Annotated in this window: 111 protein-coding genes, 3 tRNA genes and 1 other annotated feature (2 of these 115 only partly in view); of the genes, 36 read left to right on the top strand and 78 right to left on the bottom strand. The window is 55.1% G+C overall.

Annotated elements, in window-relative coordinates; all coding sequences use genetic code 11:
- The 4 genes from PGR09_RS21900 to PGR09_RS21885 form a co-directional block, all read right to left on the bottom strand.
- Positions 1-1,309 carry the 5' portion of a hydratase gene (locus tag PGR09_RS21900; protein ID WP_430916512.1) on the bottom strand. The gene continues 977 nt to the left of window position 1, outside the view, so 1,309 of the gene's 2,286 nt are visible here — the first part of the coding sequence; it begins with the start codon at positions 1,307-1,309; its stop codon lies off the left edge, out of view.
- A 54-nt stretch (positions 1,310-1,363) separates the two neighbouring features.
- Complete coding sequence (locus tag PGR09_RS21895; protein ID WP_348876903.1) at positions 1,364-2,626, bottom strand: SLC13 family permease; 1,263 nt, start codon at positions 2,624-2,626, stop codon at positions 1,364-1,366.
- 91 nt (positions 2,627-2,717) lie between these two features.
- Positions 2,718-4,151 carry an anion permease gene (locus tag PGR09_RS21890; RefSeq protein WP_430916511.1) on the bottom strand — a complete coding sequence of 478 codons (1,434 nt, stop codon included), beginning with the start codon at positions 4,149-4,151 and terminating at the stop codon, positions 2,718-2,720.
- Positions 4,152-4,196: 45 nt separating this feature from the next.
- Positions 4,197-5,252 carry a 4-oxalomesaconate tautomerase gene (locus PGR09_RS21885; RefSeq protein ID WP_045395792.1) on the bottom strand — a complete coding sequence of 352 codons (1,056 nt, stop codon included), beginning with the start codon at positions 5,250-5,252 and terminating at the stop codon, positions 4,197-4,199.
- A 270-nt stretch (positions 5,253-5,522) separates the two neighbouring features.
- On the opposite strand from PGR09_RS21885, the gene PGR09_RS21880 reads away from it, so the two are divergent.
- Entirely contained in the window at positions 5,523-6,452 is a 930-nt protein-coding gene (locus PGR09_RS21880) for a LysR family transcriptional regulator (RefSeq protein WP_045395794.1), read from the top strand.
- A gap of 9 nt (positions 6,453-6,461) precedes the next feature.
- Here the strand turns inward: PGR09_RS21880 and rihC are convergent, their stop codons facing one another.
- The 6 genes from rihC to ribF form a co-directional block, all read right to left on the bottom strand.
- Entirely contained in the window at positions 6,462-7,376 is a 915-nt protein-coding gene (gene rihC / locus PGR09_RS21875; RefSeq protein ID WP_047043966.1) for a ribonucleoside hydrolase RihC, read from the bottom strand.
- Between the two features lie 67 nt (positions 7,377-7,443).
- On the bottom strand, positions 7,444-8,394 hold the full coding sequence (gene ispH / locus PGR09_RS21870) for a 4-hydroxy-3-methylbut-2-enyl diphosphate reductase (RefSeq protein WP_047043964.1): 951 nt from the start codon (positions 8,392-8,394) through the stop codon (positions 7,444-7,446).
- Between the two features lies 1 nt (position 8,395).
- Positions 8,396-8,845, bottom strand: a complete 450-nt coding sequence (fkpB, locus tag PGR09_RS21865) for an FKBP-type peptidyl-prolyl cis-trans isomerase (RefSeq protein WP_047043962.1) — start codon at positions 8,843-8,845, stop codon at positions 8,396-8,398.
- A gap of 123 nt (positions 8,846-8,968) precedes the next feature.
- Entirely contained in the window at positions 8,969-9,466 is a 498-nt protein-coding gene (gene lspA, locus PGR09_RS21860; protein WP_045395800.1) for a signal peptidase II, read from the bottom strand.
- Positions 9,466-12,282 (bottom strand): isoleucine--tRNA ligase, encoded by a 2,817-nt coding sequence (gene ileS / locus PGR09_RS21855; protein ID WP_047043960.1) that lies wholly within the window; start codon positions 12,280-12,282, stop codon positions 9,466-9,468. The genes lspA and ileS overlap by 1 nt, the downstream gene beginning before the upstream one ends.
- Positions 12,283-12,327: 45 nt before the next feature.
- Complete coding sequence (gene ribF / locus PGR09_RS21850; RefSeq protein ID WP_045378895.1) at positions 12,328-13,266, bottom strand: bifunctional riboflavin kinase/FAD synthetase; 939 nt, start codon at positions 13,264-13,266, stop codon at positions 12,328-12,330.
- A gap of 330 nt (positions 13,267-13,596) precedes the next feature.
- Here ribF and rpsT point away from each other — a divergent pair, with 330 nt between their 5' ends.
- Entirely contained in the window at positions 13,597-13,860 is a 264-nt protein-coding gene (gene rpsT / locus PGR09_RS21845) for a 30S ribosomal protein S20 (RefSeq protein ID WP_001518655.1), read from the top strand.
- Between the two features lie 97 nt (positions 13,861-13,957).
- On the opposite strand, the gene nhaR is transcribed toward rpsT, so the two are convergent.
- The 14 genes from nhaR to PGR09_RS21775 all read right to left on the bottom strand — a co-directional run bounded on the left by nhaR (position 13,958) and on the right by PGR09_RS21775 (position 30,723).
- Entirely contained in the window at positions 13,958-14,857 is a 900-nt protein-coding gene (gene nhaR / locus PGR09_RS21840; RefSeq protein ID WP_045395806.1) for a transcriptional activator NhaR, read from the bottom strand.
- Positions 14,858-14,907: 50 nt separating this feature from the next.
- Complete coding sequence (gene nhaA, locus PGR09_RS21835; protein WP_045395807.1) at positions 14,908-16,083, bottom strand: Na+/H+ antiporter NhaA; 1,176 nt, start codon at positions 16,081-16,083, stop codon at positions 14,908-14,910.
- A gap of 121 nt (positions 16,084-16,204) precedes the next feature.
- The gene (locus PGR09_RS21830) at positions 16,205-16,495 is read right to left on the bottom strand and encodes a hypothetical protein (protein WP_045395811.1); all 291 of its coding nucleotides are present in this window, start codon (positions 16,493-16,495) and stop codon (positions 16,205-16,207) included.
- A 60-nt stretch (positions 16,496-16,555) separates the two neighbouring features.
- A complete protein-coding gene (locus PGR09_RS21825; RefSeq protein ID WP_047065105.1) occupies positions 16,556-17,395 on the bottom strand; it encodes a DsbA family protein in 840 nt (279 codons plus the stop codon).
- Between the two features lie 58 nt (positions 17,396-17,453).
- Positions 17,454-18,152, bottom strand: a complete 699-nt coding sequence (locus tag PGR09_RS21820; RefSeq protein WP_430916510.1) for a pili/flagellar-assembly chaperone — start codon at positions 18,150-18,152, stop codon at positions 17,454-17,456.
- Complete coding sequence (locus tag PGR09_RS21815; RefSeq protein WP_047065107.1) at positions 18,145-18,663, bottom strand: fimbrial protein BcfF; 519 nt, start codon at positions 18,661-18,663, stop codon at positions 18,145-18,147. Before PGR09_RS21815 ends, PGR09_RS21820 begins: the two co-directional genes overlap by 8 nt.
- Positions 18,664-18,673: 10 nt before the next feature.
- On the bottom strand, positions 18,674-19,210 hold the full coding sequence (locus tag PGR09_RS21810) for a fimbrial protein BcfE (protein ID WP_047043949.1): 537 nt from the start codon (positions 19,208-19,210) through the stop codon (positions 18,674-18,676).
- Entirely contained in the window at positions 19,210-20,217 is a 1,008-nt protein-coding gene (locus PGR09_RS21805; protein ID WP_430916509.1) for a fimbrial protein BcfD, read from the bottom strand. Before PGR09_RS21805 ends, PGR09_RS21810 begins: the two co-directional genes overlap by 1 nt.
- Positions 20,218-22,821 (bottom strand): fimbrial biogenesis usher protein, encoded by a 2,604-nt coding sequence (locus PGR09_RS21800; RefSeq protein ID WP_430916514.1) that lies wholly within the window; start codon positions 22,819-22,821, stop codon positions 20,218-20,220.
- A 7-nt stretch (positions 22,822-22,828) separates the two neighbouring features.
- Complete coding sequence (locus PGR09_RS21795) at positions 22,829-23,515, bottom strand: fimbria/pilus periplasmic chaperone (RefSeq protein WP_045395831.1); 687 nt, start codon at positions 23,513-23,515, stop codon at positions 22,829-22,831.
- 69 nt (positions 23,516-23,584) lie between these two features.
- Complete coding sequence (locus tag PGR09_RS21790) at positions 23,585-24,127, bottom strand: fimbrial protein BcfA (protein WP_430916508.1); 543 nt, start codon at positions 24,125-24,127, stop codon at positions 23,585-23,587.
- Between the two features lie 314 nt (positions 24,128-24,441).
- Positions 24,442-25,134, bottom strand: coding sequence for a winged helix-turn-helix transcriptional regulator (locus PGR09_RS21785; RefSeq protein WP_047043940.1), 693 nt, complete (start codon positions 25,132-25,134; stop codon positions 24,442-24,444).
- 320 nt (positions 25,135-25,454) lie between these two features.
- Positions 25,455-28,523, bottom strand: coding sequence for a chitinase (locus PGR09_RS21780; RefSeq protein WP_430916507.1), 3,069 nt, complete (start codon positions 28,521-28,523; stop codon positions 25,455-25,457).
- An 88-nt stretch (positions 28,524-28,611) separates the two neighbouring features.
- Positions 28,612-30,723 (bottom strand): glycosyl hydrolase family 18 protein, encoded by a 2,112-nt coding sequence (locus PGR09_RS21775; RefSeq protein ID WP_380378239.1) that lies wholly within the window; start codon positions 30,721-30,723, stop codon positions 28,612-28,614.
- Between the two features lie 390 nt (positions 30,724-31,113).
- Between PGR09_RS21775 and PGR09_RS21770 the strand changes: the two genes are divergently transcribed.
- Both PGR09_RS21770 and PGR09_RS21765 read left to right on the top strand, forming a co-directional pair.
- Complete coding sequence (locus PGR09_RS21770) at positions 31,114-31,557, top strand: winged helix-turn-helix domain-containing protein (RefSeq protein WP_047065111.1); 444 nt, start codon at positions 31,114-31,116, stop codon at positions 31,555-31,557.
- Between the two features lie 15 nt (positions 31,558-31,572).
- Entirely contained in the window at positions 31,573-32,106 is a 534-nt protein-coding gene (locus PGR09_RS21765) for a glycoside hydrolase family 108 protein (protein ID WP_380378237.1), read from the top strand.
- 60 nt (positions 32,107-32,166) lie between these two features.
- On the opposite strand, the gene PGR09_RS21760 is transcribed toward PGR09_RS21765, so the two are convergent.
- The 4 genes from PGR09_RS21760 to dnaK form a co-directional block, all read right to left on the bottom strand.
- Positions 32,167-32,511: a phage holin family protein gene (locus PGR09_RS21760; protein ID WP_047065113.1), complete on the bottom strand. Its 345-nt coding sequence runs from the start codon at positions 32,509-32,511 to the stop codon at positions 32,167-32,169.
- A 125-nt stretch (positions 32,512-32,636) separates the two neighbouring features.
- Positions 32,637-33,581, bottom strand: coding sequence for a LysR family transcriptional regulator (locus PGR09_RS21755; RefSeq protein ID WP_047065114.1), 945 nt, complete (start codon positions 33,579-33,581; stop codon positions 32,637-32,639).
- 170 nt (positions 33,582-33,751) lie between these two features.
- Positions 33,752-34,894, bottom strand: coding sequence for a molecular chaperone DnaJ (gene dnaJ, locus PGR09_RS21750; protein WP_020079653.1), 1,143 nt, complete (start codon positions 34,892-34,894; stop codon positions 33,752-33,754).
- An 87-nt stretch (positions 34,895-34,981) separates the two neighbouring features.
- Positions 34,982-36,898, bottom strand: coding sequence for a molecular chaperone DnaK (gene dnaK, locus PGR09_RS21745; RefSeq protein WP_045395850.1), 1,917 nt, complete (start codon positions 36,896-36,898; stop codon positions 34,982-34,984).
- 467 nt (positions 36,899-37,365) lie between these two features.
- Between dnaK and satP the strand changes: the two genes are divergently transcribed.
- Positions 37,366-37,932 carry an acetate uptake transporter gene (gene satP / locus PGR09_RS21740; protein ID WP_045395854.1) on the top strand — a complete coding sequence of 189 codons (567 nt, stop codon included), beginning with the start codon at positions 37,366-37,368 and terminating at the stop codon, positions 37,930-37,932.
- 40 nt (positions 37,933-37,972) lie between these two features.
- Here satP and PGR09_RS21735 read toward each other — a convergent pair whose 3' ends face one another.
- From PGR09_RS21735 to tal, 3 genes are all read right to left on the bottom strand, one after another.
- Positions 37,973-39,277 (bottom strand): MFS transporter, encoded by a 1,305-nt coding sequence (locus tag PGR09_RS21735; RefSeq protein WP_045395857.1) that lies wholly within the window; start codon positions 39,275-39,277, stop codon positions 37,973-37,975.
- Positions 39,278-39,390: 113 nt separating this feature from the next.
- Positions 39,391-39,978 carry a molybdopterin adenylyltransferase gene (mog, locus tag PGR09_RS21730; protein ID WP_430916506.1) on the bottom strand — a complete coding sequence of 196 codons (588 nt, stop codon included), beginning with the start codon at positions 39,976-39,978 and terminating at the stop codon, positions 39,391-39,393.
- A gap of 110 nt (positions 39,979-40,088) precedes the next feature.
- Positions 40,089-41,042, bottom strand: coding sequence for a transaldolase (tal, locus tag PGR09_RS21725; RefSeq protein ID WP_045395864.1), 954 nt, complete (start codon positions 41,040-41,042; stop codon positions 40,089-40,091).
- A 202-nt stretch (positions 41,043-41,244) separates the two neighbouring features.
- Between tal and PGR09_RS21720 the strand changes: the two genes are divergently transcribed.
- Positions 41,245-42,675, top strand: a complete 1,431-nt coding sequence (locus PGR09_RS21720) for an alanine/glycine:cation symporter family protein (protein ID WP_047043924.1) — start codon at positions 41,245-41,247, stop codon at positions 42,673-42,675.
- Between the two features lie 77 nt (positions 42,676-42,752).
- On the top strand, positions 42,753-43,526 hold the full coding sequence (yaaA, locus tag PGR09_RS21715; protein WP_430916505.1) for a peroxide stress protein YaaA: 774 nt from the start codon (positions 42,753-42,755) through the stop codon (positions 43,524-43,526).
- Positions 43,527-43,564: 38 nt separating this feature from the next.
- On the opposite strand, the gene PGR09_RS21710 is transcribed toward yaaA, so the two are convergent.
- The 7 genes from PGR09_RS21710 to yjjY all read right to left on the bottom strand — a co-directional run bounded on the left by PGR09_RS21710 (position 43,565) and on the right by yjjY (position 50,320).
- Positions 43,565-43,864, bottom strand: coding sequence for a DUF2502 domain-containing protein (locus PGR09_RS21710; RefSeq protein WP_045395872.1), 300 nt, complete (start codon positions 43,862-43,864; stop codon positions 43,565-43,567).
- Positions 43,865-44,058: 194 nt separating this feature from the next.
- On the bottom strand, positions 44,059-45,339 hold the full coding sequence (thrC, locus tag PGR09_RS21705; protein ID WP_430916504.1) for a threonine synthase: 1,281 nt from the start codon (positions 45,337-45,339) through the stop codon (positions 44,059-44,061).
- 3 nt (positions 45,340-45,342) lie between these two features.
- Positions 45,343-46,272 carry a homoserine kinase gene (gene thrB / locus PGR09_RS21700; protein ID WP_045395879.1) on the bottom strand — a complete coding sequence of 310 codons (930 nt, stop codon included), beginning with the start codon at positions 46,270-46,272 and terminating at the stop codon, positions 45,343-45,345.
- Position 46,273: 1 nt separating this feature from the next.
- Entirely contained in the window at positions 46,274-48,736 is a 2,463-nt protein-coding gene (thrA, locus tag PGR09_RS21695; RefSeq protein WP_045395882.1) for a bifunctional aspartate kinase/homoserine dehydrogenase I, read from the bottom strand.
- A 25-nt stretch (positions 48,737-48,761) separates the two neighbouring features.
- Positions 48,762-48,880: a sequence feature (Thr leader region), on the bottom strand.
- Entirely contained in the window at positions 48,819-48,887 is a 69-nt protein-coding gene (gene thrL, locus PGR09_RS21690) for a thr operon leader peptide (RefSeq protein WP_004222578.1), read from the bottom strand. (Overlaps the previous feature by 62 nt.)
- A 210-nt stretch (positions 48,888-49,097) precedes the next feature.
- Positions 49,098-49,784: a tRNA/rRNA methyltransferase gene (locus PGR09_RS21685; protein ID WP_047078009.1), complete on the bottom strand. Its 687-nt coding sequence runs from the start codon at positions 49,782-49,784 to the stop codon at positions 49,098-49,100.
- Between the two features lie 395 nt (positions 49,785-50,179).
- Positions 50,180-50,320 (bottom strand): protein YjjY, encoded by a 141-nt coding sequence (gene yjjY / locus PGR09_RS21680; RefSeq protein WP_001541509.1) that lies wholly within the window; start codon positions 50,318-50,320, stop codon positions 50,180-50,182.
- A 95-nt stretch (positions 50,321-50,415) separates the two neighbouring features.
- Here yjjY and arcA point away from each other — a divergent pair, with 95 nt between their 5' ends.
- Positions 50,416-51,132, top strand: coding sequence for a two-component system response regulator ArcA (gene arcA / locus PGR09_RS21675; RefSeq protein WP_002887843.1), 717 nt, complete (start codon positions 50,416-50,418; stop codon positions 51,130-51,132).
- A 65-nt stretch (positions 51,133-51,197) separates the two neighbouring features.
- Here arcA and creD read toward each other — a convergent pair whose 3' ends face one another.
- From creD to creA, 4 genes are read right to left on the bottom strand one after another with little or no spacing between them, the layout of a single operon-like run.
- Positions 51,198-52,553, bottom strand: a complete 1,356-nt coding sequence (gene creD, locus PGR09_RS21670) for a cell envelope integrity protein CreD (protein ID WP_430916503.1) — start codon at positions 52,551-52,553, stop codon at positions 51,198-51,200.
- Positions 52,554-52,612: 59 nt separating this feature from the next.
- A complete protein-coding gene (creC, locus tag PGR09_RS21665) occupies positions 52,613-54,037 on the bottom strand; it encodes a two-component system sensor histidine kinase CreC (RefSeq protein WP_316423474.1) in 1,425 nt (474 codons plus the stop codon).
- Positions 54,037-54,726, bottom strand: coding sequence for a two-component system response regulator CreB (creB, locus tag PGR09_RS21660; protein WP_045395896.1), 690 nt, complete (start codon positions 54,724-54,726; stop codon positions 54,037-54,039). The genes creC and creB overlap by 1 nt, the downstream gene beginning before the upstream one ends.
- A 12-nt stretch (positions 54,727-54,738) precedes the next feature.
- The gene (gene creA / locus PGR09_RS21655; RefSeq protein ID WP_020079661.1) at positions 54,739-55,212 is read right to left on the bottom strand and encodes a protein CreA; all 474 of its coding nucleotides are present in this window, start codon (positions 55,210-55,212) and stop codon (positions 54,739-54,741) included.
- A gap of 208 nt (positions 55,213-55,420) precedes the next feature.
- Here creA and robA point away from each other — a divergent pair, with 208 nt between their 5' ends.
- Positions 55,421-56,290 (top strand): MDR efflux pump AcrAB transcriptional activator RobA, encoded by an 870-nt coding sequence (gene robA / locus PGR09_RS21650; RefSeq protein ID WP_045395899.1) that lies wholly within the window; start codon positions 55,421-55,423, stop codon positions 56,288-56,290.
- Here the strand turns inward: robA and gpmB are convergent.
- Complete coding sequence (gene gpmB / locus PGR09_RS21645) at positions 56,287-56,934, bottom strand: 2,3-diphosphoglycerate-dependent phosphoglycerate mutase GpmB (protein WP_015368369.1); 648 nt, start codon at positions 56,932-56,934, stop codon at positions 56,287-56,289. The two genes, robA and gpmB, sit on opposite strands and share 4 nt — an antisense overlap.
- 113 nt (positions 56,935-57,047) lie before the next feature.
- Here gpmB and yjjX point away from each other — a divergent pair, with 113 nt between their 5' ends.
- A complete protein-coding gene (gene yjjX, locus PGR09_RS21640) occupies positions 57,048-57,563 on the top strand; it encodes an inosine/xanthosine triphosphatase (RefSeq protein WP_430916502.1) in 516 nt (171 codons plus the stop codon).
- Here the strand turns inward: yjjX and trpR are convergent.
- Complete coding sequence (gene trpR, locus PGR09_RS21635; protein WP_015368371.1) at positions 57,550-57,876, bottom strand: trp operon repressor; 327 nt, start codon at positions 57,874-57,876, stop codon at positions 57,550-57,552. The two genes, yjjX and trpR, sit on opposite strands and share 14 nt — an antisense overlap.
- Before the next feature lie 87 nt (positions 57,877-57,963).
- On the bottom strand, positions 57,964-59,901 hold the full coding sequence (sltY, locus tag PGR09_RS21630) for a murein transglycosylase (RefSeq protein WP_047043908.1): 1,938 nt from the start codon (positions 59,899-59,901) through the stop codon (positions 57,964-57,966).
- A 219-nt stretch (positions 59,902-60,120) separates the two neighbouring features.
- Here sltY and ettA point away from each other — a divergent pair, with 219 nt between their 5' ends.
- On the top strand, positions 60,121-61,788 hold the full coding sequence (gene ettA, locus PGR09_RS21625) for an energy-dependent translational throttle protein EttA (RefSeq protein ID WP_023291900.1): 1,668 nt from the start codon (positions 60,121-60,123) through the stop codon (positions 61,786-61,788).
- A gap of 175 nt (positions 61,789-61,963) precedes the next feature.
- Here ettA and nadR read toward each other — a convergent pair whose 3' ends face one another.
- From nadR to serB, 3 genes are all read right to left on the bottom strand, one after another.
- Complete coding sequence (gene nadR / locus PGR09_RS21620) at positions 61,964-63,196, bottom strand: multifunctional transcriptional regulator/nicotinamide-nucleotide adenylyltransferase/ribosylnicotinamide kinase NadR (protein ID WP_045395907.1); 1,233 nt, start codon at positions 63,194-63,196, stop codon at positions 61,964-61,966.
- A 67-nt stretch (positions 63,197-63,263) separates the two neighbouring features.
- Positions 63,264-64,646: a DNA repair protein RadA gene (gene radA, locus PGR09_RS21615; RefSeq protein WP_015368375.1), complete on the bottom strand. Its 1,383-nt coding sequence runs from the start codon at positions 64,644-64,646 to the stop codon at positions 63,264-63,266.
- Positions 64,647-64,655: 9 nt separating this feature from the next.
- Positions 64,656-65,627 carry a phosphoserine phosphatase gene (serB, locus tag PGR09_RS21610; RefSeq protein ID WP_015704324.1) on the bottom strand — a complete coding sequence of 324 codons (972 nt, stop codon included), beginning with the start codon at positions 65,625-65,627 and terminating at the stop codon, positions 64,656-64,658.
- Positions 65,628-65,731: 104 nt separating this feature from the next.
- Here serB and PGR09_RS21605 point away from each other — a divergent pair, with 104 nt between their 5' ends.
- Together PGR09_RS21605 and lplA are read left to right on the top strand one after the other, a co-directional pair.
- Positions 65,732-66,364, top strand: coding sequence for a YtjB family periplasmic protein (locus PGR09_RS21605; RefSeq protein ID WP_015368377.1), 633 nt, complete (start codon positions 65,732-65,734; stop codon positions 66,362-66,364).
- A gap of 17 nt (positions 66,365-66,381) precedes the next feature.
- Entirely contained in the window at positions 66,382-67,398 is a 1,017-nt protein-coding gene (gene lplA / locus PGR09_RS21600) for a lipoate--protein ligase LplA (protein WP_047078011.1), read from the top strand.
- Between the two features lie 79 nt (positions 67,399-67,477).
- On the opposite strand, the gene deoD is transcribed toward lplA, so the two are convergent.
- The 12 genes from deoD to PGR09_RS21540 all read right to left on the bottom strand — a co-directional run bounded on the left by deoD (position 67,478) and on the right by PGR09_RS21540 (position 78,617).
- Positions 67,478-68,197 (bottom strand): purine-nucleoside phosphorylase, encoded by a 720-nt coding sequence (gene deoD, locus PGR09_RS21595; RefSeq protein WP_002887789.1) that lies wholly within the window; start codon positions 68,195-68,197, stop codon positions 67,478-67,480.
- 197 nt (positions 68,198-68,394) lie between these two features.
- Positions 68,395-69,618 carry a phosphopentomutase gene (deoB, locus tag PGR09_RS21590; RefSeq protein ID WP_045395913.1) on the bottom strand — a complete coding sequence of 408 codons (1,224 nt, stop codon included), beginning with the start codon at positions 69,616-69,618 and terminating at the stop codon, positions 68,395-68,397.
- Between the two features lie 52 nt (positions 69,619-69,670).
- Positions 69,671-70,993 carry a thymidine phosphorylase gene (deoA, locus tag PGR09_RS21585; protein ID WP_045395933.1) on the bottom strand — a complete coding sequence of 441 codons (1,323 nt, stop codon included), beginning with the start codon at positions 70,991-70,993 and terminating at the stop codon, positions 69,671-69,673.
- A 113-nt stretch (positions 70,994-71,106) separates the two neighbouring features.
- Positions 71,107-71,886: a deoxyribose-phosphate aldolase gene (gene deoC / locus PGR09_RS21580; RefSeq protein WP_045395915.1), complete on the bottom strand. Its 780-nt coding sequence runs from the start codon at positions 71,884-71,886 to the stop codon at positions 71,107-71,109.
- A 408-nt stretch (positions 71,887-72,294) separates the two neighbouring features.
- Positions 72,295-73,080 carry a TatD family hydrolase gene (locus PGR09_RS21575; protein WP_320482988.1) on the bottom strand — a complete coding sequence of 262 codons (786 nt, stop codon included), beginning with the start codon at positions 73,078-73,080 and terminating at the stop codon, positions 72,295-72,297.
- Entirely contained in the window at positions 73,077-74,150 is a 1,074-nt protein-coding gene (locus PGR09_RS21570) for a patatin-like phospholipase family protein (protein WP_045395919.1), read from the bottom strand. The genes PGR09_RS21575 and PGR09_RS21570 overlap by 4 nt, the downstream gene beginning before the upstream one ends.
- Before the next feature lie 151 nt (positions 74,151-74,301).
- Positions 74,302-74,463: a DUF1328 domain-containing protein gene (locus PGR09_RS21565; protein WP_015368384.1), complete on the bottom strand. Its 162-nt coding sequence runs from the start codon at positions 74,461-74,463 to the stop codon at positions 74,302-74,304.
- Between the two features lie 123 nt (positions 74,464-74,586).
- Positions 74,587-75,198, bottom strand: a complete 612-nt coding sequence (gene osmY, locus PGR09_RS21560) for a molecular chaperone OsmY (protein ID WP_020079668.1) — start codon at positions 75,196-75,198, stop codon at positions 74,587-74,589.
- A gap of 217 nt (positions 75,199-75,415) precedes the next feature.
- Complete coding sequence (gene prfC / locus PGR09_RS21555) at positions 75,416-77,005, bottom strand: peptide chain release factor 3 (protein ID WP_045395922.1); 1,590 nt, start codon at positions 77,003-77,005, stop codon at positions 75,416-75,418.
- Positions 77,006-77,096: 91 nt separating this feature from the next.
- A complete protein-coding gene (yjjG, locus tag PGR09_RS21550; RefSeq protein ID WP_045395924.1) occupies positions 77,097-77,774 on the bottom strand; it encodes a pyrimidine 5'-nucleotidase in 678 nt (225 codons plus the stop codon).
- A gap of 14 nt (positions 77,775-77,788) precedes the next feature.
- Positions 77,789-78,235: a ribosomal protein S18-alanine N-acetyltransferase gene (gene rimI, locus PGR09_RS21545; RefSeq protein WP_015368389.1), complete on the bottom strand. Its 447-nt coding sequence runs from the start codon at positions 78,233-78,235 to the stop codon at positions 77,789-77,791.
- Positions 78,204-78,617 carry a DNA polymerase III subunit psi gene (locus PGR09_RS21540; protein ID WP_045395927.1) on the bottom strand — a complete coding sequence of 138 codons (414 nt, stop codon included), beginning with the start codon at positions 78,615-78,617 and terminating at the stop codon, positions 78,204-78,206. Before PGR09_RS21540 ends, rimI begins: the two co-directional genes overlap by 32 nt.
- Positions 78,618-78,719: 102 nt before the next feature.
- Between PGR09_RS21540 and rsmC the strand changes: the two genes are divergently transcribed.
- From rsmC to PGR09_RS21520, 4 genes are all read left to right on the top strand, one after another.
- Positions 78,720-79,748 carry a 16S rRNA (guanine(1207)-N(2))-methyltransferase RsmC gene (gene rsmC / locus PGR09_RS21535; RefSeq protein WP_045395931.1) on the top strand — a complete coding sequence of 343 codons (1,029 nt, stop codon included), beginning with the start codon at positions 78,720-78,722 and terminating at the stop codon, positions 79,746-79,748.
- A 172-nt stretch (positions 79,749-79,920) separates the two neighbouring features.
- Positions 79,921-80,007 (top strand) — tRNA-Leu (locus tag PGR09_RS21530).
- Positions 80,008-80,035: 28 nt separating this feature from the next.
- Positions 80,036-80,122, top strand: a tRNA-Leu gene (locus PGR09_RS21525).
- 29 nt (positions 80,123-80,151) lie between these two features.
- Positions 80,152-80,238: transfer RNA gene (locus PGR09_RS21520), tRNA-Leu, on the top strand.
- 21 nt (positions 80,239-80,259) lie between these two features.
- Here the strand turns inward: PGR09_RS21520 and PGR09_RS21515 are convergent.
- A complete protein-coding gene (locus PGR09_RS21515; RefSeq protein ID WP_045395533.1) occupies positions 80,260-80,499 on the bottom strand; it encodes a DUF1435 domain-containing protein in 240 nt (79 codons plus the stop codon).
- Between the two features lie 265 nt (positions 80,500-80,764).
- Here PGR09_RS21515 and PGR09_RS21510 point away from each other — a divergent pair, with 265 nt between their 5' ends.
- Both PGR09_RS21510 and fhuF read left to right on the top strand, forming a co-directional pair.
- On the top strand, positions 80,765-81,811 hold the full coding sequence (locus PGR09_RS21510; RefSeq protein WP_047065130.1) for a GGDEF domain-containing protein: 1,047 nt from the start codon (positions 80,765-80,767) through the stop codon (positions 81,809-81,811).
- A 112-nt stretch (positions 81,812-81,923) separates the two neighbouring features.
- Positions 81,924-82,712, top strand: coding sequence for a siderophore-iron reductase FhuF (gene fhuF / locus PGR09_RS21505; RefSeq protein WP_213797752.1), 789 nt, complete (start codon positions 81,924-81,926; stop codon positions 82,710-82,712).
- A gap of 37 nt (positions 82,713-82,749) precedes the next feature.
- Here fhuF and PGR09_RS21500 read toward each other — a convergent pair whose 3' ends face one another.
- Positions 82,750-84,093 (bottom strand): PTS sugar transporter subunit IIC, encoded by a 1,344-nt coding sequence (locus tag PGR09_RS21500; RefSeq protein WP_045395526.1) that lies wholly within the window; start codon positions 84,091-84,093, stop codon positions 82,750-82,752.
- Between the two features lie 336 nt (positions 84,094-84,429).
- On the opposite strand from PGR09_RS21500, the gene PGR09_RS21495 reads away from it, so the two are divergent.
- Positions 84,430-84,888 carry a YbaK/EbsC family protein gene (locus PGR09_RS21495; RefSeq protein WP_045395524.1) on the top strand — a complete coding sequence of 153 codons (459 nt, stop codon included), beginning with the start codon at positions 84,430-84,432 and terminating at the stop codon, positions 84,886-84,888.
- Between the two features lie 8 nt (positions 84,889-84,896).
- On the opposite strand, the gene bglJ is transcribed toward PGR09_RS21495, so the two are convergent.
- The 4 genes from bglJ to pobA all read right to left on the bottom strand — a co-directional run bounded on the left by bglJ (position 84,897) and on the right by pobA (position 88,597).
- Positions 84,897-85,577, bottom strand: coding sequence for a DNA-binding transcriptional activator BglJ (gene bglJ / locus PGR09_RS21490; protein WP_045395522.1), 681 nt, complete (start codon positions 85,575-85,577; stop codon positions 84,897-84,899).
- On the bottom strand, positions 85,538-86,260 hold the full coding sequence (locus tag PGR09_RS21485; RefSeq protein WP_063413920.1) for a helix-turn-helix domain-containing protein: 723 nt from the start codon (positions 86,258-86,260) through the stop codon (positions 85,538-85,540). Before PGR09_RS21485 ends, bglJ begins: the two co-directional genes overlap by 40 nt.
- Positions 86,261-86,518: 258 nt before the next feature.
- Positions 86,519-87,388, bottom strand: coding sequence for a helix-turn-helix domain-containing protein (locus PGR09_RS21480; protein ID WP_045395518.1), 870 nt, complete (start codon positions 87,386-87,388; stop codon positions 86,519-86,521).
- A 24-nt stretch (positions 87,389-87,412) separates the two neighbouring features.
- On the bottom strand, positions 87,413-88,597 hold the full coding sequence (pobA, locus tag PGR09_RS21475) for a 4-hydroxybenzoate 3-monooxygenase (protein WP_063447351.1): 1,185 nt from the start codon (positions 88,595-88,597) through the stop codon (positions 87,413-87,415).
- Between the two features lie 270 nt (positions 88,598-88,867).
- Between pobA and PGR09_RS21470 the strand changes: the two genes are divergently transcribed.
- The 6 genes from PGR09_RS21470 (at position 88,868) to opgB (ending at position 94,578) form a co-directional block, all read left to right on the top strand.
- The gene (locus PGR09_RS21470) at positions 88,868-89,644 is read left to right on the top strand and encodes a threonine/serine ThrE exporter family protein (RefSeq protein WP_348876888.1); all 777 of its coding nucleotides are present in this window, start codon (positions 88,868-88,870) and stop codon (positions 89,642-89,644) included.
- On the top strand, positions 89,635-90,108 hold the full coding sequence (locus PGR09_RS21465; protein WP_045395512.1) for a threonine/serine exporter: 474 nt from the start codon (positions 89,635-89,637) through the stop codon (positions 90,106-90,108). The genes PGR09_RS21470 and PGR09_RS21465 overlap by 10 nt, the downstream gene beginning before the upstream one ends.
- 85 nt (positions 90,109-90,193) lie before the next feature.
- A complete protein-coding gene (dnaT, locus tag PGR09_RS21460; protein ID WP_430916501.1) occupies positions 90,194-90,733 on the top strand; it encodes a primosomal protein DnaT in 540 nt (179 codons plus the stop codon).
- Between the two features lie 2 nt (positions 90,734-90,735).
- Complete coding sequence (gene dnaC, locus PGR09_RS21455) at positions 90,736-91,473, top strand: DNA replication protein DnaC (RefSeq protein WP_026612409.1); 738 nt, start codon at positions 90,736-90,738, stop codon at positions 91,471-91,473.
- 65 nt (positions 91,474-91,538) lie between these two features.
- Positions 91,539-92,030 carry a DUF2501 domain-containing protein gene (locus tag PGR09_RS21450; RefSeq protein WP_430916500.1) on the top strand — a complete coding sequence of 164 codons (492 nt, stop codon included), beginning with the start codon at positions 91,539-91,541 and terminating at the stop codon, positions 92,028-92,030.
- A gap of 256 nt (positions 92,031-92,286) precedes the next feature.
- Positions 92,287-94,578, top strand: a complete 2,292-nt coding sequence (gene opgB / locus PGR09_RS21445) for a phosphatidylglycerol--membrane-oligosaccharide glycerophosphotransferase (protein WP_430916499.1) — start codon at positions 92,287-92,289, stop codon at positions 94,576-94,578.
- Between the two features lie 27 nt (positions 94,579-94,605).
- On the opposite strand, the gene PGR09_RS21440 is transcribed toward opgB, so the two are convergent.
- Positions 94,606-95,421 (bottom strand): GNAT family N-acetyltransferase, encoded by an 816-nt coding sequence (locus PGR09_RS21440; RefSeq protein ID WP_045395507.1) that lies wholly within the window; start codon positions 95,419-95,421, stop codon positions 94,606-94,608.
- 32 nt (positions 95,422-95,453) lie between these two features.
- Here PGR09_RS21440 and PGR09_RS21435 point away from each other — a divergent pair, with 32 nt between their 5' ends.
- Both PGR09_RS21435 and PGR09_RS21430 read left to right on the top strand, forming a co-directional pair.
- Positions 95,454-95,987: a GNAT family N-acetyltransferase gene (locus PGR09_RS21435; protein ID WP_045395505.1), complete on the top strand. Its 534-nt coding sequence runs from the start codon at positions 95,454-95,456 to the stop codon at positions 95,985-95,987.
- A gap of 81 nt (positions 95,988-96,068) precedes the next feature.
- A complete protein-coding gene (locus tag PGR09_RS21430; protein ID WP_015368411.1) occupies positions 96,069-96,932 on the top strand; it encodes a MurR/RpiR family transcriptional regulator in 864 nt (287 codons plus the stop codon).
- Here the strand turns inward: PGR09_RS21430 and PGR09_RS21425 are convergent.
- The 5 genes from PGR09_RS21425 to PGR09_RS21405 all read right to left on the bottom strand — a co-directional run bounded on the left by PGR09_RS21425 (position 96,929) and on the right by PGR09_RS21405 (position 101,913).
- Complete coding sequence (locus PGR09_RS21425) at positions 96,929-97,528, bottom strand: 2-dehydro-3-deoxy-6-phosphogalactonate aldolase (RefSeq protein ID WP_430916498.1); 600 nt, start codon at positions 97,526-97,528, stop codon at positions 96,929-96,931. The two genes, PGR09_RS21430 and PGR09_RS21425, sit on opposite strands and share 4 nt — an antisense overlap.
- Positions 97,515-98,387, bottom strand: a complete 873-nt coding sequence (locus PGR09_RS21420; RefSeq protein ID WP_047043876.1) for a 2-dehydro-3-deoxygalactonokinase — start codon at positions 98,385-98,387, stop codon at positions 97,515-97,517. The genes PGR09_RS21425 and PGR09_RS21420 overlap by 14 nt, the downstream gene beginning before the upstream one ends.
- Positions 98,388-98,396: 9 nt before the next feature.
- Positions 98,397-99,884, bottom strand: a complete 1,488-nt coding sequence (locus PGR09_RS21415; RefSeq protein ID WP_047043874.1) for a sodium:solute symporter family protein — start codon at positions 99,882-99,884, stop codon at positions 98,397-98,399.
- Between the two features lie 186 nt (positions 99,885-100,070).
- Entirely contained in the window at positions 100,071-100,463 is a 393-nt protein-coding gene (locus PGR09_RS21410) for a RidA family protein (protein ID WP_047043872.1), read from the bottom strand.
- 10 nt (positions 100,464-100,473) lie between these two features.
- On the bottom strand, positions 100,474-101,913 hold the full coding sequence (locus tag PGR09_RS21405; protein ID WP_047078023.1) for an N-acyl-D-amino-acid deacylase family protein: 1,440 nt from the start codon (positions 101,911-101,913) through the stop codon (positions 100,474-100,476).
- Here PGR09_RS21405 and PGR09_RS21400 point away from each other — a divergent pair.
- Together PGR09_RS21400 and PGR09_RS21395 are read left to right on the top strand one after the other, a co-directional pair.
- Positions 101,891-102,070 (top strand): hypothetical protein, encoded by a 180-nt coding sequence (locus PGR09_RS21400; RefSeq protein ID WP_042929906.1) that lies wholly within the window; start codon positions 101,891-101,893, stop codon positions 102,068-102,070. The genes PGR09_RS21405 and PGR09_RS21400 overlap by 23 nt on opposite strands.
- Positions 102,071-102,113: 43 nt before the next feature.
- Complete coding sequence (locus tag PGR09_RS21395; RefSeq protein WP_430916497.1) at positions 102,114-103,334, top strand: amino acid deaminase; 1,221 nt, start codon at positions 102,114-102,116, stop codon at positions 103,332-103,334.
- Between the two features lie 137 nt (positions 103,335-103,471).
- Here the strand turns inward: PGR09_RS21395 and PGR09_RS21390 are convergent, their stop codons facing one another.
- The 5 genes from PGR09_RS21390 to PGR09_RS21370 all read right to left on the bottom strand — a co-directional run bounded on the left by PGR09_RS21390 (position 103,472) and on the right by PGR09_RS21370 (position 109,632).
- The gene (locus PGR09_RS21390) at positions 103,472-104,488 is read right to left on the bottom strand and encodes an Ldh family oxidoreductase (RefSeq protein WP_430916496.1); all 1,017 of its coding nucleotides are present in this window, start codon (positions 104,486-104,488) and stop codon (positions 103,472-103,474) included.
- Positions 104,489-104,499: 11 nt separating this feature from the next.
- Positions 104,500-106,101, bottom strand: coding sequence for an APC family permease (locus PGR09_RS21385; RefSeq protein WP_047043864.1), 1,602 nt, complete (start codon positions 106,099-106,101; stop codon positions 104,500-104,502).
- Between the two features lie 15 nt (positions 106,102-106,116).
- Positions 106,117-107,721: an aldehyde dehydrogenase (NADP(+)) gene (locus PGR09_RS21380; protein WP_289578325.1), complete on the bottom strand. Its 1,605-nt coding sequence runs from the start codon at positions 107,719-107,721 to the stop codon at positions 106,117-106,119.
- A 14-nt stretch (positions 107,722-107,735) separates the two neighbouring features.
- Complete coding sequence (locus tag PGR09_RS21375) at positions 107,736-108,656, bottom strand: dihydrodipicolinate synthase family protein (RefSeq protein ID WP_320482978.1); 921 nt, start codon at positions 108,654-108,656, stop codon at positions 107,736-107,738.
- Between the two features lie 151 nt (positions 108,657-108,807).
- Positions 108,808-109,632 carry an AraC family transcriptional regulator gene (locus PGR09_RS21370; protein WP_023288209.1) on the bottom strand — a complete coding sequence of 275 codons (825 nt, stop codon included), beginning with the start codon at positions 109,630-109,632 and terminating at the stop codon, positions 108,808-108,810.
- A gap of 310 nt (positions 109,633-109,942) precedes the next feature.
- Between PGR09_RS21370 and PGR09_RS21365 the strand changes: the two genes are divergently transcribed.
- From PGR09_RS21365 to PGR09_RS21350, 4 genes are read left to right on the top strand one after another with little or no spacing between them, the layout of a single operon-like run.
- Positions 109,943-110,890 (top strand): 4-hydroxyproline epimerase, encoded by a 948-nt coding sequence (locus tag PGR09_RS21365; RefSeq protein ID WP_080924945.1) that lies wholly within the window; start codon positions 109,943-109,945, stop codon positions 110,888-110,890.
- Positions 110,887-111,996, top strand: a complete 1,110-nt coding sequence (locus PGR09_RS21360; RefSeq protein ID WP_430916495.1) for an NAD(P)/FAD-dependent oxidoreductase — start codon at positions 110,887-110,889, stop codon at positions 111,994-111,996. The genes PGR09_RS21365 and PGR09_RS21360 overlap by 4 nt, the downstream gene beginning before the upstream one ends.
- Complete coding sequence (locus PGR09_RS21355; protein WP_045395487.1) at positions 111,993-112,256, top strand: (2Fe-2S)-binding protein; 264 nt, start codon at positions 111,993-111,995, stop codon at positions 112,254-112,256. The genes PGR09_RS21360 and PGR09_RS21355 overlap by 4 nt, the downstream gene beginning before the upstream one ends.
- Positions 112,237-113,499 carry an FAD-dependent oxidoreductase gene (locus tag PGR09_RS21350; protein ID WP_430916494.1) on the top strand — a complete coding sequence of 421 codons (1,263 nt, stop codon included), beginning with the start codon at positions 112,237-112,239 and terminating at the stop codon, positions 113,497-113,499. The genes PGR09_RS21355 and PGR09_RS21350 overlap by 20 nt, the downstream gene beginning before the upstream one ends.
- Positions 113,500-113,502: 3 nt before the next feature.
- Here the strand turns inward: PGR09_RS21350 and hpaR are convergent, their stop codons facing one another.
- Positions 113,503-113,943: a homoprotocatechuate degradation operon regulator HpaR gene (hpaR, locus tag PGR09_RS21345; protein ID WP_045395485.1), complete on the bottom strand. Its 441-nt coding sequence runs from the start codon at positions 113,941-113,943 to the stop codon at positions 113,503-113,505.
- Positions 113,944-114,230: 287 nt separating this feature from the next.
- On the opposite strand from hpaR, the gene PGR09_RS21340 reads away from it, so the two are divergent.
- A complete protein-coding gene (locus PGR09_RS21340) occupies positions 114,231-114,863 on the top strand; it encodes a fumarylacetoacetate hydrolase family protein (RefSeq protein WP_004894500.1) in 633 nt (210 codons plus the stop codon).
- On the top strand, positions 114,860-115,343 hold the 5' portion of the coding sequence (locus PGR09_RS21335) for a fumarylacetoacetate hydrolase family protein (protein WP_009485356.1). Its footprint extends 281 nt past the window's final position; the window shows 484 of its 765 coding nt (coding positions 1-484); the start codon lies at positions 114,860-114,862; its stop codon lies off the right edge, out of view. Before PGR09_RS21340 ends, PGR09_RS21335 begins: the two co-directional genes overlap by 4 nt.

Raw genomic sequence — 115,343 nt, 5'->3', positions numbered from 1 at the left:
TTAAGCCATTATGCATCGGGGTATCACCGGCGCCGAAGCAAGGACCGCAGAACGCGGTACGAATAATGGCGCCCGCACTCATTAAGTCATTGATCATTCCCTTCTTCGTTAACGCCATCAGCACCGGTTGTGAGGAGGGGTAAACTGAAAGCGAGAAAATATTATCGCCACAGGAGTGATGCCTCAGGGCATTCGCCGCCTGTACGACGTTGACATAGTTTCCCCCGGCGCAACCAGCAATAATACCCTGCTGAACGCGTAATTTACCGTTCTCTATTTTGTCCAACAGAGACAGCTTCGCGCGCCCAAGCGAGATTTTCTCAGCTTCAATTTCAACCTGGCGTAAAATGTCCGGTAAATTCTGATTAACTGTATCAATTTCATAGACATTGGCTGGATGAAACGGTAGCGCGATCATCGGCTTGATGGTACTTAAATCGATTTCGATACAACCATCGTAGTAGGCCATCTCTTTTGCTGACAGCGCACGATAATCTTTCTCTCTACCATGAAGGCGTAAAAAATGCCGCGTCTCTTCATCGGTCTGCCAGATAGAGGATAAGCAGGTCGTCTCAGTAGTCATGACATCAATACTGTTTCGATAGTCGGTCGACATACTGGCCACGCCGGGACCAACGAATTCCATCACTTTGTTCTTCACATAACCGTTTTTGAATACCGCGCCAATTAATGCCAACGCAATATCCTGAGGGCCAACGCCAGCGGCAGGTTTGCCAGTTAAATACACCGCGACGACATCGGGATAATCAATATCCCAGGTGTTTCCCAGCAGTTGTTTAACTAGCTCACCGCCGCCTTCACCGACGGCCATCGTCCCCAGCGCGCCATAACGCGTATGACTATCCGATCCCAGTATCATTTGGCCGCTACCAGCCATCATTTCACGCATATACTGGTGAATAACCGAAATATGTGGCGGAACGTAAATCCCGCCATATTTCTGCGCGGAAGTGAGACCAAAAATATGATCGTCGCTGTTAATGGTTCCTCCCACCGCACAAAGTGAATTGTGGCAGTTGGTTAAAACATACGGCAATGGAAAGCGGGTCATGCCGGAGGCTTTTGCCGTCTGGATGATGCCAACAAAGGTAAGGTCATGGGAGGTCATAGAATCAAATTTAATTTTTAATTTCTGTTCATCTCCCGAGTGGCTATGAGATGACAAAATTGACCATGCTATGGTTCCCTTTCGTGCAATCTCTTTGGCGACAGGATTGGCGCATTCCTGTTCTGGGATAATCCCATGCTGATGGGATAAATATACCCCACTATCATGTAATTTAATCATGACTTATGTCCTTCAGATAGATTAAATAATTAGGCGATGCTTTTATCCGTATTATTACGAATAGAAAGGAAAAAATATCGGCAGTAAAATAAAGCTCACCACCACAGATATAATAATCAGCGGTAATCCGACCCTGACATAATCCATAAACCGATATCCTCCGGCGGAAAAAATCATCATATTCGCCGGCGTCCCCACCGGGGTCGCATAAGCACATGAACAACCAATGACAATAGCCATTAGCACCGCTCGCGGATCGGCCCCCATGGAATTCGCAATAGACAGACCAATAGGAATCAGCAAGGCCGCTGTTGCGGTATTCGACATGAAGTTCGTTAATACACAGGATATGATTAACACAGCACTTAACAGTAAGAACGGTGAAGCCTGTTGACCCAGCAGATCGATAATAGAACGGGCCATGATTTCACCCGCGCCAGTGGTTTCGAGTGCTTTCGCTAAAGCTAAAGTACCGCCAAACAGAAAAATCGTCTGTGAGTCAATTGACTGGTAGGCCTGTTTTTCAGTAATCACTCGCGTAATAACCAAAAATAAGGCGCCAATTGAACCAATAATTGCAATTGGCAAACCAATGACGCTCTCAAAAATCATGCCCAGTACAGTAAATACCAACACTAAAACCGCAATAACTTGCTTGTATTTAGGACAGTCAACTTTCCTGCTCTTTTCTGCTTTTCCCTCGGCACGCACAGATTGTGCCGGTAACAATTTATAACCTATTGTCAAAAAGTAGATGATCCCGCAAAGCAGCATAGGGATACCCAGTTTGGCATACTCGAAAAAACCGAAGCGTTGCCCGACTTGTTCCAGCGCCGACTGGGCGATCAAATTACCCGGCGAGCCAATAAGCGATAAGTTTCCACCCAGCGCCGACGCAAACGCTAATGGCATCAACAAACGAGATTGCGCATAGCCAGACTTCACCGCGGCGCCGATAACTACGGGGATCAGTACCGCGGCCGTTCCCGTGTTAGACAGAAAGCCGGAGAGTATTCCGCAAACCAACATGATAATAACGATGAGTTGCTTCTCCGACCGAGCGTAACGGGTAACTATTCCTCCAATTTTATCTGTGACGCCAGTTTCGAATAAGGCGCCGCCAACCACAAACATGGCGACAAATAAAATGACATTCTGGTTAATAAACCCCGAGAAGGCCGTTTTCACATCAAACACGCCGGTTACGACCAGGACAATGCATACGATCATCGCGGTCGCCGCCAGCGGGATTTTCTCCCAAATAAACATCACAATTGAAAATAACAATAGTGACAATGTAATTGTTACTGGAGACATAAAAATGCGACACTCCATTTAGCGTTTTTAAAATATATCCTTGTTCCATGAACGCAGATTATAAAAAAGATTAAAATCAATATTTAATTTATTAGATTACCTTCCAGTACATTAATAACTCCCACCACCATACCCCGATGGTGATATGCAGGATGGACGTCAGCAGAGCCAATATACCGCCGACAATCCACCAGGACTTAATATCATTATAACCAACGCCAAATATCACCGGGCCAGCGGCGCCGCCATAATGGGTGACCATACCGCCATACGAATTACTAAACAGTAGGGCTAATGCGGTTAACATCACTGGCGCACCGGAAACATTCGCTAACATCGCAAACACCGGTACCATTGCCACAATATACGCGCTGCCTGAAGCGAAGAAATAACGCACCAGAATGCTTAATGCTACAATAACCACGAAAGCCAGAGTGCTATGACTGCCAAACGAAATATTGTCCTTCAACAATTCAGCTAACCACAAGAAAAAGCCCACTTTGGACAACAGCGAACTCAAACCAATAATCCCACCGTACCAAATCAGGGTATTCCAACCCCCTTTATTTTTTATAACATCATCCCAGGTGACGATTTTTAACACCAGCATCAACGCCATGACGCAAATAGCTACCGTTGATTCGTTAACGCCAAGCGACTTGCTAAATACCCAACCGGCTAATGCCATGACAAACAGGCAGGAGAGCATTTTTTCACGTAAGGTCATCGGCCCTAAAGACTCAAGACCTTCTTTGGCAATTGCCTTATTATCCACTTTCTTTAACTCTGGTGGATATAACTTATAGGTAATGAGCGGTGTTAATAACAGCATAATAATGCCTGGTAATATTCCGGCTAATGCCCATCCGCCCCAGCTCAATTTGATATAACAAATATCTTCAATCATTTTGAGCGCCAGTATATTCCCGGCCATTGCGGTAAAGAACATATAACTGGTCGTTTTGGTAACCATATAGACGTTAATCATCAAATAATGGCCAACGCGTTTTGCCGTATGCTCCGGTTCCGAGCCTAACGCAACGGCCACGCTATTGATGATAGGTAAGACGATACCGCCGGCGCGAGCCGTATTCGACGGTGTCGCGGGGGAAAGGATGAGATCAAGAAAGGCGGTAACATAGCCTAAGCCAAGCGTGGTACTCCCTATCTTGCCAATAAGAATATAAGCAATCCGCTTACCTAAACCAGTAATAACAAAGGCAGCACTTAAGGTAAACGCTGAGAAAACCAGCCAGGTAGTTCCCGATGCATAGCCACTTAATACACTCGATGATTTTATTACGCCATCACCTAAATTACCAATAACGACCATTGATGTGGCGACAGCGACTAACAATATTACCGGTTCAGAAAACGGCTTAATAACCAAACCAACAATCGCCGCCAGATAAATCCCTGATAGCACCCAAGCCAGTTTGGTCAATCCCGCTGGAGCCGGAAATAGACTAATAAGCAATGGGATGGCGACAAGCACTAATAGCTTGCATACTGTTTTTTTATCCATTTCGATCCCTTACCTGAATAAAATTATAGAAGAACACTGATTAAGTTATTCAGGGAGATAAACCATGCCAGAAAGAATCTTACGTGCGGTACGAATAACCGACGCGCGAATATTTTCAGGATTTCCATTCGCGTTACTTAGGTTCACCTCAATGCTGCCGCTAGGGTGTTCAACGCTAATTAATCCTTCACCAGACATTCGCGTAAGCTCGTTAACCACGGTGTCGGCGATAACACAAGAACTCGCCAGACCGATAGCGCCCGTAATCGCCAGAGACTTATGGCAGCTGTGGGGCATGAAATAACGCACGCTCATTGTTCCGCCGTGTTGCGGTGGAGCAACCAGTACCGGTTTAGGTATAACCATGTTGGATACATCGCCAAACCCCATTGCCGCGCCAGCTTGTTGACGTATAGATTCAAGACGCTGGAAAAATGCACTGTCCTTGTCTAATTCAGCAGCAGATTCATATCCGGTTTTACCGAGACTGTGTGCAGGGATAATCACCATCGGCATCGCCATATCAATACACGTGACGCGAATATCATCAAAAATATCGACCCGGTTACCGGTGGGGAAAAGTTGGCCCGACTTCGCCCCGGCGGCGTTTAGAAATGTCAGAGCAACGGGAGCCGCCTGCCCGGGAACGCCATCAATATGGGTATTCCCTTCATAAACGACCTGGCCGTTCGGTGTTTGAATGTCAGCATCGACAAAGGTATTGGTATTTACGTTTCTGATACGCACCCGCGTTACCGGTGAACTCGCCGCGATGAGACCTTTTTCGATAGCAAATCCACCTACCGCGCACAGCATATTACCGCAATTAGGCGTGGTATCGACCCGCCGTTCATTGACAATGACCTGCACAAATAAATAGTCAATGTCTGCTTGTGGGCTGGACGATTGACTGACAATAGCCACTTTACTGGTTTGCGGGCTACCACCGCCAATACCATCAATTTCCAGTTCATGGCCTGAACCCATGATGGTTAATAACGCCTCATCACGTTTTTGAATATCTTCAGGTAGATCATCCGCTAAAAGGAAAGCCCCTTTTGACGTTCCTCCACGCATGAGAACACACGGAATTTGTTTCATAACACGCTCCTTACAAATATAGAAGAAAAAGAATAAATAAACGGGGCGTGAATTTAATGAACTTAATGTATTTAAAGTTTTTTATTTACTTTATTATTCATTAATCGCACAACCGTTCACCATCTGATTCTACTTGCAAGGCGGATAGTGATTGATAAAATATGAAAATAAGACTTATACCTACAAAACATTAATAATAACTATCGGCACGGTAATAATTAACAAGGCCATTCTACATATTAATAATTCATCTCAGATTACGGAGTAACAATGAACAATGAACTATCCGGTATGAAAGCCTTTGTCACTGTTGCCGAACTGGGTTCATTTAGCAAAGCCGCTGAAGTACTTAACCTGACGCAACCCGCCCTAACCCGAAAAATACAGAAAATAGAAAGTAATCTTAATACCCCGCTTTTCGAACGAACCACCCGAAAAATCATGCTCACCCAGGCAGGACAAATGCTCCTTCCTAAAGCGAAATCACTGATTGCCAGCCTAGATGCCGCCATTTTCAACATCAGCAATCTGACTTCGAATGTGCATGATACGGTAACGCTTTCTTGTATCCCGACGGCGGTATTTTATTTTTTACCACGTGCTATCGTTCAATTTAATCAGCGCTATCCCCACATCAAAGTTCGAATTTATGAACAAGGTATAGAAAATTGCATGACTTCGGTGAGAAAAGGCGAAGTCGATTTTGGAATAAATATGAACTTCATCACACATCCCGATATCGAATTTAGCCCGCTGGTCAACGAACCCTTCGTGCTGGCTTGCCGGCAGGATCATCCGCTCGCCAGTAAAAAATTAGTGGAATGGCGCGAGCTCGTCTCGCAGAGATTAATTGGCGTCAGACGCTCAAGCGGTAATCGGCAACTTATTGAAAGTTGCCTGCAGGATAAACCGTGGAGGTTAGATTGGTTTTACGAAGTCAGACATTTATCCACCTCTCTTGGTCTGGTCGAGGCGGGGCTTGGCATATCGGCTCTGCCCTGCCTGGCCATGCCGCATCACGCTAACAGCGCTGTCGTCAGCGTGCCGCTGGTTGAACCGGTCATCAGGCGCACGCTTGGCATGATTCGCGTTAAAAACCGTCCTCTTTCCGCGGCGGCTGAACGCTTCGCTTCATTATTGCTACTCATGTGGACGGATGAAGCGAGCGAGTTATGGTGTAATGTGGTCGATTCACACTAGCTTTACCTGTCACGGCGCGAGAGCGAAAACCTCCGCCGCCCAACGTTGAAAACCAGTGATATCCAAATCCAGCGCCACTTGGGCGTTGGCCGGTTGTCCCAAACGCCCTTCGATATCCACCACGGTGGTGCCGGCCGTCCAGGTCCCCTGCGTCTCCACCGCTACAAAGCAGGGTTTGAGCATAAATAGATCCGGGCGAACCAACCACGCGATAGCGCAGAGATCGTGCATTCTCAGGCCGCTGCTCATACTGCCGCTGCGATAGTGGCTAAACAGCGCATGAAGCATTTTACCGGTTTGATTGAGCGTCGGCAGGGTTGCCAGATAGTCCGCACTCAGCAGCGCCTTATTGGTGACATCCAGTCCGCACATCACAATGTCCAACCCACTCTGGAAGACTTTCGCGGCGGCTTCCGGATCGATGGCGATATTAAACTCGGCGTTAGGGGTAAAGTTGCCGCGACCGGCCGAGCCGCCCATCAGCACCAGTCGACGAATATTAAACAGGCACTCAGGATACTGCGTAATCAGCAGAGCAATATTGGTTAGCGGGCCGATGGCCACCAGTGTCACGGGTTCCGGCGCGTGCATCAGCGCATCGCGAATTGCCTGAAAAGCCGGTTTAGCCAGCGGCTGGCGGTTATGCTCGACGAAATCATAGCCCTCCATGCCGGATTCGCCGTGCACCGAGGCGGCATCGCGCAGCGGACGCACCAGCGGCATCGATGCCCCTTGCGCCAGTGGTACATCAGCATTCCAGAAATGCAGCAACTGCAGCGCATTGCGGGTCGTCTTCTCCACCGAGACATTACCCGCGACCGTCGTCATGAGTTGCAAATCCAGCTGCGGTGAGAAGAGCGCGGCGGCGATCGCCGCCGCGTCGTCAATACCCGGATCGGTGTCGAGAATAATCGGTAAGCGCATGGTTTTCTCCCAAAAAAAATGCCAGACGTTAAGTCTGGCATCTTCTCATACTGATGGATGAAAGAACTTACTCTACTTCACGGACATCCACACGCAGCTCTTTCGGCACTTCAAAAACGATATTCTCTTCACGGCCTTCCAGCGGCACCGCTTCACCGCCGCCCAGCTCCTGCAGGCGGGCAATCACGTTCTGCACCAGGATATCCGGGGCCGACGCGCCCGCCGTTACTCCAACGCAGGCAGCGGATTTCACCCACTGTTCCTGAATATCGGTGGCATCGTCGATAAGATAAGCCGCTTTCCCCATCCGCTGCGCCAGTTCGGCCAGACGGTTAGAGTTAGAGGAGTTTTTCGAACCGACCACCAGCACCACGTCAGCCTGTTCCGCCAGCGCGCGTACGGCTTCCTGACGGTTAGTCGTGGCGTAGCAAATATCGTCTTTACGCGGGCCGACGATTTTCGGGAAGCGCTCGCGCAGCGCGTCGATAACGTCAGAAGTATCGTCGACGGAGAGCGTGGTCTGAGTCATAAACGACAGTCGGGCATCGTTTTTCACTTCCAGCTTCAGCACATCTTCCGGCGACTCAACCAGGTACATGCCCCCTTCCGGGTTATTGTACTGACCCATGGTGCCTTCAACTTCCGGATGCCCGGCGTGGCCGATCAGGATCGACTCTTCGCCGCGGCGGCTGGCGCGGGCGACTTCCATATGGACTTTGGTCACCAGCGGACAGGTGGCGTCGAAAACCGTCAGGTCACGACTCTTCGCTTCATTGCGTACCGCCTGTGAAACGCCGTGAGCAGAGAAAATCAGGATCGCGCCGTCCGGCACTTCGCTAATCTGTTCGATAAAAATCGCTCCACGCTGACGCAGGCTATCGACGACGTAGCGGTTATGGACGACTTCGTGACGAACGTAGATTGGCGCGCCGTACAGCGTCAGCGCGTTTTCGACAATGCTGATAGCGCGGTCAACGCCGGCGCAAAAACCGCGCGGGTTAGCCAACAGGATCTGCATCTTACCCCTCCAGCGCCGGATCGACTTCCAGCACTTCAATATCAAAATGAACGGTGCGCCCGGCCAGCGGATGGTTGAAATCAACGGTAATAGAGTCGCCGTTCACTTCGCGGATCACGCCGGGCATTTCGCTGCCATCCATTGCGGTAAAGAGCATAATTGCGCCAATTTCCGGCTCGCCGGCGTCGATAAACTCGCGGCGAGAGAAATATTGGATCAGGTCCGGAGTCGGTACGCCGAATGCGGCGTCAGGTTCCAGCGAGAAAGTGGTTTTATCGCCGGCTTTCAACCCCAGCAGATGCTGTTCCAGCCCTTCGGAAAGCGAGGCGTCGCCGAGACGAAACAGCGCCGGTTTACCGTTGCCGCGCGTGGACTCGGCGGTGGAGCCATCATCCAGTTTTAGCGTGAAGTGCACCAGCACCGCGCTGTTGCTCTGTACAGAGTTAGACATGCAGGTTTGCTCTTTTACATTACCGCCACTTGTTGCCCGGTGGCGCTGCGCTTACCGGGCAATAAGGGCCGATGTATACTGTAGGCCGGATAAGACGCTTTAGCGTCGCCATCCGGCAATTTTTTATGCTGTTTTTTTATCACTGGAAGGCAAGAAACCTTCCAGCACAATCAGCGCCGCGCCGATGCAGATGGCGCTATCGGCAAGGTTGAAGGTGGCGAAATGCCAGTCGCCGACGTAAAAGTCGATCATATCGACCACAAAGCCGTGCCACAGGCGGTCGAACAAATTCCCTAACGCGCCGCCAATGATCAGCGCGTAGGCAATGTTGTTCAGCTTTTGCGTCGCCTTCGAACGGTACATCAGCACCGTCAACACCACACAGATGCCGACCGCAATCCCGGCGAAGAACCAGCGCTGCCAGCCGCCGCTATCGGCGAGGAAGCTAAAAGCCGCGCCGTAGTTGCGCGCATAATGCAGATTAAGCGATGGAAACAGCGATACCGTCTCCCCCAGAGCGAAGTTCTGGAGGATCAGGAATTTGCTGCCGAGATCGATAATCAGCACGGCTACGACGACCCACAGCCAGCGTAGCCCCGTTGAACAGATCGATTTACTCATCAGGCGAATTTACGTTGCTCGCCGTCACCGGCGACGTTACTGACACAGCGACCGCAGATTTCCGCGTGTTCCGCCACCTTGCCGACGTCGCTGGTGTAATGCCAGCAGCGTGGGCATTTCTCGCCTTCGGCTTTGCTCAGGACCACTTTCAGCCCTTTCAGCAGATCGCTCTGCCAGGCATCAGCCGGCGCCTGTGCATAATCGGCAACGTTAGCGCCGGAGGTCAACAGGACAAATCGCAATTCTTCGCCCAGCGCGTTGAGCTTGGCCGCCAGTTCGGCATCGGCATACAGCGTAACCGCCGCTTCCAGAGAACCGCCAACTTTCTTGTCCGCACGCGCCTGCTCAATCACCTTGTTGACTTCGCCGCGCACTTTCAGCAGTTCATCCCAGAAACCGTCGTTCATCGCTTCGTCGTCGGCCAGGCCGAACAGGCCTTCATACCACTCGCCGGTAAAGACGTATTTTTCACGCTCGCCCGGCAGGTAGCCCCAGATTTCGTCCGCGGTGAAGGACATGATCGGCGCCATCCAGCGCACCAACGCTTCCACAATGTGGAACAGCGCGGTCTGGCAGCTGCGGCGCGCCACGCTGTCCGCTTTCGCGGTGTACTGGCGGTCCTTGATAATATCGAGGTAGAACGAACCCATCTCGATGGAGCAGAAGCGCATCAGGCGCTGCACCACTTCGTGGAAATCGTAGGATTCGTAGGCTTTGAGGATATCTTCCTGAGCCGCCTGCGCGCAGCCGACCGCCCAGCGATCCAGAACGACCATCTCTTCCGGTTTGACCATGTCTTTTGCCGGATCGAAACCGTTAAGGTTCGCCAGCAGGAAGCGCGCGGTGTTACGGATACGACGATAGCTGTCCGCGGCGCGTTTGAGGATCTCATCGGAGACCGCCATTTCGCCGGTGTAGTCGGTGGAAGCCACCCACAGACGCAGAATATCGGCGCCCAGTTTGTTCATCACGTCCTGCGGGCTAACGGTGTTACCGATAGACTTGGACATTTTGCGGCCCTGACCGTCGACGGTGAAGCCGTGGGTCAGTACCTGACGATATGGCGCTTTGCCTTTCATCGCCGTGGAGATCATCAGCGAAGACATGAACCAGCCGCGATGCTGATCGGAGCCTTCCAGATACATGTCCGCGGCGTGACCGGCGAATTCCGGACGCACATCAACCACCGAAGAGTGGGTAGACCCGGAGTCAAACCACACGTCGAGGGTATCCGGCACTTTTTCGTAGCTGTCGGCGTCATCGCCCAGGATGTCGCGGGAATCGAGATCCCACCATGCCTGGATGCCGTCAACTTCAACGCGTTTCGCCACTTCTTCCATCAGTTCGAGGGTACGCGGATGCAGTTCGTGAGTTTCTTTATGCACGAACAGCGACATCGGCACGCCCCAGGTACGCTGACGGGAGATACACCAGTCAGGACGGTTGGCTACCATCGATTCGATACGCGCCTGGCCCCAGTCCGGGATCCACTGCACGCCTTTGATCTCTTTCAGAGACTGCGCGCGCAGGCCTTTCTGATCCATGCTGACGAACCACTGCGGGGTGGCGCGGAAGATGATCGGCGATTTGTGGCGCCAGCAGCACGGATAGCTGTGCTGCATTTTTTCCACGTGCAGCAGCGCGCCGCTGTCACGCAGCATCTCAACGATGATGTCGTTGGCTTTGAAGACGTTGATACCGTCCAGAGACGGGTAAGTACCTGGCAGGTAAGAACCGTCCGGGCCAACCGGGTTGGCGATTTCCAGACCATATTTCTGGCTGATAGTGTAGTCGTCCGGACCGTGGCCGCCGGCGGTATGCACCGCACCGGTACCCGCGTCCAACGTCACGTGGTCGCCAAGGATAGCCGGCACGTCAAAATCGAGGAACGGATGCTTGAAGCGCATCAGTTCAAGTTCGGAACCTTGTACCGCCGCCAGGATGGTGTAATCCGCCACGCCAATGCGCTGCATCACGCTTTCAACCAGGTCTTTCGCCAGGATCAGCGCCTGACCGTCAACCTGCACCAGCGCATAGTCGAACTCAGGCGACAGAGAAATGGCGCGGTTAGCCGGCAGGGTCCACGGCGTTGTGGTCCAGATAACCAGCGAAACCGGGCCAGTGACGTCGGCTACGCCGAATTTGGCCAGTACCGCGGCTTTATCTACCGCGTGGAACGCCACATCGATAGACGGAGACGTTTTGTCATAATACTCCACTTCCGCTTCCGCCAGCGCGGAACGGCAGTCAACGCACCAGTGCACCGGCTTAGCGCCTTTATGCAGGTGACCGTTGCCGATGATTTTACCCAGCGCGCGGATGATATTGGCTTCAGTTTTGAAGTCCATGGTCAGGTACGGACGCGACCAGTCGCCCAGTACGCCCAGGCGGATAAAGTCTTTACGCTGGCCGTCGATCTGCTCGGCGGCATATTCACGGCACTTGGCGCGGAATTCTGCGGCGGTGAATTTCTCGCCCGGCTTACCGTATTGCTGCTCGACTTTCAGTTCGATCGGCAGACCGTGGCAGTCCCAACCCGGAACGTACGGCGAGTCAAAACCCGTCAGTCCTTTGGACTTAACGATAATGTCTTTCAGAATCTTGTTAACCGAGTGACCAATATGAATGCTGCCATTCGCATAAGGAGGGCCATCATGCAGAATGAAGGTTTTTTTGCCTTTTTTCGCCGCACGGATGATGCCGTACAGGTCATCATCGGTCCAACGCGCCAGCATTCCCGGTTCGCGTTTGGCGAGATCGCCACGCATCGGGAACCCTGTTTCCGGCAAATTCAGGGTGGATTTATAGTCACTCATCAGATTCTCGGTTCCGTTATTTCGGTTTGATAAATACCAGTAGGATTATCCCTGCCTGGTGAGCCCAAAGTACTCGCGGGCCGTTAACTCATCTCGTGCGATTTGCGCTTTTAGCTCATCCAGCGACGCAAAACGCTGCTCGTTACGTATTTTTTTACGCAGTATTACATCTATATGGCGACCGTAGAGGTCCATTACAACGTCCAGAAGGTGAACTTCCAGCTGCTGTCGCACGCCGGAGACCGTTGGACGAGTGCCAATGTTGGCGACGCCGGGTAATGGCTTATCGCCGAGCCCTGCCACTTCTACCGCAAAGACCCCTTTAACCGGGGAAACCTGACGACGCAGCGGTAAGTTCGCCGTCGGGAAACCTATGGTGCGCCCCAGCTCATCGCCGTGGACGACGCGACCAGAGATGGTAAACGGATGCCCCAGCAGGTTTTCCGCCTGCGCGAGGTCATCGTCGGCCAGCGCCTGACGCACCGCGGTGCTGCTAATACGTACGCCGCCTTCACAGAAGGTCTGAGTGCTGGTGACGTCAAAACCGTACTCCGCCCCGGCCTTCTGTAATAACAAGAAATCCCCCTGACGACCAGCGCCAAAGCGGAAATCATCCCCCACGGCAAGGAACTGCACGCCAAGCTGGCGCACCAGCAGTTCGCTGATAAAATCTTGCGCCGTCAGCGCGGCGAAACGCCGGTCGAAACGGACACACAGCACGTAGTCGACGCCGCTTTCCGCCAGGTAGCCCAGCTTTTCACGCAGCCGCGTGATCCGCGCCGGCGCTTTATCGGCGGCAAACAGCTCCAGCGGCTGCGGCTCAAAAATCATCACCACAACCGGCAGACCGAGCTGGCGGCCCTCTGCGCGCAGGCGCTGCAGCAGCGCCTGATGCCCGCGATGCACGCCGTCGAAATTTCCAATGGTCAGCACGCACCCGTGCGGGGCCTGACTGAGATTATGTATGCCGCGTATCAGCTTCATGTCTGGCTCAAAACAGTGAAAATCGTCCGAGTATACCTTGTACAACAGGCGACGTTAACCAGCGATTGCACCTCGATTACGAAAGATCCTGCTAATTCATTCACTCAGCGTAAGAATGCAGGAAAAACTATACGCGGCCGTCGATTTTTATGGTGGAAAGACTGTATTCGACTACAACAAGCTGGTAGAATCTTGCGCCATCACTACGTAATGAAGCCTCGTTATCTTAAACGGCGCTTATTTGCACAAATCCATTGACAAAAGAAGGCTAAACGGGCATATTCCTCGGCCTTTGAATTGTCCATATAGAACACATTTGGGAGTTGGACCTTGGCTAATATCAAATCAGCTAAGAAGCGCGCCGTTCAGTCTGAAAAGGCTCGCAAGCACAACGCAAGCCGTCGCTCTATGATGCGTACTTTCATCAAGAAAGTATACGCAGCTATCGAAGCTGGCGACAAAGCTGCTGCACTGAAAGCATTTAACGAAATGCAACCAATCGTGGACCGTCAGGCTGCTAAAGGTCTGATCCACAAAAACAAAGCTGCGCGTCATAAAGCAAACCTGACTGCACAGATCAACAAACTGGCTTAATCGCCCGCTTGCTGAACTTTGTTAAAGAAACCCGCGAAAGCGGGTTTTTTTATGTCTGTTGTTCATCAGGGCCGACCTCTGCCGGCCATAGTCGCTCTTAACTTTGCGGCTGCGCAAACAGCGATGAATAATCGCGATTGCAGATACGCTGTACCGCAGGATGCTGAATCATTCGTTCAGCAAAAATAGCGTGATACTCCTCCATCACGTTCTCCATGCGCCCGATTTCCACAATCGACTCATCGGCATAAAAATCGTGAGCATAGAGGGTTGGCGCCACAAAAATCGCGTTGTGCGCCGCGCCGAAGGCTTTCATGAGCGCCGCATCGTCGAACTCGCCGAGAATTTCCACCTGTAGCCCCTGCGAATTAAACCAGTTCAGCAGCTTGCGCCCGAGCATTGAACGACGGCCGGGAATAAGCAGGCGACGCTCCTCAAGACAGGCGGGAAACGCTTTTTCCGGCGGTGGATTCATACACCAGAAGCTGACCCCGCACTCACCGATTTTCACCGAGAACAGCCCTTCCTGCTGAGTAGAGTCAATTGGGCAATCGGAGATAATCATATCCAGCTTATGCTGGCTCAGTTGCTCCAGCAGCATCTCGTGGGTGGATTCAAAACAGCGCAGATGAATTTGCTCATCTTCCACTACTGCCGCATCCAGCACGCCGCTCACTAACCGCTTGGAAAGCGCATCGGCGACGCCGACATCAAATAGCAGGTTCGACTCTTTGCGGTAATTGACGATATCGAGCATCTCCTGGCTCAGCGTAAACATGCGATCCGCGTAGCGAAATACCAGCTCACCCAATTCGCTCGGTTCCAGACCTCGCCCTTTGCGTTTAAAGAGCTTTCCCTGCAGTCGCTCTTCCAGCGCTTTTATTTGCCCGGTGATCGTCTGCGGCGTCAAATAGAGCGCCTCGGCGGCGCCGACGACCGAGCCTTCACGGTAGACGTGCCAAAAGTAGTACAAATGGTTGTAATTGATATGCGACATGCATCCCTCCCTGATATGTCCGGGAGAGCCCACAGGCCCTCCCGATGAAGTTACACGCTGTGAGTAAGATCCGTTTCGCGCTTACGCAGAATCATGTAGCCGATGACGGCAGACAGGATAGACCCTATCAGAATGCCCAGCTTAGCCCAGTTGATCAATCCGGGATCCACGCTGCTAAAAGCGAGCGTGGCGATGAAAATCGACATGGTGAAGCCGATTCCGCACAGTACGCCGACCGCCATAATCTGCGGGAAGCGGGTTCCTGGCGGCAGCGAGGCCCACTTAAACTTCAGCGCCAGCCAGCAGAACAGGCTGATGCCAAGCGGCTTACCGACAAACAGCCCGGCGATAATCCCCAGCGGCAGCAGTGAGGTCAGCCCCGCGAATGTGACGCCCTGCAGCGAAACCCCGGCATTGGCAAAAGCAAACAGCGGCAGGATAAGAAACGCGACCCACGGATGCAGCACATGTTCAAGCTGCTTCGCTGGCGATTTGCCATTCTGCTCCTTCAACGGAATCATAAAACCGACGATAACCCCCGCCAGGGTCGCATGTACGCCGGATTTCAGTACCGCCGTCCACAGCACCGCGCCTACCAGTATATAGATACCGGTGCGCCGCACGCCGCTCAGATTAAGCGCCGCCAGCACCACAATCGCGCCTGCGGCGACGGCTAGCGATAGCACCGATAGATCGTTGGTATAAAACAGCGCAATAATAACGATCGCCCCAAGGTCATCGATGATAGCCAGCGCCATCAGGAAAATTTTCAGCGCCGTTGGTACACGGTTGCCTAATAGCGCCAAAACGCCAAGCGCGAAGGCGATATCTGTCGCCGCCGGGATCGCCCACCCTTCCCGCGCAACGGGATCCTGGGCATTGAAGGCTAAGTAGATAAGCGCAGGCACCACCATGCCGCCAATCGCGGCAACCACCGGGAACACCGCCTGACGGCGGCTGGCAAGCGCCCCCTGGATCATCTCACGCTTAACCTCCAGACCAATTAACAGGAAAAACACCGCCATAAGCGCATCGTTGATCCACAACAGCATGTTTTTGTTAATTTCCAGCGCACCGACGCGCAGCTGTACCGGCGTTTCCAAAAAAGCATGATACAGACCGCTGGTGACGCCGCTATTGGCCATCATCATCGCCAGCGCGGCGGCGCAGATTAAGATAATGCCCCCGGAAGCATCGCTACTGAAAAATCGTTGCAGATGTTTCACTTTTACTCTCACCTTGTTGGTCAATAACTCGATAAAAGTATGATACAACCGCTAACACATCGAAAAAATCAGATTTAAGTTGCCATTACACTCATTTTTTCCGAGCTATAAGCGCCTCTCGTTAATCATAGACCACCCGTAGCAGGGTGAGCTGCTTGTCGGTATCGAGATAGCTTTTTTCCACCGTCGCGTAAGCTGAGGCCAGCGAAGTCGTGATATTTTCCACAATCACGTGGCGTTCGATGCGATCGGCGCGCTGGCAAAAAATCTCGCTACTTTCCGTTTCGTTCCAGCAGCTTTCAGTAACTACGTTGCCAAAAAATTGGATATTACCGACAGTGTGCGCCCGCACGCCGCCGATCGTGAACAGTGAAATGGCCGCCAGCCCTAACCAGCGTTTCTTGAATTGCATACGCGAAATCCTCGGTCGGAGGAAGCAGATAACCGGGAACCGCGCCCCGGTCGCTGAGACTTAGCCTTTAGCTTTCTGAATCGCCATTTGCAACGCATCCTGCGACGTACTGCCCGGCACTACCGAGATACGACCGGCGTCCGGAGCGGCAGCCTGCGGCATGACCACAAAAGCCGGAGTACCGGAAAAGTTCATATGTTGAGCCAGCGCCTGATTGCTCAGCAGCGCGTCATGCACCGCCCCGCTCTGCTCGGCGGTTTTTACCGCCGTCATTTGCGGCTGGGTGAGATAATGCGACGCCAGCGCGTAAACATCCTGCTCGGTTAACTGCCCCTCCACTTTGCCGGTAGCGTACAGCGCATTATGCCAGGCCAAATATTTCGTGCCGCCATCCTTCAACCACACTTGTTCACCGACCCTCGCCGCCAGACCTGACACCGGCCAGCGGGATGAAAAAATCGGGAACTCTTTAAAGATAAAACGCGTGTCAGGATTGGATTTCACGAGCTCCTCCACCACGGGCGACATCTTGCTGCACCAGGAACACTGGTAATCAAAAAACATCACCACCGCTGCTTTGGCATCCGCCGGGCCAACGGAGGGAGAGCTATCGCTCAGCAGCTCAGAGCGGTACTGAAGCGCCAGTTGCGCATAAGCCTGCTTCTGGGCGACCTGCTGGCGCTGATGTAGCGTTTCGCTGGCGGCAATCAGGAATTCCGGATGATCCGCCAGATACGTCGCCACCGCTTCGCCGACTTTATCAGGATGGCTGGCGATATAGGCTTCCGCGGCCGGTCCAATATCGCTGGCAGCTGGAGTGGTATTCGCCGCCAGTACGGAAAAAGAGATGACGCCGCCAAGCGCCATGCACACCGCCGATTTACAGGAAAGTTTGCGCATTATTGAGTTCTCATTATTAAGTTCAGGGGATGCCCACAGGGGCCGAGTAAAATCGTCATCACCGTTGCGCCGTTACCGTAACCGGCGGCATTACTCCTCCGGCATCGTTGAGACTTTGCCAGCGCACGACGCAGCGCGTCGCCTGTCGACACCACGACGTGCGGCGGGTAGAAAAGGGCGCGACCACCCCCGCGGCGTCTATAGGCGCACCGTTGACGCGGGTTGAAAAGAGGGTGACGTAGTAGGGCCCGGCATTGCGTACCGTCAGACCATCCGCCGTTAAGCTCCAGGCTAATTGGCGATAAGCCTGCTGCGGATCGCCGGTTAGCCCTACGGGCCGATAAATCAGCTTTAACGCCGAGCGAAAGGCCATCTGCACGCTATTGACGCCGGTTTTTCCCGATGGAATAGCGGCAATACTCAGGGTGAACAAAGTTTCACGATCCTGCGCCAGCGCCTCGCCGCTCCACGCGACACGCAGCGTGTTCTCCTGCCCTGCGCGCAATAAGAAGAGCGGCGGCGTGACCACGAATGGCGGTTTACGGGGTGACAAATTATCAGCGCCTGGCCAGCGTCCACCGCTCAGCACGTGGCTGTCCACCAGCCAGTCGCTCTCAGAGGTATTGCGTAGCGGAACGCTCAGCGTCGTCCGCTCAGCGTGATAAATAAAACGCGTGCCGCCAATCACCACGCCCGCATGACTTATTCCAAAGGGCAACAGCCAGAGCCAAAACCAGCAGAAAAGTCGTCTATTCATAACTCAGCACAAAAGTCGCGGAAGCATCGGCTACACCCGGCGCCACCGGGGCGCCATCAGCCACATAGCGGGCATAAAACTGTAAACGTTGGGACGCTGCGCCCGCGCTTAGCGCCTGCACATCGCTTTGCGCCCCCGGCGCGATCTGTTGTTTGTTCTTGTCGTATAACGCAATCCCGATACCAGAGGCCGCGTTCGCTCCACTATCCAATGCGAAAAGGTCACCGCTTTGCGAGTCGCTGACGCCGTTAAAGCTCAGCGTTACGCCGCTGGCGGTGCTACCGCAATTTTGCAGCGTGATTGAAAATGGCTGCCATTCCGCGCCGGCCCCGGTTTGATAAAACTGGCGGTTGCTGACGGTTCCCATATCGACCTGAATGTTTTCGGAATCCGGCGACAGCGTGCAGGTGTTGTCGGTAATCGTTCCCGTCACATAAACCCTCCCGTCATGCGCCAGCGCGCCGCTTACCGCCAGAAGAAGCCCATAGCAGAAGCACAGTTGTTTGATCATTGCCGCGCGCCTATTCATATTGCAGATCGAAATACATCACCGCCGTCGCATTGCCGGAGGTCACGGTTGGTCGGGTAGATTTGTAGCGGATATAAAACGATAAGGTGTTGCGGCCCGTTTTCAGCGGATAGACTACCGAGCTGGTGTTATTGATGCTGACGGCATCCTGGTCCTCATCAAGGATCTCCACGCCAACGCCGCCAGCCAGCATTTTTTCGCTACCCATCCCGGTGTCACTCAGCGCCAGTAGCGCCGGGTTGTCGCTGTCGGCAGTGCCGGTAAACCAGATTTTGCTGCCGGTAATGCCCCGCGAGCAGTTTTTTAGATTGATGTTGAACGGCTTGAACTTCGTCGTCGTACCGGTAGAGGGGAAATCCTCCACCGAGAACTGACCTAAATCGATACTCTGGCTGAGGCTGGAAATTTCGACATCGCAGGTTTGCGCGACAATCGTGCCGGTAAATTCCAGGTTGTAACCGCTATCGTCGGCGTAGCAGCCGTTACCGCACAGCAGGATAAGTAAGATGAAGTACTGAAACAGGCGCATTAATCGAAATCCACCCGTAAGTTAGCCAACGCGGTAAAAGCGCCTTCCGCCGGCGTCTGGCCGGTGGTGCTGACCGGATACGCTTGCAGGGAAAGGGTCGCCTGTCCGTTTTCATCGGTAGTAAAAGGCTCGACGCTGCTGGCGTCATTGGGTGTTAATACCGTGCCATCGCTGCTTTCGACCACCACGCCAACATCAGGATTATCGGTGGCGATAGCCTGGCTTAAGTGGCTATCGGCGGTGGCTATCAACCGCAGACTCAGGCTAACCTGTGAATCCACCCCACTGCACTTCACCGGCACGGTGAATCTTTTATTACGGACACCGGTTGGTTTTTCTCCGACGCGATTGAAACCACCGCTGTACAGCGAGCCAAAATCAACGAGGATGGTTTGTCCGGCGTTAATCTCGCAGCTTTGCGGCACGGTCACGCTGCCGCTGTAGACAATGCTGTATACCACGGTACTCAGCGGATCATCCCCGGTGGTGGTGACATAAACGTTAAACATGGTCTTCGGTTCGATATTTACCGTGCCAATAAATGGCTTAACCACCTTAAGCTGAAATACCAGGTTTGAATCATGTACCGGGAATGGTGAGCCATTGTTAACGTTGGCGTCATAGCCCATATAGACATAATCAATCGGCGGATAAAATTCCCCTGCCGCCGAGTCTTCGATGCGCATCGCCCCTTCAAGATAGGTACCGTCCAGCTGCAAATATTTCCAACTGCCGTTGGTTTCCACTACCGGCGCGGACGCCACGTACGAACGAAACGTCCGCCCGGAATCTGAAGAACCCGCAGGGCAAATCGCCTGCACGTTTACATCCTGGTTTTTACTCAGCTGAGTGGTCGAACCGGCCTGATTTTGCGCTGCCGTCAGCGTCGTCGTCAGGTCATAATCGACCGTCGCAGGCGAGCCATTGGTATTCTGGCAAACGGCTGCCAGACTACCGCGGGCCAGCAGCAGCCCCATTAACAGAACAAGAAAAGAGACAGGCTTCATTTAGCGACATTCCAGATGCTGACGCGCCAGCGGTTGGCTCACGTCGGGGAGATGATAATGAGTGAGGCATTGTTGGTCGGGCTGCGGCCCCCACTGCGCTTTCAGCGTGCCCTGCGGGCTTAGGCCGGAAAGATACACTTCACCGTCGTCGCCAACGATGCCTTCTTCAGGCGCGCCAGCAATAGTGACCGTGGCGCCGAACGGTAGCGGTTTTCCTTCATGTTTTAGCGTCAACAGCGCGCGCTCGCCGACTCGAGCGGTAAAGTTCGCCAGCACCAGCGCCCCTTGGGTGGGAACGACATTGATCACCGCATCATCGATATCGACATCGTCTTTTAGCGAATTAACGTCCAGCGCCATGCGGTTCTGGCGATAGGTCGTGGCATACGGCACCACCGCATAGCCGCGACCATCGGTGTGGATCCCCGGCTGATCTTCGATATTAACGTTGCCAGCCCCCGGCACGGCGATAAGAACATTGGTATCGCCCAACGGCTGGCTGAGGGTAAGAACATGAGCATGCGCGACCATGCCGCCGCTGAGGCCATAGTTCAGTTGTCGATAATCGCCATGATTGCTGTTGTTGTAGCCGACATTCAGGTTACCCTTCGCGCCATCGTATTCCAGGCTGGCGGAACCGCTCTCGCCAACGCCCTGATTCTGGTAACCCTGCAGCACGCTGTAGCTCAGATTGTTTTGATCCAACAACGTGCCGCTGATACCGCTATTTTGCGTTACGCCGCCGTGTCCATCGCTACTGGTGGAAAACGTCGCATAAATGTTATGACGACGCTGGGTGATATCGTCGCCGTGGGTAAGCCACTGGCTGAGCGGTAGCGAGATATTAAGCGCCAGAGCCTGGTCGCGTTCCTCCTCGCCGGGCGCGCGGCTGCTGCTATATGACAGGCTCCACGAGACCCCGGCCAGCGTGTCGCTGTAGCCAATTTGCAGTAATTTATTGCTTTCATCGGTGTGCCAATAACTCTGTTGGCTGCCGGTGATGTACAGCGAGCCAAAATGCCCGAACTGCTGAGAGATATTGACCTGCACCTTGCCGCGTTTGGTGTAGTAGAGGTTGTATTCATCGCCGGCATCGCGCTCGCCGTCGTCGTCCTGCTGGCCGTTATAGCCTGACATTCGCTTCCACGCAGTATCATCGAGCGTATAAAAACCAGAGGTCGAGTAGCGATAGCCCAACAGTTGAAAATGGGTGCCCAGGTCGTTCAATGATTTGGCATATAAAAAGCGCAGCGATTGTCCCTGATGTTCGCTCTCATCCGCCAGAGTGCTGTAAGCCTGGGTAAGATCGACGGAAATCGCTCCCCAGTCGCCGAAGTTAGCCCCTGTACCCAGCGCCAGCGCGCGGTAATCGGAGGCAAACTGCGTTCCGCCGTACAGCGTAAAGCCGTGCGGCAACCCCCACATCAGGGTCGCCTGGCCGAAACTCACATCCCGCTTCTGGCTGCTATCGCCGCGATAGGTCGCCGCAGTGGCGGCGTATTTCACCCGCCCCTCGCGTTGCAAAACCGGTACGGCGGCATAAGGGACGCTATAACTGGAAATGCTGCCATCGGACTCCTTGAGCTCGACGTTGAGATCGCCGCTGGAGGAGGTCGGATAGAGATCGTCAATAGTGAAGGCGCCAGGCGGTACATAGCGCTGGTCGATGGTGTAGCCATTCTGGCGAATCGTCACCTGGGCATTGCTTTTCGCGATGCCGTGGATAGTCGGCGCGAAGCCTTTCATGCTGTCCGGCAGCATATTGTCATCAGACGCCAGCTGTAGCCCGCGAAACGGCAGGCTATCGAAAACGCCTGCAGGGGTATAGCTGTCGCCTGCCGTCAGTTCGCCTTTTAACTTCGCTACATCACGTTCAATGTAGGTGCTGATGTGCTGCAAGTCGCTTTTATTCTGCTGATTACCGCTGTTGTAGTTCCATGTCGAGTAATCACGTAAACGCCAGGCGCCAAGATTTAAGCCGCTGTTAAGCCCCAGGAAGTAGCTGTCGCTATTGGTGCCGCCAGCGCTACGGTCCCGGCTATTCGCGCCGGTAAACGTATAGTTGAGCAGCAATGCATTGATACCTTCATCCCAGTTTTGCGGCGGAATATAGCCCCGCGCCCGGGTGTTCAGCGCCGCCTGCGGAATGCTGATATTCAGCCGCTGCTGATTAAAGTCAAAAGCGCTGGAGGCGGCAGGGATCGCCGCCGCGAGATCGACGCAGTCCCCCACGCTTGCCTTCGCCAACGGTGGAAACGCGCTGATATTCACGTTCATGCCGTTGAGCATTTCGGGCGTCAGGCAGGCGCGTAGACCTGAGCCATCGGTAGCTTGCGGGTTCGCGCGAAAAGCGATATCGCGCGTCGTCAGCAATGCGCCATTAAGGTAGACATCGACCCGATAAACTCCCGGCGCCTGACCGTTACCCTCAAAATGCGACAGGTCAGCGATTTTCGACGGGTCGTCAGATAAAAAGGCAGGGTTAAAATAGTTTTCCGCCCAGCCGCGCGGCAGCGTACATACGCTTGCCGAGATTAGAGCCAGGCTGATAAGCGCAGGTAGTCTACCCACCGTCAACTGGCGAGCGGCGACATCGAGTTTCAACACAATCTTACTGGCTCAGACAGGTTTGCTGCGGCGTGGTGGCGCCGAAATCGTTAATCGACTGGAAAGTCACCTGCCCTGTTCCGCCGTGCAAGTTTATCTCGCTTTTCGGCGGCACCATCGCATTGGCTAATTTCTGCCCGCCCACATGAATATCAACCAGCGAGACATAATACGGGGAAGGATTGGCGATACTCAGGCGGTCACCGGCACGCTGACAGCGTAACATTCCCGGCGCGTCTACCGAGGCAACAGACAAGTGTTTAGGGCGAATAAACAGTTTAATAACGCTTTGCGTGGCGATTTGCAGTGAATTAGCCGCCAGCTTACTTTTATTAACCGAAGGGATGGCCTTACTGTTGAGATAAAAGACGCTTTCGCGATCTGTCGGCAACGAGGGGCCAACGTACATGATACGCAGCAGATTTTCTTTTCCCGGCTGAATGACGAACAGCGGCGGGGTAACGACAAAATCTGCGCTTCTGCCGCCATCGGCGTTCGCCACCCACGACTGGATTAAAAATACATTATTGCTGGAAGAGTTAATCACCGGCAGAGAAACCTGCTTATCGCCCTGCGGATAAATAACTCGGGTCGAACCCAGCGCGATGCCACCCGCATGGGCCAGTTGAGTCATTCCCAACGCCGCCAGCAGCAAGAACGAAAATAAAATCGGGGTAATTCGCGTACTCATTATTTGATAACCAGGGAGAAGATGAAATGCATCCCTCCGCTGACAACAGCGGAGGGATGCGGATACCAATCAGGAATAGACCATACTGAAGGTCGCGGTTGCCGCAACGTTACCCGCCGTGGCCGCGCCGGTAGCGACATAATCCACGCTCAGCGGCACGGTGTTTTCACCATCAATCAGGGTGATGGTGCCGGAGGTATCGCCGATATTCAGAACCTGCCCATCCGGGCCATATAACTGCAGCGCAACGTTTGTCGCCGCACCCGCGCCAGCGGTGTTCGCCAGCGAACCTGCGAGCGTGCTGTCCTGCTGACCATTAAAAATCACCGCCGCATTCTGGCTGACCGTGGTGTCGCAGTCCTCCAGTTTGATTGAGAAATCTTCTTTCAGATTGGCAACCATTCCAGATGCCGTCAGTTTGCTGGTGCGAACCTGGCTCAGGATTACGGTCTGATCGATAGAGTCAGCGGAAACGGAGCATGCGGCATTCACAACCTGCCCCGTAAAATTCACCGTACCGCCGGAGACCGTCGTGGTGTCCGCATTCGCAGCGCAGGTCATACCGCTCGCCGCCATGGCAGTTATTACCATCGCTAAAAGATGTTTTTTCATAAATAACCTTTTAAATACACAAGTCGAAAATAAATTAATAACGAATTTTAGTACCGAGCCCTCTTCACAGAGATCTCATGCTGGTACCGGGCGCAAAAACGTTAAAAGTTGTAGCGTACAGAAATACTATATTCAATGAATAGCAAGCCCTGCACTGATTTATAAGCGCTAATAGAGAATAAATTCCTGCCGTTATTTAATTATTATAAATTGGCCAGGGAGTTGCAATCTACAATGGCTGTTTTTATAGGACCTTTCTTAACCATATGTTTTTCCAGGAAATAATTTTTTGAATCTGTTATTTAATGCAGTCTTTAGTAGGCCAGAGGCAGTTTCTTAACCCCTAACAAACGTCCGCCATCTATATTGATATAACCGCCCTTGCGCAATTCAGAAAGTAGCTTCATAGTACGACTTCGCGATATTCCGGTTCGTCGTTGAATAAAATTCAGAACATTAATACTCTGGCGATATTCGTCGCTATAGGCGGCAATTTCGATTAATAACGCACGAACCTTGAGATAAGAGTCAACGCCAACCAGTTCCCGATCGCGAACGTTCATCACCATCAAACGATAGGCGAGAAAACGGGCGACATCGTGCCAAAGATTGCACTCATCCGTGACCTTTATGAAATCCGCTAGCGGGACCGCGCGACCACAGCATTCTGTTTCAGCAATCAAAAAATGTTCCGGGCGGGTAGGAACATCGTAGGTTACGCCGTAGCTATCAATCAGCCCTGCAATTGATGGAGCAAAAACCGATAACACATTCAACCCTCTGTCGCTGCGACAAATAGAGAAGATGCCGGACTCCAGCAACACAATGCGGCTGCTCTGCTCGGTATACAGCGAAAATTCTTCACCCGGCTGCACGATGAAAGGCTTACCAAATGGCAGAAGTGCAGAAAATAAGGCATCAATCGCAGCATGAGGTTTAGCCTGCTGAGAGAAAATATATGAGTGCAAGGCATTCTCATTATCATTTTCGAAACCATTTAATTTCATTATATCTTCATTAAATATCCATAATCATATGAGAAATAAAGATATACACACATTCGTTAGCCTGCAATTAATAATAAATAAATATTAAATATAGTATAAATGTATGATGAAAGCACAAATAATCAATCATTTATCAAATAAGATAATACTCAAACAAATAACCAACAAAGTTCTCAAAATCTCATTAATCATTTTTAACATCAGCCGCTCATGACAAATGAAATTATTTTTTATGATATAACAAGAAAGTGAAAAGGCAGCGATCCAGAATAGTACCTATGCTGAATCACCGCCTTTACGCTACATGGAATAAAGCTCAATTAATTAAAATAGCGCGGGGCCGCGTAGTACTCCGCCATTTTCTCCGCTAACCAACCGCCATCTTCACCGTTGGAATGAATGGTAGTGATACTGACTGTAGAACCGCCGCCCCACAGCACGGCAAAGACGTTATAGTCCGGCAGATTTAACGCCTGCATCTGGCTCCAATCGTATCCGCCATCCCGGCGCAGAAAATCGCCTACCGTCGCAACACCATACGTCGTGCTGTTCACCGCGGTATTTAACAACGCCGGAGTAATGGCGTTGATATCGCTGCCAATCCGCGAATCCCCCATGAAGAACGTACCGCCGGATGCAAAATGCGCCGCAGCGATTTTACTGGTCCCCTCAGCCACTGTCGGCATATGGCCGCCCGGGATCTGCCACAACATCGCTGGTTTTTGCAACGCTCTGGCCGTCTCCTTCACCATACCCAGATAGTTAAACCAGCAGGTGGCGTTCCAACCGTAGTGGGCTAAGGCATCCGGGCTGAAGCAGTCGCGTTCGAATTTATCAAATGCGATAAAGTCTGGCGCATAGTCGCCGCTGTACACGCCCAATTCATTAATGAATTCAGCAATCGCCGCCCCTTGTTCAACCGGTGCGGCATTGGCGCGCAGCAGCCAATCTGCCGTGCCCGTCGCCCAGACGTTAGTCTGCCAACCAAAAGCGATATCAGGCGCGAACTGGCGAACGATATAGTTAATCGCCTGCACGTAGCCATACAAATCGTTGCTGAAGGTCGGCAGTGCCGGCGCGCTGAAACCAGGAATCGCAGGGAGCGCGTTAATCGCCGCCGCCAGTTGTACATTCACCTGCACGCTATTGGCTTTCCGCAGCGCGGTATAGCCATAAGGCTCCTGCTGCATAGCGCCAAGGAAATCCGGATTGAGGACGAAGGTTGCCGGAACCGGATGCTGCTCATCTTTCCAGGATTGTGCCGCCAGACACTGGGTAATGAAGTTACCAAAGTGATTGCGTAAACGTTGTTCATCCTGCAGATCCGATACCGCGCTGCCGCCGCTGGCATTGGCGGTATAGACCACCATTACCGGCATTACCGCGCGGCCCGCTTCGGCTTCGATCTGGCGAACCAGCGGCACCGTTTTGTGGATCGGTAGCGAAGCATAATCCAGGAAACCATCGCCATTGCTGTCCACTTCCGCCGCCGGGATCGGATCGCCGCCGCCATCAAAACCATCATATTTAAACAGCGCGCTGCAAGGCACATTGCGATACAAATCAACCGTCTCTGCCGCATTCACCGTCACACCGCCGTGCGCCAGATAATTCGGCCACCCTTTTACCTGCAGCGGAACGCCCTGGACAAATTCAAGCGCGACACTATTAACGCTTTGCAGTAAACGCAATGGCGAGCTGATGTCGCAACGCCACGGCGTACCGGCAATATACACATCCGCTACCTGTACGCTATATTCCCCGGCGGCCAAACGCAGCGGCAGCTTCTGCTGGCGAGCGTCGCTTTGCAGCACGAAACTATACTGATAGCTGCCACAGCAGAAACGATAACGCTGCGCGGCCGTCCCCTGCGGTAAGCCTAATACCGTCACCGCGACCTCAACAAAGCTGTCGCTCGCAACGGGCGTTTTTTGTAATGCCACGTTAACCTGCGCCGTCGTGTCGACCTTCGGCACAATGGTTGCGGCCTGCGCCGCGGTGGTGAGCAACTGGTTGTTCATCGTCGTCGGCTGCAGACAGATAGCATATTGATGATTGGCCAATAGCCGGGTAACGCGCTGTGGTTGATTCGCTATCAGCGTCAGCGTTCTTTCGCACACGCCTGCTTCCGACCATAGCTCAACAACGACTTCCGCGCCCGCCAGATCATCGTCCGCCAGCAGCAGATCGATCGCGGCAAAAATTACCGGCGGTTGATAAGCAATCTGACAGCGCTCAACGGCATTACCTGCAGCAAGCGCCAGCGTATAGCATTCTGTAACGGGCGAAATTCTCATCTCATCGTTACACAGTTCCAGTACCGTAATAACGTAGCTACCGGCGCTCAGATCGCCGATGGTCAGCGTCGCGCCCCACTCTCCGGTAAAGCGCTGCTGGCGGCCATCAGAGTATTGCAGCTCAATTTCCGGCTTCAGCGAGGTGCTCTGCGCCTGCGTCGGGAATTGCAGAATAATTTGTCCCTGGCGTCCAGGGTCGTGAGCCAGCGTCGCCGTCAGGTCACTCAGCACGACGGGCGTTTGCGTGGCCGAAAGATAAAACTCCAGTACCGCCGATTTACCAGCAGCCAACAGATACTCGCCGTCATTATTGATTGTGATGGTATTTTTTTCTGTCGGCCAGCCACCGTCGCTGGCTAGCGTTACCGCCTGGTTACCCATCATGGTGCCGCTAAATGGGCTGTACGGATCGGGATGCGCTGTCGCCGTGAAGCCTAATTTCAACTGATTAATATCGACGGACTGCGAATACTGATTCGTCAGCGTCAGGGCTATGCGTTGATACCAGCTGGCGGCTTTTACCTCCCCGGAAACCAGGGTCAGTCCTGCGCCGGTAATCGCCTCATCGGCGGGCGCTTCAGGTTCAACTTCATCAGCAGAATCATCCGCGGGTATTTCAGTTTCTGGCTCAACTTCATCAGCGGTGTCATCCGCCGGTTCATCAGGTTCTGGTTCAACCTCATCAGCGGTGTCATCCGCCGGTTCTTCAGGTTCTGGTTCAACCTCATCTGCGCTATCGGAAGCCGCCAGAGTCAGGGTGAAGGTAGATAATTTTACCGGTACCTGGGTGGCCGCCAGGCTAAAGTATAGGGTACCGCTTTCCCCTGCCTGCAGCAGCAGCTCACTGCTGTTGTTTATAATGATTTCATTGAATTCCAGGGTTCCCTGAGCGGTATCACGCAACGTTAGCGAACGATCCCCTTTCAGCGTACCTCCTGTATTTCCCCACGGATCCGGATGCCCGGAGGCGGTAAAGCTAATTGCAGCCTGGTTCAGATCTACCGGGCGGTTACTTTCGTTTGTGAAGGTTAATGTGACTTTCTGATACCAGCTATTCACATCAATCCGGCTATTTTTAATTACAACGGTCATCAACTCGATTCCTCATTCCCTGGTGGAAAAAAGCCCCGGTAAACCGGGGCTTTGTCATGGAGCCCATACCTCGTTAAGCGCAGAAGTATTAGTAAGCGCCTAAGTCAGTCCATGCGCCGCTCTGACCGCAGTTCAGGTCAGGCTGGTCGCCCTGGGACCACCATTTCACCTGGTAGTTGTGACCTTTCCAGCTCACGGTTTCGAAGGTACCCCAGCTTGCGCCGTACACGGTGTTGGCATCCCACAGCGCGTGAGGCGTATCCTGGCCTGCCGCATCATCGGAAGAGGAGTCATCTTCAGCCGGTTTGGTATCTTCGTCAGGAACCGGAATAACGTCGGTTTCATCTTCTTCATCAGCCGGTTTTGGTTCAACCTGGGCAGCAGCCGGAACCGCAGTCAACACAAAACGCTGCTGAGTGGACGGTTCGTTGTAGCAGTCACGAACGAATAAGGTGAACTGGAACGCCGTTTTCGCGCTGACCTCAGGCACGACGAACTCAATCACTTCCGCCGTTTTATCCGCGACGCTAATTTCTGACGGCACGCCCCAGCTAAAGGTCAACTCGTCTTTATCTTCATCGGAAGAACCGGCGCCGGACAACTGAACGGTAGAGCCGCCCACAACCAGCAGCTCAATAGCCGCTTTCGGCGCATGATTGACGTCCGTTTTCTGATCGTCTTCTTCAGATTCATCTTTTTCAACATTGATGCCTTCGAAGTAGAACGGGTCCATATCGATAGTTTCAGACTCAATTTCATAACCCAGACCTTCACGAGCCGCGTTCAGCAACACGCCGTTGTCCTGGTCGATAGTCCAGGTGAACATGCCGCCCAGACCCAGTTTTGCCGCGTATTCGCCTTTCGCTTTGACGCTGCGCGGAGTATCCAGCGACATAAACAGTTTGGATTCCGGGTTGTACAGATAGTCAGCGTCAGCCACCCGATCGGTATAAACGTTGAAGCCGTTACGACCCTTCTGGTTTTCCAGATCCAGGTAGTTGTAGATCACGTCATACCATTCATTGGTACCGGACTCAAAAGTACCGACAGTATCGCCATTACCCGGGTTATAGGTGCCTTTCAGCGGCGACAGCGATTCCAGCTCAACGTTACGACCATTACGGGTATAGCCGGCGTAACCGATGTTGATATTCTCAGCCGGGAAACCTTCCGCCAGCAGATGTTCAACAATAGTGTTTACCCCCCAACCGCCCGCTTCCAGCGCATTCAGGTTAGTGTGATGGGCAACGGTTTCCGCCCATGGGGTACCGAAGAAGTCATAGGTCATCAGGTTGATGCCGTACAAGCCCGCATTCATCAGCGCTTTCACGTTGGAATAATCAAATGTCTTCACGACCGCGGAGCTGGCGATAGAGATTTTCACATTGCTCAGGCTTGCGGAATCCAGTTGCTTACGCAGTTCACCAATCAGCAGAGCGTAGTTTTCGCCATCTTCCGGGCCGCAAGGGTTGCCGGCGCCTTCGGCATTCGGATATTCCCAGTCGATATCCACTTCGCTGAACATCGGGAACTGTTTGAACAGTTTCACCACGCCTTTGGCGAAGGTTTTACGTGCGGAATCAGACGCTGCAGTTTCGTGGAAGCCGTTACTCATGGTCCAGCCGCCGATGCTCATCGACAGCACCAGGTTGTGGCCCTGCTGTTTCGCTTTCGCCTGCAGGTCACGCAGACCGCCGAGCAGGCCTTTGGTGTTCTCCTGGGTTACGGTTTTCGGATCGACATCCCAGCCGCTGACGCTGTGGCCAACGTTAACGTAAGACTGGAAGTCGCCCCACGGGTCGAGGAAGGTCGGTTCGTACTTCACTTTACCGCACTGCTCTGCCCCTTCTGCCACCACATCGCGATACAGACCATCCACTTTATGGAAGCCGGTTACGCCGACGAAGCCAACGATGATTTTATCGTAAGCCGTCGGAGATATATTGGTCAGGTCATAGCCGCGACCGCGGTTATCTTTAGAGTCGTCTCCTTGCAGGCGACCATCATACTGAGACCAGTCGGTATAATAGCCAAATACCTTCGGCTTAGTGGTTGCTGCTTTATATTTGTTATAGACCGGCTTTGCGACACGCGCTGAAGTATAGCTGTAGTTGCTGACTTCAGTTGCTGGATTAAAACCATCAGCGGCGTTGCTGGTTTCAGTAAGAGTATCGCCTTTAATCAGTTTGCTGGTAGCCATTTTAAATTTCCTTTTAAGTTTAAAAATTATCGCAGTTCGTTCTGCGAGACCAATAATCCATTGCGCAGAAAAAATTAGCTAATCACAAACCATCAGTAATTCATCAACGCCCAATAATTATTGTAATGAGACCTCAGTGAGGAACATCAGCCCAGCATCATCGGGTGTAACAGGCTGCCAAACCCACCCGAAGAGTAAAAAACAGACAGCATATTAAATATGATTTAGGTAGTAATTAATTGTCATTTAACTTACATGAGATTATGTGACAAAGGTCTCCCCAACAAACAACACTACAATAAAACCGATGACAAAAAATGGATTAAGCCATTTCTTGTGCAATATATTCATCGACGACAATCAGGATGTGCAAATCTAAAGGAAGACGTTATGAAAACTTATCTCATCAATAACAACTGCATCTACAACGAACAGAAATATGAACTAAGAACGAGCTCAAATTCGCAAGTTATTCGAATGACAGCAATGCGTTCTAAATGTCTTAGCTTCATTATTGAAAATGCTCATCTGGAGATTATCGAACGGCAGAAAATCACCAATGAGTTATGGGGTAGCAGAAGTCATTTTGTGAATGATGCCAATCTAACGCAGATACTGTATTTAATCAGACGAGATCTCAAAGCTCTCGGTATAAACGATCTTTTCATCACTATCCCGCGCCAGGGGTTGCAGGTAAACAAAGACATCGCCATTGAGAAAGTCGAATCCAGGAAACCAAAAGTCAGAAAGCAGTTTTTCCGTAAAACCCTGGCGGCTCTCACCACCGTGTTTTCCGTCACGCTAGGTACAATGATGTACATGCACATTCATTAATTCAGGGAGAATAAAATGAATCCAATTATTGATGGGATCCTGGGGCTGGAAGGCGGCTATAGCGCCAATCCAAAGGACAAAGGCGGAGAAACTAACTGGGGTATCACCGAAGCAACGGCGCGAGCGCACGGTTATCAGGGAAAGATGAGCGAGCTTTCTCACAATGAGGCCTATACGATTCTGGAGACCGATTACTGGATCAAACCCGGCTTCGAGCAGGTATCGCAACTCTCCTGGTCGGTAGCATTTGAGCTGTGCGACGCTGCGGTGAATATTGGTCCTCACTATCCCTGCATGTGGCTACAGCGCTGGCTTAACGTGATGAATCGCGAGCAGCAATACTACCCGGATATAAAAACAGATGGCAACATCGGCCCGCTAACCCTGAATGCGTTGAATGACTATTTGACGCGGCGAGGTAAAGAAGGAGAACAGGTGTTAGTCAAAGCGCTGAACTGCAGCCAGGGGGCTTATTATCTGGAGATCGGCGAAAAGCATCGACAAAATGAAGAGTTCATTTACGGCTGGATTAAAAACCGGGTGACATAGTTGACGGGCGCGCATCTGTAATAAAAGACTCAAGGATGAGCCTTTTATTACGTAGTAATACTACTTAAGCTTAGTACCACCAAGCGTATTTTTTACTTTCTCGCCCAGTATTTTTAAAATTGGACCGGCAAAAACGCCGCCTAATCCTGCGGCTAACAGTACCATATTAAAACTAAATCCTTTTTCAATTGCGAGAGCGCTAAGGAGAAAACTGGTAAAACAAGATATCACCACCTGGGTCAGACAGTTCATAATTCCCTGATGCGCTTCGCCACTTTCCTCCTTATTTTTACGGAGAAGGAAACTGACGAATCCTCCCCAGGCGCCGATAGAAATAATGGTTAAAAGTATCTCTACTTCCAGCAATACAACTTCCGTTGTTTCTAAATGATTAGGTATAGACATAATCGCTCCTGCATCACTAAAGTTAAAAAAGATTCATCAGGAGTGTAAGTGGCGCAATAGGGGAAAGGTAATCAAAGAAAATCAAGACTAACCACATCATCTTAATGACGGTAAGATGATGGAACTTACCGTCTGAATGATGACAGCGTATGTAACATGGAAACCGTTTCATTGATCGCTGATATATTTTTGCTATTTTTGTTCCATGAAGCGTAGACCTGCACGGACTTGAACATCAGCTCTGGTGGCGGTTGGATAAAATTTATATCGTATTTACGCTGATTTTTATAAAATAGCGCCAGCTTTAAAGGCAATAACGCAATCAACGCGGTTCTTTCTACCATGCCAACCAGCCCGGTGATAGAGTCGCTGCAATAGCCCATGGTACGTGAACCGTCATAATAAACATCATCTTTAAATAATCCGTTATCAGTGATGATGGAAGGAGAGGAAATGCCGGGTTGATACATGGCATGGCGGGAAGAGTAGAACTGATGCAAAGAAAGCTGCGATAGTTCGCTGAATAAATGGCCTTTGGCACAAATACAGACGAAATTTCTGAAGCTATCAATCATTTGATTATCGAGCCCGGGCTCAACCAGCGGCTCAGATCCGATCGATAAATCGCATTGCGCCGTCAGTAAAAGCTCTTTAGCTTTATCGCGGCTAATATTGCGGGATGAAAAATGATTGATAACGCCCTGTTCAAAAAGCGCGCTACCGTACAGTTGGGAAAGGTAATAACTTTCAATGAAGTCGCTACCAAGGATCGTAATCCGGGTATCATCATCCTTGTTTTCTGTCAGAAAGGTATTATCGACAAGCAACATGGCCTGGCGAAAACTATGGTGGATCTCAAGCGCTTTCGCCGTTGGCAGTAAACCATCTTTACTTCTGACAAACAGCTCCTGGTGATAGAAGTTTTGTAGTCGTCTTAATGCCAGAGAGACCGCGGCAGGTGTAATGGCCAATTTTTTCGCCGCCTTCGCGGCATTACCTGCCGAAATGACAGCGTCAAGAACCTTGATTAAATTATAATCAAAGCCCTTATTGGCACCTTTCGATCCCATCCACTGTCAGCCTCTAATAACGAAAAAAGCAATATAGATAATACTCAAAATAAAGCAAATCCTGACTCGCTATACGCAGTATAGCGTTTTCCGCCAGCGACCGAAGTTGGGATAGAAAAAAGCCTGAACAAAAATGTTCAGGCTTGTGCTAATAAGGTGATTAAACGCAATTAACGCGTTAAATCATCAAAGAATTTTTTCACGCCATCGAAGAAGCTTTTGGAACGCGGACTGTTTTTCTCCCCCGTCGGGCCACCGAAAGTTTCCTGCAGCTCTTTAAGCAATTGCTTCTGCTTATCGTTAAGACCGACCGGTGTTTCAACCACCACGCGACACAGCAGATCGCCCTGAGCACCGCCGCGAACGGACTTAACGCCCTTGCCGCGCATGCGGAACAGTTTGCCGGTTTGCGTTTCGCCAGGCACTTTCAGGTTAACGCGGCCATCCAGCGTCGGTACTTCAATCTCGCCGCCAAGCGCAGCCATGGTGAAGTTGATCGGTACTTCGCAGTACAGATTATTCCCCTCACGCTCGAAGATCGCGTGCTGTTTGACCTGAACCTGAACGTACAGATCGCCCGCCGGAGCGCCATGCTCGCCGGCTTCGCCTTCGCCAGCCAGACGAATGCGATCGCCGGTATCGACGCCAGCCGGGATTTTCACCGACAAGGTTTTGGTTTTTTCAACGCGACCGTGACCGTGACATTTATTGCACGGATCTTTAATCAGCGTACCGCGTCCCTGACAGTGTGGACAGGTTTGCTGAACGGCAAAAAAGCCCTGACGCATCTGGACCTGACCGGAACCGTGACAGGTTGGACAGGTCTGCGGCTGAGTGCCGGATTTGGCGCCGCTGCCGTGGCAGACATCGCACTCTTCCAACGTTGGAATGCGGATTTCTTTGGTAACGCCGCGGACCGCTTCTTCCAGCGTCAATTCCATGTTGTAACGTAGATCTGCGCCGCGCGCCGCGCGTTGACGGCCACGACCGCCGCCGAAGATATCGCCGAACACGTCGCCAAAGATATCGCTGAAATCCGCGCCGCCGCCGAAGCCGCCGCCGAAACCGCCGCCGCCCATGCCGCCTTGTTCAAACGCGGCGTGGCCGTACTGATCGTAGGCTGCACGCTTCTGGGCATCAGTCAGGACTTCATACGCTTCTTTGATTTCTTTAAATTTGGCTTCGGCCTCTTTGTCACCCTGGTTACGGTCCGGGTGATACTTCATGGCCAGGCGCTTATACGCCTTTTTGATTTCACGCTCTTCCGCTGTTTTGGAAACGCCTAAAATCTCGTAATAATCTTGCTTTGCCATTGGTGTTTTTCAGCCCCTTAACATGCGTGCACGGGCGGAGAGGAAACCTCTTCGCCCGTGCCAGTGTTTTACCCGTTCAAAGGGCGATTATTTTTTGTCTTTCACTTCTTCGAACTCAGCGTCGACAACATCGTCGTCCTTCGCGCTGTTCTCTTGAGCGTCAGCACCGCCAGCCTGCTGCTGTGCATGCTGCTGCTGAGCGATTTCCATCAGCTTCTGGGAAGCCTGGGCCAGCGCCTGCATCTTCGCTTCGATGTCCGCTTTATCTTCACCTTTCAGGGAAGCTTCCAGCGCGGTCAGCGCAGACTCGATTGCAGTTTTGTCATCAGCCGGCAGTTTGTCGCCTGCTTCTTCAACCTGCTTACGGGTGCTGTGCAGCAGATGGTCGCCCTGGTTACGGGTCTGAACCAGCTCTTCGAACTTACGGTCAGATTCAGCGTTAGCTTCCGCTTCGCGAACCATTTTCTGAATTTCTTCTTCATTCAGACCGGAAGAAGCCTTGATGGTGATCTTCTGCTCTTTACCGCTGTTTTTATCTTTCGCGGAAACGTGCAGGATACCGTCAGCATCGATATCGAAGGTTACTTCGATCTGCGGCATACCGCGCGGCGCTGGGTTAATACCATCCAGGTTGAACTGACCCAGAGATTTGTTATCAGAAGCGCGTTTACGCTCACCCTGCAGCACATGGATGGTTACCGCGGACTGGTTGTCTTCCGCAGTAGAGAACACCTGGCTGTGCTTGGTCGGGATAGTGGTGTTTTTGCTGATAAGCGCGGTCATCACGCCGCCCATGGTTTCGATACCCAGCGACAGCGGGGTAACGTCCAGCAGCAGAACGTCTTTAACTTCACCAGTCAGAACACCACCCTGAACCGCTGCGCCGATAGCCACAGCTTCATCCGGGTTAACGTCTTTACGCGGTTCTTTACCAAAGAACTCGGCAACTTTCTTCTGCACCATCGGCATACGAGTCTGACCACCAACGAGGATCACGTCGTTGATATCGGAAACGGACAGACCGGCATCCTGGAGGGCAACTTTCAGCGGCTCGATGGAACGGTTAACCAGATCTTCAACCAGGCTTTCCAGTTTCGCGCGAGTCACTTTAATGTTCATGTGTTTCGGACCGGTCGCGTCTGCGGTGATATACGGCAGGTTAACGTCGGTCTGCTGAGCGGAAGACAGCTCAATTTTCGCTTTTTCTGCAGCTTCTTTCAGACGCTGCATCGCCAGCGGGTCGTTGCGCAGGTCAATGCCCTGCTCTTTCTTAAACTCGTCAACGAGGTAGTTGATCAGACGAGTATCGAAGTCTTCACCACCCAGGTGGGTATCACCATTGGTTGCCAGAACTTCGAAGGTTTTTTCGCCGTCAACTTCGTCGATTTCGATAATAGAAATATCGAAGGTACCACCACCGAGGTCGTATACCGCGATAGTACGGTTGCCGACTTCTTTATCCAGACCGTATGCCAGCGCAGCGGCAGTCGGTTCGTTGATGATACGTTTGACTTCCAGACCCGCGATACGGCCGGCATCTTTGGTTGCCTGACGCTGAGCATCGTTGAAGTACGCAGGTACAGTGATAACAGCTTCAGTTACCGGCTCACCCAGGTAATCTTCAGCGGTTTTCTTCATTTTCTTCAGCACTTCAGCAGAAATCTGCGGCGGCGCGGTTTTAGTGCCTTTCACATCAAGCCATGCGTCGCCATTATCTGCGGCAACGATTTTGTACGGCATGATGGAAACGTCACGCTGAACTTCTTCATCCTGGAAGCGGCGACCAATCAGGCGTTTAATCGCAAACAGGGTGTTTTGCGGGTTTGTCACTGCCTGACGTTTAGCCGGCTGACCAACCAGAGTTTCACCATCCTGGGTATAGGCAATGATAGAAGGCGTGGTGCGATCGCCTTCGGCGTTCTCCAGCACGCGAGCGGTAGTGCCATCCATAATCGCTACACAAGAGTTGGTAGTACCCAGGTCGATACCAATAATTTTACCCATCTAAACGTCTCCACTAAAAATTCGATCAACATGTGGTTGTGAACCTGTAATAAGGGCGAAACGTGCGGTTTCAACTACCCTGACATCATTTTTTTTCAGGTTCTTCACTGCGGTTGACTACAAGATGGGGTCGCGCTGGTTTTCATCAAGGGGCAGGCCAAAAAAAATTTTTATGGCAGAGCGCAGGCGCGAGAGCGAGAGCGAGAGCAAGAGCAAGAGCGAACAACATGCCAGACGGACAAAATAGCCGTCATAATCCATACAAAAAAATAAATAGTAAATAAGAACATATTCACTGGATATCGCACGAGTTCGCCAAAGAGTTCGCCATTATCGCCGCGAAAGGTAAATTGCTGAAAAATACCCCGCCAGATCATAGACAGCCTCTGCACGCCTCATTATTATGCCGCGCCCCACCGCAAGTGGCGGGGTAATGCTTCCCTTTCTAATCATTATTTTGAGGAATTATGGGCAACACTAAGTTGGCTAATCCGGCACCGCTGGGCCTTATGGGTTTCGGCATGACCACTATTCTGCTTAACCTGGCGAATAGCGGCCTTTTCGCATTCGATGTAGCTATCCTGGCGATGGGCATTTTTTACGGCGGCATTGCGCAAATTTTTGCCGGCCTGCTCGAGTATAAAAAAGGCAACACCTTTGGTTTAACCGCTTTTACGTCCTACGGCTCCTTCTGGTTGACGTTGGTCGCGATCCTCCTGATGCCGAAAATGGGCCTGGCTGATGCGCCGAATCCGCATTTCCTGGGCATGTATCTTGGCCTGTGGGGTATCTTTACGTTGTTCATGTTCTTCGGCACGCTGAAAGCCGCGCGCATGCTGCAGTTCGTGTTCCTGAGCCTGACGGTGCTGTTCGCGCTGCTGGCGATTGGCCACCTGGTTGATAACGAAGGCATTGTTAAAATTGCCGGCTGGATCGGCCTGGTATGCGGCGCGAGCGCTATTTACCTGGCGATGGGTGAAGTGTTGAACGAGCAGTTCGGCCGTACCGTCCTGCCGATTGGCGAGCCACGCTAATGGCCTGCCGCCGCCCACAACGCGGGCGGCGGCGTTAAATTTAACGCTGCAGTTCTCCTTGCGGTAAAACCGCCTGCGCCGTCAACCCCTGACGCAGCCAAATACCCAGACCCAGCCCCATCAGCGACAGCGCCAGTACGTACCAGGCCGGCGCCATCGGCGAAACCCCCATCAGCATCGTGACGGCAATCGGCGTCAGGCCGCCGAAAATGGCGTATGACAAATTGTAGGAAAACGAGATGCCGGTAAAACGCACTTCCGCCGGGAAGGCGCGCACCATTACGTAAGGTACCGCCCCCACCACGCCGACACACAGTCCAACCGTGCCATACAGCAGGAACAGCCGCTGCGGGCTGGCGCCGGAAAGGTGGTAAAAGGCCCAACTGGCCGCCGCTAACAGCAGGCTACCGACGATAAAAGTGCGGCTGGCGCCGAATCGGTCTGCCGCCAGACCGGCGAGTAAACAGCCAATACACAGCATAATCGTGGCGATGCTATTGGCCTGCAGGGTAATCGCCGGCGCAAAGCCATAATGTTTTTGCAGCCACACCGGCGACATCAGGATCACCACTACCACCCCGGCGGAAAGCAGCCAGGTGAGTAGCATCGAAACGATAACGGCCTTCTGGTGCTTGAGCGCCACCGCCTTCACCGGCAGCTCCTGCGCCAGCGCTTTGCGCTGTTGCATCTCAAGAAATATCGGCGTCTCCTGCAGCCAACGACGCAGGTACATGGCTACCAGACCGAACACTCCACCCAGCAGGAAAGGAATACGCCAGCCGCCGTCGTGGATACCCTGCGGCGTCATGCTGGTGTTGATAAGCGTCGCCACTACCGATCCCAACAGGATCCCAACGGTCAACCCCGCGGTCAGGGTGCCGCAGGCGATACCGATGCGTTTTTCCGGGACATGTTCGGCTACAAAGACCCAGGCACCCGGCACTTCACCGCCAATCGCCGCCCCTTGTAAAATACGCATGAGCAGTAATAGCAGCGGCGCAACGATGCCCATTGAGGCATAGGTCGGCAGCAGGCCGATCGCCAGCGTCGGCAGCGCCATCAGCAGAATACTGAGGGTGAACATTTTCTTCCGCCCGACCAGATCGCCAAAGTGGGCCATGATAATGCCGCCAAGAGGGCGCGCCAGATAACCCGCGGCAAAAATACCGAAGGTCTGTACCTGGCGTAGCCATTCCGGGATATCCGCCGGGAAGAATAGTTCGCCGACGACCGCGGCGAAGAAGACAAAAATGATGAAGTCATAAAACTCCAGCGCCCCGCCGAGGGCGGCCAGCGTCAGAGTTTTATAATCTTGTCGATTCAGTGCTCGGGTGTGTTGTGACATAACTGACGTTTCGTCCGCAGTAATATTACGCAATGTGTAAAGTAAAAAACACTATACCGTAAATAAAACAGCACACCACCGGCAATACAGGTTATATCAGCAATGCATTAAATTCAGGATAAAGTTTCACGCTGTGCGCTTTTCGGGCGAAAAGCTGCTACAACGCTCGCTTCCGTCTCCACATACGGCCCCTCAAGCAACTGTACACAATAAGGTACACTTGCAAAGACACCATGCACCAGCACTTTACCTTCAGCGTCTTTCACCCCTTCGAGGGTTTCCTGAATGGCTTTCGGCTGGCCTGGCAGGTTGAGGATCAGCGCCTGCTTGCGGATGACGCCAACCTGCCGGGATAGGATAGCCGTCGGCACAAAGTGTAGGCTAACCTGGCGCATTTGCTCACCGAAACCAGGCATCACACGATCGGCAATGGCTAGAGTTGCGTCCGGGGTCACATCACGACGCGCCGGGCCGGTGCCGCCGGTGGTTAACACCAGATGACAGCCCATCTCGTCAACCAACTCACACAGCGTCTGTTCAATGATGGGCTGTTCATCAGGAATCAGGCGAGTCTGCAGTTCAAAGGGCGTTGTCAGCGCACGCGACAGCCACTCTTCCAACGCAGGAATACCTTTGTCCTGGTAAACGCCGCTGGAGGCGCGGTCAGAAATAGAAACTAAGCCGATGCGTAATTTATTCATATTCATTCCGTTCAAATAGTGCAATTAAGCGGAATGATACACGCTGGAGAGAATTACAGACAGGATTCAAAAGAAGTAGCGTGACCGGCAGCCCGGTCACGCTGGGATGATTACAGCAGGTCGCCGATCATTTTTTCCAGTTTTTCCTGGTCGATGGCAAACTTACGGATACCTTCCGCCAGTTTGTCTACCGCCATCGGATCCTGGTTGTGCTGCCACAGGAACTGGGATTCAGTGATGCGTTCCGGGCGCGCTTTCACTTCGCCGCTGAACGCCAGTTTACGTTCGATAGCGCCTTCGCTTTCCGCCAGCTCTTTCAGCAGCGCAGGGGCGATGGTCAGACGGTCGCAGCCGGCCAGCTCAAGGATTTCGCCAACGTTACGGAAGCTTGCGCCCATTACCACGGTTTCATAGCCGTGCTGCTTGTAGTACTCGTAGATTTCGCTAACGGAAACCACGCCCGGATCTTCTGCCGGCGCGTACTCTTTCTTATCCGTGTTCGCTTTGTACCAGTCGAGGATACGGCCAACAAACGGAGAAATCAGGAAGACGCCCGCTTCGGCGCAAGCCCGAGCCTGAGCGAAGGAGAACAGCAGGGTCAGGTTACAGTTGATGCCTTCTTTTTCCAGCTGCTCGGCGGCGCGAATGCCCTGCCAGGTCGAAGCCAGTTTGATCAGGATACGATCGTTGCCGATACCGGCATCGTTATACAGTTTGATCAGGCGTTTCGCTTTAGCGATGGAAGCGTCGGTGTCGTAGGACAGACGGGCATCAACTTCGGTAGAAATACGGCCCGGGATCAGTTTAAGGATTTCGAGACCGATGTTCACCGCCAGTTTGTCGGAAGCATCGATAATCTGCTGTGCGCGATCGCTGCTCTGGCTGCGAGCCCAAGCAACAGCGTCGTCAATCAGCTTACGGTACTCAGGGATCTGAGCCGCGCCGAGGATCAAAGAAGGGTTGGTGGTGGCATCCTGAGGCTGATACAGCTTCATTGCCGCGATATCTCCGGTGTCAGCTACGACAGTGGTGTACTGACGCAGAGAAGTCAATTTATCCGTCATGATAGTGTTTCTCTTAAACAGCAGTTAAGGGGATGTAACCGGTCTGCCAAGATGATAACACGCCATAGGGTCAGCGCAACCGCCGACAATGCAAGAGCGCAGAGTGTGATAAACTCGACATATTAATTATCTGAATGCTAAAGGATTGTCACCGGAGTGGTAGCGCTTACACCGCGCGCCGGCATGGACAAGAGGACGTTTAATGCCTGATTTTCTCTCGTTTATCAATGAAATACTCTGGGGCTCGGTAATGATTTATCTATTACTGGGCGCCGGTATTTGGTTCACCTGGCGAACGCAATTTGTGCAGTTCCGTTATATTCGTCAGTTTGGCAAAAGCCTTAAAAAAAGCCTCCGCCCGCAGCCCGGCGGCTTAACGTCTTTTCAGGCGCTGTGCACCAGTCTGGCGGCGCGCGTCGGCAGCGGTAATCTGGCGGGCGTGGCGTTAGCGATTGCCGCCGGCGGCCCCGGCGCGGTGTTCTGGATGTGGGTCTCCGCGCTACTCGGTATGGCCAGTAGCTTCGCTGAATGCTCGCTTGCCCAATTGTACAAAGAGCGCGATAGCGCAGGCCAGTTCCGCGGCGGCCCGGCGTGGTATATGGCTCGCGGCCTTGAGATGCGCTGGATGGGCGTGGTCTTCTCGATTCTGCTCCTGCTGGCCTACGGGGTCATTTTCAATACCGTACAGGCCAACTCGGTGGCGCACGCCATGGCCTACGCCTTCGATTTTCCGATGGCCGCCGTCGGCGCCGCGCTGGCTGCCGCTACGCTGTTGATTATCGTCCGCGGTTTACGCGGCGTGGCGCGATTGATGCAGTGGTTTGTCCCGCTGATGGCCCTGCTGTGGGTCGGCGCCAGCCTGTTGATTGGCCTCTGGCACTTCTCCGCCCTACCCGCGGTCTTTGAAACCATCTTCCGCTGCGCTTTCGGCTGGCAAGAAGCGGCGGCGGGCGCGGTGGGCTATACCATTAGCCAGGCGCTTACCGGCGGTTTCCAGCGCGGGATGTTCTCCAACGAAGCGGGTATGGGTTCAACGCCAAACGCCGCCGCCGCCGCGGCCTCATGGCCACCGCATCCCGCGGCGCAGGGCATCGTACAGATGATTGGCGTCTTTATTGATACCATTGTTATCTGTACCGCCAGCGCGGTGATTATCCTGCTGGCGCCGCGCGAAAACCGCGATAGTGTGGTCAGCGGAATTCAAACCATGCAGCACGCGATGGGCGATCTCATTGGTAGCTGGGGGCCTGGTCTGGTGGCTGCCGTGCTACTGCTTTTCGCTTTCAGTTCGATTGTCGCCAATTATATTTATGCCGAAAATAATCTGATCTTTCTGCGACTCAATAAGCCGCTGCATATCTGGACGCTCCGGGTCATTACCGTATTCATGGTACTAGCAGGCACTCTGGTAAGCCTGCCGGTGGTCTGGCAGCTGGCGGATATTATTATGGCGCTGATGGCTATCACTAACTTAACGGCGATTTTGCTGCTGTCGCCAACGGTACGGATCCTCGCCAGCGATTATCTGCGCCAGCGTAAACTCGGCGTACAGCCGGTCTTCGATCCCGCTCGCTATCCGGAAATTCAGCAACATCTGGCGCCAGGCGCCTGGGATGAGATACCGCGTGAATAGCGCGGTAATCGCAGCAATCGCTCCCACCGTACTCTTTTTTTGTTAAAATTCGTCGAAATTCCCTGCAAGGACTGGATATGCTGATTCTGATTTCACCTGCTAAAACGCTCGATTATCAAAGCCCGCTGGCAACGACGCACTATACCCAGCCCGAACTCCTGGAGTATTCTCAACAGCTTATCGGTATCGCCCGTAAGCTGACGGCGCCGCAAATCGGTAAGCTGATGAGCATCAGCGATAAGCTTGCCGACCTCAACGCCACCCGTTTTCACGACTGGCATCCGGACTTTACCCCGCAGAATGCTCGTCAAGCGATTCTGGCCTTCAAAGGCGACGTTTATACCGGCCTGCAGGCTGAAACCTTTAGCGAAGCGGATTTCGATTTCGCCCAGCAGCATCTGCGTATGCTATCCGGGCTTTACGGCGTGTTGCGTCCGCTGGATTTGATGCAGCCTTATCGTCTGGAGATGGGCATCAAGTTGGAAAATCCGCAGGGCAAAGATTTGTATCATTTCTGGGGCGATGTCATTACCGATAAGCTCAATCAGGCGCTGCAGGCGCAGGGCGACGATATCGTTATCAACCTGGCGTCCGATGAGTATTTTAAATCGGTAAAACCGAAAAAATTGCAGGGACAGTTGATTAAGCCGGTATTCCTCGATGAGAAAAACGGCAAATTCAAGGTGATCAGCTTCTATGCCAAAAAAGCGCGCGGCCTGATGAGCCGCTTTATCATAGAGAACCGTTTAACCCGTCCGGATCAACTGCAGGAGTTTGATAGCGAAGGTTATTTCTTTGATGCGCAGGCATCGGAGAACGGCGAACTGGTGTTTAAACGCCACGAGCAGTAAGCCTGAATGCCCCCGGTATGGCGCCGGGGGCGGAACGATTAGTCGTCGTGGTGATGCCGCTCGTGGCCATGACCATGATGGCCTTGATCGTCATCGTCATCGCGATCGTGGCGGCGATAATCATCATGCGGACGCCAGCGGTCGTCGCGCCAGTCATAATGGCTCGCCCACCAGTCATGATCGCGCCAGCGATCGCCGTCCCAGTAGCGTCCATAATCATCACGGTCGCCGATTTGCAGCTTCACCGCCGGGATCAGGGTAATTTCATCTGCATGAACCAACGCAGGAGCGACCAGCAGCAGAGAAAGCGCCAGCAAAACAGGTTTCAGCATTGTCATAAGCAACCCCTTCTATTCGCCCCCATCATGGGTCGATAACAAAATATTAACCCTGCAAAACTACCCTGTTTATTCTCCGCAATCTGAATTTATGCTCTTCCGCATTTATTGGTCAGTTTTACACAATCTCTCCATTTTCGGGCGTAAAAAAACCGGGCGCGGAGCCCGGTTTAACGAACAGCGGAATGGCAATGCTAGCCCATCATCAGCTTACGCAGCTCGGCGAAGTCGGCTGGGAGATTGTGCGAGAGCAGCGGCAGGTCGGCGCGGTCGGCCAGTTCTTTCGGCAGCGGCAACGTCTCCTGTAGGATCTCTTCTACGCTCTCTTTGAATTTAGCCGGATGCGCCGTTCCGAGGAATAACCCATATTCTCCCGGCTGCAGCTGGTCGCGCAACGCGCGATAGGCAATGGCCGCATGCGGTTCCGAGGTATAGCCGATGGCTTTCAATTCACGCATGGTCGCTTTAGTGGTTTCATCATCCACCGCAGCATAGCCCAGTTCATTCAGACGCCATATTTTACGGCGGAATAACTCCTCCACGCGCGGCCAGTTGTTCGGTTGGCTGACGTCCATCGCGTTAGACAGGGTCGCCTGCGTCGCCTTCGGCGCCCAGTTGCCATCCTGCAGGAAGCGCGGCACGGTGTCATTGGCGTTGGTCGCGGCAATAAAACGCTTAATCGGCAGCCCCAGCGATTTCGCCAGCAGGCCGGCAGTAAGATCGCCGAAGTTGCCGCTTGGCACCGACACCACCAGCTGATTGCGGGCTTCCTGAGGCAATTGCGCGACCGCCTCGAAGTAGTAGCAGATCTGCGCCAGCAGGCGGCTGATGTTAATCGAGTTGGCGGAGTTGAGGCCGAGCGCCACCTTCAGCTCTTCATCGTCAAACGCCTGCTTAACCAGCGCCTGACAGGCGTCGAAGTCGCCGTCAATCGCCACGGTTTCGATATTGCCGCCCAGGGTACAGAACAGCTTCTCCTGCAGCGGGCTGATCTTACCGCGCGGATAGAGGATAACCACTTTGACGTTCGGCAGGCCGTAGAAGGCGTGCGCCACGGCCGCGCCGGTGTCGCCGGAGGTAGCGGTCAGAATCGTCACCGGCTTATCGCCCGCGATATGCGTCAGCATTTGGGCCATAAAGCGGCCACCAAAGTCTTTAAACGCCAGCGTCGGACCGTGGAACAGTTCCAGGCAGCCGATATCATCCTGTACTTGACTTACCGGCGCCGGGAAGGCGAACGCCGCGGCAACGCGGGACTGTAGTTCATTCTGCGGGATCTCGTCGCCAATAAAGGCCGACAGGATTTTCGCGCTGCGGTTCACGAAATCCTGTTCCAGCATTTCGTCGATTTCGGTCAGGTTGAATTCCGGCAGATCGTGCGGAAAGAACAGCCCCTGTTGTTTGCCAAGCCCTTGCGTCACGGCCTGCGCGAAGCTGACCTGTTCGTTATGATCTTTTAAGTTATACAGTTTCATCACTTATCCCACTACTCGAGCGCCCGCCGTGTCCAGCCGGCAAATATGAACGAAGCCTTCCTGATTTTGCAGATAATGCGCGGCCAGCCAGTCGGCGACGCGCTGCGCGGTGTCCGGTTTATCGCACAACGCGAACAGCGTCGGGCCGGAGCCGGAGATACCGCAAGCCTGCGCGCCGATCTCCATCGCCGCCTGACGCGCTTCACTGAAGCCCGGCAGCAGTTTGGTACGGTACGGTTCGGCGATAACATCTTTCATTAACTTTGCCGCCAGCTGCGGCTGACGGCTATAGCAGGCGTGAATAAACCCTGCAAGGTGACGACCGTGGGCGATACAGTCCTGGCGGCGATACTGCGCCGGAAGAATCGCACGCGCTTCGGCGGTAGAGACCTTAATCCCCGGATAGGCCAGCACCCACAACCATTCATCAAAACCCGGGATCTGCTGGCTGATGATGCCATTTTCTTCGATCATCAGTTGCATACCGCCAAGGTAGCACGGCGCCACGTTATCATAGTGAACGCTGCCGGAGATGCGCCCTTCCATCTCGCCCATCAGCGCCAGCATTCGGGTTTCATTCAGCGGCTTACCACAAAACTCATTCATTGCCACCAGCGCGGCGACCACCGAACAAGCGCTGGAGCCAAGGCCCGAGCCGATCGGCATATTTTTTTCCAGGGTCATCGCCACCGGAACCGTTTTACCGATCTCGCGGCAAAAGGCTTCCCAGCATTGATAAACGATATTTTCCTGCGGCGCCGACGGTAATTTGCCGGCGAAGCGGCCTACATTACGTAGGCTAAACTCCGCCGCCGTCTCTACCGAGACGTTATCCCCCAGCAAGGTGCCGTCAACCGGCGTCACCGCGGCTCCCAGCACATCAAAACCGACGCTCATATTGGCACTGGAAGCCGGGGCGTATACTTTGACCATCTTAAACTCCTAACTTCCATGACAGGGTGCGTAGCAGGTCGGCGAACACGCCAGCCGCCGTCACGTCATTCCCCGCGCCATAGCCGCGCAGCACCAGCGGCAGAGGCTGATAATAGTGGCTGTAAAATGCCAACGCGTTCTCGCCGTTTTTCACCTTGAACAGCGGATCGTTGCCGTCGACTTCGGCGATTTTCACCCGGCAGACGCCATCTTCTTCAATATTGCCGACGTAGCGTAAGACTTTACCCTCGTCGCGCGCTTTAGCAACCCGCGAGGCGAATTGATCGTCAAGCGTCGGCAGTCGCGCCATAAAGCTTTCGACATCGCCGCTGGCGTCGAAGTCGGCAGGCAGCGCAGGCTCAACGATAATATCCGAGAGCTCCAGCTCGCGCCCGGTTTCGCGGGCAAGGATCAGCAGCTTGCGCGCCACATCCACGCCGGAAAGATCGTCGCGCGGGTCCGGTTCGGTATAGCCCATCTCGCGCGCCAGTTTAGTGGCTTCAGAAAGGCTCATGCCCTCATCCAGCTTACCAAAAATAAAGGAAAGCGAGCCGGAGAGGATCCCGGAAAAATGCACCAGCTCATCACCAGCGTTCAGCAGGTTCTGCAGGTTTTCAATGACCGGCAGACCCGCGCCGACGTTGGTGTCGTAGAGGAACTTGCGCCGCGAGCTGCTGGCGGCGTGACGCAACTGGTGATAGTAATCCAGCGAAGAGGTATTGGCCTTTTTATTCGGCGTCACCACATGGAAACCTTCACGCAGGAAGTCAGCGTACTGATCGGCCACCGCCTGGCTGGAGGTACAATCGACGATAACCGGGTTCAGCAGGTGATACTCTTTCACCAGACGGATTAAACGGCCCAGATTAAAGGGCTCTTTCGCTTCCGCGAGTTCGCTACGCCAGTTTTCCAGATTCAAGCCATGGACGTTCGTCAGCAGCGCCTGTGAATTGGCGACGCCGCATACGCGCAGATCGATATGCTTGCCCTTCAACCAGCTCTGCTGGCGCTTAATCTGTTCGATTAACGCGCCGCCGACGCCGCCGACGCCAATCACGAAGACTTCGATGACCTGGTCGGTGTTAAACAGCATCTGATGCGTGACGCGCACGCCGGTAGTCGCGTCGTCGTTGCTGACGACCACCGAAATTGAACGCTCGGAAGAGCCCTGGGCAATCGCCACGATATTAATATTGGCGCGCGCCAGCGCGGCGAAGAATTTCGCCGAGATACCGCGCAGCGTGCGCATTCCATCGCCCACGACGGAGATGATCGCCAGCCGCTCCATGATTGACAGCGGCTCCAGCAGCCCTTCTTTCAGTTCGAGATAAAATTCCTCTTCCATCACACGCTTCGCCCGCGCGCTGTCGCTTTGCGGCACGCAGAAGCTGATGCTGTATTCCGAAGAAGACTGGGTAATCAGCACCACGGAGATACCGGCGCGGGACATGGTGGCGAAAACGCGCGCCGCCATACCGACCATGCCTTTCATTCCCGGCCCGGAAACGTTGAACATGGCCATATTGTTAAGATTAGAGATCCCTTTTACCGGCAGGCCGTCTTCATCAAGGCTGGCGCCGATAAGCGTACCCGGCGCCTGCGGATTACCGGTATTTTTAATCAGGCAGGGGATCTGGAACTGGGCAATGGGAGCAATAGTGCGCGGATGCAGTACCTTAGCGCCGAAATAGGAGAGCTCCATCGCTTCCTGATAAGACATGGATTTCAGCAGACGCGCATCCGGTACCTGACGCGGGTCGCAGGTATAAACGCCATCAACGTCGGTCCAGATTTCGCAGCAGTCGGCGCGCATACAGGCTGCCAGCACGGCAGCAGAGTAATCAGAACCATTACGCCCGAGAACCACCAGCTCACCCTTTTCGTTACCGGCGGTAAAGCCGGCCATCAGCACCATGTGGTCTGCCGGGATTTGGCTGGCGGCGATACGGCGGGTAGATTCAGCAATATCAACAGTGGATTCAAGGTAGTGGCCGACGGCCAACAGTTTTTCGACCGGATTAATCACGCTGACCTTGTGGCCGCGCGCTTCCAGCAGCGCCGCCATGATAGCGATAGAGAGCTTTTCACCGCGGCAGATCAGCGAGGCATTAACGCCGTCCGGGCACTGGCCCAGCAGGCTGATACCGTGCAACACGTGTTTAATCTGCGCGAATTCCTGGTCTACGAAAGTTTTCAGCTGTGCGAGCGGGAAGCCTGGTTGAATGTCGGCCAGTCCCTGCAGCAGGTCGGCAAAAATGCGTTCAGCGTCGGCGATATTGGTAAGAGCGTCCTGACCGCTAATGGTTTTTTCAATCATTGCGACCAGATGGTTGGTGATTTTCGCCGGGGCAGACAGCACGGTCGCAACCTGCCCCTGCCTGGCATTGCTCTCCAGGATATCGGCAACCCGCAGAAAACGTTCTGCATTTGCCACTGATGTACCGCCGAACTTCAACACTCGCATGGTTCTTACCCCTTGATCTCTTGTCAAAAAAAAAGCCCGCACTGTTCAGGTGCGGGCTTTTTTCTGTTGTTTCCTGTACGCGTCAGCCCGCACCGTTACCTGTGGTAATGGTGGTGGTGATAATGGTGGTAATCATGCCGATGCGATTCATGGATGTTGTGTACTCTGTATTTTTATCTGTCTTGTGTCCTGCCTATATTGGTTAAAGTATCTGCCTGCTTAAGTCAACGAATTTCTAAATTGGCGACTTTTCAACCAACACCGTCATTACGCCACAGCGCCCCGATATTTCCGCCGCATTGCCAGACGGTTGCCGTTGAAATTAGTACATTCAACCATAAAAATTACTTATAACAGGATTTTATTCAGATAGTTTTTTTTCAATATCATGCAGCAATCGATGCAACATGGCGGTGTCGCGCTGTTGTAACAGGCCGATCCGCTGCTGTAGCCAGTCGGCCAGTTTTATGTCGTCATCGACACCCAAGCGTCCAAGTAGCGAAAGCGTCCGCTGACGTAGCGCCTGCAATTGTTTTTCGTCGGTTTCAGGCGCCTGAACCGCAGTCTGCTGCTGCAGCGAGCTCAGCTGATAGCAATACACCATTACCGACTGCCCAAGATTCAAGGAGGGATAATCGGCGACCATCGGCACGCCGGTAAGCACATCGGCCAGCGCCAGTTCATCGTTAGTTAATCCGGAATCTTCACGGCCAAAGACCAGCGCCGTATGTTTCATCCATTGCGCTTTTTCTTCCAGCAGCGGTAGCAACTGCTGCGGCGTGGCGTAGTAGTGAAAACGCGCGCGACTGCGGGCGGTAGTGGCGACGGTAAAGTCGACATCGTGCAGGGCCTGCTCAAGCGTCGGATAGGTTTTTATATTATCTAAAATATCTCCCGAACCATGCGCAACCCAGCGCGCGGCGGGCTGCAGATGCGCTTCGCTATCGACAATCCGCAGTTCGCTGAATCCCATGGTTTTCATCGCTCGCGCCGCCGCGCCGACGTTTTCAGCCCTCGCGGGGGCCACTAAAATGATCGATAAACGCATTATGCTTCCCTTATCCACTTACGCGGCGCGACTCTGCGGTCTCCCCCATTTTACGCGGCGAAAATTTACAAATTTGCAACAAAAATCACTAAAAATGAGCTTTATTACTCTTAAAAAAAACTAAACTGTTCACATTGGACACCAATACGGAGTATGTTAACAGAACGCATTTATCCATATGTTTGGCAATGATATTTCAGTTTTCATTTGTCTACGGGCTTTGGATTCATTGCATTTATTAATTCATAGCTGCAACTAATTGAGCTGTGTAAGAAATGTGACGATAAATCGCAAATCGATGCAATGATTTCACAAGACTGTTAACGTGCTACAATTGAACTTGATATATGTCAACGAAGCGTAGTTTTATTGGGTGTTCGGCCTCTCTTAGCCTGTTATGTTGCTGTTAAAATGGTTAGGATGACAGCCGTTTTTGACACCGTCGGGTCCAGAGGGAAAGTACCCACGACCAAGCTAATGATGTTGTTGACGTTGATGGAAAGTGCATCAAGAACGCAATTACGTACTTTAGTCATGTTACGCCGGACATGTTAATTTGTGGCATGTACCAGGCAGGTCAGGGACTTTGGTACTTCCTGTTTCGATTTAGTTGGCAATTTAGGTAGCAAACATGCAGACCCCGCACATTCTTATCGTTGAAGACGAGTTGGTAACACGCAACACGTTAAAAAGTATTTTCGAAGCAGAAGGTTATGATGTATTCGAAGCGACCGATGGCGCGGAAATGCATCAGATCCTGTCTGAAAATGATATCAACCTGGTGATCATGGATATCAACCTGCCAGGTAAAAATGGTCTTCTGCTCGCGCGTGAACTGCGTGAGCAGGCTGACGTCGCGCTGATGTTCCTTACCGGCCGCGACAACGAAGTTGATAAAATTCTTGGCCTCGAAATCGGCGCCGATGACTATATCACTAAACCGTTTAACCCGCGTGAACTGACTATCCGCGCGCGTAACCTGCTCTCCCGTACCATGAACCTGGGTACCGTGAGCGAAGAGCGTCGCAGCGTTGAGAGCTACAAGTTCAACGGTTGGGAACTGGATATCAACAGCCGTTCATTGGTGAGCCCAAACGGCGAGCAGTACAAGCTGCCGCGTAGCGAATTCCGCGCGATGCTGCACTTCTGCGAAAACCCGGGCAAAATCCAGTCACGCGCAGAGCTGCTGAAGAAAATGACCGGTCGCGAGCTGAAGCCGCATGACCGTACCGTGGACGTGACCATTCGTCGCATTCGTAAGCATTTCGAATCCACGCCGGATACTCCGGAAATCATCGCCACGATTCACGGTGAAGGTTACCGTTTCTGCGGCGATCTGCAGGAATAATTCTGGTTATCCCGCAGCTATAATGCAAAAACAGCGCCTTCTGGCGCTGTTTTTTTATGCTACTTTTACTTCCAGATACGTAGCGTGTCGTCATCCTTGCTTTGCGGTTTTTCCGGTTTGCTCTGCGGTAGAGATAAGGCATACCAGTCCACGCGGCGGGTCAGGAACATCAACGCGCACAGCGCCAGCAGTAGCACTCCGGTGCCGAGCAGCAGCGCGCTATCCTCAGAACGCAGCAGTAGCCACATCACGCCATCCAGCAGCAGCAGCGCCACGACGAATAACAGACTATTACGCCACCCTTTCAGTACCGCCTGTAAATAAATACCGTTGATTACCGCGCCAATCAGGCTGGCTATCGCCCAGGCTCGGGTAAAGCCAATATGCTCAGAGAGCGCCAGCAACACGAGGTAGAACATCACCAGCGATAAGCCGACCAGCAGATACTGCATCGGATGCAGACGACGATGCGTCAGGCTCTCGAAAACGAAGAAGGCCATAAAAGTCAGTGCGATTAACAAGATGGCGTATTTAGTCGCCCGGTCGGTGAGCTGATATTGATCGGCCTGCGACATCACGTCCACGCTAAAGGCGGGTAAACGCGACCACTCAATATCGGTGTCATCGGCGAAATAGCTGCCCATATTGTTGGCAAACCAACTGCTCTGCCAATGCGCGCTATAACCCGAGGCGCTCACTTCGCGTTTCGTAGGCAGGAATCTGCCAAGGAATCCTGGATGCGGCCAGTTACTGGTTAGCTGAAGCTCGCTGTTGCGGCCCAACGGTACAACGGAGAAGCCGCCGGTACCGTTAAGATTGAGGGTAAAAGCAATATCCAGCGGTTTATTGTCTGCGCTTAACGCCGGCATCGGCATATGAATACCTACCCCGCCGCCGTTCAATCCCAATCCCGGTTCAACGGTCAGTGCCGTACCGTCAATTACCGGCGCGTTGATCACGCCGATGCCGCGGGCATCGCTCACGCTAAGCACTAAAAACGGTTTTCCTAAATTGATATTTGCCTTTTGCAGCTCTTTCAGCCGCGAAGGATCGAACTGCGCCTGAATTTGCAGGGCATTATGCCAGACCTGCCCACTGTATATGCCGACTTTTCTCGACTCCACATTTTGCACACCGTTAACCGTCAGCGTTTCCGGTAGCCAGTAGTAGATCCAGCGACGCTGATATTCGACCTCTTTTTGGTTCTCCATACGAAATAGCGTCTCGGTCACCGGGATAGCAACCAGCGGCCCCGTCAGCTTTTGTGAACCGCTGGTACTGTGCTCTATCGCATCCACTACATCGCTGCGATAGTCCGCACGCTCGCTAATAAGCGCTCTGACCATCATCAGCGGCACGGACAACAGCAAAATACAGCCCAACAGCGTACTAATTTTCCAGAATAATGGTGATTTCATCATAGCCTTCTCCCTATCGTGATGGGCTCACTGTAGGGCGGCTATGTGCAGTGTGTTTGAAGCTATGTGAAGGGACGGTGAAGTTGTAGCGTCGCGACAACGCCGCCTTCAGGGCGATTACGCAGGCTAATATCACCCTGATGCAGACGCGCCACCTCACGCACAAACGCCAGTCCTAAACCGCTGCTCTTATGGCCATCTTCCCGCGGCAGCGAGTAAAAGCGTTCAAAGAGGCGCGCCAGCGCAAAGTCAGGAATACCGCGACCGTTATCCGTCACGCTTAGCTGCGCCTCTTCGTGGCACGTCTCCACCGCCAGAGCGATTTCACCGCCGCGGGGGGTAAAGTCAATCGCATTATCGATAAGATTGCCCAGCGCCTGCGCCAGTAGTTCGCTATCGCCATTCACCGTTACCCCGCTCTTCTGCCAGCGCAGGGTGATGGCTTTCGCCTCCAGAGCAATGTCGCGTTCATCCGCCAGACGTTGGAAAAGCGCATCAACCGAAACCAACTGCGGAGTTATCTCCAGCCGATTTTCCAGCCGCGCCTGTTGCAGCAGTTTTTCCACCAACAGCTGCATGCGGGTATTCTGCGCAAGAATATTTGCCGTGAAACGCGCGGCGACCTCAGGCGGCGGCCCCTCGCGCAAGATCTCCGCCGCACCGCGGATCGCCGCCAGCGGGCTTTTGAGTTCATGAGTGAGATCGTAGACATAGTTTTCGATCGCGTTCTTGCCTTCTAGCTTCACGCGCATGCTCTCCAGCGCCTGCGCCAGCTTGCTTAACTCGCTACTGCCGACGTTCGGCAGAGGCAACGGACGCTCGGCAGTCACCGAATCAGCGTAACGCACCAGTTTGCCAATAGAGAAGTTAATCCACCAGACCATCCCGGCGCCGATCAGTAAAGCAATCCCCAGCAGCGCGCCACCGGCCCACAATATCCGCCGCTCGCTGCGTTTAATCACCGGCGTCATTGCCAGATTAGGTTTACCGACGCTGACCACGCCGATGATACGCCCGTTATCCATCACCGGCGCGGCAATGTACATGACGGAGCTATTATCATCATTGGGGTCACTGCGCGAACTGCGGGCGCCGTACTGGCCGCGCAGGGTCAGCCAGACGTCATTCCAGCGCGAATAATCCTGGCCAACCGCCTCCCCGCTGGAGTCAAACACCACTTTCCCCTGAGCATCCGTCAGATAGACGCGATACTCATTGCGCATTTTCCTGATACCGCTGATATTGGCGTTGATGGGCTGCTGATTAAGCGACTGAAAGGCCTGCGCCAGCCGCCCCTGCTGCGGATTTACCGAAAGAAGATCCTCCCGGGCCAGCGCCGCCAATAGCGTTGCGGTATCGTTAAGCGTGCCTTCCGTTGCCCGGCGCACGCCCGGTTTGACTTCCTGCACAAAGATAGAGAGCACAAACCACGCGGCAATGCCGACAATCAAGAAATACCCCAGTAACAGGCGCATCCCGATACGCATCAATAGCCCCCCAGGCTATAGCCCAGACCGCGATGCGTATTAATCGGGTTAATATCAGGATTCACCGCCCGCAGCTTGGCGCGTAGGGTTTTGATATGGGTATCGACGGTACGATCGATACTCTCGTAAGCATCGCTCCACACTCGCTCCATCAACTGCTGGCGAGAGAACACGCGACCGGGGGCGTTAATGAGGGTTTTCAACAGCAGGAATTCGTAACGCGTCAGGCTCAGCGGTTGACCATACCAGCTAATTGTCATCGCCAGCTCATCCAACACGAACTCGCCAACGCGCACCACCGGCGAAGGGGTAGAAAATTTCTGCAGGCGACGCAGAACGGTACGCACCCGCGCGCAGACTTCGCGCGGCGAAAACGGTTTGGCGATGTAGTCGTCAGCGCCAATTTCCAGCCCCAGCAGCTTATCAACCTCTTCGCTGCGTGCGGTCAAAAACAGTACTGGCAATGCCTGATGGCGCGCCAGCAGTCGTCGGCATAGTTCAAAGCCGCTAATATCCGGCAAGCCGACGTCGAGGATCGCTAAATCCGGGCTCTGATGCAGCGCCGCATCAAGCGCGGGCAACCCGCGCTCGAAGACGGTCACGTCGAATCCTTCCTGCTGCAGCATGTAAACAAGGGTATCGGCGATACTCTGTTCATCCTCAACTAACCAAATCCGTGGCTGTTGCATTGTGACTCCCGTTTATTTATTCCACGGCATGATCGGCACGGCGCTGATGGCATTCTTCGGCGAGCCGTCGACCACTTTATCCGAATAGGTCAGGTACACCAGCGCATTGCGTTTAGCGTCATAGAAGCGTACGACCTGCAATTTTTTGAACACCAGCGAGGTACGTTTCTGGAATACCACATCGCCCTGGCTTTTGCCGTTTTTGATTTTATCCGTCAACTCAATCGGCCCGACCTGCTGGCAGGAGATGGCGGCGTCTGAGGTATCTTCCGCCAGCCCCAGCCCGCCTTTAATGCCGCCTGTTTTTGCCCGGCTAATATAGCAGGTGACGTTTTGTACATCGGGATCGTCGAAGGCTTCGACCACGATTTTATGATCCGGCCCCAGCCATTTAAATACCGTATCGACGGAGCCGATTTGCTCGGCGTGCGCCAGTTGGCCTGCGGCCAGCAAGAACAAACCTGCCACTAACTTCTTGTATTTCATATTGTTACCATTTCTTAAAATTCCGCTGCGTGATAATCACAAACGCTGTGGAAAAGGTTTAAAGATCACAGCTTTACAAAATTACCAACGATATCCACCAGATAATCGCATTTATAAGCAAAAAAAACACTGAATGCTAAAACATCAAAAAATGCTATTATCCGCTACCTTAATATAGGTACCTGAGTTTAAAGGATGGGGACATTTTATGGATCAAGCTGGGATTATTCGCGATCTCCTGAGCTGGCTGGAAGGTCACCTGGATCAGCCCCTCTCGTTGGATAATGTGGCGGCGAAGGCAGGTTATTCCAAGTGGCATTTGCAACGTATGTTTAAAGACGTCACGGGTCAAGCTATCGGTGCCTATATTCGCGCACGCCGTCTCTCCAAATCCGCCGTGGCGCTACGCCTGACCGCACGCCCGATTCTCGACATCGCGCTGCAGTATCGCTTCGATTCTCAACAGACGTTCACCCGCGCCTTTAAAAAACAGTTTAATTTGACCCCAGCGCTCTACCGCCGTTCTCCGGACTGGAGCTCGTTCGGTATGCGTCCGCCGCTGCGGCTCGGCGAATTTACCATGCCGAAGCATGAGTTTGTGACCCTGAGCACCACGCAACTGGTCGGCGTGACCCAAAGCTATACCTGTAAGCTTGAAGAGATTTCTGAATTCCGTAACCAGATGCGCGTTCAGTTCTGGCGCGAATTCCTCGGCAATGCGCCCAGCATTCCGCCAACGCTGTACGGCCTGCATGAACCGCGTCCAAGTCTGGAAAAAGATGACGAACAGGAGGTGTTCTACACCACCGCGCTGACGCCGGAGATGGCGAACGGGCACCTGCATAACTCTCATCCGGTGATTCTGGAAGGCGGCGAGTATGTGATGTTCACTTACGAAGGATTAGGCACCGGGCTGCAGGAGTTTATCCTGACGGTATACGGCACCTGTATGCCGATGCTGAACCTCACCCGCCGCAAAGGCCTGGATATTGAGCGCTTCTATCCGGAAGATGATAACCGGAACCAGGCCACGCCAATTCAGCTGCGCTGCGAATACCTGATTCCGATTCGTCGTTAACGCTGTAGTTCGTCCATCGCGGGGGCATCGAGATGCGAAACGTCCCCCGCGGTCTCCACGACCCATCCTGACGCCAGCCACGGGCTCTGCTGATAATCAACGCGTGAAATCGAACAGTTGCGCAGGCGCAGACGGCGCTCCGCATAAGCAGGCAGCCCGAGGATTGTGCTCACCAGACAGCCCAGAGCCATCCCATGACTCACCAGCAGCGGCCGGCTACCTGGCGGTAATTCCAGACAGGATGATAGCGCCGCGCGCATACGCTCGCTCAGCTCCTGCATGGATTCGCCCTGCGGTATGCGCCCATCCGGCGTACCGTTGACCAACTGACGGCGCCAGCCCTCTTCTTCCTCACTAAGCGAGTCGATATGGCGCTTCTCCAGCACCCCCATATCCAGCTCGCGCAGGCGCGGATCGGTAACGACGCCGCAGCCGCAGGCTTCAGCGATAATTTCTGCCGTGCGGCGGGTACGTCCGAGGTCGCTGGCGATAATATGGGTGATCCCCAACGTTCTGGCGCGCTCGCCCACCTGCCATGCCTGGCGCTCGCCGTGAGCGGTCAGTGGGCTATCGGACTGGCCTTGAATACGTCGCTCGGCGTTCCACTGCGTTTCACCGTGGCGAACAAGGTATACCTGTAACATGCTTATTTTCCGTTCTGAACCCTTCATCAATCGACGATCGGCGCTATCGGCTACCGCCAGAGTGATTTAGAGTATACTGCGATGACGTTAATTAATTCTGAGTTGTTTTGATTATGCACCATGTTGTCTCAGCTACCACTAATCCCGCCAAAATTCAGGCAATTCTGCAGGCTTTTAACGAGATCTTCGGCGAAGGATCCTGCCACATTGAGTCCGTCGCCGTCGAGAGCGGCGTGCCGGAACAGCCCTTCGGCAGCGAGGAAACGCGGGCTGGCGCACGAAATCGCGTCGCTAATGCCCGTATCGCGCAGCCGCAAGCCGATTTTTGGGTGGCGATAGAAGCCGGGATCGATGAAGGCAGCACCTTCAGTTGGGTGGTAATTGAGAGCCAGCAGCAGCGCGGCGAAGCGCGCTCGGCAACCCTGCCGCTGCCGGAAGTCATTCTTGCGCAGGTTCGCGCCGGGGAAGCGCTGGGGCCGGTCATGTCGCAGCATACCGGTATCGATGAGATAGGCCGCAAAGATGGCGCTATTGGCGTCTTTACCGGCGGCAAGCTGACGCGCAGCAGCGTCTACCATCAGGCGGTCGTGCTGGCACTCAGCCCATTCCATAACGCTATTTATCGTTAAGCAGGGTCTGTTCCAGCCACTGGCGTAGCTCTACCGGCGCCGATTTCAGGCTATTCGAACCGCGGGTAATGGTGGCAATACCGGCGCCGAGTTCGTTTTTGAGCTCGCGCTGGCTCATCTCGCCGCGCAGCAACTCTTCAATAATACGCACCCGGGTGCCCAGCGCTTCGCGCTCGTCGGGCGTCAGCATCAGCTGCAGTAACGGCAGGTGAAGGTCTTCGGCGTAAGCTTGCTGCAGCAGCGCCACGAAACGTAGCCACTCCTGATGACGTTGTTCGGCCACGGCCGCTGAATAGGGAGATTGTTGGGTCATGTTACGTCGCCATGTTGAGACGGGCAGCCAGGCTGCCCGTCGAATGTACTCATCAACGAGTACAAAGAATAACATACTTCCGAACAATCAGTAACGCTGTTGCCATTCGGCGTCGCTCAGCAAGTTATCCTGCTTGCCCATAAAGTAGCGGTAATAGGCATCGTAAGAGAGGACGTTTTTTACATAGCCGCGGGTTTCCGAGAACGGAATACTCTCGACAAATGCCACCGCATCGATGCGCCCGGCGCTATTGCCCTGCCAGGTTCGCACGCGTCCAGGCCCGGCGTTATAGGCGGCGGAAGCGTAAATACGGTTATTGCCGAACTGCTGGTAGACGTACTGCAGATAGCTGGTACCAATGTTGATATTGGTTTCCGGATCCAGCAGCTGCGACGGGCCGCTATAGCCAGGAATGCTGAACATGCTAACGGTATGCGTCGCGGTGCCCGGCATAATCTGCATCAAGCCGCTGGCGCCGACCGGTGAACGCACTTTCGGGTTCCAGGCGCTCTCCTGACGCGCAATCGCCATCGCGTAGCTCTGCGGAATATCTTTGCCGCTAATATAACGCGCGAACAGATCGTTGTACGCCAGCGGGAAGCGCTCTTCCAGCTGATCCCACAATTTACCGGCGATCGTCGCCTGTACGCTAAGATCCCACCAGTGTTGATCAAAAGCGTAACGCGCCAGCTGCGCCTGCTGCGATTTGGTCCGGCTGCTCACCAGGTTCGCCCATTCGCTGCGCGCGGTGTTGTCCATGTTCCAGTACATCAGCTCGCGAACGCGCGCCATCTCAGGGCCAGAGGCCAGCGCCGGGTCGATAGTGCCGGAGGCTTTATCAATGCGGAAGGTGTACTCTTCGCCCAGACGCTGAGCGGCAACCATCGGATAGAAGCCGCGCTGCTGCATCAGCGAATGCAAGATGGCTTTCGCTTCGTCATCGCGCCCGCGCTCCAGCAGCAGATCCGCCTGCCAGTAGCGCCACTCGTCTTTCTCTTTCGCCTCCATCGGCAGACGCGCCAGCCAGGTGTTCAGCCCATGACGATCGCCGTTGCCGAGCGCCATACGAACCCGGCGTTCCACAAGCGGGGTCGATTGCGAACGCATGATCGCGTCATCGCGCCACTCCGCCTGCGCTTCGGTCACATCGCTGCCCATCAGGCGCCAGGCGACGATATCGCGCAGCTCCTGGGTTTGATCCTCATTCAACTGCTGCGCCTGCACCAGCGATGGGATCATCAGACGGGCGTTTTCCACATCCTGACGCGCGACGCTGGCAAAAGCGACCGCCGCCATCTGGCGGGTAAAGTCGGTGGCCCCGGTGGTGCGGGCAAAGGTCATCACGCTATTAGGATCGTTGGCCAACGCCACCACTGCCGAAGAGATGCTCTGATAGTTTGACGGCATCTGCTGAGCAAGCACGCGGACCAGGCTGGTATTGCCGGCCTTCATCGCCAGGCGGATTCGTTCGAGATAAGCCAGCGGATCCTGCTGCCCGGAATCGCGCCATGCGCTAAACAGCGGATCGCAGGCATTTGGCTGGCTCTTACCGGTCAGCCACAGCTCTTTCGCCCCGCTCCACGCTTCCTGCGATTGGCCGACGCTGAGTTTAGCGTAGTAGTAGTTACACTGCGCTTCGGTTGTCGCCGGTTTATCCGGGCTGAACGCCAGTAAGCCTCGCCAGTCGGTACGCCGCGCCAACTCATTAACAAAGCGTGATTTCAGCGAACGCGCCGCCGGTAGCGTCGGGTTCGCCGCAATGAAATTAGTGACCACCAGCGGCGGCTGGTTCATCAGGTCATCGGTAATTTGTCGATATTGCAGGTAGGGATACAGCGGATAGCTGCTGAGCGTGGGCATCAACTGGTTGACGACATCCATCTGGCGGTTGTCCCACGCCTGTTTAATTTGAGCATAGCGGCTGCGCTGTTCATCCAGTGAATCCGCATGCGCCAGCTGGCTTAGCGTCAGCAGACTCACGCCGGCAGCCAGAAGACGCCATGCCGTAGTTTTGGCTTTTTCCACAAGCTCTTCCTCTAGTTTGGTGCATCACCGCGGCATCGTGCCGCTTCAAAAAAATCAGGTATTGCTTAGTTATGCTAATCAGACAACTGAAAACATGCCATGTCCTGAACATTTTTTTACGCTTCTGTGAATCCTGTCGCCTCGCTGGGATTACCGCGCGAAAAAGGCTACACTTCGCCTTTGAACTATCTATCAGAATAGAAAGAGGCGAAGTCCAACGTGGCTCAATTCGTTTATACCATGCATCGTGTCGGCAAAGTGGTTCCGCCGAAACGTCATATTTTGAAAAATATCTCCCTCAGTTTCTTCCCTGGCGCGAAAATCGGTGTTCTCGGTCTGAACGGCGCCGGTAAATCTACCCTGCTGCGCATCATGGCCGGTATCGACACCGAGATCGAAGGTGAAGCGCGCCCGCAGCCCGGGATCAAAATCGGCTACCTGCCGCAGGAGCCGCAGCTGAATCCGGAGCACACCGTACGCGAATCCGTTGAAGAAGCGGTCGCCGAAGTGGTTAACGCGCTGAAAGGCCTGGACGAAGTTTATGCCAAATACGCCGAGCCGGATGCCGACTTCGATAAGCTTGCCGCGCAACAGGGCAAGTTCGAAGAGATCATCCAGGCGCACGACGGCCATAACCTGAACGTGCAGCTGGAGCGTGCGGCCGATGCCCTGCGCCTGCCGGACTGGGATGCGAAAATCGCCAATCTTTCCGGTGGTGAACGCCGCCGCGTCGCGCTGTGCCGCCTGCTGCTGGAAAAACCAGACATGCTGCTGCTCGACGAACCGACCAACCACCTCGACGCCGAGTCCGTCGCCTGGCTGGAGCGCTTCCTGCACGATTTCGAAGGCACCGTAGTGGCGATTACCCACGACCGTTACTTCCTCGATAACGTCGCCGGCTGGATCCTCGAGCTTGACCGCGGCGAAGGTATTCCGTGGGAAGGCAACTACTCCTCCTGGCTGGAGCAGAAAGATCAGCGTCTGGCGCAGGAAGCTTCTCAGGAAGCCGCACGCCGCAAATCTATCGAGAAAGAACTAGAGTGGGTTCGCCAGGGCGCGAAAGGCCGTCAGTCTAAGGGCAAAGCCCGTCTAGCGCGCTTTGAAGAGCTTAACAACGTCGAATACCAGAAACGTAACGAGACCAACGAACTGTTCATTCCGCCAGGAGCGCGTCTGGGCGATAAAGTTCTGGAAGTCAGCAATCTGCGCAAATCTTACGGCGACCGCGTACTGATTGACGATCTGAGCTTCTCCGTACCGAAAGGCGCTATCGTTGGTATCATCGGTCCGAACGGCGCGGGTAAATCTACCCTGTTCCGCATGATGTCCGGCCAGGAACAGCCTGATTCCGGCACCATCACGCTGGGTGAAACCGTTAAGCTGGCCTCCGTCGATCAGTTCCGTGACGCGATGGACAACAGCAAGACCGTTTGGGAAGAAGTGTCCGGCGGCCTGGATATCATGAAGATCGGCAACACAGAGATGCCAAGCCGCGCCTACGTTGGCCGCTTTAACTTCAAAGGCGTCGACCAGGGCAAACGCGTTGGCGAGCTGTCCGGCGGTGAACGCGGTCGTCTGCACCTGGCGAAGCTGCTGCAGGTCGGCGGTAACGTACTGCTGCTCGATGAACCGACCAACGACCTGGATATCGAAACCCTGCGCGCGCTGGAAAACGCCCTGCTGGAGTTCCCGGGCTGCGCCATGGTTATCTCGCACGACCGCTGGTTCCTTGACCGTATTGCGACCCACATTCTGGATTACCAGGATGAAGGTAAAGTTGAGTTCTTCGAAGGTAACTTTACCGAGTACGAAGAGTACAAGAAACGCACCCTCGGCGCCGATGCGCTGGAGCCGAAGCGTATCAAGTACAAACGTATCTCAAAATAAAATACAAAAAGGCAACGCAAGTTGCCTTTTTTAGTGTTTGCTCCCTCTCCCATTGGGAGAGGGCCGGGGTGAGGGTAAGGTAAATGCAAAAAGGCAACGCAAGTTGCCTTTTTTAATGTTTGCTCCCTCTCCCATTGGGAGAGGGCCGGGGTGAGGGCCTCACCCCGCAGAGCCTCTACCCCTGCTCGCCCATCAGCTGCTTCACCAGCTCAACGCAGCGCAGGAACCGGGCGTCGTAGTCCGACTCTTCCACGTGGACGAACTCGATGCCGTTTTCTTTCAGCAGTGACACCAGCAACGTCTGAAACTCTTTGCGATCTACCGAACTACCGAGGCTACGCAGCCCATCGGCCACCCAAGGCGTGTTGTTCTCCAGCAGGATCACCAGATCAAAGCGGTATTCATCGATTAACGCCTGCACGAACGGATGCTCGCGGCCTTCGTACTTCAGGCAGAAGGCCTGAGTGCTGACGAAGTCGGTATCGATAAACGCCACCTTATTGGCATACTTCACCGCGAAATCAATGTACTGTGCATGCCCCAGCGCGATTTTATCGTAATCGGAATACTGCAACGCCATTTCATCGCCGCCGAGGTGTGAAAAGACGTAATCGCGGCCGTATTCCCAGGCGCTGGTGGTATTGAAGATATTGGCGAGCTTATTCACCAGCGTCGATTTACCGCTCGACTCGCCGCCGAGGATCGCCACCGTACGCACAAAGAACGGTTTTACTTCGGTCGGAATATATTCCCAATAGCGGAACGGGTTTTCGCGGATCTGGCCGCCGCTGATACTCATGAAGGTTCGCTTCGGATCGATAAGCACGGTTTCGATCCCCAGATGCTCCAGATACTGGGGCGCATCGGCCTCTTCCGAGGTGTAGATCCAGTTAGGTTCGATCCCTTTCTCGCTCATGAAGGCGCGGATCCCGCGGCTCCAGACGTCCCAGCCGTGCGGGTACGGCTCCATCCCCTCTTCGTTGAAGGCGTGGATGCGAATGTTTTTTTGATATTTAAAGGTTTGCAGCAGCCAGCGCAGACGATCGGGAACCGTCGGCTGTTGCGACATGGCGCTTTCCTCGAACAGCTCGCGGTCACGAGTGTCGTCATAACCCATGATGATATGAAGCTCATCGACCTGGCTACAGGCGCGCTGAATCAGGTAAATATGCCCGGTATGCAGCGGATAAAATTTACCAAAAACCACCCCGACGCTTTTCTGTTTGCGCGGAAATTCAAGGCCGAGGAAGCGGTGTAAGGCTTCGAGCTTCTGGGCGCTCGGGCTTTTGATTTTCGCGTTTAATAGCTGACTGAGATAACCTTTGGTCATCCCGCTGGCTTCCGCCACCTGCTGCAGCGTACAACCCTTTTGCTTAATGGCGTTTTTCAGATAGTCGAATGACGACATAGTTTATGCGTGCCTCCTGCAAACTCGGGTTTGATACCCGTCATACCCTGAAGTATGACGGGTATCATTATAAGTCGTCAAAAACGCTCAGCGCATCGGCCAGTTTTTTCACGCCAAAGATTTGCATCCCTTCCGGCGCTTTTTTAGGCACGTTTGCCGCAGGTACGATGGCGCGACGGAACCCGTGCTTCGCCGCCTCGGAAATACGTTCCTGGCCGCTTGGCACCGGGCGAATTTCACCGGCTAATCCGACTTCGCCAAAGACCACCAGATCCTGCGGCAACGGGCGATCGCGCAGGCTCGAAACCATCGCCAGCAGCAGCGCCAGGTCGGCGCTGGTTTCAGTGACTTTGACCCCGCCAACCACGTTAACGAAGACGTCCTGATCGGCCATCTGCAGGCCGCCATGACGGTGCAGCACCGCCAGCAGGATCGCCAGACGGTTCTGCTCCAGACCTACCGCGACGCGACGCGGATTAGACATCATCGAGTGATCGACCAGCGCCTGGATCTCAACCAGCAGCGGACGGGTGCCTTCCCATACCACCATGACCGAGCTGCCAGAGGTGACTTCATCGCCGCGGCTGAGGAAGATGGCGGAGGGGTTGCTGACTTCGCGCAGGCCCTGCTCGGTCATCGCGAAGACGCCGAGTTCATTGACCGCGCCAAAGCGGTTTTTATGGCTGCGCAACGTGCGGAAACGGGAATCCGCATCGCCGTCCAGCAGCACCGAGCAGTCAATACAGTGTTCCAGTACTTTCGGACCGGCCAGCGAGCCGTCTTTGGTGACGTGGCCGACCATCACAATCGCCACGCCGCGAGTTTTGGCAAAGCGCGTCAGATAGGCCGCGGTTTCGCGTACCTGGGCCACGCTCCCCGGCGACGACTGGACATCAGCCATATGCATCACCTGGATGGAGTCGATAACCATCAGCTGAGGCTTTTCTTCATCGGCGATCTGGCAGATTTGCTCGATGCTGGTCTCCGAGAGCATATTCAGATTCGCCGTCGGCAGCCCGAGACGATGCGCGCGCATCGCGACCTGCTGCAGGGATTCTTCCCCGGTGACGTACAGCGTTTTCATTCCTTCCGCCAGCTTGCAGAGCGTTTGCAGCAGCAGCGTCGATTTCCCGGCGCCGGGGTTGCCGCCGATTAGAATGGCGCTACCCGGTACCACGCCGCCGCCGAGCACGCGGTCGAACTCTTTAAATCCTGTGGAGAAACGCGGCAGCGCCTCCAGGCTTATCTCCGATAGCTTCTGTACCTTCGACACGCCGGCATTACCGGCGTAGCCTGACAGACGCTCGTTTCTCGCCACCTGCGGCGAGGCGGCGATGCGCATCTCGGTGATGGTATTCCAGGCATGGCAGGCGCTGCACTGCCCCTGCCAGCGCGGATAATCCGCACCACATTCATTACAGACAAATGCGCGTTTTGGAGCTTTCGCCACGTTAACCTCTTACTTTTGATTCATGCTGCCGGAGAGAATACAGAATACCCCCATCAGGTCAGCGTGGCGGATGGTGACTTCCGCCTGTTCATTGACTTTTGGTTTCGCATGATAGGCAATGCCGAGGCCTGCCGCCTTGATCATCGGCAGATCGTTGGCGCCATCGCCAATCGCCACGGTTTGCGCCGGCGGAATCTCATATTTTTCCGCCAGTTTACGCAGAGTATTGGCTTTATATTTGGCATCGACAATGTCGCCGATAACGTTGCCGGTGAGCTTGCCGTCCATGATTTCCAGCTCGTTGGCGAATACCGCGTCGAGATGCAGCTTATCGCGCAGGTATTCGGCAAAGAAGGTAAAGCCGCCGGAGGCGATGGCTACCTTCCAGCCCAGCGTTTCCAGCTTCAGCACCAGTTGCGTCAGCCCCGGCATCAGCGGCAGCGCTTCCCGCACCTGCAGCAGGATGTTCGCGTCGGCGTCTTTCAGGGTGGCGACGCGCTGGCGCAGGCTGGCGGTGAAGTCGAGCTCGCCGCGCATCGCGCGTTCGGTCACTTCCGAAACCAGCTCGCCGGTGCCGGCAAGCTTAGCAATTTCATCGATACATTCGATCTGAATCGCCGTGGAGTCCATATCCATCACCAACAGGCCCGGCGTGCGCAGATGCGGGATTTTGCCCAGCGGCGCGACGTCCAGCCCGGCTTCATGGGCCAGGCGTGTGGCGCGCTGCGTCAGCGAGCCCGCCAGGCGAATCACCTGATAGTCTTCCACGACCCAGGAAGAGACGATAACCAGCGCCGCGCCGAGTTCGCGCTGCCACGCCGTCAGCCGACGTTTATCGAGACCGCGACCATACAGCAGCCAGCCGCTGCGCCCGGCGTGATAATCCAGCGGCATGACCTCGTCGCCGCTCAGGGAAAGCGGCAACCCAGGCCACAAGGAAACATCTTCGGGCAGGTCGCACCAGGTCAAACTGTTAGGCATTACGGCTCCACATCTCTTCATTCAGGCGAGGAAAATAACGCATGAGGCTACCTTGTAACCAGCGCTTCTGGCAACATTAAGCTGCAAATTTTCAAAGGTGGAATATGGTACGAGCAAAACTGAAATTCCGACTGCATCGCGCCGTCATTGTTCTGATCTGTCTCGCGCTTCTCGTCGCGCTGATGCAGGGCGCCTCGTGGTTCAGTCAGAATAGCCAAAAGCAGCGTAATCCGCAGCTGGAAGAGCTGGCGCGGACGCTGGCGCAGCAGGTTACACTGAACCTGGCGCCGCTGATGCGCAGCGAAACGCCCGACGAAAAGCGCATTACCCGCTTGCTGGAACAGCTGACGGATAAAAGTCGGGTGCTCGATGCCGGGGTATATGATGAACAAGGCGATTTGGTGGCTCGCTCCGGCGAAAGCGTTGATGTGCGCGACCGCCTGGCGCTGGATGGCAAAAAAGCCGGCGGCTACTTTAACCAGCAAATCGTCGAGCCGATCCTCGGCAAAAACGGCCCGGTCGGCTATCTGCGCCTGACGCTGGATACCCACACGTTGGCGACCGAGGCGAAACAGGTGGATAATACCACCAATATCTTACGCCTGATGCTGCTGTTGTCGCTGGCCATCGGCGTGGTGCTGACCCGCACGTTGCTGCAGGGCAAACGTACCCGCTGGCAGCAATCGCCCTTCCTGCTCACCGCGAATAAGCCCGTCCAGGACGAAGATAAAGATTAACCAGACAAGGATATCCTATGCCGACGCTCCGCCTGCTGCTCTCCGACTCCTACGACCCCTGGTTTAACCTCGCGGTCGAAGAGTGTATTTTCCGCCAGATGCCGGCCACCCAACGGGTGCTGTTTCTGTGGCGCAACGCCGACACCGTCGTTATTGGTCGCGCGCAGAATCCGTGGAAGGAGTGCAATACCCGGCGCATGGAAGAAGATAACGTGCGGCTGGCCCGGCGCAGCAGCGGCGGCGGCGCGGTATTCCACGACCTCGGCAACACCTGCTTTACCTTTATGGCGGGTAAACCGGAATACGACAAAACCGTCTCCACCGCTATCGTGCTGGCGGCGTTGAATTCACTCGGCGTAACGGCCGAAGCCTCCGGGCGCAACGATCTGGTGGTCAAAACCGACAACGGCGACCGCAAAGTTTCCGGGTCCGCCTATCGAGAAACGATGGACCGCGGTTTTCATCACGGCACCCTGCTACTGAACGCCGACCTAAGCCGTCTCGCTAACTACCTCAATCCGGACAAGAAAAAGCTGCAGGCCAAAGGCATTACCTCAGTGCGCGGGCGCGTAGCGAACCTGGTTGAGCTGCTGCCGGGTATCACCCATCAGCAAATTTGCGAAGCCATTCAGGAAGCATTCTTCAGCCATTACGGCGAGCGGGTAGAGGCGGAAGTCATATCGCCGGACAATACGCCGGATCTGCCGAATTTTGCCGAGACCTTCGCTCGCCAGAGCAGCTGGGAGTGGAACTTCGGTCAGGCGCCCGCTTTCTCCCACCTGTTGGATGAGCGCTTTCGCTGGGGCGGCGTCGAGCTGCATTTTGACGTAGAAAAAGGCCATATCACCCGCGCCCAGGCTTTTACCGATAGCCTGAATCCGGCGCCGCTGGAGGCGCTGGCGGCACGCTTAGTCGGCTGTCAGTATCGGGCGGAGGTCCTGCAGCAGCAGTGTGAGGCGTTGATTAGAGATTACCCTGAGCAGGAAGCGGAACTGAAAGAACTGTCGGTGTGGATGGCCGGCGCGGTGCGCTAATAAAAAAGCCCGCTGCGCTTAGCGGGCCTGGGAAACCGTAGGCCGGGTCAGGCGAAGCCGCCACCCGGCACAACAGGCCTTACTCTTTATCGCCCAGCAGTACGGATTCCAGCGCGATTTTGATCATATCGTTGAAGGTCGTCTGACGTTCAGCGGCAGTGGTCTGCTCGTGGGTACGAATATGATCGGAAACGGTGCAGATGGTCAGCGCTTTCGCGCCGAACTCCGCCGCGACGCCATAGATGCCGGCCGCTTCCATTTCCACGCCCAGAATGCCGTATTTTTCCATCACGTCGAACATAGACGGGTCCGGCGTATAGAACAGGTCAGCAGAGAAGATGTTGCCGACGCGCGCGTCAACGCCCAGCGCTTTCGCCGCGTCTACCGCGTTACGCACCATGCCGAAATCAGCAATCGCCGCGAAATCATGGTCTTTGAAACGCAGACGGTTGACTTTAGAGTCGGTGCACGCGCCCATGCCGATAACCACATCACGCAGTTTGACATCTTCACGTACCGCGCCACAGGATCCAACGCGGATGATTTTTTTCACGCCGAAATCGGTGATCAGCTCTTTGGTGTAGATAGAGCAGGATGGGATACCCATACCGTGGCCCATCACGGAGATTTTGCGGCCTTTGTAGGTACCGGTGAAGCCCAACATGCCGCGCACGTTATTTACTTCACGCACGTCTTCAAGGAAAGTTTCGGCAATGTGCTTCGCGCGCAGCGGGTCGCCCGGCATCAAAACTACGTCAGCGAAATCGCCCATTTCTGCGTTAATGTGTGGGGTAGCCATCGTTTTATCCTTATATAAATTGTTCGTGCCTGATGGCGGCTACGCCATATCAGGCCTACAAAACGTATTCAAATACCCTAAAGATTTCGCGGTGTAGGAAGGCGACGAATTCGTGAATCCCCGGGAGCATAGATTAACTATGTGACCGGGGTGAGCGAATGAAGTCAACGCATCTACAGCGCGAAAGACAACGGGTATTACAGCATGTTTTTACCGTACGCCATTGGCGACGTACCAAAGTATGTCGCCAGGGTCTGGCCGATATCGGCGAAGGTTTCGCGGTGGCCTAACGAACCTGGTTTCACTTTCGGGCCATATACCAGCACCGGAATGTGCTCGCGGGTGTGGTCGGTACCGGTCCAGGTCGGGTCGCAGCCGTGGTCGGCGGTGAGGATGAGAATGTCGTCTTCTCCAACCAGCTCCATCAGCTCCGGCAGACGGCGGTCAAACAGTTCCAGACCCGCCGCGTAGCCCGCGACGTCACGACGGTGACCCCAGGAGGAGTCAAAGTCGACGAAGTTAGTGAAGACGATAGTCTCGTCGCCCGCTTCCTTCATCTCTTTGATGGTCGCGTCGAACAGCGCGTCCAGCCCGGTGGCTTTCACTTTCTTAGTGATGCCGCAGTTGGCGTAGATGTCGGCGATTTTACCCACGGAAACCACGTGGCCGTTTTTCTCGTCGACCAGCTTCTGCAGCACGGTCGGCGCCGGCGGCTCGACCGCCAGGTCGTGACGGTTACCGGTACGCTGGAAGTTACCGGCTTTGTCGCCGACAAACGGACGCGCGATGACGCGGCCAATGTTATAGCCGCCTTCGGTCAGTTCTTCACGGGCGATTTCGCACAGCTCATACAGCTTGTCGAGGCCGAAAGTCTCTTCGTGACAGGCGATCTGGAATACCGAGTCAGCAGAGGTATAGAAAATCGGTTTCCCGGTTTTCATATGTTCTTCACCCAGCTGGTCCAGAATCACGGTACCGGAAGAGTGGCAGTTGCCGAGGTAGCCCGGCAGGTTCGCGCGCTTAACCAGTTTATCCAGCAGTTCCTGCGGGAAGCTGTTTTCATGATCGCTGAAGTAGCCCCAGTCAAACAACACCGGCACGCCGGCGATTTCCCAGTGGCCAGACGGCGTATCTTTACCGGAAGAGAGTTCATGCGCCCAGGCGTAAGCGCCAACGACCTCAGCATTACCGTCCATACCGGCGGCAATTTTACCGGTAGAACCTTCATGCGCTTTCACCAGGCCCAGGCGGGTCAGGTTAGGTAAATTCAACGGGCCTTTACGACCATTGTCAGCTTCACCTTTGGCGCAGGCTTCCGCAATGTGGCCCATGGTATCGGCGCCCACATCGCCAAAGCGGTCAGCGTCTTCCGTTGCGCCAATCCCAAAGGAGTCCAGCACCATAATAAATGCACGTTTCATCTTGTTCTCCATACATCATGCGCTGCAAAAAAGCGATCAGATCAGTATATCGCTACTTGGTGATTCGGCGATAGACCGTCGGTGTAATTTCTGGGGCTTGAGCGTCCAGTTTAATTGCCGCTTTCACGGCTTTGGCCGCCTCCTGCCAGCTGGATTCATCTTTCGCATGAATCACCGCCAGCGGACGTTCGCCATCGACTTTATCGCCAAGGCGCGCCATATCAGTAAAACCAACGCTGTAGTCAATGGTATCGGATGCCTGACGACGACCGCCGCCCATCGACACCACCGCCATCCCCAGCGCGCGGGTATCCATATCAGAGACAAATCCGGCGCCTTCAGCATAGACCGCTTTGCTCAGCATTGCCGTCGGCAGGTATTTCGCATAGTTTTCGACAAAGTCGTTCGGCCCTTTCTGCGCCGCCACCATGCGGCCAAAGACTTCCGCCGCTTTACCGTTATCCAGCACCGCCTGCAATTTCGCGCGCGCCTCGGCGTCATCCGCCGCCAGCTTGCCGGAAATCAACATTTCCACGCACAGCGCCATGGTGACGTCGTACAGACGCGGGTTACGGTATTCCCCGGTCAGGAACTGTACCGCTTCGCGAACTTCAACGGCGTTACCTGCGCTGGAGGCCAGCACCTGGTTCATATCGGTTAACAGTGCGGTCGTGCGCACGCCGGCGCCGTTGGAGACGCCAACGATCGCTTCGGCAAGCGCTTCTGAAAGCTCATAAGTCGGCATAAAGGCGCCGCTGCCGACTTTAACGTCCATCACCAGCGCATCCAGACCTTCCGCCAGTTTCTTGGCCAGGATCGATGCGGTAATCAGCGGGATGGAATCCACCGTCGCGGTAATATCGCGGGTGGCATAGAAACGTTTGTCAGCCGGCGCGAGCGAGCTGGTCTGCCCGATGATCGCCACGCCGACATCTTTAATAATTTCGCGGAATCGCGCGTCGTCCGGGAAGATATCGAAGCCCGGGATCGCTTCCAGTTTATCAAGCGTACCGCCGGTATGGCCGAGGCCGCGCCCGGAGATCATCGGTACGTAACCGCCGCAGGCGGCAACCATTGGCCCCAGCATCAGCGAGGTAACGTCACCCACGCCGCCGGTCGAGTGTTTATCAACGATCGGGCCGTTGAGGTTAAGGCTTTTCCAGTCGAGAACGGTCCCTGAATCCCGCATCGCCATGGTCAGCGAGACACGTTCCGGCATAGACATATCATGGAAGAAGATGGTCATCGCCAGCGCGGCGATCTGTCCTTCAGAGATAGTATTATCGCGGATGCCGTTGATGAAAAAGCGAATTTCTTCATCGCTTAATGCATGACCATCACGTTTTTTACGAATAATTTCTTGTGCGAGAAACACGGTAACCTCCCAAATGGTATCAATTGCCGGATGGCGACGCGAACGCCTCATCCGGCCTACAGGCATCAATTCGTAGGCCGGATAAGCGCATAACCATCCGGCATATCAAGGGATTAGTAGCTGCTGGCGCTCTTACCGTCGCCGTGACCCAGGGCTTTCAGCAGGCTAGCCAACAGGCTTGATGCGCCAAAACGGTAGTGACGGGAATCAGCCCAGTCGGCGCCGAACAGTTCATCGGCAATCGCCAGGAACTGCTGCGCGTCTTCCGCGCTGCGCACGCCGCCGGCAGGTTTGAAGCCAACGGTTTTCTCAACGCCCATATCGCGGATGACTTCCATCATGATGCGCGCGCTTTCCGGCGTCGCATTCACCGGCACTTTACCGGTAGAAGTTTTGATGAAATCCGCGCCCGCTTTAATAGAGATTTCAGATGCCTTACGAATCAGCGCTTCTTCTTTCAGCTCGCCGGTTTCGATGATCACTTTCAGCAGCACATTCGCCGCCGCACAGGCGTCTTTACAGGCTTTCACCAGATCAAAACCTACCTGCTCGTTACCAGCAATCAGCGCGCGGTACGGGAAAACCACATCCACTTCATCCGCGCCATAGGCGATTGCCGCGCGGGTTTCCGCCAGCGCGATATCGATATCGTCGTTACCATGCGGGAAGTTGGTCACCGTCGCGATACGGATGTCCGGTGTTCCTTGCTCATTCAGTGTCTTACGGGCAATCGGGATAAAACGCGGGTAAATGCAGACTGCAGCGGTATTGCCCACCGGGGTTTTTGCCTGATGGCACAGCGCGATCACCTTCTCATTGGTGTCGTCATCATTCAGGGTGGTCAGATCCATCAGTTTCAACGCGCGCAGGCTGCTTGCTTTTAAATCAGTCATTTCATACTCCGACGGCGTGTTGCCGGTTCAATAGTTTGTTCACCATGCGAGCCTGTTACTATTGTAACATCCGCTCGCCATTACACTTCGACATTCATCACAGTTAATGAAAACTAGTTACTAATTTGCATTACTGTAACGTGATACAAATCACAATTACCTACCATTTACTTCGATCCTCATCGTGAGGTCCTGTTTAAGCATAATTGGCAAATCGAAGCTCATGATGATGTTATTATTCTAACATAACGAAACGTATTATCTCGACGATGTGGCGCACAAATTGTGCAATACCGGGACATAAAAACACTTTCGCATTGAAATTTAATAGATTTTATATTTACCAAAAATGATGGGATTGTCACAACCCGTCAAAACCGGGACGATTTTGTCCAGAATGTGGGGGCGTTAGAGGGTTAGCGCGGTAAAGAGGCTTTTGGTATTCGCCAGTAGCGCCGCTTCAATTTCCTGCGCCGGTTCCGCGCGCAGTTCACATAGCGCGTCAAAGACGCGGGCCGCCTGTTCCGGGCGGTTCGGCTGCCCCTGAAAACCATTGAGCGGCATATCCGGAGCATCGGTTTCCAGCAACAGCGAAGAAAGCGGCAGACGCGCCATAACATCACGAGTTTTGCTGGCGCGGGGATAGGTAATGGTGCCGCCGACGCCAATCTTATAGCCCAGCTGTACAAAACGTTCCGCCTGCTGCAGGCTGCCGGCAAAACCATGCACCACCCCAGCGCGCGGCAGGTTATGTTTTTTTAGCAACATCGCCAGCTTATCGTGGGTGCGCCGCGAATGCAGGATCACCGGCAAATCGTAACGCTTCGCCAGCCGCAGCTGCGCTTCCAACAGCGCCTGCTGGCGATCGAATTGCGGATCGTCACGGTAGAGATCGAGGCCAATCTCTCCGAGGGCCACGAGTTTCGGATGACGCTGTGCAAGATAGCTTTCCAGTTGCGCTAATCCGCGGTCATCATGCTGTTCGATAACAATAGGATGCATCCCTAGCGCGGCATACAGCGGCTCGTGTTGCTCCGCCAGCGCCAGCACGCGAGCAAAGCGCGCGGCGGATATCGACGGCACGATAATACGCCCAACGCCGGCCTGCGCCGCCCTCGCGATACCTGCGGGTTCATCCTCTGTAAACGGGGGAAAATCGAAGTGACAGTGGGTATCAATAAAGCGTAACGTCACGCCAGATCCTCGTTATTAAAGCTGGGGTCATTAGCCTGCGGCGCGGTGATAATCGCCTGTTGCGGCGTTTCGTTAGCCACCGGCAGCGGCGGCACCACCACCGGCGTCGGCCTTGCCACACGCGGCGCATGGCGTAACAGAGGCGGTTGCTCGGTCAGCAGTTTCCCTACCGTGGCGAGGAAGTAGCGGCCGCACTGGCGCCCGGTTTTATAATCTTCCAGCAGCGCCGGCAGACGGCTGCCAAGCGCCATACTGCGCAGCGGCCGCTGCGGATAAATTTCGAATATCCGCAGTTTACCCGGCGGTTTTTCAATAAACTGCTGCGTCGCGCGATAGGTGGTTTCGTGGTGCTGTACCAGGTTCACAAAAGGCTGCAGGCTGCTTTCTCCCAGCCAGCGTTCCATTCGTTTAAACCACTGCGGGGTGTAGAACATCTGCGAAGGGACGGTACGGATCACCACGATAGTCTGCGCGCCGCGGCGCGCCGCCTCCTGCACAGGGATCGCATCGCTGACGCCGCCATCGAGGTAGCTCACGCCATCCAGCAGGACACCGCTACGGTAGAAGCCGGGAATGGCGCTGGAGGCGCGGATCAGGTCGAGCCAGGTCTGGCGGGTGGGGGAAAAATAGTTTGCCGTGTAGTCGTCACCGCGGCAGGCGCACATCCACAGCTCTTTACCCAGCGCAAACTGCTCCTCGGCATAGTTCATCGCCAGCGGCATTTGTTGCGAAGTGGAATCGACCAGCCAATCGAGATCGATAAGATTGCCGCCGCGAACAAAGCGCATCGGGTCGAAAAACTGCCTTGAGGTGGTATAACGCGTAATGACTTTGCGGGCGTAGCCCTGCTGATTACAGATATAAGCGGAGATGTTTTGCGCGCCAGCGGAAGTGCCAAGCATCAGGTCGAAAGGGTTAAATCCGGCGCGCATGAATTCGTCCAGAACCCCGGCTGTGAAAATACCTCGCTGACCACCGCCTTCGCACACCAGAGCAAGTTTGCCTGGACGGAAGGGTTTTACCGCTAACGGGGCAATATTGCCCAACGTCACGGGAATGCGCTGCCCCACCCTGCTTTCCTGTTTGTTTATTTTCTGTCATTAAAGTAACGCAAATTGTCGTCCCCTGAAACCGCAAAAGCCAGTCACATTGACTGGCTTTATGTAAGACGTTATGTCATCACTGCGCGGTTATTGATTCACGCCTTTCGGCACATCGCCTCTAGGGTCGTTTTCGACCGGTAAACAGGCTGACCAGGAAAATGATAATACCGACAACAAAGACGATTTTAGCCGCCCACGCCGCGGTACCCGCCAGACCACCAAAGCCCAATGCGGCGGCAATCAACGCGATGATCAGAAAAATAATGCCCCATCTAAACATACTGTTCTCCTTACCATATGATTAACGGTCGCTTTTCTGCGCGCTCAGGCCGCGCATACATCAACCCTGCGTACAACTCGCTCAGCGGTCTCGCCGCTGGCGAATATCTTTTAATGAATACCCTTACTGCACTTTAAGATCGTTCTTCACGCTCTTAACACCGGTTACCGCTTTGGCAATGTCTGCCGCGCGATCGACCTGCTTGCTGGATTCCAGCGTCCCGGAGAGATGAACTACCCCGTTGCTGGTCTCCACCGTAACCTTACGCGACGGAACGATATCGTCCGCCAGCAGTTTGGCTTTGACTTCGCTGGTGATTGCGGTGTCGCCAGCATAGCCCTTCAGGCTGGCTGATTTTTCCCCCGCCACGGTCAGCTTATCGCTTACCGAACTCACTCCTTCGACGCCTTTCGCCGCGCTGACGGCCTGTGATTTTTGCTCAGCGCTCTCCACGGTCCCGCTTAAGGTCACGACTTTGTTTTCCGTTTTCACCGAGATATCGGTGCTACGGATACTTTTGTCATCAATCAGCGCCGCTTTAACACGGGCGGTGATCGTGCTGTCATCCATAAAATCGCCAACCTTGTTGATCGATTTATCGACGCTTTCTCCGGCGCTGGTCGCGGCAGCCTTCGCGCTATCGGTTGCGGTGGTTTCCGCATAGGTCGAGGCGCTTATCAACGCTGAGCCTAAGAAGAGAGGCAGCAATAGCCTGGCGCTCTTTAGTCTGGTCATTGGTATGCCCTCACGATGTCTGCTTTGGTAAAACAAATGGCTATTTATTCAGCCAGGTTTCTGAAAAGTGCTTAATAAATATAGTAGATGAGCGGAGATGCGGCGGAGGGTTTGAATAAAAAAGCTACGATTTGCGCAGATTTAAGAACTTTCTATGGTAAGGATGAAGGCGGACAAAACGGGCTGGAGCGCAGCATCGCCGCGCTCCAGAGAGATATTAGTGCTCGCGCGTTTTGCGGAACACCACATCAGGATAACGCTCTTGCGTCAGGTTCAGGTTAACCATCGTCGGGGCGATATAGGTCAGATTATCGCCGCCATCCAGCGCCAGCTGAACTTCGTTCTTACGCTTGAACTCTTCGAATTTCTTCACGTCAGTTGATTCAACCCAGCGCGCGGTGGCCACGTTGACGGATTCGTAAATCGCTTCAACGTTATATTCGCTTTTCAGACGCGCAACTACCACATCGAACTGCAGCACGCCGACGGCGCCGACGATCAGATCGTTATTAGCAATAGGACGGAAGACCTGTACCGCGCCCTCTTCAGAGAGCTGAACCAGCCCTTTCAGCAGCTGTTTCTGCTTCAGCGGATCTTTCAGGCGAATACGACGGAACAGTTCCGGCGCGAAGTTCGGAATACCGGTGAACTTCATCATTTCGCCCTGGGTAAAGGTGTCGCCAATCTGAATGGTGCCGTGGTTATGCAGGCCGATAATATCGCCCGGGTAGGCTTCTTCAACGTGCGAACGGTCGCCCGCCATAAAGGTCAGCGCGTCGGAAATCACCACGTCTTTGCCGATACGCACCTGACGCAGCTTCATGCCTTTCTCGTATTTGCCGGAAACCACGCGCATGAACGCCACGCGATCGCGGTGTTTCGGGTCCATGTTGGCCTGAATCTTAAACACGAAGCCGGTGAATTTCTCTTCTGCGGCCGTCACTTCACGGGTATCAGTGTTACGCGGCATCGGCGCCGGCGCCCACTCCACCAGGCCATCCAGCATATGATCCACGCCGAAGTTGCCTAATGCGGTCCCGAAGAACACTGGAGTAATTTCGCCCGCCAGGAACAGATCCTTATCGAACTCGTTCGATGCGCCCTGTACCAGTTCCAGTTCATCGCGCAGCTGCTGCGCCAGATCGTCGCCCACCGCGGCATCGAGTTCAGGGTTATTCAGCCCCTTAACCACGCGCACTTCCTGAATGGTGTGCCCTTTACCGGTCTGATAGAGGTAAGTTTCATCTTTATAAAGATGATAAACCCCTTTAAACAGCTTGCCGCAGCCGATAGGCCAGGTAATCGGCGCGCAGCCGATTTTCAGCTCATTTTCGACTTCATCCAGCAATTCCATCGGATCGCGGATATCACGGTCGAGTTTGTTCATAAAGGTGAGGATCGGCGTATCGCGCAGACGGGTAACTTCCATCAGCTTGCGGGTACGATCTTCGACGCCTTTCGCCGCATCGATAACCATCAGACAGCAGTCAACCGCCGTCAGGGTACGGTAGGTATCCTCGGAGAAGTCTTCGTGCCCCGGGGTATCCAGCAGGTTAACCAGGCAGTCATGATACGGGAACTGCATCACCGAGGTGGTAATCGAGATCCCACGCTGCTTTTCCATTTCCATCCAGTCGGATTTTGCATGCTGGCTGGAACCACGGCCCTTCACGGTACCGGCGGTCTGAATCGCCTGTCCGAACAGCAGCACTTTTTCAGTGATGGTGGTCTTACCGGCATCCGGGTGAGAAATAATGGCAAAAGTGCGGCGTTTGGCCACCTCTTGCAGATAAGGAGACAACGTCATAATTCAATCTTCTAAGTAAACGCGGCAATGGGCCGCGCATGTGGAATACGAAAAATTGCGGCTATTTTACCCATCAATGGGGGGGAGGCAATTAGTGTTTACACAGGAGTTGCTCCAGTTCGCTTAAAGAGGTCACCGTCCAGTCGGGCTGCAGGTCTGCCGGCAGCGTTTGCTGGTGCGCATTCAGCCAACAGGTGGCAAGCCCGGCGTTGACGCCGCCGCGGATATCCGACTCGGCGGTATCGCCGACCATCAATACCCTGTCGCGCGACGGATTACCCGCCTGCGCCAGCGCATAATCGAAGATACGCGCATCCGGCTTCGCGACGCCGACTTCCTCAGAAATAATCAGCAAATCAAAGTGATCGCGCAGGCCGGTACGCTCCAGACGAGTCTGCTGCAACGAGGTAAAACCGTTGGTGATGATGCCCATTTTTACCTTGCCCTGCAGCGCATCCAGCAGCGATACGGCGCCCGGCAGCGGCGCGCAGATTTCGGCCATCGCATTCATGAAAGCGTCGTTCAGTTCGCCCGGGGGGACGTTCAAACGTTCCGCCCAGCTATCAAAACGCTGATGCTGTAATTGTAGCGAGGTGATGGCGCCGTTTTGATAATCCACCCACAGCGGCTTATTAACGGCCTGATAGTCCTGAAAATCTTCGGCGGTAAATGTCACGCTATAGTCGAGAAACATCCGCTGTAAGCCGCTGAAAGAGTCAAACGTAAACAACGTTTCATCGGCATCAAAGAAAATCCAGTCCCATTTCATCGTTTCACCTTGTCTTACATACTGATTGGCAGAGCCATGATAATTGCGTCCTCACGCCCATCGGCCGTAGGGTAGTAATTGCGGCGGATAGTCGCCTCGTTAAAGCCTAAGCTTTCGTAGAGCGCGATGGCGGCGACATTCGATGCCCGCACCTCCAGCCACAGCGTAACGACGCCGAGTTTTTCGACTTCATCAATAACATGTTCCAGCAGTTCCCGTCCCAGGCCGCGGCGCTGGTATGCGGGGTCGACGGCGATGTTAAAAAGCGTCGCTTCATCAAGGACAATTTGGGTGATGGCAAAGGCCGCCATTTCCCCATCAACTGCTAGTTGGTAATTCAGATAACGTTCACCCTGATTGCTGGCAAAGGTTTGTTCGCTCCACGGAAAAGCGTGGGCGCGTTTTTCGATTTGCCAGGCTTTGGATAAATCAGCCGTGCTGAGGGTAGAAATCGTGTTCATGTGCGCAGATTTGTTGCCAGAGCGCGATGCGAGCCGGCACGCTGCTCTGAAGTTCATCAAAAACGGGCGTCGAGACCTGGGCGCCCGCCAGCGACAGCGGCGTCTCGCAGCCCAGTCGCCAGCTGTTGCAGCGGCTATTTTGCGGCAGCATGGCTACCCGGTCCGGCGTAAGTTGCAGCACCTGATCGGCATTAATCGAGAGCGCGCGCAGAATATCGCTAATTAGCGGTTCAGTCAGCGACGGCGGGGTTTCCGCCACCATCACCAGACGAATATGTTCAGGAAGCGAGATAGCGATTTCGCCCTGCAACGCCCCTGGGCGACGCAGCGACCACTGGGTAATCCCCAGTTGCTGTAATTGCCAGTCTCGTCGGGAAGTCATAGCGAAACACTCCTGTTAAACAAGCGCGCAATATAGCAAATCCGTCGTATCTGCGCCAACAAACTACTATAATCGGCGCCAGTCTTATTGAAGGAGTGTTTCATGTCAGCTTTTACCCCGGCAAGTGAAGTCTTGCTGCGCCACAGTGATGATTTCGAGTCCGCCCGCGTTCTGTTTGCCGGTGACCTGCAGGATGACCTGCCTGCACGTCTGGATACCGCGGCCAGCCGCGCTCATACCCAACAATTCCACCACTGGCAGGTCCTGAATCGCCAGATGGGCGATAACGTCCGTTTTAGCTTAGTCGCCGAGGCCGCCGACGTCGCCGATTGCGACACCCTGATCTACTACTGGCCGAAGAACAAGCCGGAAGCGCAGTTCCAGCTGATGAACCTGCTCTCTCTGCTGCCGGTGGGGATCGATATTTTCGTGATCGGCGAAAACCGCAGCGGCGTGCGTAGCGCCGAGCAAATGCTCGCCGAATACGCGCCGCTGAATAAAGTGGATAGCGCCCGCCGCTGCGGTCTCTACCACGGCCGTCTGGAAAAACAGCCCTCCTTCAACGCCGAACAGTACTGGAACGAGTACGCGCTCGATAACCTGACCATTAAAACGCTGCCGGGCGTGTTCAGCCGCGACGGCCTTGATGTTGGCAGCCAACTGCTGCTGTCGACTCTGCAACCGCATACCAAAGGCAAAGTGCTCGATGTCGGCTGCGGCGCTGGGGTGCTGGCCGCGGTACTGGCCAGCCATTCGCCGAAGGTACGCCTGACGCTATGCGACGTTAGCGCTCCGGCGGTCGAAGCCAGCCGCGCGACGCTTGCCGCGAATGGTTTTGAAGGCGAGGTCTTTGCCAGCAACGTCTTCTCTGAGGTCAACGGCCGTTTTGACATGATCATCTCAAATCCGCCATTCCACGACGGCCTGCAAACCAGCCTTGAAGCGGCGCAGGCGCTGATCCGCGGCGCGGTCCGCCATCTGAACAGCGGCGGCGAACTGCGTATCGTGGCCAACGCCTTCCTGCCCTATCCGCAGGTGCTGGATGAGACGTTTGGTTTTCATGAAGTAATCGCCCAAACCGGCCGTTTCAAAGTTTACCGCACGGTGATGACTCGCCAGGCGAAGAAATAATCTTCGTTTCCTATCGGCGGCATGCTCGACGTGCCGCCGGTACTTCCCTGGGCTCTGAATAGCCCATTTTTGCAGCAATCGAGAAAACCTGCATAATTAACTATTGACGTGTCGCCGAAAACCACTAGAATGCGCCTCCGTGGTAACGATACTTTTATAGTGTCGATGGTATGCGAAGGTGGCGGAATTGGTAGACGCGCTAGCTTCAGGTGTTAGTGTCCTTACGGACGTGGGGGTTCAAGTCCCCCCCCTCGCACCATAATCCACGTTGATATCGCTCGCACTGTGCGAAGGTGGCGGAATTGGTAGACGCGCTAGCTTCAGGTGTTAGTGTTCTTACGGACGTGGGGGTTCAAGTCCCCCCCCTCGCACCAACGAGGCGATATCAGATTAAGAATACTGTGCGAAGGTGGCGGAATTGGTAGACGCGCTAGCTTCAGGTGTTAGTGTCCTTACGGACGTGGGGGTTCAAGTCCCCCCCCTCGCACCAATATTCTTACCCTTCTCTGTTTTATCCCATCAGCTTCAAATTCAACATTATCAGCATCATTCCACCGATCAGCGCTACGCTTGACGGCAACAGTACGAAATGACGCAACTGACGGTGCCAGATCATTGCCGCCGATAGTAGTAATCCCAGAGCAATCATCACGCGCCAGGCTTCTACCGGCAGGCCAATTATGCCTAACGCCATCACCAGTACGCCCGGCAGCAGAATTCCCCAACCACTCCCCAAAGCTCGCTGCAACATGGTTTCGCCTCTCACAACGATAATGATAACCAATATCATATGATAATTTTTATCATTTGTCATGCCAGGCCGTTTAACTTTTATTACTCTTGCACTCAGGAGTAATGACATACATTCATTGGGATGATAAATTAAGCAAATTAAATCTATATATTAAATTGTCTGATCATTTGCGCAGATAGCCTTATATTACGTGTTGTTTTATATTTTTCCCCTTTGGCAGCCATCATCTTGAAACTTAACTACTAATAATGATAGTACCAATATGACTGCACAAACCTGGCGGGCTCATTACGAGCAAAAATATCAGTATTCCTTACGACTTTTTTTATTACTTAATTGTGTTTCTGCCGCTCTGTCGCTGCTCAGCCCGCTGTTTACCATTGTCACCGTCACGCTACCGTGTGCGCTGATATGCGCGGCCAGCCTGGGCCTCTTGTTATGGAATTGGAAATTCCCACAACAGAAAATAAATATTCCTGTTATTTCTCTGTTATTTGGCATGCTATGGGCCTGGCACATCGTAATAAAAGCCTCATTGTTACCGCCACCGCATTTTAACTTCCTGGTTATCGCCTTATTAAGCATTCTGTTTATTGGAACTATCGCTTTTTCTAACAATATCATTGCCTTTACTCTACATTCCCTACCCACTTTTATTGTGTGTCTGGCGCTGGCTGGCGGAGAACAATGGATGCGGATGTTTTACTGCTTTGTCCTGCCGGTTGCCGGAATTACGTTGCAGAACATTATGCAAAAGCGCAGCGATAATTTTACCCAAGGGCTAATGGATAAACTGCTGCAAGAGCGTAACACCCTGAACGATCTCAGCATGCTTGATCCATTGACCGGCCTGTATAACCGTCGTGGCCTGCAAAACCGGCTGGATAACATCCTGACGGTGGATACTCGCGAACATTTCATCTTGCTGTTGGATATTGATCACTTCAAAGCCTACAACGATAACTATGGCCATATGATGGGCGACCAGGCGCTAATTCAGGTATCGGCGGCGATTCGTAATTCCGTGCGCTCGCGCGATATCGTCGCTCGCTTTGGCGGTGAAGAGTTTATGGTGGTACTGACCAGTAGCACGGCGGAAACCGCATTCCAGACAGCAGAGCGTATTCGCCAGCGGGTTTACGATTTAAAAATCGCACACCGTTTTAATGAAAGCGTCGCCACCAATGTCACCATCAGTATCGGTATGACCCCGTTGGTGAATGGCGATATCGACAGTGCGATAAAACGCGCCGATAGCGCGCTATATGAAGCCAAAAACCAGGGGCGTAATATCATTCTCGTCAACTAACCCCTCCAGCCCGCCGCGAGGGATATGCGGCGCTGACAAATCGCTTGCGCTCCCTGCAACGAACAACTAGTATCAGCAATCATTATCATTTAGATTTGTATCTGGAAATCTGATGGCTTACCGTACCTTCTCCTTCAGCGATGAAATCATCTGGCGTGCGCCGCTTGCGCCCGTCGAGCATGCATTGGCGAATGCGGTACGGGAAAAGATCGCGGCGGTACGCCCGCATCTGCTGGATTTCCTGCGTCTGGATGAAGAAGCGCCGCCGCGTGCCCTAACCCTCGCGGAATGGTCACAACCTACTACCCTTACTTCGCTGCTGGCCACCTATTCCGACCATATTTACCGTCACCAACCCAGCCAGCCGCGCGAACAAAAACCCCTGCTTTCACTGTGGGCGCAGTGGTATATCGGCCTGCTGGTGCCGCCGCTGATGCTGGCGTTACTCACTGAAGAACAGGCTATTAGCCTTGAACCGGAGCATTTCCGCGTTGAATTCCATGAAAGCGGGCGCGCGGCCTGCTTCTGGATTGACGTGCATGCCAACCATGATGCGTTGACGCTTTCCGCACAAGCGCGTATGGATATGTTGGTCAATAAAGCGCTGAAACCGGTGGTGGAAGCGCTGGAAGCGACCGGCGACATTAACGGTAAGCTTATCTGGAGCAATACCGGCTATCTGATTAACTGGTATCTCGGTGAAATGAAAAATCTGCTTGGCGACGAGCAGGTGAACGCGTTACGTCAACACTGTTTTTTTGCAAAGCAGCAGACCAGTGGCGAGGATAACCCGCTGTGGCGAACGGTGGTCTTGCGTGAAGGTCTACTGGTACGCCGAACTTGCTGTCAGCGTTATCGCCTGCCGGACGTTCAGCAATGCGGCGACTGCACGTTAAAGTAATCATCTGACGGGCGGCAATATGCCGCCCGTTATTATTTTACGCGGTCTGCTCGTTCTCCTGCGCCGCGCGCTGCGCCTCTTCAGCTTCCTGCGCCAGCAGCTGCTTTTCGTACACCTTAAAAAACGGGAAGTAGATGATAGCCGACACGCAAGCGAGAATAACGACCAGGATCGCCGCACGGAAATCCCATCCCAAAGCCCATGCGCCGCCAATCGGCGCCGGCGCCGTCCACGGCACAACGGAGATAACACGGCCGATCAGATCTAACTTCATGGCCGCCCAGGCAATGACTGCGTTAACCATCGGCGCCAACAGGAACGGAATAAAGAATACCGGGTTCATGACGATGGGCGTGCCGAAGATAACCGGTTCGTTAATGTTAAACAGGCTTGGCACCACGCTTAAACGACCGATCGAGCGCAAATGCGCAGAACGACTGCGCAAATAACAGAACACCAGCCCCATCGTGGCGCCGGAACCGCCAACGACAATAAAGAACGTCCAGAACGCTTCCATAAAAATATGCGGCAGCGGTGCGCCCTGCGCCAGTGCTTGCTGGTTCATCCCCAGATTAGTGAGCCAGAACATCTGCAGCATACCGGAGACTATCGCCGCCCCGTGAATCCCGGCAAACCATAGCAGGTGGCCAATCAAAACCGCCAGTAAAATAGCCGGTAATGAATCTGCGGCAGAGACCAATGGCTTAAAGATAGCCATGATTGCCTGCGGGATCAGCATGTCGAAATGATGTTGGATAAACAAGCTCAGCGGATAAAGCGTCAGTACCACCACCAGAACTGGGATCAACAGATCAAATGAGTTTTTGATCATCGGCGGCACCTGATCCGGCAGACGGATCCCGATGTTGTGCGCCTTTAAGAAACGCATCATCTCTACACAGTAAATCGCCACCAGGATCGCGGTAAAGATCCCGGTGCCTCCCAAACTATCAACCGGCAGATTACCATTGGTTTTTGGCGCAGCGATCAGCAGGAACGCCATGATCGACAGCATGGCGCACATGAAAGGATCGAGCTGGTGCGCCTTTTCATAATGTTTGCCCAGATTGTAGGAAATTGCCGCGCAGATATAAATGGACATGATGCCCATGGTCATATCAAAAGGCGTCAGAATGCGTCCTTCGAACTCTTTGGCTAAATCCAACCAGGCACGGGCGAAGCCCCAGGTGGTATCCGGTGAAAAAGGCGGATAAGCGAAGACTAAGAGAAAGGAACCTACGATCATAAACGGCATGGCCGAGATAAATCCGTCACGAATAGCCATGACGTGGCGCTGCGAAGAAATGCGCCCGGCAACGGGACTTATATAGTTCTCTACAAAGCGAAATATCAGATTAAACGCAGCATGGTTTGCAGACATAGCAGCCCTCCTGACAGGCTATCGAAACAGGCCCAACAACGGTAATCTTGCCGCTATGCTGAAATTAACTGCCTACGGACTGTGGCTGACCGGGATGTCAGGTCGCCATATTGTCAGCAGGAACATCTCATGCGCGGCTGTTAGTTATCTTTGGAACAGGGAGTTACCCTGTCAGTATTCATCGACGAGCGCGATCCTGCAACCGGTTACAGTAACCGGTTGCGGCGATTGTGAAGAAGATCCAGAAATCGGAATAATTCCTGATTATCCATCGACAATATTTACAGATTTCCGGCCTTGTGACAGATTTAAGCGGATAACTACCAGGAGAACCCCATGAGTCTGCAGTCCGTGAGGCAGTTTTTTGCTGAACATGCCCCCGATATTGAAATCATCGAGTTGAATCAAAGTACGGCGACCGTTGCGCTTGCCGCCGCCGCGCATCGTGTCGAGCCGGGGCAAATCGCTAAGACTTTATCTTTAAAGGTAAAAGATCGGGTTATATTGATCGTCGCTAAAGGCGATGCTCGCCTTGATAACAAGAAGCTGAAAGACGCCTTCGGCGCAAAAGCGCGGATGCTCAGCAGTGATGAAGTTGTTACGCTAACCGGCCACCCCGTCGGCGGCGTCTGTCCGTTTGGCCTGGAAAACCCTCTGCCGGTCTATTGTGATGTTTCACTCAAGCAGTATGCCGAAGTTCTACCGGCAGCAGGTGCCATTCATAGCGCGGTACGAATTTCGCCTGAGCGCATGGCACAACTGACAGAAGCCGACTGGGTTGACGTCTGTCTGTAAATTGCCAATTATTGCGCCAGGCACATTCCCTGCCCATCGTCGTTATTCGCCGGCAGACACAGCAGAATGTCCGCCGCGCTGAGCAGGCCAATATCAGAGTTAACGCCCAGTTTGGTCATCGCGTTAAATTTATGTGCGCGAATAGTTTTGATATTTCTATCAAGCTGGGTAGCGATTTCGGGCAACGAATAACCATAGGTCATATAACGAAGTATCGTATGCTCCGTCGGGCTAAGAATTTGCCCGCAGGAGCTATTGCTACGCTCCAGAATGCTTTCTTTATCCAGCGGCGCCTGCTCGATCAGCTGCAGTAAACGCTCCTGCAAACGAGTAAGACAAGATGATTTATTCAAAATAGTTTGCGGGCTTGAAGGTGTCAGATGACTGATCAGACGCATTTCCGCAGTATTATCCGCCAGTACAATTCGCTGTATTTCGGGGCGTGTTTGCGCTATTTCATGTAAAAAAAGCAGGCTTTCCAGACGAATACGTCGACTACCGGAAAGGGAAAAGATAACGGCGATAAAGTTTTTGGAAGCGAATTCACGCTTTAAGGCCTGAGTATTTTTATAAAAATGAATGCTATATTTTTTACCTGCTTCGTTATCTAAAATATAACGAAGCGCCATTTCAGTCATTGCGCATTTTTCTACGATAGCGACACATCGTGTTGTGAGATTTTTTTCCATTCCGTGTTATCTCCATAGGCTGAATACAGATTCAGTTCCTTCATTCCTTGAGCGCTATTGATCCAGGCATACATTTCTGCATTACTGCGTAACGACAGTCGGCGCATGGCGCTATTTTTCTGCGCGCTTATCGTTTTATTGCTTTTTTTCAGCAAGGCAGCAATTTGGTTAATTCCCCACCCTTTTGCCAGTAGCCGCAAAACTTTGCGCTCTGAAAAGGTTAAGATGACCGTATCACTAGCATCATCACCTAAGTTGTCCATCTCGGGTGAAAAAAGTGTCTGACTAATTCTTTCGGCAGAAGCTTTACCAGCACGGATGACCTCGATGAAACGTTTAACCGGCTCGCTATCAGAAATCAGAGAGCTTTCCGGCCGCATCAAAAACTCAACTGCCAGTGGAAAGCAGGAGTGACTAACCATAAAGATCCAGTGAATGTCCCGGTATTGATTCATTAATGAATAATAATGCTCACAAATATCTCGCGGGTGTTCAATGTGACCGGAGAGGTCGACGAGGACCAGCACGGCGCGCCGAAGCTGAAGTAGCGTGAGTTCATCCTGTGAAGCACAGAAACTCAAATCGTAATCAGGGAGATGCTCCCTTAAAATAGCGTTCAAACCCGATTGCATAACCGGTATTCTACTAATGATGACGCCAAACTTACCTTGTCCTGGCAACATAAAACCTCCACCTCCTGTCAAAGATTCAAACCCAAATAAGTAATGGATGAATGGCTACAATAAATATTATTTGCCAATTGAATCTTTATCGTCCCTGGCGGGCATGACGTATGCCCTGAACTTCATTCCATAACCATGAGAGATATATTAGCATTACTCTCACCAGCGATTTACCCTAACACAAAATGATGTCATCAATAAATTAGAAAAAATTAAAACCCTCATTAGTAAAATTACCTTAAAAATTAAATAAATAACTTATTTAATTTCTTTCCTAAATGCTTTCGGTGAGATCCCGCTATAGCGCCTAAAGAATCTCGAAAAATAAGCAGCATCAGTAAATCCTAAATAATCAGAAAGTTGGGTGATAGTCATGCTGGTATATTGTAGGTTACGCCGTGCTTCTAACATTAAACGTTGATGTAATACGCCTAATGCGCTGCAGCCATGAAATTCACGACACAAATAATTTAAATGCGTTGTGGAGAGCCCCACGAGCCTTGCATATTCAGCCAGCGGCAGATGTTCCCGATAGTGGCTTTCAATCAGACGTGAAAAATGCCGCATGACGCTGCGCTTACGCTCTGCTTTGTCCTCTGTCATTGGTGTCGGCTGGCACTGGCGATTTAACCATACCAATAGTGCTCCCAGCAGCGAATGCAGCATCATTTCGCGCGCATCATGCTCCTCGCAATACTCTTCACGCAAGGCGGTAAACAGTGAACGAATATGGCCGCGGGAGCGTTTCACCGCCACGCACTGCGGCTGCGATAGCACATCAAGCGTACGCCCAAACTGGTTTTCAAAGCGGCTCAGCAACGGCTGCGACAGCGACAGGACAAACCCTTGGGTACCGGGCGAGAAACGAAAGCCGTGGATGCATAATGCCGGCACGACCTGAATACAGGCTTCGGTCATCACCCTGGTGACGCCTTCAATTTCAATTTCAGCACGCCCCTTATGCAGATATAACAGCTGTACCATTTCGGCATGTTGATGTACGCGGATATGCCACTCATAAAGGCTGCTGCGCTGCAAAATGGATTCGCAATGCAGCAGATCCGGCGTCGGCCAACCGCGCTCTTCGCCATACAAGGTAAAAACGGGAATCGTGTTCGCGGTTAACATGGTCTCTCCAGTTTTCGTTTGTCGTTACGTGACGCGCTCCATCGGCAACCCCACATAGTTTTCGGCAATGGTCGTTAGCCCAGCGCGAGAACCCAGATAGTAGCGGCGGTCGGCGGCCTGCATTTTTTTATCGAATTCATTCTGTTCAGGAAAGTCGTGCAACAGGCGAGTCATAAACCAGCTGAATCTTTCTCCTTTCCACACGCGGTCGAGAGCAAAGCGTGAATAGCTGGCGATCAGGTCCTCGCGGCCATGGTGATAATATTCGCGCAGGATCCGCCATAAATAATTGACATCCGACGCCGCCAGATTCAGCCCCTTTGCGCCGGTTGGCGGCACGATATGCGCGGCATCGCCGACCAGAAACAGTCTGCCGTACTGCATCGGCTCAACGACGTAACTGCGCAGCGGCGCAATACTTTTCTCAAGTGAGTGACCAGTTACTAACTTATTTGCCAGATCCTCCGGCAAACGGCGTTTTAGCTCATCCCAGAAGCGTTCATCAGACCACGCCGAGACGCTATCGCTTAGCGGCACCTGCAGGTAATAGCGGCTACGGGTGAGTGAGCGCTGACTACACAATACAAACCCGCGTTCATGATGGGCGTAAATCAGTTCCGGATTCACCGGCGGCGTATCCGCCAGCAAACCTAACCAACCAAACGGCCACACGCTTTCATACTCTTTGAGAATGTCACGTGGAATGGTTTGCCGCGAAACGCCGTGGAAGCCATCGCAACCTGCAATAAAATCGCACTCCAGGCGACATTTTTCGCCGCCGCTTACGTATGAGACTGCCGGCCGATCGCTTTTAACATCTTCGAGTGCAACCTCGCTAACGCCATAAATAATCGGCGCGCCACTGTCGCGTCTTGCCGCCATCAGGTCACGGGTGACTTCGGTCTGACCATAGACCATCACGCTTTTACCGCCGGTCAACTCGCTGAGCGGTACCGGCACTCGTTGGCCTTCAAATAAAAACTCTACGCCATGATGAACCAGCCCTTCCGCGTCCATTCGCTTTGCCACCCCTGCTTCGCGCAGTAGCTCGACGGTGCCATTTTCCAGTATCCCGGCGCGGATGCGCCCCAGCACATATTCCGCACTCTGACGCTCAAGGATAACGGTATGAATACCAGCGTTATGCAGCAGTTGGCCCAACAGCAGCCCCGACGGGCCCGCGCCAATAATGGCAACCTGTGTTCTCATAGGGTACTCGCTCTCGAAAGTTAATTATTTGTTTTTTTTTTGTTTATTAAAAGTTCACAGATGCATTTTTGATAACTCAAACGGGAAAAAGAAGGGATGAATGGCGGTAAAAATTGCACTTTCCAACGAAGTGACGAAAGTGTGGCGCGGTTCAAATTTCAGCCAACGCCATTGATGGAGCAATTTTTGCACATTGTTTGATCCCGCACGCCGCACAACGGGGTGGAGTTCAGGTAAAAGTATCAATAGAGACGCGGACAGCAGGTACTTATGCAGGTAGATAAATCAGAACAGCGCGCCATCACCCGGCTGTGTATTCAGTGTGCCCTTTATTTACTCCAGCACGGCGCGGAAAGCGCGCTGGTGGAAGAGCTTTCTACCCGGCTTGGGCGGGCATTAGGCATGGATAGCGTTGAGAGCGCCATCTCTTCTAACGCGATTGTGCTAACGACGATTAAAGATGGTGAATGCCTGACGTCCACGCGCAAAAACAGCGATCGCGGAATTAACATGCACGTGGTGACGGAGGTACAGCATATCGTGATCATGGCCGAACATAAGCTGCTGGATTATAAAGACGTCGAGAAGCGCTTCGCGCAAATTAAACCCCTACGCTACCCGCGTTGGCTGCTGGTGTTGATGGTTGGCCTTTCCTGCGCCTGCTTTTGTAAATTGAACAACGGCGGTTGGGATGGCGCGGTGGTCACCTTCTTTGCCAGCACCGTCGCCATGTATATTCGCCAGTTGCTGACCCATCGCTCCATGCATCCGCAGATTAATTTCTGCATTACCGCCTTCGTCGCCACCACGATTTCCGGGCTGATGCTGCGCCTGCCGACATTTAGCGACACGCCGACTATCGCCATGGCCGCCAGCGTGCTGTTGCTGGTTCCCGGCTTTCCGTTAATTAACGCCGTCGCCGATATGTTCAAGGGCCATATCAATACCGGGCTGGCCCGCTGGGCGATCGCCAGCCTGCTGACGCTGGCGACCTGTATCGGGGTGGTGATGGCAATGACCGTGTGGGGGCTACGCGGATGGGCATAATCTCTTTTCTTTTCGACCTGGCGCAGGATATGGCGCTGGCGGCCATCCCTGCTGTCGGCTTTGCGATGGTGTTCAACGTCCCGCAGCGCGCGCTGCGCTGGTGCGCATTACTGGGCGCTATCGGCCACGGCTCGCGGATGGTAATGATGAGCGCAGGCTTCAACATTGAATGGGCCACCTTTCTCGCCGCGTTACTGGTCGGCAGTATCGGCATTCAGTGGTCGCGCTGGTATCTGGCGCATCCGAAGATATTTACCGTCGCCGCGGTGATCCCAATGTTTCCGGGTATTTCGGCCTATACGGCGATGATCTCGGCCGTCAAAATTAGCCATTTTGGTTATTCCGAGGAGATGATGATTATGCTGCTGAGCAATTTTTTAAAAGCCTCCTCCATCGTCGGGGCGCTCTCTATCGGGCTTTCTATCCCTGGGCTGTGGCTGTACCGCAAACGCCCGCGCGTGTAACCGGCAGCGCTGCTTCCTGGCCTCGCACTATGCTACTATGTCAGCAATTCCCCCACTCTTTGCTGTTCAGAGTTGAGATAGCGTTATGTCTTCACGAATTTTAACCACCGACTTTTGCGGTCTTGACGATTTCGTCGAGAACCACACGGCCAGGCTGCAAAAATCAGCCAGCGGCGCCGTCGCCGTGTTTGCCAATAACGCCCCCGCGTTTTACGCGCTGACGCCGGAGCGCCTGGCGCAGCTGCTGGAGCTGGAAGCGAAACTGGCGCGCCCCACCAGCGATATCGCGCTGGATGCGCAGTTCTTTGACGAGCCGAGCGCCGCGCCCGTCGCCGTGCCGATGGGTAAATTCGCTATGTATGCCGGCTGGCAGCCGGATGCCGATTTTCAACGTCTGGCGGCGTTATGGGGCATCGCCCTGACGCAGCCGGTCACCCCGGAAGAACTGGCCGCCTTCGTCGCCTACTGGCAAGCGGAAGGCAAAGTTTTCCACCACGTGCAGTGGCAGCAAAAGCTGGCGCGTAGTGTGCAAATTGGCCGCGCCAGCAACGGCGGGCAGCCGAAGCGCGACGTAAACGCCATTAGCGAACCCGATAACCAGATCCCGCGAGGTTTCCGAGGATGAGCATGAAAAACGTTGGCGATCTTATGAAGCGCCTGCAAAAAATGATGCCAGCCCACGTGCAACCGGCGTTTAAAACCGGCGAAGAGCTGTTGGCCTGGCAAAAAGAACAAGGCAAGCTGCGTTCGGAGGCGCTGGAGCGGGAAAACCGGGCGATGAAAATGCAGCGCACCTTTAACCGCTCCGGGATCCGCCCCTTACATCAAAATTGTTCATTCGATAATTACCGCGTCGAAAACGACGGGCAGATGATCGCCTTGTCCCGCGCTCGTCAGTACGTTGAAGAGTTTGACGGCAACATCGCGAGCTTTATTTTCTCCGGCAAGCCGGGCACCGGTAAAAATCATCTTGCCGCCGCTATCTGCAACGAGCTGCTGCTGCGCGGTAAATCAGTATTAATCATCACCGTCGCCGATATTATGTCGGCAATGAAAGATACCTTCGGTAATCGGGAAACCAGCGAAGAGCAACTGCTAAGCGACCTGAGCCGGGTCGATCTGCTGGTTATCGACGAAATCGGTATGCAAACGGAATCGCGCTACGAGAAAGTGATAATCAACCAGATTGTCGATCGTCGCTCCTCCTCGAAACGTCCAACCGGCATGCTGACCAACAGTACGATGGACGAAATGAACAAACTGCTCGGCGAACGCGTCATGGATCGCATGCGCCTCGGCAATAGCCTGTGGGTGAACTTCACCTGGGATAGCTACCGCGATCGCGTTACCGGTAAAGAGTATTGAGAGATTTCCGAGCTCAAGCGGCGTTATACTGAAGAGATTCTTAAGTAACGACGAAGAGTACGTTTATGAAATCTTTGCAGACAGCTTTTTGCGCCGCTATCGCAGCCGGCGCGTTGATGGCGCCCCCCACCTACGCCGCCTCCTGGCAGGACTCACTCAATAGCGCCGCCAGCCAGCTCAGCAGCAGTTCCCAACAGAGCGGCGGCGGTATGTCTATGTCGTCCTTAACCAGCCTGCTCAACGGCGGCAACCAGGCGCTCACCTCCAGCAGCATGAACAATGCCGCCGGCATTCTCTCTTACTGCGCGCAAAAAAAACTGACCTCGGTCACCAACGCCGACAACGTGAAAAACCAGGTACTGGATAAGCTTGGCCTGAGCACGCCGGAGAAACAGAAACAAGATACCGGTTATCTGGAAGGGCTACAGGGATTGCTGAGCAGCAATAACGGCCAGCAGTTGAATCTCAACACCCTCGGCAGCAGCCCGCTGGCTGAAAAAGTGAAGACCAAGGCCTGTGACCTGGTGCTGAAACAGGGCGTTAATTTCCTGTCTTAAATTTCCCCGCCGATGCCGCGTTTGGCGCTTTAGCGTTGCCAGCGCGGCCGCAATCGCTATTTTTACTTTTCTGCTCCTGTTTTCCGCGCTATGACAGGATGAGACATCGTACAAAAAAGACGCTTTCTAAACCAATTCTGAATCACAGCACACTTTCATGACACTACAATTGCAGCAGAAAGACGCTGCCATTACAGTGTAGCGTGAAAATCGATCTATCCGGCCAGCCCGCCGCTGGCGCACATGAGGGTTAGCTGTGTCAGAGTTGTTATCCATCGCCTTGTTTCTCGCCTCGGTGGTGATCTATGCCTGGAAAGCCGGTCGCAATACCTGGTGGTTTTCTGCCACTCTTGCGGTGCTGGGGCTGTTTGTTGTGCTCAATATCACCCTCTACGCCAGCGACTACTTCACCGGCGACGGTATTAACGACGCGGTACTTTATACCCTGACCAACAGCCTGACCGGCGCGGGCGTCAGTAAATATATTCTGCCAGGTATCGGTCTGGTGCTGGCGCTGGTCGCCGTATTTGGCGCTCTCGGCTGGATATTACGCCGTCGCCGCCATCATCCGCATCACTTTGGCTACAGCCTGATTGCGCTGGTACTGGCGCTGGCCTCCGTCGATGCCAGCCCGGCGTTCCGCCAAATCACCGAACTCGTGAAATCGCAGTCCCGCGACGGCGATCCGGACTTCACGGCTTACTACAAAGAGCCGTCGAAAAGCATCAACAATCCGCATCTGAATCTGGTCTATATCTACGGCGAGAGCCTGGAACGCACCTACTTCAATAACGAGGCTTTCCCGGAGCTGACGCCGGAACTGGGTAAAATCAAAAGCGAAGGGCTGGATTTCAGCAACACCGCACAGCTTCCCGGCACCGATTACACCATCGCCGGTATGGTCGCTTCCCAGTGCGGTATTCCGCTGTTCGCGCCGTTCGAAGGCAACGCTTCCGCGGCGGTATCCAGCTTCTTCCCGCAAAATATCTGCCTTGGCGATATCCTGAAAAACTCCGGTTACGAAAACTACTTTGTGCAGGGCGCCAACCTGCGTTTTGCCGGTAAAGACGTTTTCCTCAAATCTCACGGTTTCGATCACTTGTTCGGCGCGGAAGAGCTGAAAACAACGGTGGCCGACCCGTCCTACCGCAACGACTGGGGCTTCTACGATGACACCGTGCTCGACGAAACGTGGAAAAAGTTCGAAGAGCTCTCCCAATCCGGCAAACGCTTCTCGCTGTTCGCCCTCACCGTCGATACCCACCACCCTGACGGCTTTATCTCGCGCACCTGCGAGCGCAAACGCTATGACATGGATGGCAAAAAGAACCTCTCCTTCAGCGCCGTGGCCTGTAGCCAGGAGCACATCGCCGCGCTGATTGAAAAGATTAAGGCCTCGCCGTACTTCAAAAATACGGTCATCGTGGTCTCGTCCGATCATCTGGCGATGAAAAACAGCGCCTGGGATTATCTGAACAAACAGGATCGCAGCAATCTGTTCTTTATCCTGCGCGGCGACCAGCCTCAACAGGATGTGCTGGCCGTGAAGCGTAATACCATGGATAACGGCGCAACGGTGCTGGATATTCTCGGCGGCGATAACTATATCGGCCTCGGCCGCAGCAGCCTTTCCGCCGAATCGCTTTCAACCATTTTCATGAATATGAAAGAGAAAGTGCTGGCCTGGAAGCCAGATGTCATTCGTCTGTGGAATTTCCCGAAGGAGATTAAGAGCTTCAGTATCGACTCGCAGAAGAACATGATCGCATTCTCCGGTAGCCACTTCCGTCTGCCGCTGCTGCTGCGGGTCTCGGATCAGCGCGTCGAACCGATTCCGGAAAGCGAATACTCGGCACCGCTGCGCTTCCAGCTGGCGGACTTCGCCCCGCGCGACAACTTCGTATGGGTCGACCGCTGCTACAAGATGGGCCAACTGTGGCGGCCGGAACTGGCGCTGTCCACCGACTGGTGTGTCTCGCAAGGACAACTGGGCGGCGAACAAAAAGTACAGCATGTCGATAAACCACAGTGGCAGGGCAAAACCGCCTTCAAAGATACCGTCATCGATATGGAGCGCTATAAAGGCAACGTCGATACGTTGAAAATTGTCGATAACGATATTCGCTACAAAGCCGACAGTTTCGTGTTTAACGTCGCCGGCGCGCCGGAAGAGGTCAAACAGTTCAGCGGCATCTCGCGACCTGAGCTATGGGGACGCTGGTCCAACGCTCAGCTCGGAGACGAAGTGAAGATTGAGTACAAAGAGCCACTGCCGGAAAAATTCGACCTGGTGATCACCGCCAAAGCCTTCGGCCCGAACGCCAACCAGCCGATACCGGTACGCGTCGGGAAAAGTGAGCAAGTACTTACTTTAGCCAATGAAGTGACCACCACAACGCTGCATTTCGACAATCCGGCGCGCAGCAACACCTTAACTATCACTCCGCCGGAACCGCAGTCCACCAACGAAGGCAACATTGTCGGTCACGCGCCGCGCCAGTTAGGCATTGGCATGGTGGATATTAAAATCGTCAGACGCGAAGGCTAATACCCGTAGCCCGGCTCCGCCGCCGGGCTAGTTCAACGGTAGGCACATCTCGTACTGCTGCAGCGCCAGCGGCGCATAGCCCGCCGATTTAAACAGCGGCGTGAAGGTTTCCGGGATGGTCACCGAAGTGCTTAGTCCAGGAAACTGTTGAGCCAGCGCGAGCAGCATTTCTCGCCCCAGCCCGCGTCCGCGCGCCGCCGGCGTCAGCCATAAAAACTGTAGCTGCGGCTTGCTGGCGGTGGTTGCCAGCACGGCGAAGGCCTGCTGCTGCAGCGTCAACGCCCGACAGGGCAAGGTAATAAAGGTCAGCGGATCCAGCAGCCACGGCAGTTGTCCTTCCAGCTCTACGCTTGCATGACGCAGCAGGCTCAGCAAATCGTAATCCTCCAGGGTGGACTCACGCGGCTCCGCTTGCGCCGCGCTGAGATAGCCGCACAGCCCGTGACGCACGGTAAAACCCAATGACTGATACAGCGCCACCGCCCGGTGATTATCGCGGATCACTTCCAGCCACATTCGCTGTACGCCCTGAGCGCGTAAATCGGCGATAAGCGAAGTCATCAATTGTCGCCCTCGTCCTTTGCCGCGAAAGCCGGGATGAATAGCAAAAGCCGCCAGCCGCGCATCGCGCCCGCGGCGGGCGATGAGCCCGATAGCGGCCGGTTCATCTCCTGCCAACCACACTTTAGACTGCAACAGGTTTAACCCTTCGGCGCTAAAGCGCTGTACAAACAGATCTACCGACATCGACACCGGCACCAGATAATCGGCAAAGCAGTCATTCAAAATCGTAGTCAACTGCGCGCCGCTAAACTGGACGGCAGGAACGGCGGTGAACTCCATGCATTTCTCCCTGAGGCTGCTATGCTGAGGCAATGAAAACTAACACTATAAACCCCACCATCACTTTTCGCCTGACCGAAGAACGCGATCTGCCGCAGCTGCCCGCGCTGGAACGTTCGGCGGCACAGTCCTTTGCGCGCATTCCCGCTTTCGCCTGGCTGGCGGAAAGCCCGGTGATGAGCGTTGAACAGCACCGGCAATACCTGGAAACCGGCCACAGTCTACTGGCGCTCGCTGACGACAGGCCCGTCGGTTTCCTGCTGAGCGAGCCGCTGGACGATGCGCTATTTATTGTAGAAATCTCCGTCCATCAGCAGTGGCAGGGCCAGGGCATTGGCCGCGCCTTGCTTAGCCAAACTATCGACACCGCCCGCCGCGACGGCTTCCCGGCGGTGACGCTCACCACCTTTCGCGAGGTACCGTGGAACGCGCCCTTTTATACCCGGCTGGGCTTCACCATCCTCAATGAACTGCACCTACCCGAAGGGCTGGCGGCGAAACGCGCGCTGGAAGCAGAGCACGGCCTGACGGCGGAAACCCGCTGCGCGATGCGCCTTGATTTTTAACGCCGCGAGAGGCGCCGCGCTGATTTTGTCACCGGTATATGGTACAAAGTACCATTCCCAATACATAACCTGATACCCGGAATGGCCTACTCGATCGATATCATCTCCTGCATCACCGACCGCTTTATGGCGCTGACCGCGACCGAAAAGCGCATTGCGCAGTTTATTCTCGACGACGTCGCCGCCGCGGCGGAAATGCCGATTGCCGAACTGGCGCGCCTGACCGACACCAGCCAGGCATCGGTGACGCGCTTTGCGCGTGCGCTGGGCTGTAAAGACGTGCGCGAACTGAAAATGAAGCTCGCCCAGTCGCTGGCCATTGGTCAGCGCTTTATTCTCGATGTGCCGGATCTGGAAGGCGTACAGGGAATTTATGAGTCGATCATCAGCGTGCTGGAAACCAACCGCCGGGCGCTGGATCTTGCGGCGCTGAAACGCGCGGTGGAATGGATTAGCGACGCCCGTCAGGTGCTTGCGCTGGGTATGGGCGGCGGTTCGACCATCTGCGCGCAGGAGATCCAGTATCGCCTGTTCCGCCTCGGGTTGCCGGTAGTCAGCCAGAGCGACGGCCTGCTGGTGCGCATGATGAGTTCAGCGGTGACGGCGAAAGATGTGGTGATTGTGCTGTCGCTCGGCGGCTATACCAAAGAGATGATCGAAAGCGCCGCCATCGCCCGGCAATACGGGGCGAAAATTGTTGCCATTACCCCGCCGGAAACACCGCTGGCGGCGCAGGCCGATATCGTGCTGCCGCTACTGGTGAGCGAAAACGACTATATCTTTAAGCCCAGCGCTTCACGCTATGCGATGCTGGCGATGGTAGATGTGTTGGCCACCGAGCTGGCGATGGCCAATAAACCGCAGGCGAAAGACCGTCTGCGCCGCATTAAGCTGGCGCTCGACGACCACCGTGACGGCGTCGACCGACTGCCGCTCGGCGATTAATCGCCGCAGGCGGCGATAAAGCGGTGCGCCTGCTGGCGGGTACGCGCCAACGGCTGCCCGGCGCGGTAGAGATCGCTGCCTAATCCCGCCCCCGCGCAGCCCGCCTGACGCCAGCTGTGCAGATTTTCCGGCGTCACGCCGCCGACCGCCAGCACCGGCACCTCCGGCGGCAACACCGCTTTCAGCGCGCGGATATAGTCCGGGCCGAATGCCGATGACGGAAAGATTTTCAGCCATTGCGCCCCGGCATCCAGCGCGCTAAACGCCTCGGAGGCCGTCGCGCAGCCGGCGCACACCAGCATCCCCTTATCTACCGCGCGGCGGATCACCGCCGGGGCCGTATTGGGCGTCACGATAAGCTTCGCCCCGGCTTCAGCCAGAAAATCAACCTGTTCAACCTTCAGCACCGTCCCTGCGCCAATCACCGCCCGCTCGCCAAACTGGCGCACCATCGCTGGAATACTCTGCTGCCAGTCCGGCGAGTTAAGCGGAATTTCAATATAGCGAAAACCCGCATCGATTAGCGCGGCGATATGCTCCGCCGCCTCATCGGGTTGAATACCGCGTAAAATCGCCACCAGTTTAACCTTGTCCATCTATCATCCTCGCCATACCCGAAAGAAACGCCGCCTCGCCGGAACAACAAGAAACGGCCAATCCGCGTGCCGCCATCGCCTGCTGATAACGTGCGCTGAGCGAGTGCTCACCAACCAGCACCACGCGGCTGGCGCGGTAGCGTTCGCTAAAGGTCGCCACTTCCGCGCCAATCAACAGCCCGGAGAGATAATCGCTCACCGAAGTTGCCGCCAGCGCCCCTAACACCCGCGCGGCGCGAGCGCTGAATAACCCGTCCAGCAGCGCCGGCTGATTTAGCCCTTTTTCCATACCGAGGGCGAAAGCGGCGTCATCAGGTTGTTGTGCCGGCAGTTGCTGGCCGAGCAGCGAATGGTTAAGCAACAGGTGATGCAGTTCGCCGGTCATCGCGGTGGCGAACTGGCGCACCACGCCGTTCTGCACCTGCACCCATTTGCAGTGGGTGCCGGGCATCACGTAACACTCCGCGGGCATCCGTTGCCAGGCCCCCAGTAGCTGGGTCTCCTCGCCGCGCATCACGTCGTACTCTGCGGCCTGCGCTACTTTCAGCCCCGGCACGATCCACACTTTTTCCGCCACCTCATGTAACTGACCGTTGAGCGCCTCCAGCGCCAGCGGGCAGGCCAGATAAGGCACCGGTTGCCAACCGGCATCGCTACCGATCATGCCCGCCATCACCACCGGCAGTGCGGGGTCGCCGCGCCACGGCGCCAGCTGCTGCTGAAAAACCGCTTCGGCGCGTTGCCCGTTCAGGCGCGTGATGCCGTAAGGCAGCTTCAGCTTGTCGATGCATTCGCCATCGCGCATCCGCCATGCCCGCAGCTGCGTAGAGCCCCAATCGACGGCAATATACTCGTTCATGATGGCCCCTTACCCGCGTGAGGTATGACGTTTGCCAATTGGCAGCGGCGGCGGCGTTGGGCGGCTTTCACGTTCGTGGGTAATCATTTCCAGCGCCTGCTCGCGGCTCAGGCTGCTGGCCGGGGTCACTAACGTCACCACAACCGAAGCCACCAGGCTCGTCAGTACCGCCGGAATACACGGGTTGCCCCAGAACGCCAGCCAGTCGCTATCCACCAGCACCGCAACCGATGCCCCGGCGCCGCCGGCCAGCGCAGCGACCGCGCCCTGCCAGTTAAAGCGTGTCCAGAAACGGCCAAGCATGGTGCAGATAAACATCCCGGACATAATCATCGAGATCATTTTGGTGATATAGCTGATGATGTCGTTGGAGGTCAGGGCAAACAGCAGCGCCAGCGCAATCACCAGAACCAGGAAGATCCGCGACAGGCGAATCGCTTTCTCCGGCGCGGGCATATGGCCGGTCACCAGGGTGTAGAGGTCGCGCAGCATAATGGACACCGCGGCGATGGCATCAGAGCTGCCGGAAGACATATTGGCCGACATGCCGGCAATCAGGATCGCCATCGCCAGCACCGGCGGCAGCACCTGGGTGGCAAACAAGAAGGCGAAGCCGCTGTTCTCCAACTGCGGGTTCATGGTCCATACCGCCATACCGATGATCGCCGGCAGGAAGGAAAATCCCAAATACAGCAGGCCGGTAATCGTGAAGGACTGACGTACCGAAGAGACGGTCTTCGCCGAGTAAATACGCTGGCGATAAGAAGGGGTCGCCAGCACGCCGACGCCGATCACCATCGCCAGCGATAGCGCCGGCAGCACGCCTAATTTATCGACCGCGAACAGGCTTTGCGCCGCCGGATCGACGGCCTGCTGAATATGGCTCCAGCCGCCAACGTGATGGACTGCGAGTACCGCCATTAAAATAAAGCCGACGAACAGCACGATCGATTGAATAGTATCGATCCACACCACCGCGGAATAGCCGCCAATACCGACATAAACCACAAAAGCCAGCGCGATAATAATTTTCGCGACATTAATATCAATGCCGCTGGCCCACGCCAGATATAATCCGCCACCTAATATATGCGCTCCCAGCCAGCCGATAGAGGCAATAAAAATAAGTATCGCGACGAGGTTTTTAATTATTTTACTGCCGCCGGTGTAATACGACATTTCTTCACTCATGGTCATGAAGCGAAGTTTACGTACCGGAGCGAATAACCATGCCACCAGCAGAATCCCCACCGCGCCGCCGAGGCCGTAAAGCATCCCGGCCCAGCCGTTGCTGTAGCCAAAGCCGACGGCGCCGACGCTGGAGCCGGTGCCCACCATGGTGCCGACCGTCGAACCGAGAGTGAGGATCATCGGCAGCGAACGGCCGCCAAGTAAAAAGTCTTCGCCGGTTTTCTGTTTGCGCGAAACGTACCAGCCTAAGGTAATCATCGCGCAGGCATAAACGGAAAACCAAATCATAAATGACATATTATTCATGGCTCACATCCAGACGTAATAAATAATATTCGTGCCGCTGAATATTATGAGTTAACAGGAACCATGCCTGAAAAAAGGCATAGCGAACCCAGTGGCACCGATTTATTTATTCACTCTGGTGCCGATATCACACTTTTTTGATGCTCCCTCCCGCAAAGGGAGGGATTTATTTTTAGGTTTCGGGCGTTATTGTCGCGCAGCGTTAAAACAGGTCACATCCACTTCTACTTTACAATCCACCACCAGGTCCGCCACGCAGCAAATGCGCGCTGGCGGATTATCGCCAAAGAACTCGCGAAATACCTTATTGAACGACTGAAAATAGCGCGCGTCGGTGAGGATCACTTTCACGTGCACCACGTCCGCCATGCCGTAACCTGCTTCGCTCATGATGTCGACGCAGTTCTGGATCGCCAGCCGCGATTGTTCGACGATGCCGCCTTCCACGACTTCGCCATTTTTCATCGGCGTCTGCCCGGAGACATATAGCCAACCGCCCGCTTCCACCGCGCGGGCGAACGGCAGATGCTGACCGCCGGTTCCGGTACCGCCTTCCACGCCATAACGTTTGATACTCATACTCAACTCCTTAGTCCATCCGACGGCGCAGGAAACGCCCTGCCCGCCCGGTAATTTTCTTATCACTGCCGTAGCTCATCACGCCGTTGACCATCACCGCCTCAATGCCGTCCGCCGGGCGTTTCGGGTCGGAGAAACTGGCGACATCGCGCACCGTCTGCGGGTCAAACAGCACCAGGTCGGCGAAGTAGCCAATTTTCACCAGCCCGCGATCCGCCAGCTGGAAGCGCGCCGCCGACAGCCCGGTCATCTTGTGTACCGCGGTAGTCAGCGGGAATAGCTGCTCGTCGCGGCTATAGTGACCAAGTACCCGCGGGAAGGCGCCCCACAGGCGCGGATGCGGCATCGGATCGTTCGGTAGCCCGTCAGAGCCAATCATGGTGACCGGATAGCGCATCACCCGCCGTACGTCCTGTTCATCCATGTTGTAGTAGATAGCGCCCGCCGGCATCAGCCGCGCCGCGGCCTCGTGCAGGCTCACCTGCCACTCATCGGCGATCTGCTGCAGCGTTTTCCCCGCCTGCTCCGGCTGCGCTTCGGACCAGGTGATCACGATATCAAACTCATCGGTCACCTGTTTCATATCCAGCGTCGACGAGCTGGCGGAGTAGGGATAACAGTCGCAGGCGATATCCTGCTGCTGGCGCATCTCATCGAAAAACGCCAGCGTCTCTTTGGTACGCCCCCAGTTTTTCGCCCCGGCGCACTTGTGGTGCGAAACCACCACCGGCACGTTGCCGTGACGGCCGATACGGAAGGCTTCGTCCAGCGCCTCAAGAATCGGCTCGAACTCTGAACGTAAATGGGTGGTATAGACACCCTTCCCGGCGGCTAGCTCTTCCGCCAACGCCATCACCTCTTCGGTGGTCGACTGGAAGGCGCTGGCGTAGGCCAGCCCGGTACTGAGCCCTAATGCCCCCTGGCGCAGCGCATCGCGTAGCTGTACGCGCATGCCGGCGATTTCCGTCTCGTTCGCCGGACGAAACAGATCGTCCATATGGTTATTGCGCAGCGCGGTGTGACCGATTAACGTGCCGACATTCAGCGACGGCCGCGCCGCTTCAACCGCATGGGCATAAGCCTCCACGGTGGGATAGATAAAGTGCTGCTGCTCGCCAAGGAGATTCATCGGGTCCGGCACCTCGCCGCGCATAGTGGCGGTCGCCGCGCTAATCCCGCAGTTGCCGACGATCACCGTCGTCACCCCCTGGCTGAGCTTCGGCAAGTACTCAGGCATGCGGATAACGTTGATATCATCATGGGTATGCACATCAATAAAGCCCGGCGCCAGTACCCGCCCCTGGCCATCAATTTCCTGCTCCGCCGCGACGTCCAGCGCCGGGGCGATAGCGATTATTCGGTCGCCCTTCACCGCCACATCGGCACGGTATTGCGGCCCGCCGCTCCCGTCGATCACCGTGACGTTTTTGAAAAGCCAGTCAACTTTCATAGCAATTACTCCCTTTCGACATGCCGATAAGTTAACCATTTACAAGCGCAAAAAACAGTGGAAAACTACGCAAAACCCAGATCATTTTGTGATACTTTTATTCAAAACAAATAACATTTTTATATTAAAAATATATTTATCAAATAGTTATAAATGATACCCAGCGACTAACCGATTATAAACCCTGAAAGGATAGTGTTATGAAATACCATTCAGCACCGCTCATCCCGCACAAATCCGCCCTCATGTCCGCGCCGGCTAATCTGCTGGCGGAAGAGGTCTGTCTGCCCGCCGCGCTGTTAAAAAAGTCGGCGCTGGAAAACAATATTTCATGGATGCAGCGCTATGCCGACGCCCGCGGCGTGTCGCTGGCGCCGCATGGTAAAACGACAATGACGCCATGGATATTTCAGGCGCAGCAGCGAGCGGGAGCGTGGGGGATCGGCGTGGGTAGCGCCTGGCAGGCCAGCGCGGCGATGGCCAGCGGCATCCAACGCGTCCTGATGGTCAATCAGCTGGTCGGCAAGGCCAATATGCAGGTGGTCGCGCAGCTAAAAGCGCACTATCGGGCAGTGGATTTTATCTGCTGCGTCGATAGCGAGGCCAACGTGCGCGCCCTCTCCGCGTTCTTTGCCGCCCAGGGGCAAACGCTGGATGTGCTGATTGAACTTGGCGTGCCGGGCGGGCGCTGCGGCTGTCGTAGCGTCGATGACGCGCTGGCGCTTGCGCAGCGGGTAAGCGACCTGCCGGGGTTACGGCTACGCGGACTGGAATTGTATGAAGGAGTGTTGCACGGCGACGATCCGCAACCGCAGGTGGAAGCGTTATTACAACAGGCCGCGGCGCTTGCCTGCCGCATGGAGCCGCTGGTTGACGGCGAATTTATTCTCACCGGCGCGGGCACAGTCTGGTATGACGTGGTGTGCAACATCTGGCTGGCGGCGGCAAAACCGCGCCGCTGCCGTATCGTTATTCGCCCTGGCTGTTATATCACCCACGATCGCGGGATCTACGATCTCGCACAACAAGAGCTGATCGCCCGCGATCCGATTGCCTGCGATCTCGCCGGCGATCTCACTTCAGCGCTGGAGCTGATGGCGATGGTGCAATCGGTGCCGGAGGCGGATCGCGCGGTGGTGAATTTCGGCAAGCGCGACTGCGCTTTCGACGCCGGGCTGCCGCAGCCGATCGCCCATTATCGTAACGGCCTCCAGTTAGCGCTGCGCGCGGAGTCGATCGTCAGCACCGGCATCATGGATCAGCACTGCATGCTGCGCCTGGCGCCGGGCAGCGATGTGCAGGTCGGCGATATTCTGCTGTTCGGCACCTCGCACCCGTGTCTGACCTTTGATAAGTGGAAGACGTTGCTGCTGGTCGATAACGACTACAACGTGCTGGACGAGCTCGACACGCTGTTTTGACAGATATCCCGGGTGGCGGCGCTTCGCGCCTTACCCGGGCTACGCCGGCATGTGATTTGTAGGCCCGCGCAAGCGCAGCGCCGCCGGGCAATAACCGCGGGTAAAGAGCCAATTTCGCGCCGGATGGCGGCTGCGCCTTACCCGCCCTGGCGCAAGGCGCAAATCTCATCATGCAATGAACGGCTGATGACTACCCCCTGCCGCTCACTCTGCTGGCGGCAGGCGAAACGCCGCTCGCCCGGCAGCCGCGCCCCCTGATCCTGCATCGCATTGAACAACGTTTCGGCGCGCGCCAGCTGCTCTGGTGCCTGCGCGCCGAGAAAGCGCTGCGGATCCAGCGCCAGGATAAGCTCGCCGCCGTAGGGGAGACCGCCCGCGCCGTTATCCCACGCCAGCGATTCGGCGCTGGTCATATCGCCGATAAGCGGCCCGGCCAGCAGCTCGACCATTGCCGCCAGCGCCGAGCCCTTATGGCCGCCGAAAGTTAACATCGCGCCGTTCAGCACCTCCGCGGCATCGGTCGTCGGCTGTCCCTGACTGTCGATTCCCCACCCTTGCGGTAGCGCTTTGCCGGCGCGCTGATGCAGCTGGATCTCGCCGCGCGCCGCGGCGCTGGTCGCCATATCAACAATAAACGGCGGCTTATCTCGCCGCGGCCAGCCAAAGGCGATAGGGTTGGTGCCGAACAGCGGACGCGTGCCGCCCGCCGGAGCGACCCAGGCGTGGCTTGGCGTGCAGGACAGCCCCACCAGCCCTGCCTCGGTCAACGGCTCAATATCGGCAAACAGCGCGGAAAAATGGACGCAGTGGTTAATCGCCAACGCCGCAATGCCGCTGTGCCGCGCCTTCTCCAGCAGTAACGGCAGCGCGCGCTCGTAGGCCAGCAGCGAAAAGGCCCCGCCGGCGTCCGCCCGCGCAATCGCCGGCGCCTGATCGTGGATTTGCGGCTCGGCATCAGGCGATACCTTGCCTTTACGCAAGGTATCGACAATGCCCAACAGCCGCCACAGGCCGTGGGAAGCGCAGCCGTCGCGCTCCCCGGCGGCCACATTACGTGCAATGGCCGCCGCGTGGTCGGCGCTAAATCCATTGGCGCTGAGTACCTCCAGCGCCAGGTCATAAGCTTCAGGTAACGATAGAGTTACCGACTCCATACTGTTCTCCTTTACTCTTCTTCGTCTCCGCTAAAGTTAGCCTGCGGCAGGCAGCTGCGCGCGCCCCAGTAGTAAATCCCCAACGACATCGCCGCCACCAGCACCGTATCCCAGGGGTGACCTATGACATTAAGCCCGCCGAAGCTGCCCAGCCAGGAAAAGAGGATAATCAACGCATAAAAAACGATCAGCCACAGCGACGATTTCACCTGCTGCGCCAGGCTCACGGTATGTTCCGGCACCTTACCTTTGCACATCACATAGACGACAAACATCACGATTTGCAGCCCCAACAGCCACGAGAGCGTATTCCAGCCGGACCAGTAGACAATCAGCGCCGAGATCATAAACGATACCGGGCCGATGATGCCGAAGGCGCGCACGCGGAACGGCCGCGGCAGATCCGGCGCGTTGCGGCGCAGCCCGGCGGCGGTTACCGGGGCGATGGCGTAGCTCAGCACCAGGGCAGCCGACACCACGCTAATCAGCTGTTCCCAGGAGGGGAACGGCAGCGTCCAGAAAATCGACAGTCCAAAAGTCAGCCATAGCGCCGGGCGCGGAATACCGGACTCTTTATCAATATGGGTAAAGGCTTTAAAGAAGGTACCCGCCTTCGCCCAGCCGTAGATCACCCGCGGCGTCGCGTTCATATAGATATTGCCGGTGCCGCTCGGGGAGATAATCGCATCGCTTATCACCATAAAGGCCAGCCAACCCATGCCGAGGGTAATGGCGATATCGCGATACGGCAGCGAGAACTGTTTACTCACCTCGGCCCAACCGCCGTTCAGCATCTCGGTGGGGATACTGCCAAGGAACGCCAGCTGCAGCAGCACGTAGATAATCGTCGACAGCACCACTGATAAAATCAACGCAATAGGGATAGTCCGCTGCGGCTTTTGCACTTCGCTGGCTACCGAGATAATCGGCGTCAATCCCAGGTAAGCGAAGATAATTCCCCCCGCACTGATCGCCGCTTCCACCCCGGACATGCCGAATGGCGCAATACCCTGAGCGTGCAGGTTCTCCGGTTTAAAGAAGGCGAATAGCGTCACCACCACCAGCAGCGGCACCAGAAACTTGAGCACGCTGATGAAGTTGTTCGATCGGGCGAAGGTCTTGACACTGTAGTAGTTCAGCGCAAAGAAGAAACAGAGCAGCAGGAACTGCACCACCCACCCCAGCAGCGTCGGCGAACTGGAACCCGGCTGGGTCAACGCCGGAAACCAGGCCGCGGCATATTGCCGGGCGGCGACGATTTCAATTGAGATCAGGCTGGAGAAAGCGATCAAGGTGATGAACCCCAGCAGATAGCCCATCAGCTCACCGTGGGAAAAGACCGGGTAGCGAATAATGCCGCCGGCGCGCGGCAGCGCCGCCCCCAGTTCGCAGTAGACAATCCCCAACAGCAATACCGCAAAGCCGCCGATCACCCACGACGCGATCCCGGCCGGACCGGCGATGGAGGCCACGTGGCTGGCGGCGAATAACCATCCGGAGCCGAAAATCGCGCCCAGGCCGATAAACGTGAGATCCGTTAGGGTCAGCTGTTTTTTAAACTTACCCGACTCTGCAACGCGGGTTTGACTGTTATGCGTAGAGTGAATGGTCATGGTGATGCCCTTGCGTCAATGAGAGGAGGAAATCGCTTCCCGGGTCCACTGGCCGTTGACCAGGCGCAGCAGGTTCAAAGGGTTCGCATCCTGCAGCGCCGGCGGTAACAGGGCGGCGGGCGCGTTCTGCAGACAGACCGGGCGCAGAAAGCGTTCAATCGCCCGGCTGCCAACCGAAGTCCCGCGCGCGTCGGTGGTCGCCGGCCACGGGCCGCCGTGGACCATCGCATCGCACACTTCCACGCCGGTGGGATAACCGTTAAACAGTACCCGTCCGGCCTTTTCGCAAAGCAGCGGTAGCAGGCTCGCCGCCAGCGGGCCATCATCCGCCTCGGCATGCAGCGTCGCGGTGAGCTGCCCCTGCAGCGCTTTCACCACCGCCTGCAGCTGGGCCACGTCGTCCACTTCCACCAGTAGCGATAACGGGCCGAAAACCTCAGTCTGCAGCAGCGTATCCTGCGCCAGTAGATCCTCGGCCTGAGCCTGCCACAGCAGGGTCTGCGCCTGCCCGGTGCCGGCGGCGATGCCGTTCGCCAGCTTCTCGATACGCGGGTGCGCCGCAAGCGCCGCCACGCCCTGATGGTAGTGCTGAAGGGTCGGCGCATTGAGCAATACCTGCGGCGGGGAGCCCGCTACCGCCGCGCACAGCGCCGACTTAAAGCGTTCCAGCCCGGCGCCGCGCAGCGCCAGAATCAGCCCCGGACGGGTACAGAACTGGCCGCCGCCGAGGGTGAATGACGCCACCAGCTCGTTTGCCAGCGCCTCGGCCCGCGTCTGCAGCGCCTGCGGCAGAATAATCAATGGGTTAATCGCCGACATTTCAGCAAACAGCGGGATTGGCTGCGGGCGCTGCTGCGCCAGCTGATACAGCGCCTTACCACCGGCCAGCGAACCGGTAAAGCCAACGGCCTGAATCGCCGGATGGCGGACCAATTCGGCGCCAATATCGGTCCCGAAAATCATATTGAATACGCCGCCGGGTAAACCGCACCGCACCACCGCCCGGACGATCGCTTCAGCGGTCAGCTCGGCGGTGGCCATATGGCCCGGATGGGCCTTCACCACCACCGGGCAGCCAGCCGCCAGCGCCGAGGCGGTATCGCCGCCGGCGGTGGAAAAGGCCAACGGAAAGTTGCTGGCGCCAAACACCGCCACCGGCCCTAACGCCAGCTGATACTGGCGCAGGTCCGGGCGCGGCAGCGGCTGACGGTCGGCTAAGGCGGTATCAATACGGGCGGCGAAGATATCGCCGCGCTGAATCACGCCAGCAAACATTCTCAGCTGGCCGCTGGTGCGCGCCCGTTCACCCTGCAGCCGCGCCAGCGGCAGCGCGGTCTCCTGCCCGGCGATAGCAAAAAACGCCTCGCCCAGCGCATCCAGTTCATCAGCAATGGCGTTGAGAAAGCGCGCCCGCTGCTGCGGCGTGGTTTGTGAATAGATGGCAAAGGCCTGCTGCGCGGCTTCTGCGGCCTGAGCGGCTTCCTCGCGTGAAGCCGGATAAAAGCGGTGGCCGGTGGCTTCGCCGTCCACCGCCCGCAGGCTCAATAGCGTCGCCTCACCGCTGGCAATGCGGCGTCCGGCAATAAACTGCCGTCCCGCCGTGGTCTGAGATGCATTCATATTGACTCCTGTGCTCAGAGGCCGACATCCGGCAGCGTCGGACGAGTCGCCAGCGCCTGTTCAACGATCGTCACCACCTGCTGGCGCGTTTCGCCTTCCAGCGCCAGACGCGGCGGACGAGTGATGGCGCTGCCGCGACCCAGCAACTCTTCACACAGCTTGATGCACTGCACCAGATCCGGACGCGCATCGAGATGCAGAAGCGGCATGAACCAGCGGTACAGCGCCATCGCCTCTTCGTAACGCTGCTGACGGGCGAGACGGAATAACGTTTCCCCTTCGCGCGGGAAGGCGTTGGACATCCCGGAGATCCAGCCTTCCGCGCCGACGGCGATGCTTTCCACCACCACGTCATCCAGCCCGGCAAACAGCACGAAGCGGTCGCCAACGGTATTACGCAGGTCGATAAAGCGGCGGGTATCGCCGGAGGAGTCTTTAAAGCAGACGATGTTGTCGCAGTCGGTCAGGGTGGCGAGAATGTCCGGCGTCACGTCGTTTTTGTAAATCGGCGGGTTGTTGTAGACCATAATCGGCAGGTCGGTAGCGCTCGCCACGCTGCGGAAGTGGGCCGCGGTTTCATGTGGTTTTGAGGAGTAGACCAGCGCCGGCATCACCATGATCCCGTCGACGCCGACGCGCTCCGCCTCTTTCGCCATTTTCTGGGCAAAGGCGGTGGTGAACTCGGCCACCCCGGCGATGACCGGAATTTTGCCGCCGGCGGCGTCCTTCGCCACCTCGATAATCTGCAGTTTTTCATCGGTGCTCAGCGAGGTGTTTTCACCTACGCTGCCGCACACCACCAGCCCGGAAACGCCATCTTTCACCAGGTTTTTCATCACCGCGTGAGTGGCGTCTAAATCGAGGGAGTAGTCGCTACGAAACTGCGTGCTGACCGCCGGGAATACGCCGCTCCAGTGAATCGCTTTTTTGCTCATGCTCGGTTCCTTGTCGTCATTTTGTTAAGTCGAAGTGAATGAATGGTGAATATTCACTGACAGATTGACGTGTCGCGGAACCGGCGGCTTGTCGGTTTTCCCTCAATACGATGACGAAATTAGCACAGTCGGCAAAAGTGTGAGCCAGCGTTTATCCGAGCAGCGTGAGGCGAAAATCGCGCGGCGTCGAGCCGGTCATCGCCTTGAACTGGCGGCTAAAAGCGCTGTGATCGGTATAACCGCACTGCAGGGCGATATCGGTAATCGGCGTATCGCCAGCCAGCAGTTCGGTGGCTTTTTCCAGCCGCACTTTGTGGATCATTTGCCGCGGAGTGAGATGAAAGATCCGTTTGCAATAGCGTTCGATCTGCGCAATCGACATTCCGCTTAAGGCGGTTAACTCTTCCATGGCGATCGGCCGGTGATAATGGCGGCGGATATGATCGTCGACGATCGCCAGCCGCTGCCATGCCGGATGGCGGGCGTGGGCCTCCTGCAGATCGTGCGAGATCCCGGCCATGCCGATCACCTGGCCGCTGATATCGCGTAGCGCCAATTTCTGCGTCAGGCACCAGCCGCGCTCGCGGCCATTGTAGAGATGCATTTCCAGCTGATCGCGCAGGGTCACGCCTTCCCGTAGTACCCGAAGATCCTGCTCGGTGTAACCCTGGCCCAGCGCGGAAGGAAAGACATCGGCGGAGGTTTTGCCCAGCAGCGAGGAGACGCTTTTGAAACCACAGCGGCGGGCCAGCGTCAGGTTCGCCAACAAATAACGCGCCTGGCGATCTTTGATAAAAAAGACCACATTAGGAATGGCATTGAGCAGGGGTGCAATCAGCGCCAGCGCATTCAGCAGCGCCGGCATATTTTCCGGCCGCTGGCGCGCCAGCCCTTCGCAGATCTGGCTCAGCTCATCGACGGCCAGCTCAGGTTGGTTAACCGCGCGCGGCGGCGCCGCATCAGAAACACCGATCATAAGGCCTCCTCATGGTAAGTGACCGAGGGATATTTATTCACTTTCCGTTAACACCACAAGCAGCAAGCGCTGGATTTGCGATCCTGGATCCGCTTTACGCCTTCCCCTGATTTAGCCACTGGCGCAATGGTCACTTTCGGTTTACCACAGCATTAAGTAAATGATTAATAAGAAATAAATATGTTAAATAGAAATATACCGCGCTCATTACTATGCAGATTTCGTCATTTTCTCTGACGAAAGCGCTCAAGCAGGCGGGGAAAGGTTGCGCCAGCATGATGAAACATGTTGTTAACTTCCGGAGAGTCTGATGACCGCGCCACGCCCCCCTATTACGCTGAGAGCTATCGATTCACATACCGGCGGCGAACCGACCCGCCTGATCGTTGACGGCTTCCCCGACCTCGGCGACGGCAGCATGGCGGAGCGCCGTGACCGCTTCGCCCGCGACTTCGACCATTGGCGTCAGGCGGCCATTCTTGAACCGCGCGGCAATGACGTACTGGTCGGCGCGCTGCTGTGCAAACCGGTCTCGGCGGCGGCTACCGCTGGGGTGATTTTCTTCAACAACGCCGGTTTTCTGAATATGTGCGGCCACGGCACTATCGGGCTTATCGCCTCGCTGGCCTGGCTTGGGCGTATCAAGCCCGGCGTACACCTGATTGAAACGCCGGTCGGCGACGTAAGCGCGACGTTGCACGACGATGGCAGCGTATCGGTGCAAAACGTCCCGGCCCGTCGCTGGAAAAAACAGATCCGCGTTGAAACCGCGCTGGGTCCCGTCATCGGCGATATTGCCTGGGGCGGAAACTGGTTTTTCCTGATTAACGACCACCCGTTCGCCATTACCCCCGAACAAATTCCACAGCTCACCGACTACGCCTGGGCAGTGCGCGAGGGGCTGGAAGCAGCGGGGATCCGTGGCGACGACGGCGGCGTTATCGACCATATCGAACTCTTCGCCGATGACGATACCGCCGACAGCCGCAGCTTCGTACTTTGCCCGGGAAAGGCCTGGGATCGCTCGCCGTGCGGTACCGGCACCAGCGCCAAGCTGGCCTGTCTGGCGCAGGATGGCAAGCTGCAGCCAGGGGAAATATGGCGTCAGGCCAGCATCATCGGCAGCCAGTTTACCGCCAGCTACCAGCGCACCGCTGAAGGCATCATCCCAACGATCCGCGGCGAAGCCTGGGTCTGCGGCGATAACCAATTGATCCTCAACCCTGACGATCCCTTCTGCTGGGGGATCGCGCCGTGAAGCAGAGCGATGTCATCGTGATCGGCGCCGGGATCATCGGCGCCGCCTGCGCGTGGCAGTTGGCGAAGCGGGGGCAAAGCGTGACGCTTATCGATAACGGTCAGCCCGGCGCCACGGCGGCCGGTATGGGCCATCTGGTGTGCATGGATGATGACCCCGCCGAGCTTGCCTTGTCGGCGTGGTCGCTGGAACGCTGGCGCGCTATCACGCCGCGGATGCCCGACAATTGCGCCTGGCGCGGCTGCGGCACGCTGTGGCTGGCGGAAAGCGAAGAAGAGATGGCCGTCGCCGACGAAAAACAGCGGCGGATAGCCGGCCATCAGGTGCACAGCGAACTCCAGACTCCGCAGCAGATCGCCGGGCGAGAGCCGCTGCTGCGCGGCGGGCTGGCCGGCGGGCTATGGGTGCCGGGCGATGGCATCGTCTACGCGCCGAACGTCGCCCGCTGGTTGATTACCGATGCCGGAGACCATCTTACCTGCCTGCGCGACAGCGTACAGACGATTGAAGAGCCGCAGGTGCTGCTCGCCAGCGGCCAACGGCTACAGGCGCGAGCGATCGTGGTGGCCTGCGGCCTTGAAGCCAATGTGCTGTTAGCGGAAAACTGGCTGCGACCGAAAAAAGGCCAACTGGCGATTACCGATCGCTACCGGCCGCGGGTGCATCATCAGTTGGTTGAGCTGGGCTACGGCGCCAGCGCCCACGGCGGCGGCACCTCGGTGGCGTTTAACCTTCAGCCGCGGCCCACCGGCCAGCTGCTGATTGGCTCTTCGCGTCAGTTTGATAACCGCGAGCGCGAGTTGGATCTGCCCCTGCTGGCGCAGATGCTCGATCGCGCCCGCCACTTCGTGCCGGCGCTGGCGACGTTGAATATTATCCGCTGCTGGAGCGGTCTGCGCGCCGCCTCGCCGGATGGCAACCCGCTGATCGGCCCGCACCCCGCTCGCCGTGGCGTATGGTTAGCGCTGGGCCATGAAGGGCTGGGCGTCACCACCGCTCCGGCCACGGCCGAACTGCTGGCGGCGCAGATCCTCGATGAACGCTGCCCATTGGCGCCCGACGTCTGGCTCCCGGCTCGTTTGTGTCAACAGGAGGCGATTGCATGAAGGCCACTCTCAACATCACCGTCGATGGCCAGCCTCTGACGGTGCCGGAAGGGATCAGCGTGGCGGCGGCGCTGGCGTTGACCGGCGACCCCACCACCCGCCAGGCGGTTAACGGCGAGCTCCGCGCGCCGTTTTGCGGCATGGGCGTCTGCCAGGAGTGCCGGATCGCCGTCGATGGCCTACGGGTGCTGGCCTGCCAGACCCTGTGCCGGGCCGGTATGCAAATAGAAAGGAGCCGCGATGAACACGCTGCGCTGTGACATTTTAATCCTCGGCGCCGGCCCCGCCGGCATGGCGGCCGCGCTCTCCGCCGCCGCCTGCGATAAACAGGTCATCATCCTCGACGATAACCCCGCCCCTGGCGGACAAATCTGGCGCGCGGGTCCGCAGGCGACGCTGCCCGCCCTGGCCCGGCGCTACCGCGACGCCATCGCCGCGTCTGCCTCCATCCGGGTAGTGAACGGCGCGCGGCTGATTGCCCGCCCTTCCGCACACAGCGTGCTGTTTGAAACCGCCGACGGCGGCGGCGTGGTTTACTGGCAGAAACTGATCCTCTGCTGCGGCGCGCGCGAGCTGTCGCTGCCCTTTCCCGGCTGGACCTTACCCGGCGTGACCGGCGCGGGCGGCCTACAGGCGCAAATCAAACATGGGCTGTCGCTGAAAGGTGAAAAGGTGGTGATTGCCGGCAGCGGTCCGCTACTGCTGGCGGTGGCGGATACGGTGAACAAGGCCGGAGGCGAAGTGACGAATATCATTGAGCAAGCGCCGCTCCCGACGCTGCTGCGCTTCGCCTGCGGTCTGTGGCGCTGGCCGCAGAAGCTGCGCCAGTTAGCGACGCTGGCCCCGAAAGGCTATCTTAGCGGCGCGCAGGCGATCCGCGCTCACGGTACAACGCGGCTGGAAGCCGTTACGCTTCGCCAGCGCGGCGTCGAGCGGACTATCGCCTGCGATCGGCTGGCTATCGGCTACGGGCTGATACCCAATATCGAGACGGCGCTGCTGTTCGGCTGCGCCACGGCGCAGGAGGCGATACAGGTTAACCGCTGGCAGCAGACCAGCATCGAGGATATCTACGCCGCCGGCGAGTGCACCGGTTTCGGCGGTAGCGAACTGGCGCTGGCGGAGGGCGAAATCGCCGGTTTTGCCGCCGCCGGGGCCAGCCATCAAGCGCAGGCGTTATTTGCCCGCCGCGCCCGCTGGCAGCGTTTCGCCGAAGCAATCAACCGTACCTTCCGGCTGAGGGAGTCCTTGAAAAACGCCGCAACGCCGGAGAGCCTGCTGTGCCGCTGCGAAGATGTGCGCTGCGGCGATGTTGACGCCGCCGGGGGCTGGCCGCAGGCCAAACTCACCCAGCGCTGCGGAATGGGCGCCTGTCAGGGGCGCACCTGCGCCGCCAGCGCCCGCTGGTTGTACGGCTGGCCGCTGCCGCAGCCGAGAGAACCGCTGGCCCCCGCCCGCGCGGAAACGCTTACTGCCCTCGCCCGGCCGAGCGCCGAGCCGTAACCGCTACTCTTCTTCATCACCGCGCGCGGCAGGGACGCCAAGCGCAATAAACTCCTCCAACAGCGTGGTCAGCTGGCGCATCTTTTCCGCCGTAAACTGTGCTTCTATCTGCCGGTAGGCCTCTTCCACCTGTGCCTGGGCGCTCTCATACAGCGCCAGCCCGGCGGGCGTTAACGACAGGTAGAGCTTGCGCTGATCGTTGACCGGTTTTAAGCGCAGCACTAAACCGTCGCGTTCCATGCGCGTCAAAATCCCGGTCAGGCTGGGGCGCAAAATGCAGGCGCGCCAGGCCAGGTCGTGAAAATCCATCGATGGGTTTTCCGCAAGGATACGCACAATACGCCACTGCTGTTCGGTCAGGTTGTGGCGTTTAACGATCGGCCGGAAATGGCCCATCGCCGCTTCTCGCGCCTGCAGCAGCGCAATGGTTAATGAATCATGCATGGTATCCCCTCAACAACGCTAACCAAAACTTATTAACACTTTAATAATTAGCCCTAATCCTGCCATGTACAACCGGTTTCTGCACCTGAAAAGTACCAGTCGCTATCAAAAATAAATATATATAATTGATATATAAGATATAAATAAAAAACATGTAAATATTGTGTTAATCAGATCACAAAACATTCACTTCTATTTGCCAAACCTTCGCGCAAAGAATAAAAGATGATCATTAACATATTAATGAAATCCCTTCGAATCCGAAATCAGTACCAGAGGAGTGGTGAATGAAAGGTACCATCTTCGCCGTTGCGCTCAATCATCGCAGCCAGCTCGACGCCTGGCGCGAAGCGTTTCAACAGGCCCCCTACAAGACGCCGCCGAAAACTGCGGTCTGGTTCATCAAACCCCGTAATACCGTGATTGGCGATGGCGAAGCCATTCCCCATCCGCAGGGCGAGACCGTACAAAGCGGCGCGACGGTGGCGCTGATTGTCGGCAAAACCGCGCGTAAAGTGGCGGCGGAAGAGGCGGCGAACTATATCGCCGGCTACGCGCTGGCTAACGACGTTAGCCTGCCGGAAGAGAGTTTTTATCGCCCGGCGATCAAGGCCAAATGCCGCGATGGCTTCTGCCCCATCGGCGCGCTGTCGGCGGTGCGCAACGTCGATAACCTGACCATCATCACCGAAATCAACGGCCGCGAGGCGGATAGCTGGCATACCGGCGATCTGCAGCGTAGCGCCGCGCAGCTGCTGAGCGCCTTAAGCGAGTTCGCTACCCTCAATCCCGGCGACGCGATCCTTATCGGCACGCCCCACTCCCGCGTCACGCTGCGCCCCGGCGACCGCGTACGTATTCTCGCCGACGGTTTCCCGGCGCTCGAAAACCCGGTTGTCGCAGAAGGAGAGCTGGCATGAAACAGGCACGTATTGAATGGCAGGGACAGGTACGCGACGTGCTGGTCGATGAACGCGACCAGGTGCGCCTGCCCGATGGCACGGTATTGAAAGAAGGCGAATTCCGCTGGCTGCCGCCCGCCGACGGCACGCTGTTCGCGCTGGGGCTCAACTACGCCGACCACGCCAGCGAGCTGGAGTTTAAACCGCCAACCGAGCCTTTGGTATTCATCAAAGCGCCGAACACTTTTATTGGCCACCAGCAGCAGTCGGTACGCCCGGATAACGTCGAATACATGCACTACGAAGCCGAACTGGTGGTGGTGATCGGGAAAACCGCGCGCCGCGTCAGCGAAGCCGAGGCCATGGACTATGTCGCTGGCTATACCGTGTGCAACGACTACGCGATCCGCGACTATCTGGAAAACTACTACCGCCCGAACCTGCGGGTGAAAAGCCGCGACACCCTGACGCCGATCGGCCCGTGGATCGTCGCCAAAG

The organism is Klebsiella sp. 141251, assembly GCF_050600725.1.
Lineage (GTDB): Bacteria > Pseudomonadota > Gammaproteobacteria > Enterobacterales > Enterobacteriaceae > Klebsiella > Klebsiella aerogenes.
This window is presented reverse-complemented; position numbering and strand designations above follow the sequence as displayed.

Coding starts and splice junctions, on each gene's coding strand:
- PGR09_RS21895 (WP_348876903.1), bottom strand. CDS start 2,626: ATGTCTCCAGTAACAATTACATTGTCACTATTGTTATTTTCAATTGTG.
- PGR09_RS21890 (WP_430916511.1), bottom strand. CDS start 4,151: ATGGATAAAAAAACAGTATGCAAGCTATTAGTGCTTGTCGCCATCCCA.
- PGR09_RS21885 (WP_045395792.1), bottom strand. CDS start 5,252: ATGAAACAAATTCCGTGTGTTCTCATGCGTGGAGGAACGTCAAAAGGG.
- PGR09_RS21880 (WP_045395794.1), top strand. CDS start 5,523: ATGAACAATGAACTATCCGGTATGAAAGCCTTTGTCACTGTTGCCGAA.
- rihC (WP_047043966.1), bottom strand. CDS start 7,376: ATGCGCTTACCGATTATTCTCGACACCGATCCGGGTATTGACGACGCG.
- ispH (WP_047043964.1), bottom strand. CDS start 8,394: ATGCAGATCCTGTTGGCTAACCCGCGCGGTTTTTGCGCCGGCGTTGAC.
- fkpB (WP_047043962.1), bottom strand. CDS start 8,845: ATGTCTAACTCTGTACAGAGCAACAGCGCGGTGCTGGTGCACTTCACG.
- lspA (WP_045395800.1), bottom strand. CDS start 9,466: ATGAGTAAATCGATCTGTTCAACGGGGCTACGCTGGCTGTGGGTCGTC.
- ileS (WP_047043960.1), bottom strand. CDS start 12,282: ATGAGTGACTATAAATCCACCCTGAATTTGCCGGAAACAGGGTTCCCG.
- ribF (WP_045378895.1), bottom strand. CDS start 13,266: ATGAAGCTGATACGCGGCATACATAATCTCAGTCAGGCCCCGCACGGG.
- nhaR (WP_045395806.1), bottom strand. CDS start 14,857: ATGTCGCATATCAATTACAACCATTTGTACTACTTTTGGCACGTCTAC.
- PGR09_RS21830 (WP_045395811.1), bottom strand. CDS start 16,495: ATGCAATTCAAGAAACGCTGGTTAGGGCTGGCGGCCATTTCACTGTTC.
- PGR09_RS21825 (WP_047065105.1), bottom strand. CDS start 17,395: ATGCGCAAACTTTCCTGTAAATCGGCGGTGTGCATGGCGCTTGGCGGC.
- PGR09_RS21820 (WP_430916510.1), bottom strand. CDS start 18,152: ATGAATAGACGACTTTTCTGCTGGTTTTGGCTCTGGCTGTTGCCCTTT.
- PGR09_RS21815 (WP_047065107.1), bottom strand. CDS start 18,663: ATGATCAAACAACTGTGCTTCTGCTATGGGCTTCTTCTGGCGGTAAGC.
- PGR09_RS21810 (WP_047043949.1), bottom strand. CDS start 19,210: ATGCGCCTGTTTCAGTACTTCATCTTACTTATCCTGCTGTGCGGTAAC.
- PGR09_RS21805 (WP_430916509.1), bottom strand. CDS start 20,217: ATGAAGCCTGTCTCTTTTCTTGTTCTGTTAATGGGGCTGCTGCTGGCC.
- PGR09_RS21795 (WP_045395831.1), bottom strand. CDS start 23,515: ATGAGTACGCGAATTACCCCGATTTTATTTTCGTTCTTGCTGCTGGCG.
- PGR09_RS21790 (WP_430916508.1), bottom strand. CDS start 24,127: ATGAAAAAACATCTTTTAGCGATGGTAATAACTGCCATGGCGGCGAGC.
- PGR09_RS21785 (WP_047043940.1), bottom strand. CDS start 25,134: ATGAAATTAAATGGTTTCGAAAATGATAATGAGAATGCCTTGCACTCA.
- PGR09_RS21780 (WP_430916507.1), bottom strand. CDS start 28,523: ATGACCGTTGTAATTAAAAATAGCCGGATTGATGTGAATAGCTGGTAT.
- PGR09_RS21775 (WP_380378239.1), bottom strand. CDS start 30,723: ATGGCTACCAGCAAACTGATTAAAGGCGATACTCTTACTGAAACCAGC.
- PGR09_RS21770 (WP_047065111.1), top strand. CDS start 31,114: ATGAAAACTTATCTCATCAATAACAACTGCATCTACAACGAACAGAAA.
- PGR09_RS21765 (WP_380378237.1), top strand. CDS start 31,573: ATGAATCCAATTATTGATGGGATCCTGGGGCTGGAAGGCGGCTATAGC.
- PGR09_RS21760 (WP_047065113.1), bottom strand. CDS start 32,511: ATGTCTATACCTAATCATTTAGAAACAACGGAAGTTGTATTGCTGGAA.
- PGR09_RS21755 (WP_047065114.1), bottom strand. CDS start 33,581: ATGGGATCGAAAGGTGCCAATAAGGGCTTTGATTATAATTTAATCAAG.
- dnaJ (WP_020079653.1), bottom strand. CDS start 34,894: ATGGCAAAGCAAGATTATTACGAGATTTTAGGCGTTTCCAAAACAGCG.
- dnaK (WP_045395850.1), bottom strand. CDS start 36,898: ATGGGTAAAATTATTGGTATCGACCTGGGTACTACCAACTCTTGTGTA.
- satP (WP_045395854.1), top strand. CDS start 37,366: ATGGGCAACACTAAGTTGGCTAATCCGGCACCGCTGGGCCTTATGGGT.
- PGR09_RS21735 (WP_045395857.1), bottom strand. CDS start 39,277: ATGTCACAACACACCCGAGCACTGAATCGACAAGATTATAAAACTCTG.
- mog (WP_430916506.1), bottom strand. CDS start 39,978: ATGAATAAATTACGCATCGGCTTAGTTTCTATTTCTGACCGCGCCTCC.
- tal (WP_045395864.1), bottom strand. CDS start 41,042: ATGACGGATAAATTGACTTCTCTGCGTCAGTACACCACTGTCGTAGCT.
- PGR09_RS21720 (WP_047043924.1), top strand. CDS start 41,245: ATGCCTGATTTTCTCTCGTTTATCAATGAAATACTCTGGGGCTCGGTA.
- yaaA (WP_430916505.1), top strand. CDS start 42,753: ATGCTGATTCTGATTTCACCTGCTAAAACGCTCGATTATCAAAGCCCG.
- PGR09_RS21710 (WP_045395872.1), bottom strand. CDS start 43,864: ATGACAATGCTGAAACCTGTTTTGCTGGCGCTTTCTCTGCTGCTGGTC.
- thrC (WP_430916504.1), bottom strand. CDS start 45,339: ATGAAACTGTATAACTTAAAAGATCATAACGAACAGGTCAGCTTCGCG.
- thrB (WP_045395879.1), bottom strand. CDS start 46,272: ATGGTCAAAGTATACGCCCCGGCTTCCAGTGCCAATATGAGCGTCGGT.
- thrA (WP_045395882.1), bottom strand. CDS start 48,736: ATGCGAGTGTTGAAGTTCGGCGGTACATCAGTGGCAAATGCAGAACGT.
- PGR09_RS21685 (WP_047078009.1), bottom strand. CDS start 49,784: ATGCGTTTATCGATCATTTTAGTGGCCCCCGCGAGGGCTGAAAACGTC.
- yjjY (WP_001541509.1), bottom strand. CDS start 50,320: ATGACTAAAGTACGTAATTGCGTTCTTGATGCACTTTCCATCAACGTC.
- arcA (WP_002887843.1), top strand. CDS start 50,416: ATGCAGACCCCGCACATTCTTATCGTTGAAGACGAGTTGGTAACACGC.
- creD (WP_430916503.1), bottom strand. CDS start 52,553: ATGATGAAATCACCATTATTCTGGAAAATTAGTACGCTGTTGGGCTGT.
- creC (WP_316423474.1), bottom strand. CDS start 54,037: ATGCGTATCGGGATGCGCCTGTTACTGGGGTATTTCTTGATTGTCGGC.
- creB (WP_045395896.1), bottom strand. CDS start 54,726: ATGCAACAGCCACGGATTTGGTTAGTTGAGGATGAACAGAGTATCGCC.
- creA (WP_020079661.1), bottom strand. CDS start 55,212: ATGAAATACAAGAAGTTAGTGGCAGGTTTGTTCTTGCTGGCCGCAGGC.
- robA (WP_045395899.1), top strand. CDS start 55,421: ATGGATCAAGCTGGGATTATTCGCGATCTCCTGAGCTGGCTGGAAGGT.
- gpmB (WP_015368369.1), bottom strand. CDS start 56,934: ATGTTACAGGTATACCTTGTTCGCCACGGTGAAACGCAGTGGAACGCC.
- yjjX (WP_430916502.1), top strand. CDS start 57,048: ATGCACCATGTTGTCTCAGCTACCACTAATCCCGCCAAAATTCAGGCA.
- trpR (WP_015368371.1), bottom strand. CDS start 57,876: ATGACCCAACAATCTCCCTATTCAGCGGCCGTGGCCGAACAACGTCAT.
- nadR (WP_045395907.1), bottom strand. CDS start 63,196: ATGTCGTCATTCGACTATCTGAAAAACGCCATTAAGCAAAAGGGTTGT.
- serB (WP_015704324.1), bottom strand. CDS start 65,627: ATGCCTAACAGTTTGACCTGGTGCGACCTGCCCGAAGATGTTTCCTTG.
- PGR09_RS21605 (WP_015368377.1), top strand. CDS start 65,732: ATGGTACGAGCAAAACTGAAATTCCGACTGCATCGCGCCGTCATTGTT.
- lplA (WP_047078011.1), top strand. CDS start 66,382: ATGCCGACGCTCCGCCTGCTGCTCTCCGACTCCTACGACCCCTGGTTT.
- deoD (WP_002887789.1), bottom strand. CDS start 68,197: ATGGCTACCCCACACATTAACGCAGAAATGGGCGATTTCGCTGACGTA.
- deoB (WP_045395913.1), bottom strand. CDS start 69,618: ATGAAACGTGCATTTATTATGGTGCTGGACTCCTTTGGGATTGGCGCA.
- deoC (WP_045395915.1), bottom strand. CDS start 71,886: ATGACTGATTTAAAAGCAAGCAGCCTGCGCGCGTTGAAACTGATGGAT.
- PGR09_RS21565 (WP_015368384.1), bottom strand. CDS start 74,463: ATGTTTAGATGGGGCATTATTTTTCTGATCATCGCGTTGATTGCCGCC.
- osmY (WP_020079668.1), bottom strand. CDS start 75,198: ATGACCAGACTAAAGAGCGCCAGGCTATTGCTGCCTCTCTTCTTAGGC.
- prfC (WP_045395922.1), bottom strand. CDS start 77,005: ATGACGTTGTCTCCTTATCTGCAAGAGGTGGCCAAACGCCGCACTTTT.
- yjjG (WP_045395924.1), bottom strand. CDS start 77,774: ATGAAATGGGACTGGATTTTCTTTGATGCCGATGAAACGTTGTTTACG.
- rimI (WP_015368389.1), bottom strand. CDS start 78,235: ATGAACACGATTTCTACCCTCAGCACGGCTGATTTATCCAAAGCCTGG.
- PGR09_RS21540 (WP_045395927.1), bottom strand. CDS start 78,617: ATGACTTCCCGACGAGACTGGCAATTACAGCAACTGGGGATTACCCAG.
- rsmC (WP_045395931.1), top strand. CDS start 78,720: ATGTCAGCTTTTACCCCGGCAAGTGAAGTCTTGCTGCGCCACAGTGAT.
- PGR09_RS21515 (WP_045395533.1), bottom strand. CDS start 80,499: ATGTTGCAGCGAGCTTTGGGGAGTGGTTGGGGAATTCTGCTGCCGGGC.
- PGR09_RS21510 (WP_047065130.1), top strand. CDS start 80,765: ATGACTGCACAAACCTGGCGGGCTCATTACGAGCAAAAATATCAGTAT.
- fhuF (WP_213797752.1), top strand. CDS start 81,924: ATGGCTTACCGTACCTTCTCCTTCAGCGATGAAATCATCTGGCGTGCG.
- PGR09_RS21500 (WP_045395526.1), bottom strand. CDS start 84,093: ATGTCTGCAAACCATGCTGCGTTTAATCTGATATTTCGCTTTGTAGAG.
- PGR09_RS21495 (WP_045395524.1), top strand. CDS start 84,430: ATGAGTCTGCAGTCCGTGAGGCAGTTTTTTGCTGAACATGCCCCCGAT.
- bglJ (WP_045395522.1), bottom strand. CDS start 85,577: ATGGAAAAAAATCTCACAACACGATGTGTCGCTATCGTAGAAAAATGC.
- PGR09_RS21485 (WP_063413920.1), bottom strand. CDS start 86,260: ATGTTGCCAGGACAAGGTAAGTTTGGCGTCATCATTAGTAGAATACCG.
- PGR09_RS21480 (WP_045395518.1), bottom strand. CDS start 87,388: ATGTTAACCGCGAACACGATTCCCGTTTTTACCTTGTATGGCGAAGAG.
- pobA (WP_063447351.1), bottom strand. CDS start 88,597: ATGAGAACACAGGTTGCCATTATTGGCGCGGGCCCGTCGGGGCTGCTG.
- PGR09_RS21470 (WP_348876888.1), top strand. CDS start 88,868: ATGCAGGTAGATAAATCAGAACAGCGCGCCATCACCCGGCTGTGTATT.
- PGR09_RS21465 (WP_045395512.1), top strand. CDS start 89,635: ATGGGCATAATCTCTTTTCTTTTCGACCTGGCGCAGGATATGGCGCTG.
- dnaT (WP_430916501.1), top strand. CDS start 90,194: ATGTCTTCACGAATTTTAACCACCGACTTTTGCGGTCTTGACGATTTC.
- dnaC (WP_026612409.1), top strand. CDS start 90,736: ATGAAAAACGTTGGCGATCTTATGAAGCGCCTGCAAAAAATGATGCCA.
- PGR09_RS21450 (WP_430916500.1), top strand. CDS start 91,539: ATGAAATCTTTGCAGACAGCTTTTTGCGCCGCTATCGCAGCCGGCGCG.
- PGR09_RS21440 (WP_045395507.1), bottom strand. CDS start 95,421: ATGGAGTTCACCGCCGTTCCTGCCGTCCAGTTTAGCGGCGCGCAGTTG.
- PGR09_RS21435 (WP_045395505.1), top strand. CDS start 95,454: ATGAAAACTAACACTATAAACCCCACCATCACTTTTCGCCTGACCGAA.
- PGR09_RS21430 (WP_015368411.1), top strand. CDS start 96,069: ATGGCCTACTCGATCGATATCATCTCCTGCATCACCGACCGCTTTATG.
- PGR09_RS21425 (WP_430916498.1), bottom strand. CDS start 97,528: ATGGACAAGGTTAAACTGGTGGCGATTTTACGCGGTATTCAACCCGAT.
- PGR09_RS21420 (WP_047043876.1), bottom strand. CDS start 98,387: ATGAACGAGTATATTGCCGTCGATTGGGGCTCTACGCAGCTGCGGGCA.
- PGR09_RS21415 (WP_047043874.1), bottom strand. CDS start 99,884: ATGAATAATATGTCATTTATGATTTGGTTTTCCGTTTATGCCTGCGCG.
- PGR09_RS21410 (WP_047043872.1), bottom strand. CDS start 100,463: ATGAGTATCAAACGTTATGGCGTGGAAGGCGGTACCGGAACCGGCGGT.
- PGR09_RS21405 (WP_047078023.1), bottom strand. CDS start 101,913: ATGAAAGTTGACTGGCTTTTCAAAAACGTCACGGTGATCGACGGGAGC.
- PGR09_RS21395 (WP_430916497.1), top strand. CDS start 102,114: ATGAAATACCATTCAGCACCGCTCATCCCGCACAAATCCGCCCTCATG.
- PGR09_RS21390 (WP_430916496.1), bottom strand. CDS start 104,488: ATGGAGTCGGTAACTCTATCGTTACCTGAAGCTTATGACCTGGCGCTG.
- PGR09_RS21385 (WP_047043864.1), bottom strand. CDS start 106,101: ATGACCATTCACTCTACGCATAACAGTCAAACCCGCGTTGCAGAGTCG.
- PGR09_RS21380 (WP_289578325.1), bottom strand. CDS start 107,721: ATGAATGCATCTCAGACCACGGCGGGACGGCAGTTTATTGCCGGACGC.
- PGR09_RS21375 (WP_320482978.1), bottom strand. CDS start 108,656: ATGAGCAAAAAAGCGATTCACTGGAGCGGCGTATTCCCGGCGGTCAGC.
- PGR09_RS21370 (WP_023288209.1), bottom strand. CDS start 109,632: ATGATCGGTGTTTCTGATGCGGCGCCGCCGCGCGCGGTTAACCAACCT.
- PGR09_RS21365 (WP_080924945.1), top strand. CDS start 109,943: ATGACCGCGCCACGCCCCCCTATTACGCTGAGAGCTATCGATTCACAT.
- PGR09_RS21355 (WP_045395487.1), top strand. CDS start 111,993: ATGAAGGCCACTCTCAACATCACCGTCGATGGCCAGCCTCTGACGGTG.
- PGR09_RS21350 (WP_430916494.1), top strand. CDS start 112,237: ATGAACACGCTGCGCTGTGACATTTTAATCCTCGGCGCCGGCCCCGCC.
- hpaR (WP_045395485.1), bottom strand. CDS start 113,943: ATGCATGATTCATTAACCATTGCGCTGCTGCAGGCGCGAGAAGCGGCG.
- PGR09_RS21340 (WP_004894500.1), top strand. CDS start 114,231: ATGAAAGGTACCATCTTCGCCGTTGCGCTCAATCATCGCAGCCAGCTC.